80 protein-coding genes, 1 tRNA gene and 1 pseudogene are annotated in these 94,116 nt (G+C 33.1%); 44 read left to right on the top strand and 38 right to left on the bottom strand.

What is annotated here, in order from left to right; genetic code table 11:
- The first annotated feature begins 2 nt into the window (after positions 1–2).
- On the top strand, positions 3–116 hold the full coding sequence (locus tag EMN46_RS20440) for an IS3 family transposase (RefSeq protein ID WP_368667534.1): 114 nt from the start codon (positions 3–5) through the stop codon (positions 114–116).
- A 324-nt stretch (positions 117–440) separates the two neighbouring features.
- Here EMN46_RS20440 and EMN46_RS12030 read toward each other — a convergent pair.
- The 6 genes and pseudogenes from EMN46_RS12030 to EMN46_RS12005 all read right to left on the bottom strand — a co-directional run.
- Positions 441–824: pseudogene (locus EMN46_RS12030) on the bottom strand (DUF6261 family protein); the annotation flags it as partial.
- Between the two features lie 15 nt (positions 825–839).
- Positions 840–1,187, bottom strand: coding sequence for a hypothetical protein (locus EMN46_RS12025; protein WP_154201058.1), 348 nt, complete (start codon positions 1,185–1,187; stop codon positions 840–842).
- Between the two features lie 1,022 nt (positions 1,188–2,209).
- Complete coding sequence (locus EMN46_RS12020; RefSeq protein WP_154201057.1) at positions 2,210–4,831, bottom strand: AAA family ATPase; 2,622 nt, start codon at positions 4,829–4,831, stop codon at positions 2,210–2,212.
- 124 nt (positions 4,832–4,955) lie between these two features.
- Positions 4,956–5,672: a DUF2971 domain-containing protein gene (locus tag EMN46_RS12015; protein ID WP_154201056.1), complete on the bottom strand. Its 717-nt coding sequence runs from the start codon at positions 5,670–5,672 to the stop codon at positions 4,956–4,958.
- Positions 5,673–6,352: 680 nt separating this feature from the next.
- On the bottom strand, positions 6,353–6,814 hold the full coding sequence (tnpA, locus tag EMN46_RS12010; RefSeq protein WP_154201055.1) for an IS200/IS605 family transposase: 462 nt from the start codon (positions 6,812–6,814) through the stop codon (positions 6,353–6,355).
- A gap of 376 nt (positions 6,815–7,190) precedes the next feature.
- On the bottom strand, positions 7,191–8,297 hold the full coding sequence (locus EMN46_RS12005) for an OmpA family protein (protein WP_154201054.1): 1,107 nt from the start codon (positions 8,295–8,297) through the stop codon (positions 7,191–7,193).
- Positions 8,298–8,754: 457 nt separating this feature from the next.
- On the opposite strand from EMN46_RS12005, the gene EMN46_RS12000 reads away from it, so the two are divergent.
- A complete protein-coding gene (locus EMN46_RS12000) occupies positions 8,755–9,870 on the top strand; it encodes a TlpA disulfide reductase family protein (protein WP_154201053.1) in 1,116 nt (371 codons plus the stop codon).
- Between the two features lie 191 nt (positions 9,871–10,061).
- On the opposite strand, the gene EMN46_RS11995 is transcribed toward EMN46_RS12000, so the two are convergent.
- From EMN46_RS11995 to EMN46_RS11985, 3 genes are all read right to left on the bottom strand, one after another.
- Positions 10,062–11,495 (bottom strand): FAD-dependent oxidoreductase, encoded by a 1,434-nt coding sequence (locus tag EMN46_RS11995; protein WP_154201052.1) that lies wholly within the window; start codon positions 11,493–11,495, stop codon positions 10,062–10,064.
- Between the two features lies 1 nt (position 11,496).
- Entirely contained in the window at positions 11,497–12,168 is a 672-nt protein-coding gene (locus EMN46_RS11990; protein ID WP_154201051.1) for a phosphoglycolate phosphatase, read from the bottom strand.
- A 247-nt stretch (positions 12,169–12,415) separates the two neighbouring features.
- Positions 12,416–13,192 (bottom strand): ribonuclease H, encoded by a 777-nt coding sequence (locus EMN46_RS11985; protein WP_154201050.1) that lies wholly within the window; start codon positions 13,190–13,192, stop codon positions 12,416–12,418.
- Positions 13,193–13,828: 636 nt separating this feature from the next.
- Here EMN46_RS11985 and EMN46_RS11980 point away from each other — a divergent pair.
- Positions 13,829–13,900: transfer RNA gene (locus EMN46_RS11980), tRNA-Thr, on the top strand.
- A gap of 86 nt (positions 13,901–13,986) precedes the next feature.
- Here the strand turns inward: EMN46_RS11980 and EMN46_RS11975 are convergent.
- On the bottom strand, positions 13,987–14,451 hold the full coding sequence (locus tag EMN46_RS11975; protein WP_154201049.1) for a hypothetical protein: 465 nt from the start codon (positions 14,449–14,451) through the stop codon (positions 13,987–13,989).
- 83 nt (positions 14,452–14,534) lie between these two features.
- The gene (locus EMN46_RS11970; protein WP_154201048.1) at positions 14,535–15,335 is read right to left on the bottom strand and encodes a nitrilase-related carbon-nitrogen hydrolase; all 801 of its coding nucleotides are present in this window, start codon (positions 15,333–15,335) and stop codon (positions 14,535–14,537) included.
- 888 nt (positions 15,336–16,223) lie between these two features.
- On the opposite strand from EMN46_RS11970, the gene EMN46_RS11965 reads away from it, so the two are divergent.
- The 3 genes from EMN46_RS11965 to EMN46_RS11955 all read left to right on the top strand — a co-directional run bounded on the left by EMN46_RS11965 (position 16,224) and on the right by EMN46_RS11955 (position 18,576).
- Positions 16,224–16,568, top strand: coding sequence for a metalloregulator ArsR/SmtB family transcription factor (locus tag EMN46_RS11965; RefSeq protein ID WP_154201047.1), 345 nt, complete (start codon positions 16,224–16,226; stop codon positions 16,566–16,568).
- 104 nt (positions 16,569–16,672) lie between these two features.
- A complete protein-coding gene (locus EMN46_RS11960; protein ID WP_154201046.1) occupies positions 16,673–17,686 on the top strand; it encodes a permease in 1,014 nt (337 codons plus the stop codon).
- A 362-nt stretch (positions 17,687–18,048) separates the two neighbouring features.
- Positions 18,049–18,576, top strand: coding sequence for a hypothetical protein (locus EMN46_RS11955; protein ID WP_154201045.1), 528 nt, complete (start codon positions 18,049–18,051; stop codon positions 18,574–18,576).
- A 316-nt stretch (positions 18,577–18,892) separates the two neighbouring features.
- Here EMN46_RS11955 and EMN46_RS11950 read toward each other — a convergent pair whose 3' ends face one another.
- The 19 genes from EMN46_RS11950 to EMN46_RS11865 form a co-directional block, all read right to left on the bottom strand.
- Entirely contained in the window at positions 18,893–19,732 is an 840-nt protein-coding gene (locus tag EMN46_RS11950; protein ID WP_154201044.1) for a DUF4349 domain-containing protein, read from the bottom strand.
- A 317-nt stretch (positions 19,733–20,049) separates the two neighbouring features.
- Positions 20,050–21,099, bottom strand: a complete 1,050-nt coding sequence (locus EMN46_RS11945; RefSeq protein ID WP_154201043.1) for an alcohol dehydrogenase family protein — start codon at positions 21,097–21,099, stop codon at positions 20,050–20,052.
- 593 nt (positions 21,100–21,692) lie between these two features.
- Positions 21,693–22,646, bottom strand: coding sequence for an alpha/beta fold hydrolase (locus EMN46_RS11940; protein WP_154201042.1), 954 nt, complete (start codon positions 22,644–22,646; stop codon positions 21,693–21,695).
- A gap of 67 nt (positions 22,647–22,713) precedes the next feature.
- Positions 22,714–22,923, bottom strand: a complete 210-nt coding sequence (locus tag EMN46_RS11935) for a hypothetical protein (protein ID WP_154201041.1) — start codon at positions 22,921–22,923, stop codon at positions 22,714–22,716.
- A gap of 274 nt (positions 22,924–23,197) precedes the next feature.
- Positions 23,198–24,214: an ATP-binding protein gene (locus tag EMN46_RS11930; protein WP_368667533.1), complete on the bottom strand. Its 1,017-nt coding sequence runs from the start codon at positions 24,212–24,214 to the stop codon at positions 23,198–23,200.
- 502 nt (positions 24,215–24,716) lie between these two features.
- Positions 24,717–25,178, bottom strand: coding sequence for a hypothetical protein (locus tag EMN46_RS11925; RefSeq protein ID WP_154201040.1), 462 nt, complete (start codon positions 25,176–25,178; stop codon positions 24,717–24,719).
- Positions 25,179–25,340: 162 nt separating this feature from the next.
- Positions 25,341–26,222: a hypothetical protein gene (locus tag EMN46_RS11920; RefSeq protein ID WP_154201039.1), complete on the bottom strand. Its 882-nt coding sequence runs from the start codon at positions 26,220–26,222 to the stop codon at positions 25,341–25,343.
- 356 nt (positions 26,223–26,578) lie between these two features.
- Entirely contained in the window at positions 26,579–28,591 is a 2,013-nt protein-coding gene (locus EMN46_RS11915) for a Clp protease ClpP (protein ID WP_154201038.1), read from the bottom strand.
- A gap of 10 nt (positions 28,592–28,601) precedes the next feature.
- Positions 28,602–29,993: an OmpA family protein gene (locus tag EMN46_RS11910; RefSeq protein WP_154201037.1), complete on the bottom strand. Its 1,392-nt coding sequence runs from the start codon at positions 29,991–29,993 to the stop codon at positions 28,602–28,604.
- A gap of 535 nt (positions 29,994–30,528) precedes the next feature.
- Entirely contained in the window at positions 30,529–31,263 is a 735-nt protein-coding gene (locus EMN46_RS11905) for a DUF3667 domain-containing protein (RefSeq protein ID WP_154201036.1), read from the bottom strand.
- A gap of 144 nt (positions 31,264–31,407) precedes the next feature.
- The gene (locus tag EMN46_RS11900; protein WP_154201035.1) at positions 31,408–32,049 is read right to left on the bottom strand and encodes a hypothetical protein; all 642 of its coding nucleotides are present in this window, start codon (positions 32,047–32,049) and stop codon (positions 31,408–31,410) included.
- A gap of 119 nt (positions 32,050–32,168) precedes the next feature.
- Positions 32,169–33,317, bottom strand: coding sequence for a S41 family peptidase (locus EMN46_RS11895; RefSeq protein WP_154201034.1), 1,149 nt, complete (start codon positions 33,315–33,317; stop codon positions 32,169–32,171).
- Between the two features lie 247 nt (positions 33,318–33,564).
- Positions 33,565–35,385 carry an RNA-directed DNA polymerase gene (locus EMN46_RS11890; protein ID WP_154201033.1) on the bottom strand — a complete coding sequence of 607 codons (1,821 nt, stop codon included), beginning with the start codon at positions 35,383–35,385 and terminating at the stop codon, positions 33,565–33,567.
- 227 nt (positions 35,386–35,612) lie between these two features.
- Complete coding sequence (locus EMN46_RS11885; RefSeq protein ID WP_154201032.1) at positions 35,613–36,032, bottom strand: hypothetical protein; 420 nt, start codon at positions 36,030–36,032, stop codon at positions 35,613–35,615.
- A gap of 612 nt (positions 36,033–36,644) precedes the next feature.
- Positions 36,645–37,616: a bile acid:sodium symporter family protein gene (locus tag EMN46_RS11880; RefSeq protein WP_154201031.1), complete on the bottom strand. Its 972-nt coding sequence runs from the start codon at positions 37,614–37,616 to the stop codon at positions 36,645–36,647.
- A gap of 570 nt (positions 37,617–38,186) precedes the next feature.
- Positions 38,187–39,233: an ACR3 family arsenite efflux transporter gene (arsB, locus tag EMN46_RS11875; RefSeq protein ID WP_154201030.1), complete on the bottom strand. Its 1,047-nt coding sequence runs from the start codon at positions 39,231–39,233 to the stop codon at positions 38,187–38,189.
- A gap of 4 nt (positions 39,234–39,237) precedes the next feature.
- Positions 39,238–39,870 carry a low molecular weight phosphatase family protein gene (locus EMN46_RS11870; protein WP_154201029.1) on the bottom strand — a complete coding sequence of 211 codons (633 nt, stop codon included), beginning with the start codon at positions 39,868–39,870 and terminating at the stop codon, positions 39,238–39,240.
- A gap of 26 nt (positions 39,871–39,896) precedes the next feature.
- Positions 39,897–40,040: a DUF6428 family protein gene (locus EMN46_RS20435; RefSeq protein WP_368667532.1), complete on the bottom strand. Its 144-nt coding sequence runs from the start codon at positions 40,038–40,040 to the stop codon at positions 39,897–39,899.
- A complete protein-coding gene (locus EMN46_RS11865; RefSeq protein ID WP_154201028.1) occupies positions 40,034–40,366 on the bottom strand; it encodes a helix-turn-helix transcriptional regulator in 333 nt (110 codons plus the stop codon). Before EMN46_RS11865 ends, EMN46_RS20435 begins: the two co-directional genes overlap by 7 nt.
- Before the next feature lie 324 nt (positions 40,367–40,690).
- On the opposite strand from EMN46_RS11865, the gene EMN46_RS11860 reads away from it, so the two are divergent.
- The 7 genes from EMN46_RS11860 to EMN46_RS11830 all read left to right on the top strand — a co-directional run bounded on the left by EMN46_RS11860 (position 40,691) and on the right by EMN46_RS11830 (position 44,588).
- Positions 40,691–41,182: a DUF134 domain-containing protein gene (locus EMN46_RS11860; protein ID WP_154201027.1), complete on the top strand. Its 492-nt coding sequence runs from the start codon at positions 40,691–40,693 to the stop codon at positions 41,180–41,182.
- 112 nt (positions 41,183–41,294) lie between these two features.
- Positions 41,295–41,639: a DUF5320 domain-containing protein gene (locus EMN46_RS11855; protein WP_154201026.1), complete on the top strand. Its 345-nt coding sequence runs from the start codon at positions 41,295–41,297 to the stop codon at positions 41,637–41,639.
- A gap of 74 nt (positions 41,640–41,713) precedes the next feature.
- Positions 41,714–41,932 (top strand): hypothetical protein, encoded by a 219-nt coding sequence (locus EMN46_RS11850; RefSeq protein WP_154201025.1) that lies wholly within the window; start codon positions 41,714–41,716, stop codon positions 41,930–41,932.
- Between the two features lie 134 nt (positions 41,933–42,066).
- Positions 42,067–42,402, top strand: a complete 336-nt coding sequence (locus EMN46_RS11845; RefSeq protein ID WP_154201024.1) for a NifB/NifX family molybdenum-iron cluster-binding protein — start codon at positions 42,067–42,069, stop codon at positions 42,400–42,402.
- Positions 42,403–42,432: 30 nt separating this feature from the next.
- Positions 42,433–43,299: an ATP-binding protein gene (locus tag EMN46_RS11840; protein WP_368667531.1), complete on the top strand. Its 867-nt coding sequence runs from the start codon at positions 42,433–42,435 to the stop codon at positions 43,297–43,299.
- On the top strand, positions 43,296–44,174 hold the full coding sequence (locus tag EMN46_RS11835; RefSeq protein WP_154201023.1) for an ATP-binding protein: 879 nt from the start codon (positions 43,296–43,298) through the stop codon (positions 44,172–44,174). Before EMN46_RS11840 ends, EMN46_RS11835 begins: the two co-directional genes overlap by 4 nt.
- 75 nt (positions 44,175–44,249) lie before the next feature.
- The gene (locus EMN46_RS11830; protein WP_154201022.1) at positions 44,250–44,588 is read left to right on the top strand and encodes a NifB/NifX family molybdenum-iron cluster-binding protein; all 339 of its coding nucleotides are present in this window, start codon (positions 44,250–44,252) and stop codon (positions 44,586–44,588) included.
- A 117-nt stretch (positions 44,589–44,705) separates the two neighbouring features.
- Here EMN46_RS11830 and EMN46_RS11825 read toward each other — a convergent pair whose 3' ends face one another.
- The 5 genes from EMN46_RS11825 to EMN46_RS11805 all read right to left on the bottom strand — a co-directional run bounded on the left by EMN46_RS11825 (position 44,706) and on the right by EMN46_RS11805 (position 53,467).
- Positions 44,706–46,493, bottom strand: a complete 1,788-nt coding sequence (locus EMN46_RS11825) for a C45 family peptidase (protein WP_154201021.1) — start codon at positions 46,491–46,493, stop codon at positions 44,706–44,708.
- Positions 46,494–46,753: 260 nt separating this feature from the next.
- Positions 46,754–48,079, bottom strand: coding sequence for a nitrate/nitrite transporter (locus EMN46_RS11820; protein WP_154201020.1), 1,326 nt, complete (start codon positions 48,077–48,079; stop codon positions 46,754–46,756).
- 77 nt (positions 48,080–48,156) lie between these two features.
- Positions 48,157–50,790: a DUF5686 family protein gene (locus tag EMN46_RS11815; protein WP_154201019.1), complete on the bottom strand. Its 2,634-nt coding sequence runs from the start codon at positions 50,788–50,790 to the stop codon at positions 48,157–48,159.
- A 329-nt stretch (positions 50,791–51,119) separates the two neighbouring features.
- Entirely contained in the window at positions 51,120–53,009 is a 1,890-nt protein-coding gene (locus EMN46_RS11810; protein WP_154201018.1) for a serine hydrolase, read from the bottom strand.
- Between the two features lie 122 nt (positions 53,010–53,131).
- The gene (locus EMN46_RS11805) at positions 53,132–53,467 is read right to left on the bottom strand and encodes a MotA/TolQ/ExbB proton channel family protein (protein ID WP_195715254.1); all 336 of its coding nucleotides are present in this window, start codon (positions 53,465–53,467) and stop codon (positions 53,132–53,134) included.
- Positions 53,468–53,846: 379 nt separating this feature from the next.
- Between EMN46_RS11805 and EMN46_RS11800 the strand changes: the two genes are divergently transcribed.
- Entirely contained in the window at positions 53,847–54,941 is a 1,095-nt protein-coding gene (locus tag EMN46_RS11800) for a sensor histidine kinase (protein WP_154201016.1), read from the top strand.
- Entirely contained in the window at positions 54,929–55,633 is a 705-nt protein-coding gene (locus EMN46_RS11795) for a LytTR family DNA-binding domain-containing protein (protein WP_154201015.1), read from the top strand. Before EMN46_RS11800 ends, EMN46_RS11795 begins: the two co-directional genes overlap by 13 nt.
- An 80-nt stretch (positions 55,634–55,713) precedes the next feature.
- Here EMN46_RS11795 and EMN46_RS11790 read toward each other — a convergent pair whose 3' ends face one another.
- Positions 55,714–57,627 (bottom strand): ATP-dependent DNA helicase RecQ, encoded by a 1,914-nt coding sequence (locus EMN46_RS11790; RefSeq protein ID WP_154201014.1) that lies wholly within the window; start codon positions 57,625–57,627, stop codon positions 55,714–55,716.
- A 320-nt stretch (positions 57,628–57,947) separates the two neighbouring features.
- Here EMN46_RS11790 and EMN46_RS11785 point away from each other — a divergent pair, with 320 nt between their 5' ends.
- The 20 genes from EMN46_RS11785 to EMN46_RS11690 all read left to right on the top strand — a co-directional run bounded on the left by EMN46_RS11785 (position 57,948) and on the right by EMN46_RS11690 (position 79,924).
- Positions 57,948–59,333, top strand: coding sequence for an MATE family efflux transporter (locus EMN46_RS11785; protein WP_154201013.1), 1,386 nt, complete (start codon positions 57,948–57,950; stop codon positions 59,331–59,333).
- 86 nt (positions 59,334–59,419) lie between these two features.
- Entirely contained in the window at positions 59,420–61,729 is a 2,310-nt protein-coding gene (gene gshAB / locus EMN46_RS11780; protein ID WP_154201012.1) for a bifunctional glutamate--cysteine ligase GshA/glutathione synthetase GshB, read from the top strand.
- Positions 61,730–61,812: 83 nt separating this feature from the next.
- On the top strand, positions 61,813–62,196 hold the full coding sequence (locus EMN46_RS11775) for a hypothetical protein (protein ID WP_154201011.1): 384 nt from the start codon (positions 61,813–61,815) through the stop codon (positions 62,194–62,196).
- 108 nt (positions 62,197–62,304) lie between these two features.
- Positions 62,305–62,682: a hypothetical protein gene (locus EMN46_RS11770; RefSeq protein WP_154201010.1), complete on the top strand. Its 378-nt coding sequence runs from the start codon at positions 62,305–62,307 to the stop codon at positions 62,680–62,682.
- A gap of 126 nt (positions 62,683–62,808) precedes the next feature.
- Positions 62,809–64,413, top strand: a complete 1,605-nt coding sequence (locus tag EMN46_RS11765; protein ID WP_154201009.1) for a fumarate hydratase — start codon at positions 62,809–62,811, stop codon at positions 64,411–64,413.
- Between the two features lie 131 nt (positions 64,414–64,544).
- Positions 64,545–65,057 carry a ferritin gene (locus tag EMN46_RS11760; protein ID WP_154201008.1) on the top strand — a complete coding sequence of 171 codons (513 nt, stop codon included), beginning with the start codon at positions 64,545–64,547 and terminating at the stop codon, positions 65,055–65,057.
- Between the two features lie 165 nt (positions 65,058–65,222).
- Positions 65,223–65,609: a hypothetical protein gene (locus tag EMN46_RS11755; protein ID WP_154201007.1), complete on the top strand. Its 387-nt coding sequence runs from the start codon at positions 65,223–65,225 to the stop codon at positions 65,607–65,609.
- A 147-nt stretch (positions 65,610–65,756) separates the two neighbouring features.
- Entirely contained in the window at positions 65,757–69,050 is a 3,294-nt protein-coding gene (gene secA, locus EMN46_RS11750; protein WP_154201006.1) for a preprotein translocase subunit SecA, read from the top strand.
- A gap of 65 nt (positions 69,051–69,115) precedes the next feature.
- Positions 69,116–69,940 (top strand): prolipoprotein diacylglyceryl transferase, encoded by an 825-nt coding sequence (lgt, locus tag EMN46_RS11745; protein ID WP_154201005.1) that lies wholly within the window; start codon positions 69,116–69,118, stop codon positions 69,938–69,940.
- A gap of 124 nt (positions 69,941–70,064) precedes the next feature.
- A complete protein-coding gene (locus EMN46_RS11740; protein ID WP_154201004.1) occupies positions 70,065–70,274 on the top strand; it encodes a zinc ribbon domain-containing protein in 210 nt (69 codons plus the stop codon).
- 48 nt (positions 70,275–70,322) lie between these two features.
- On the top strand, positions 70,323–70,838 hold the full coding sequence (locus EMN46_RS11735; RefSeq protein ID WP_229130349.1) for a low molecular weight protein-tyrosine-phosphatase: 516 nt from the start codon (positions 70,323–70,325) through the stop codon (positions 70,836–70,838).
- Complete coding sequence (locus EMN46_RS11730) at positions 70,825–71,700, top strand: fructosamine kinase family protein (RefSeq protein ID WP_154201003.1); 876 nt, start codon at positions 70,825–70,827, stop codon at positions 71,698–71,700. Before EMN46_RS11735 ends, EMN46_RS11730 begins: the two co-directional genes overlap by 14 nt.
- Before the next feature lie 166 nt (positions 71,701–71,866).
- Positions 71,867–72,154: a M48 family metallopeptidase gene (locus EMN46_RS11725; protein ID WP_154201002.1), complete on the top strand. Its 288-nt coding sequence runs from the start codon at positions 71,867–71,869 to the stop codon at positions 72,152–72,154.
- A gap of 245 nt (positions 72,155–72,399) precedes the next feature.
- The gene (gene hemA, locus EMN46_RS11720) at positions 72,400–73,656 is read left to right on the top strand and encodes a glutamyl-tRNA reductase (RefSeq protein WP_154201001.1); all 1,257 of its coding nucleotides are present in this window, start codon (positions 72,400–72,402) and stop codon (positions 73,654–73,656) included.
- A 181-nt stretch (positions 73,657–73,837) separates the two neighbouring features.
- Complete coding sequence (gene hemC, locus EMN46_RS11715; RefSeq protein ID WP_195715253.1) at positions 73,838–74,764, top strand: hydroxymethylbilane synthase; 927 nt, start codon at positions 73,838–73,840, stop codon at positions 74,762–74,764.
- 69 nt (positions 74,765–74,833) lie between these two features.
- Positions 74,834–75,823, top strand: coding sequence for a porphobilinogen synthase (gene hemB / locus EMN46_RS11710; RefSeq protein WP_154200999.1), 990 nt, complete (start codon positions 74,834–74,836; stop codon positions 75,821–75,823).
- 88 nt (positions 75,824–75,911) lie between these two features.
- Positions 75,912–76,943, top strand: a complete 1,032-nt coding sequence (hemE, locus tag EMN46_RS11705) for a uroporphyrinogen decarboxylase (protein ID WP_154200998.1) — start codon at positions 75,912–75,914, stop codon at positions 76,941–76,943.
- Between the two features lie 139 nt (positions 76,944–77,082).
- Positions 77,083–78,591 (top strand): TlpA disulfide reductase family protein, encoded by a 1,509-nt coding sequence (locus EMN46_RS11700; protein ID WP_154200997.1) that lies wholly within the window; start codon positions 77,083–77,085, stop codon positions 78,589–78,591.
- 194 nt (positions 78,592–78,785) lie between these two features.
- The gene (locus EMN46_RS11695; RefSeq protein WP_195715252.1) at positions 78,786–79,583 is read left to right on the top strand and encodes a type II toxin-antitoxin system antitoxin SocA domain-containing protein; all 798 of its coding nucleotides are present in this window, start codon (positions 78,786–78,788) and stop codon (positions 79,581–79,583) included.
- A complete protein-coding gene (locus EMN46_RS11690) occupies positions 79,580–79,924 on the top strand; it encodes a hypothetical protein (RefSeq protein WP_154200995.1) in 345 nt (114 codons plus the stop codon). Before EMN46_RS11695 ends, EMN46_RS11690 begins: the two co-directional genes overlap by 4 nt.
- Positions 79,925–80,074: 150 nt before the next feature.
- Here the strand turns inward: EMN46_RS11690 and EMN46_RS11685 are convergent, their stop codons facing one another.
- Positions 80,075–80,728, bottom strand: coding sequence for a hypothetical protein (locus tag EMN46_RS11685; protein ID WP_154200994.1), 654 nt, complete (start codon positions 80,726–80,728; stop codon positions 80,075–80,077).
- Positions 80,729–81,505: 777 nt separating this feature from the next.
- On the opposite strand from EMN46_RS11685, the gene EMN46_RS11680 reads away from it, so the two are divergent.
- The 9 genes from EMN46_RS11680 (at position 81,506) to EMN46_RS11640 (ending at position 91,641) form a co-directional block, all read left to right on the top strand.
- Positions 81,506–83,038, top strand: a complete 1,533-nt coding sequence (locus tag EMN46_RS11680; protein WP_154200993.1) for a TolC family protein — start codon at positions 81,506–81,508, stop codon at positions 83,036–83,038.
- 61 nt (positions 83,039–83,099) lie between these two features.
- Positions 83,100–84,092 carry an HlyD family secretion protein gene (locus tag EMN46_RS11675; protein ID WP_154200992.1) on the top strand — a complete coding sequence of 331 codons (993 nt, stop codon included), beginning with the start codon at positions 83,100–83,102 and terminating at the stop codon, positions 84,090–84,092.
- A 77-nt stretch (positions 84,093–84,169) separates the two neighbouring features.
- On the top strand, positions 84,170–85,351 hold the full coding sequence (locus tag EMN46_RS11670) for an ABC transporter permease (protein WP_154200991.1): 1,182 nt from the start codon (positions 84,170–84,172) through the stop codon (positions 85,349–85,351).
- 27 nt (positions 85,352–85,378) lie between these two features.
- Positions 85,379–86,569, top strand: a complete 1,191-nt coding sequence (locus EMN46_RS11665; protein ID WP_154200990.1) for an ABC transporter permease — start codon at positions 85,379–85,381, stop codon at positions 86,567–86,569.
- A gap of 111 nt (positions 86,570–86,680) precedes the next feature.
- Positions 86,681–87,442, top strand: coding sequence for a pseudouridylate synthase (locus tag EMN46_RS11660; protein ID WP_154200989.1), 762 nt, complete (start codon positions 86,681–86,683; stop codon positions 87,440–87,442).
- A gap of 194 nt (positions 87,443–87,636) precedes the next feature.
- Complete coding sequence (locus tag EMN46_RS11655; protein WP_154200988.1) at positions 87,637–88,059, top strand: UPF0158 family protein; 423 nt, start codon at positions 87,637–87,639, stop codon at positions 88,057–88,059.
- 125 nt (positions 88,060–88,184) lie between these two features.
- Positions 88,185–89,978 carry an ABC transporter ATP-binding protein gene (locus EMN46_RS11650; RefSeq protein ID WP_154200987.1) on the top strand — a complete coding sequence of 598 codons (1,794 nt, stop codon included), beginning with the start codon at positions 88,185–88,187 and terminating at the stop codon, positions 89,976–89,978.
- Positions 89,979–90,421: 443 nt separating this feature from the next.
- Positions 90,422–91,162 carry a sulfite exporter TauE/SafE family protein gene (locus EMN46_RS11645; protein ID WP_154200986.1) on the top strand — a complete coding sequence of 247 codons (741 nt, stop codon included), beginning with the start codon at positions 90,422–90,424 and terminating at the stop codon, positions 91,160–91,162.
- 218 nt (positions 91,163–91,380) lie between these two features.
- Positions 91,381–91,641, top strand: coding sequence for a DUF1543 domain-containing protein (locus EMN46_RS11640; protein WP_154200985.1), 261 nt, complete (start codon positions 91,381–91,383; stop codon positions 91,639–91,641).
- A 359-nt stretch (positions 91,642–92,000) separates the two neighbouring features.
- Here EMN46_RS11640 and EMN46_RS11635 read toward each other — a convergent pair whose 3' ends face one another.
- On the bottom strand, positions 92,001–93,965 hold the full coding sequence (locus EMN46_RS11635; RefSeq protein WP_154200984.1) for a tetratricopeptide repeat protein: 1,965 nt from the start codon (positions 93,963–93,965) through the stop codon (positions 92,001–92,003).
- Between the last annotated feature and the right edge of the window lie 151 nt (positions 93,966–94,116).

The following is a 94,116-nucleotide window of genomic DNA, read 5'->3' as shown; positions in this document are numbered from 1 at the left end:
AAATTGAAATAGTACACTTTATTGAAGTATGGTATAATAAACAAAGAATACATTCTGTTTTGGGCTATTTAACCCCAGAACAATATGAGAAATCTAAATATATAATTGCGGCTTAATTTAAAGTCCAGTTTTTTGTTGCATATCCATTGAACTTCAACAGGTCTACGACTCTGTCGGGTTTTGGGGAAATGAAACCTGACAGGTTTACTTGCGTCATGGCTATTAAACCTGTCAGGTTTAAATTATTCAATCCAGAATGGGTTTCATATTATTCGACTCCTAGGGAGTCGCATCTCGTTTAATTGTGGTTTTCTATAAATAGTTGAACCCTTCGCGTTCGGAAAGCGTGTATTAATAATCCCTGAAGTATAACTAGGGTGCTATGACAGAAAAAAAGCCCCATTCACATAGAATAGGGCCTTCAATTTTATAGAGGTGGTTTAGTCTTCTGTGACTTCATCCGATTCTTCCTTAGAATTTTCGCGACGTGTGCTACGCGATTTCACATTGGTATTTATGCCATCAATAAGCTCATTAAGCTTCGATGCAATTTCAGCATACTCAGTTTTGCCACTCATCTGGCTCATTATATTTAAAAACTGATCCATTTCATCGAATGCTTTACGCAATTCTTTAACGGCCTCTTGACTTTCTGATTTAGGCTTAGAAGCAGCTTGAGTTACTTTTTCACTTTCTTTATTTTCAAAAGTGGCTTGTGCTGTTTTAAGTTCCATATAGACAGCATTGCCTCCTATGTCTTCTATGGCCTTGCTTAGTTCCGGTTTCGAATCTACACGATTAAAAAAGTTAATCAGAGTAGCTGTTTGTTCTTTATAACCCTAATGATGTATGCGCATCTCGGGCAATTTGATAATGCTTTCGATAATGAGAGCACTCTTGTTAATCGTTGGGTTTAGTCGCAAACTTTGCGAAATAACCAAATGATAAAAACACATCCAAGCATTATCACGGTCCTCATCTAATACAGCTATTTCTTCTGTAAGCTGACTACCACGAAGGAGTTTCATACTGTTCTCAAGTTTTTTTAGAGCTGCTTTTAACTTGGTTTTAATTAGAGGGAGTTGTAATTCGGTTTCGTCGTAGGTATCTAATATTTTCGACGTTTCAGTTCCTAAAAATAGATAGTCAGATAAGACCATCAAATAAAATTTAATTCTCTTAATCATGATTTGTTTTTTTTGATATTTCTATTCCTTTGATAATCAGTATTCAAATTAGGAATAATATATTTAATAAGCAACGACTTCTTAATGTTTTATATTCGTATGAGTCTTGGTTTTTAGTTGTTTATGTGTGAATACGGCTAGTTTGTTTTGGATAGAAACAAAACATGAAATATTTTACCATCGCTATGATAAGTCACCTTAGTCTGCGATCTTTTTTTCTTAAATGTTAGAAAATGGCAAACCTCTCAGTGAAGATGTTCACCCAGATATCGGGAAACGACAAAGTACTGAGTGATTGTGTTCGCCCAGATATTGGAAAATGGCAAAGTACTGAGTGAGGGTGCTTTTCCCGAATCTATTTTACTGTTATACTGAGTGATTGTGTTCGCCCAGATATTGGGAAATGACAAAGTACTGAGTGAGGATGCTTTCCCCGAATCTATTTTACTGCCATACTGAGTGATTGTGTTCGCCCCGATGTTGGGAAATGGCAAAGTACTGAGTGAGGATGCTTAAACTGATTTTGGATTATAGGTACAGATAGATGGGGAATGCCCGGTTTTGTTGAGTTTTGGACTGTTTGTGGTGCTTTGTTGGTGGTTTGGATGGTGAGTCTGTTCCATGTTTAGCGACCGAACGACTTCTGTTGTGAAATTCTCCCTTGGCGTAAATGAACTGTCCATTATCTATCTGTCATGATCTTGGGAGATCTCGCAAGCTCGGTAACGATGAAGTCTTGGCGACTGAAGGAATCTCTCACCAATTTATTTGCCCTTTATATACCCAATTGTATTTATCATGAGATTGCCACGTTCTCGTTCCTCGTCCTCGCAAAGACAGACCAAATGAATCATTCACCGCACATAAAAAAGCTTCATATTGCAAGATTTCCTTTCCTAAAAGTTCTGCATACTAAAGCATTCCCCATAAAGTAGTAATTCTGTCATCGGTTACGTCAACCCACCGTACCGATTGGGCAGTTCCTGCCACACGAACGCTTAGTTGTTACCAACTGGGCTTTGTTATTTTCTTCTTTTTCTTATTGTACTAATATATTCCTCTAATACTTTTACGTCTTCAAGGAACTCATCAGAATCAGGCATTTCTTCGATTAAGGTTCCTGAAGTATCGTGTCCCGTGAAATATGTAGAGCATTTACTCATATTAGTATCTACAAGGTTATAGTCTTCATTTGTTAAATCTACAACTTTAGATAACCTCTGTGTTTGTACCGTTCTTCCAAAACGTTGAATAGCTCCATTCAAAAATATTTCTTCAATAAAACGCTCCCACGTTTCTCGGAGTTTACCGTATAGTAGTTTTGCTCTGTCCTTATATATTTCTTCAGTTTCTGTTTTTTCTATTTTAGCTAATTGTTGCTGTGCATCTTTAAGTCTCCCTATTCGTTTTTTGACCATTAGTGCATCCCAAGGCGGGTTGCTTGCAATAAGTCCTGTTTCTGTTTTCTTTCTAGTAAGGCTTTTAATATCCAAGTCACACGTGAGCTTTTCGGCGTGTTCCTGAAGCATTAATAAAAATGTAATGTCGTGAGTGAAAACGATAACCTGTCTATTCTTGGACTCTTCAGTAATCCTTTTTGATATTTTATATCTCCATTTATGGTCTAAAGAGGATACGGGATCATCAAAAATTATAGAACTCTTATGCTCTGATATAGATAGTTCTGATAAAAAAGTAGCTAGTGATATACATCTATGTTCTCCCTCACTTAGTATGTCTTTAAGCGAAATGCTATTCCCATTTTGTTCGTTAAGTCTTAAATAATGATATTGTTTCCCTTTTTTACCTTTTGTTTCTGCTTCTACTTTTATATTTCTAAACCCAAGGCTTTTGAGTTCTTTTTTAAAGCTATCTTTTAAATTCTTACTAATATACTTTAAAGTTAATTCGTTACTTAATGATGTCAATGACCGAGTACTGCATTTCTTTTTACAATCATTAAGCAGTTTAACTTTTTTAATTCTAAATATTTCCCTTGCTATCTTTGGTTTAAAATCATACAGCTTCTTTAAATCTAGAAGTTCTGTCAGTTCAGATTCTAAAGGTTGTAATGCTTTTTCAATTGATTGTGTTTTTAGTTTTTCAATTTGTTGTGACAAATTCTTAATCTGATCAGTTATCAAGTCTTTTGCATTTTCTTGAATATTTATGTCAGTAATTTTCTTTATCTCTTGTTTGTTTTTCAAAAACTCAACTATATACTCGTTGTAGTTTTTTAAGGTCAAAATATAGCCTTTAAGTTTTGTTTTAAAGTCTTTAATTGATTCGCCAAGTTCATCAATAATGGGTACCTGCTCTTCAAAATCTAGAGATATGTTTTCAATTGCCTGTAAGACCTTATTGTATTGAGTTAAATAAACATCATGTTTTTTTTGAACATCATCTTTTACAAAATCTTCAAAACCTATAAAACGCTTCTTTGCTTCAGCACTTAAGGGTTGCAGACACAAAGGACAAGAACTATCCTTATCTGTTTTAGGAAAATCTCCTTCATTACAACTTTTTTCAAAGAATGCTCTTGCACTTTCCCAAAGTACTTTCCATGTATCACTACCAACTCCTTCAATTGGCAGGTCTGTGAATACTTTTTCTGTTGCTGCTTTTAATGTTTTATTAGCTAAAACATAATCGTTCAGACCTGATTTGATTTTATCAAGAGCTCTTTCAGAAAATAAATCTTCTATACGTTGTAATTTTTGCTCAATAATCCTATATCTCTGGATTTTATCTTGAAGATTTTTAATTTTCTTTTTAGGATCTATTGCTTTAAGTTTTGGTATGATTTTATTTAATTCAATTATCCTTTTACCTTTCTCTTGAGAATAAGTAGAATGATTTCGTAAATGGTCTAACTTAGTCCTATAATTTATTGAATTTATAAATAATTGAGCCTTTGTATTTGGATTTAATTGTAACAGAGAAAAGCTAAACTTAGATAGTTCAGTTTGACTTAATTCATTAGATATTTCTGTCTCAACAGATTTTATTGCCTTTGCAAACTTTTCTAAGATAAATAAACCTTGCGGTATAAATGCAATCTCATCTTCTCCTTCAATATAGTTATTAGCACTATGTGTATCAAAAACATCAACCCCTTTTAAGGTAGTATTATTTACGTCTTGGTTTACTAAATTGGAAAAGCTAAAGTTAGCCTTATCAACTGTATATTCAATTTTTGCTTTATTATCCTTTCCTTTTGAATTAGGATCAAAGATATTACCATTTATTGCAGATTTATGACCTCTTGTATTGCAGGCATGTTTTAAGATATTTACATAACTTGATTTACCCGCTCCATTATCTCCATAGACTACAGTTAAACCATTTAAAGAAAATTCCAATATACTATCAGAAGAAAGAGCATTTATATTTTCTATATCATAAATTCGACTTAATGCTAAACTTTTATTTCCAATTGAACTATTTGCATATCCCGACAAAATCTTATAATTAACAGGAGTAATTTTATCTTTTAACAAGCCTATATCTGCCTTACATGCATCAATTAATTCATCTAGATCAGTTTTAGTAAGATCATTATTTCGAATTAACCTATCAATAGCAATTTGCCAAAATGTTGGTTTATCCTTTACCCATTCAATTATATCTGTAAGTATATTCATTGTATGATTGTTTTTTTTAATAAAGCATAACGGGCTTGCTGGTGTTTATTAATTGAACTAAACTTTCAAACTGCGCATCACCGCACATGAAATTTAACTTTTGTTGTAGCACGTTTCTTAATATTCATTTTAGCTCATATAAATCAGATTTTTTAATTGGTATATCAATTCCTAATTGATTAATTAATTCTTTCAGTGAATTAAGTTGCCATTGTTCAAATAAAGGCGAAAGATAAATACATTCAATCAATTCTTTAATATCAATATTTAATTTTCTTACCGTAGGCATTTGATTTTCATAATCTCGAGGGTGCCAAATTAGTCTAACTTCTTTTTCATGTTCAAATGATATGCGTTTGTTAACTAATCCTGTATAAATATGACTTGGAGTCCTATTAGGTGTAAAATAATCTTCCGAATTTTTATAGTAGTTTACTTTTAATAAATCCATTTCATTGTAGTTATGATATTGGATTGATTTTTTTAGTTTTCTGACATTAGTTTTAATTGCTATACCATTTTGACTCCCGTATGTATCCCACATTCCAGCACTTTCAAATTCATTTTCATGCCAACATGATATAAAAAGTATTTTACGAGTGCCATCATTTAAAACTTGATTAATATCACCTGTAGGCTGACCTGTTGGATTACCATATAAGTCAGTCCATTGTAATTCAATTGATGAGTGTAAAACACCTTCGTAAGGATCTTTCATGGCAGTAAGATTAACAAGTGTTAATTCCTTTGAAGTAATAAGGTCTACAAATTTGAATAAATCCATGAATCTCCAAAGGGTAGAATCATCCGAAGGTTGTAAAGAATTAAATAGATTGTCCATAGGTTAGTTAATGTGCTACAACGTTTGGCTAACATCATACTGATGTTATATCACTTATATTTTGATTTTTCTAACTCGCACTTATTAAGCTTGTTATTTTATAGTATTCACTCTAGAGAACTTTTAAATTTTGCAAAAAAAATTGTTCAAAAGCATATGTAAAAGCCTAATTAAACTTACAATCATAAATGTAATCATAAACTATCATTTATATGTAAGCTAAAAGCAGTAAGTTTTGTAAATGCTTGTTAAGCATAAAAAGAGATCATTAAAACAGGCTTGCACATCAAATAATTCAATCCAGAATGGATTGTATGTCTATAGCCTTATGGTTTTCTTGTTGTTCGATTCCTTCGGAATCGTATTGCTTAGGTCTCGGGATTTTCTATAGATATATGAACCCTTCGGGTTCTGAGCTGATTTTCTAGAACGATTTGAAACTTTTGGGTTCAATATTTCTTTTATTGTGAATTTTAATCCAGAATGGATTGCATGTCTATAGCCTTGTAGTTTTATTGTTATTCGATTCCTTCAGAGTCGTATTGCCTATGAGGTGGAATTTTCTATAAATATATGAACCCTTCGGGTTCTCTGCTGATTCTCGATAAACATTTGAAACTTTTAAATTCTATCTTGTTTTTATAGAGAATGATTATTTCATAGGGGAAGTATTAACAGATTTAATCTAACCAATTAAATAAGTACTCGTCTTTATATTCTACATTAAATTTTTCCAAAAATCCTAAATATTCATCTTTGAAGCTGTTTTTTTTGTGATGTATTTTCTGATTTTCAATGTATTTAACGATTTCTGTTAAAGCTGATTGATTGTATGAAAATGCTCCAAATCCTTCTTGCCATTCGAATTTGAAGTTTGTGAATTTTTTTTCTTTGATAAATAAGTTTGAAGCTTTTTTTATTTCTCTGACTAAATCAGAAAGGCAACAGGATGGTTTCATACCAATTAGAATGTGGATATGATCTTTTGTGCCATTTATAGCTATCATTTTTTGATTCTTATTCTGAATAATTCCTGTAATGTATTTATAAAGTTCTTTTTCCCATTTAGATGAAATTAGTCCATTTCTATTTTTAACAGCAAATATAATTTGGATATAGATTTGTGAAAATGTACCTGGCATATCATTCTAATTTTATATTTGGTTCTTACTTCATTTCATGATAAGTAATACTATTTGATTCTTTGGGAGAGTAAGTTTATTAAATTTATGAAAAGTATTTGTATAATAAAAATTGTTTTTATCTAATTGTATATGACGCCTTTGGTGAATTTCAATCCAGAATGGATTGTATATCTATAGCCTTGTGGTTTTATTGTTATTCGACTCCTTCGGAGTCGTATTGTTTATGGGGTGGAATTCTCTATAGATATGTGAATCATTTTACTTCTGTGTTGTATTATTTAAATTAAGCTTTACACTATAAAAAATGCACATATAAAAAGCCAGTAGACGTATCTACTGGCTCAAATAATAATATTATTAATAGTTTAAACTATTATCTTGTTAAAACTCGGTATTCAGTTCTTCTGTTAATTCTATGTTCTGCTTCGGTACATTGAACACCATTAGAGCAGTTATTAAGAAGTCTTGATTCGCCATATCCTTTAGATACAATTCTACTTGCCGAAATACCTTTTGAAACAAGATAGTTCTTAATAGAATTAGCTCTTCTTTGAGAAAGGGCTAAATTGTATTCGTCTGATCCTCGTGAATCTGTGTGTGATGCTAACTCAATGCTTACATCAGGCTCAGTTTGAAGAAGGCTTAACAATACGACATCAATTTCTTTTTTAGCTTCCATTCTAAGTTTTGCACTGTTCAAATCCCATAGGATATTTAATGCAGTTGGCTCAATAAGTCCGCAATCAATTTCTGCCCAAGTTGCAATTCCACCTTTTTTAACTAAAACTTGTTTCTTAACGGTTTTGTATTTTGCTGGAATTATTTTTTCAACAGTTTGTGCGGGTTGATCAACGACTTGTCTTTTAATTGTAGCATAAACCTCAGGTATGATTACTGTTTCAACCCAAGATTCTTTTTCAATAACTTGTTTTTTATAGCTTGTTTCCTTTTCAGGATTAGTGCTATTTCTAGTACTTGCATCAGATGCTAAGGTTACTAAAGGTACAGTTGTTTTTTGTTCAGGTTTTTCTTTGTAGCAAAGCACTTGGCAATCTTCAGGGTTTGGCGATGTACATTCAGCATAAGTTGTATATTCCCATCCGCCTGTTTTAGGGAAAGTTGTGATTGTTTTTGTATCTTTTCCGAAGGTTGCAGGCACTGCAATAAGAACATTTTCTGTTTCTTTTGCGATATAAGGAATTTCAATCCATCTATATTCTGCAGGATGATAAATTAGCTTTTTACTAGCTTCTTTAACAATGACTTTTTCGGTAACCCACTTGTATGTTGCGGGAATTATAGATAATACTTTGTATTCGGGACTAATCTCGAATCTCACCTCTTCGGTTTTAAATTCATCGTGGGTGATACATTTTACGTAACATTTTCCTGGTTCTGGATTAGCAGGTAAACCATCAGTTTGTGCATTTGCTTGGATTGCAAAAAGTGTTACAAAAGCAATAAGTAATAATTTTTTCATATAAAAATGTATTTTAGTGATATAAATAGCGCTTATTTTCTTTAAGTTAAGAAAAAGTTATATGCTAAACACTTTTTTTACAGTAATAAACAGTATAAAGATGCGAAGAGTTAAAACTTGAGGATAAACTTAACTATCTAAATGTTAAGTGTTTTTTTATTGAGGAATACATTCGATGGTCTAATTGCAGAATAATGAAAATGAGACATGCTTAAAGTGAGATTGTATGTTAATATGTTATATTAGATTCTTTGTCAAAAAAAAAATTAGAAGTTATTTCTAAGTAAATGGATAGAATGCAGAAAGTCTTAGATTAATTTTAATTGAGTACATTTATTTACTGTTCGTAAAATTTTGATTCAATAACGGTAATCAAATCGTTCTATATTTAGAATAGTAAATTGTTAGTATTTGATCTTATTTGTTTGAAAATGAGATGAATAAATAATTGGTTTTTATGCTTAAAATAAGGTTACTCTTCGTATTGTTTTTTTTAGGATTTAGTTTTACAACTATTGGGCAGGAAGAAAAGCCAATTGTTCTAACCGATTGGGTGAATCCTCCCGCAGATTCACAATTTAATAAATCATTTATTTTTGTTGATTTTTGGGCAACTTGGTGTGGTCCTTGTATTTATGCTATGCCACAAATTGATTTATTGAAAAAGGAATTTGGAGATGATGTTTTGTTCTTATATGTTTCTGATGAGCCTGCTTCAAAGGTTCAAGCTTTCATGGAGAAAAAAGGGAAAGACTTCTATTCGGCTGTAGATAATTCTAAAATGACTCATCTTAAATATGGCGTTAATTCCATTCCCTATGGTGTATTGCTCGATAGGGATGGGGAAATAGTATGGGAGGGACAGTCGGCAGAATTAAGCCCAAGAATTTTAAGGGGCCTTCTTAAAAACAAAAAGAGTAAAAGGGATTTAAAGGATCTAATTGAATTGAAAAAGAAAATCTATGTCAAAGATATTTGGGGTGAATTAACGCATAATGAAACTGAGTTAAAGTACATGAAGCAAAAGTCCATCTCAAATGAATATGGGTTTGAGAATGGTGAGTATTATTATTCTGGAGATATTAAATATATTGCTTCAAAGGTTTATGAGATTCCTTTGCGTAACGTTGCTTGTGATATTAATCAAAGTTTTGTTGTTAAAATAAAATCAGGATACGAAAGCCCTAATGAGGTATTTAAGAAGTTCTTAAATGAGGTATGTAAGCTTAAAGCTAATTGGAGAACTGAGATTGTTGATGCCTATGTATTGGAGGATGGAAGCGATATGAATCTAATGAATACAGAATATACTGATTTGAATAAAGGGAATAACTCCTTTTTGGCAGACGATATGAATGTGTTAATTGATAATTCGAGTATTAGTGAGATGACTACGATTATGTCTGATCTCTCAGAATTTCGGTTTGTTTATATCGGAAATGATCAGAATCGTTACGATTGGGATATCCATTATAAATACAATAATCTTACTCTTGAGCAGTTTACTGATGAAATGAATTTTTCATTATCAAAATCAAGGGTTGAACTGAAGTTTTTAAATATCAGTAGGTAAGTTTTTCTTTTAAACAACAGCATATCAGCTGTATGGTTTGTGGGTTCGATATGATAGTTTTGTTGGAATAGAAGAAATCTGATAATCAGATTAATACATATTAGGGTATTACTAAGATTTCATAATATTTACTGAGAGCCTCACAAAAGAGTGAGACCCTCAGGTTTGTTAGTGGCGTAAACGTATTGCAATCAATTTTTCTTAATAAGCAATCGAGATAGAGCCTCGGGATACCCACGTTGAATCGCTAATTCTGAAGCCTTTTCATCAATTTCATCATTCGAAATACGATCCAATAATATGTTTTGGTTTGATTGAGCGTGAATTGTAGGAATGATATTTTCTTCCTGAATTTTATTTATGATTTTATTAGCAACAGTTAGGGCCGATGAAGCCTTAACAATAACACTTCGTGCATAAGATTTAGAAGGAAAACTAACTTCACCAACTCTCAGGCTTGGGTCATCGCCAGGTATTTGCTGTGCTCCATACATTGGCGGTCCTCCAACAGTTGCAGATTTAAACGAAGGGACAAATTTAGCAACAAAATCAATTGCATTCTTAGTTCTGGTATTGATTTCATCATCTTCCCAAACACGATGTATTTTTTGATTAATGTCCTCATTAAACTCAGGTTGTACTTCATTCTCATTTGAATGGACTAATCCATTTTCGAATAAGGTAATATCCTTTGTCATGCCATGAAGTTGATAATAATCACCGAAATAAGGCGTTAGTTGTGCCATTCCATTTGGAGTACCACGTTCACCATGAAAAATAAGTTCTGGAATTAAACCAGGAATGGCTTGCCATTTAGAAACATAAGCCGCTTTAAATTCAATCAAGCGTTTTGCATTCAAATGTAACGATTCATCAATTTTACCAGTTTTAAATCCACACGAATTCACCAAATAATTGACTTTATAAACTATATCGCCAGTGACTATTTCCCAGTTGTAATCTAAATTTTGATCCCGAACATCTTTAATATTTGTAACGGAGGTATTTAATTTTAAATTACATTTTTCAGTTTTAGTTAAAGCTAATTGGGCTTGAGCTCCTAATCTAAAGAGGTTCCATCCGTATTCTTGAACTAAAATTACTGGTGATTTTAACTTCTCGTGATCAATTAATTTAATTGTATTAGACATCCATTCGTCAGCTGAGTTGGGACGTTTTACACTTGGTTTTTCTGCTAAAGCTATTAAATCTTTTTTCGCATATATTTTATAATAATCTTTTGGAGAGCCAAGAATTTCGTTGTTGGGATCTTCATTTATCAGTTCGGTGTAATACGCCACTAACATTTCGAGACGACTCGTGATTTTCTCTACTTCGTATTTTTCTGTTTTAGGGATGCTAATAAATGTTGGTCTTTCGTCGATAGATTGTGGGAATAAGCGCGCCATATCTATCGATTGTTTCATGAGAATTCTGCATTGCTCATCAGATATATCGGGATATAAATTGCCGCCTGCATGTAAATGACAGAATGGAGGTCCATTGACAAGACTTTTTTCTTGTTCGAACAAAACTGTATCTATACCATATTTAGCAGACTGCAGAGCTACAACAGCTCCTGAAACGCCTCCTCCAATAATACCTATATTGTAAATTTTGCTCATGCTAAAAAAGTTCTTCTAAGTCTGCAAAACGATCTACGACTAGGGTAGGCTTATAGTCTGCAATGTTCTCGTTATAATTATATCCGTAAGTCACACCAATATTTTCCATATCTGCATTTTGAGCTGCAAGAATATCATTTTTAGAGTCACCAACCATTATGCATTTCTTTACATCTGTATTCATCTCCTTAGCTAAGTGAAGCAGAGGAGCGGGATTGGGTTTCTTTTCAGGTAATGAATCTTCACCAATCCAATATTGGAAGAATTGTTTAATCGACAATTTATCTAAAATGGGTTCAATAAAACTGATAGGTTTATTGGTACATATCGCCATCTTGTAGCCTTTTTTATTCAAATAGTTTAGTGTCTCTAATACACCAGGATAGGTAAAGGTTTTATCACAAGTCACCTCTTTGTAAGCTGCAAAATAAATTTCGAAAGCTTCATCTACAAACGCCTTCGATATGTCTTTATTGGGCATAGAATGTTCTAGAGATCTTTGTACAAGGGGTCTGGCACCATTTCCAATAAAGGGAATAATTTGTTCCATTTTTAAAGGTGCTAAATTATAATGCGATAACATTTTATTTGCTGCCAGGGCTAAATCTGGAATACTATTGATGAGTGTGCCATCAAAGTCGAATATAATAAGTTCTTTGTCTTTAAAATTCATAATGCTTAATTTGTCGCTAAAGTACGGAAGTTTTAATAAAATAGTAAGTCTTTATGGGGTTGTTGAAAGATGATGTAGAATATGTCGTGTTTGTGGAGTGGGGGATCTTGGTGCGATTTACTCATTTGTTTCTTACAGTTTTGAGTAAATATATGAAGTTCTAAAATATTCACTAGCTATAGGCCTATGTTTATTATGTGTTGTATGCTTGTTTTGATATCAAGTTCAATTGTTTAGATAATGAAAATTAACGTGTCGTTATTTCTTTTGCCAACTGATGACAGAAGTCTTGTTTCATATTCCCGGAATGACCTTTAATCCACTTAAATTCTACAAACTTATTTTGGCATAGACTGGAGGCTTGTTGCCACTGTTTAGCATATCTAACATCACGACCGTAGGCGGTTTGCCAGTTATTGTGTTTCCAAAAATGGCACCATTGAACCAAACCTCTAATAACATAGCGGCTGTCGGTGTTTATCTGTAATCTTTGGATCGATTGTAAACGCTGTAGTCCATCGGTTACAGCTAACAATTCCATTAAATTGCTGCTTCCATCATCAAACGATTGGTAAAATATGTCTTGTTTACCCTCGGGATCTTCAATAAATCCTCCATATCCCGACTTTTTAGTTTCGCTTACAAATGATCCATCGGCATAAATTTTATGAATATCTCTAGAACCTGAGTCGCTCATTGTCATATCTAGCTTACCACTGCGCGTGTCTACTCTAATAAATTTCATAAAATCATTATCCTTTAGAAATTTAAAATTTTCAATAAAAACACAGTTAATAATTTGCCCAACTTTAATGTTTCCCTTGATAACAGAACGAATAACTTTCTCGAATTGATGTTGATTATTATAGATGATCGTAGCAAGTTGACTTTCTTTGTTTAATGTGATGCTTCCATCCGAGATAAGGAAATTTAGCTGGATATTTCCCACCTCATTAAAAATGAAACAATAGATGTTCGATTCATTAATAGCTTCAATTTGTATGGTTAGTTTAATTGGTTTCAATTTGGAAATAGATTTGCGTTGTGAAAGCTGTTAAAATCAGAAGCTTAATTCTATTTGTGCTGGCTGTATTTTTCTAAAAGGATTAAAATAGTTCTACAATAACATAAAAAAGAATTTAGCTGAATAAATTTATATTGCAATTTAACGATTTAAATTTTAACTGAAATTTATTTCAGTGGACTTATAGGTATGTTTGTGTTGTTGGCTTTTACTTTGTTGGTATTGTGTCTCTAACTTGGGTTTTTAAGACTAGTTGTATAGGGAAAATACTTAATTTGGAAATCTTTTAATCAACGATAATATGATTAAGTAAAAGAATATTTTGTTTGGGAGAAATGCATTTCTACCTTGTGATTACTGGTTTTAGTATGACGGAAAGTAAAATATTCCTTAATAAGTGCTTACAATTTTTTTTTCTATCGTCAGTAGTTTGGTGCTTAATTACTCATTCGTTTGTATTATAAGCAAAGCCATTTTGCTGATTATCAATTATTATGCGATGCTTGGATAATTGCTATCTGAGGGGTTCGTTGTTTCTAAATGTATCTCTGAAAAAATATTTCGAAAATGTTAATATTTAAATGAAAAATGTGAGGTTTAAAAGTATAATATTATACTTTTACATAAAATTTAAATGCCTCTTTAGCTCAGTGGTAGAGCAGCTCACTCGTAATGAGCAGGTCGTGGGTTCAACTCCCATGAGAGGCTCTAATGAGGTGGGAGAGATGCCCTTTTGTGTGTTTATCAATATGTAAACTTGTGATAGGTTTAATTCTCTCCATTCTTTACCATTATTATTTTTTTCTTGTGGAATGCATCATTTTTAATCGCCATCCTACTGGTGTTTTAACTGCTAGGGCACTCTCTAACCATCCACATGTAAATACTAAACTGTCTTGTTTGTAAAACTCCGCTTTATTATGATAGGCAATTTGCATTGATGAACCATATTTTTCTATAGAGATATAATCCATCATATTAATTCTCTTGGCTCTGTTTTTATCTGCTGATTTAACACGCATAAATTTCTTTATTCTGTTGTTGTCCCATACTTCACCATTCTCAAGTATCACAAAATCATTGGTATGATAAGTTAGTATTTTTGTCGAATCCATACCAGACCATAAATCATCGAAAGCACCTTGTATAAGATCCTTGGCTATCTCTTTTTCGGATTCAGTTATTTTGCTCGTTTCCTTTGTTTCTAAATTACAGCTGGTAAGGAGTAGGGCACTCGCGATAAATATGAAAAATTTCATGATCTTATATTTTTTGAAGTTGAATCGTTTATTTGCTTCTGAATTTTTGTTTCTTTTCTGCAGCTATTTCTAGCTTCATTCATTTATTCTAAGTTGTAAGATGTTTTATAAAAATCTAATCTTCTATCATCTAATAAATTATTGAAGTCATTAATCATTTTATCTTTAGCTTTATTTGGATCAATTTCTATACTTAATACATCTGTTTTTTTATCGGGAGCAGAAGAAAGAATTTCGCCATTAAAGTTTGTTATTTGACTCATTCCTGTAAAGTTAAAGTCGTCTTGGCCTCTTTTTTCTCTGCCAATTCTATTCGAAGTGATTGCAAATATTCGGTTTTCTAAGCAGCGAGTTACCATCGCATTTTGGCAATAAGGCATAACCAAATTTGACGGATGAGCGAGTACTTGCATTCCCAACAGAGTTAGCGTTCGACATACTTCAGGGAACATCCAATCGAAACAAATCATAACACCAATTTTCATACCTTTTACATCATACACTTTCAAAGGTTTGTCTCCTGGTTCAAACCAAAGTTTTTCTTTGTTAAAGAGGTGGATTTTACGATATGTATCAATCACTTTATTTTCGGAAACAATTAATGCTGAGTTATAAATCTTTTCATCTTCAATTTCTACAAACCCACCGATGATTGTAGCACCTGTTTTGATTGAAAGCTCTTTGAGGAATTCGGCGGTTTTTCCATGATTGGTTTCGGCGAGTTCTTTTGCTTCTGCCTTTGATGTGAAAGTATAACCCGTTGCAAACAGTTCTGGTAATACTATTAAATCAGCTTTTACTTTGTTAAGAAGCGAGCGAACTTCTTGAAAATTCTTTTCTTTTGCTCCAAATTTCGGTGCGTTTTGAATACAAACTACTTTCATATGCTTTTTATGAGATTTATACAAGGGTTTGTTATTGGTTGAAATAACGTCTAACGGACTTTTAGATTTTGCAAGATTATTTTTTGCTCAAAGCAAGTTTATACAGCTGCAATTACAGTTTACTATTATAAATTTAATCATAAAATATCATTTGTATATAAGCTGAAAGGATGAAGTTTTGTCAATGCGTGATAAGTATAAAATAGATCATAGCAACAAGTCTGTATGTTTAAGAATTAATCCAAAATGGATTGTATATCTATAGCCTTGCAATTCGTATTATTTGTTCGACTCCTAAGGAGTCGTATTGATTAGGTCTTGGTATTTTCTATAAATATGAGAACACTTTGGGTTCTATGAGTGTGCCTTTAATGGTAAATTTAATAAAAGTTCTTTTATAATGTTAAGTTTAGAAAAAGAATGTCGAGATAGGGTGTAAGTTCCTTATGCACTAGGGTGACTCTTGAAAATGCGAAGCACTCACGAAAGTAATTAAAAAGATGAAATTATTTGAGTAAGCATTAGCCCATAGCTAGGAGGTGTGACCAGTTCTCTTTTACACTTTAGTATAATTTAGATTTTCATCTAATTTAATAATGTAAATATAAAGGTTGTGTGAAAGGCTATCCGCTAGGCTAATTGCTTAGCAGCAGTCTACTAGATGTGTGTATTCCGTGCCTTATTTCAAGTTCATCCACCTTATTTTAGTAGTATTCAATTTATAGAAATAGGTTATTCGTTAAAATGATTGACTTTACAATGAATTTTTCTTACGATATATCACATTATCTTTTTTCACGAAAAAAATATGGTATTCTAAAAATAAGTTCTACATTTGCCACAATTATAACATATGCACCATAACGCATATGACAAAAAATAAGAACTATGATTGATTACATTAAAATTTTCAAAGCATTGTCAGATATAAAAAGATTAAAAATAATTTGGCTACTTACAAACATTGATGAAAAAATTTGTGTCTCTGAAATCGTAGAGGTTTTACAGGAACCGCAATATAATGTATCTCGACATTTAAAAATACTAAAGGATGCATTGTTAATTAATGAGGTGAGAGAAGGTAAATGGGTTTTCTATTATCTTTCAACAGTTAAAAGCGATTTTCAGATTCAGATACAAAAAGTAATAAGCTCTATTCCCGAGAAAGAAATGACTAAGGAAATAAATAAATGTAGAAATCTTCTTAGTACTCGTGGAAACTATAATGGATAATCTTACGATATCGAATAAACGATCTTTCAATAATTAATATTTTTTTAACCTATCATATGCGTTATTACGCATATGACATTAACAGTATTTAATAAAGTAATAAGATGAATGAAAAATTAAATTTAGCGCTAAACGAGTTTGTACACGTTGGTGTAGCATTAGTACTCATTATTGCAGTAGTATCAATTCTTACAGGTTTAATACGAGCATATATTCCACAGAAAAAGCTACAGAAAAAATTATCGAAAACCGGAAAGTATGGTGGTTTGATGGGTGCTTTATTAGGAGTCCCAACTCCATTTTGTAGTGCTTCAATGGTTCCGGTGTCTATGGGAATGGTCGAGATGGGAGCACCATTTTCCATGGTTTTTTCGTTTTTACTTTCTGCTCCATTGGCTAACTTTGTTGTAGTTGGGTTTATATTTGGTGTCTTTGGTTGGAAAGTTGCTTTGGTTTACTTTCTTGTAGTTTTTATAGGGGCTGTTTTGATAGGCACCATTGCAGGGAAAACATCATTGAAAAATCATGTAAAAAGAATTAACCTCAATCCAGGAAAATCGTCTACAACATGTAGTTCTCAAAAACCAGCTAACTGCAATACCGAAACCAACCAAAGTCAACTAAATATTGTTGCTTCAGCACAAGCTGTGGAATCAGAATGTTCAGTGTCTAATACGACTACATCGTGCAGTCAGGGCGACGAAACTAACACTAAGCTTAAGGAAGCATTAAATTTTGGATGGGCATTATTTAAACGCATTTTTCCATATGTTTTACTTGGAGCTCTAATTAGTGCTGTTTCAGCTATTTTCGTACCAGATGCTTGGGTTGAAAAATATTTGGGTAATGATAGTCCGCTTGCCATACCAATAGCAGCAGGCATTGGTATACCATTATATTTAAGAATTGAGATGGCTATACCTATTTTAAAAGCGCTTATTGTTAAAGGTATGAGTATGGGTGCTGCGATGGCTTTAATTATTGGCGGAACGGGAGCCAGTTTGCCGGAAATAGCCATTATCTCATCCATGTTAAAACCTAAAGCTATTGCCGCATTTATAATTTCTGTTTTGATGATGGCTGTAGTAGGTGGGTATATTTTTTACTTTTTCTTTTAATAACAATCATGAGTAAATTAAAAGGATTCATAAAATCAATAATTAACGCTTGTCCCTATACAATTACTGGAAAAAAATGTCTTAATATAATTAGAGGAAATACAGTTGACAAACCGTGTTCCAGTGACAAAATACAAAAATACCGAAAGGGAATTAAAACGGGTTTTAATATTTCATTGATTGGTGTGTTTTGCCCGTTTCTATGGTATTCTATTTTTACAGGAAAAAGTAAGAATTTTATATTTCTTAATATGATACACTCAGGAGTTATATTGAGTATAGGTGTCTTGCTAATATTAATAAATTACTTTTTGATAATCTATTACAGAAAATCAAGTATTTAATTTAAAATTATAATAAACATGGGTAAGAAAAAATTAGTAACAGGGTCCATTGTTGGCCTATTATCTTCGATGTTGGCTTTACTTGGAATGATTAGCACTTGTGGCTTTCCTATAATTGCGGCGCTTCTGGCATTCTTTGGTATTGGAGCCTCACAACTCAGCTTTTTATCAGAATATCAAACGTTATTTACTATACTTGCGATAATCGCATTACTTTATGGTTTTTATACTATATATTTTAAAAAAATAGAAGGGATTAATTCAGGCAACTGTAATAAGATTGAAAGTCAAAGAACGGGCACAAGTTGCGAATCTAATTTCAAATCAAAATGGCTAGCAAAAACAATGCTTTGGCTCGCTGCTTTTGCTGTAGTTGTAACATTTTTTATTAATAAAGAGAAAAAGAATAGTGAAATTAATCATGGATGTAATCCATGCTATTCAACAAGTTCACCCAATGAATTACACATGAAAAACTTTCCGTGTTTAAATGATACAATAATCAATAAACCGGAAACAGATGCATTATGCAACCCAAAAAAATGACATAATACTAATGGTTCAATTAATAACAACTTGCTTGTTATTAATTGAACTCACTTATTTACTTCGTGCGTTATATTACTTCAGAAAGGTGCAAATAATTTGCGATTAGACATAAATTAAACTTTTTAAAAGAAACCATCAAATTAGGGATTTACGCTTAAATTTGAGAGCTAAAGGTTGGAGAATCCGATTAAATATTCTGCAACTTACATCATTCCCCATAAAGGAGCAATTCTATCATCGGTTGCATAAACCTACCTTACCTATTGGGCAGTTTCTGCCACACGAACGCTTAGTTGTTGTGCTCAGTTATTTCTTATCCTTTTTTTTGTCTATATTTTTTCCAACCGAAAAATATCAATCCTGCTATAATCCAAAATGGCCAAATTTTAATTGCAAACACTAAGAAATCCACAAATCCGAACCAGCCTTTTGAAAGTGCATGTTTCAATCGTTTTGTGAAATTGGCACGTTTTTCAAGTTGGTATTTAGAATCTTTAGATTTAGAAACTTCTAAATCTAATGTGCTAAAGTCAACCAAATCACTTAAGTATTTCAATCTTCCAGTTGTACTTTCAATCTCTTCTTCTATTCCTCTTATTTTTTCTTCAATCTCAAGAATATCTTTAACCGACTTTGCTTGCTTTAAGAGGTCATTGTATTTTCTTAGATAATTCTTCTTATTTGTGAGTCTAATTTCTAGATCAATAAATTGGTCTGTGACATCTCTTGCATCAATTTCTTTGTATTTTATTTCTCCACCACCAGCTTCAACTTCCGCAATTAGCCTTTCAAAGTTATTGCTTGGAACTCTAATCTTTAGCTTATAAGATATTTCCCAATCTGAATTATTTAATCGCTCATTTGCGTAGTATCCACCATATTTTTTAACTAAAGAATCGATATGTGTTTTGGTCTGTTCTAACTCTTGAACTTCAATACTTATTCGTCCATCTTTAATGATTTTTTTCTTAATCACTTCTTGTGTCACTCTTGGAGGTAAAGGTGGAGGACTATTTTGTTCTTGTCTTGTTATTGGAATCATTTCTTCTTCCATCATTAAATCACCTGCAATGAAAGCGGCTTTATCCGACTGTTGCTGATGACACGAACTTACCAGAAATACAAAAATTAGAATAAAAATAGGATGTCTCATAATCAATATTTTCTTGTTAGATACTTTTGGTTATCCCATATAATCTCTGTTCATTAATTGGGTACAACAAATCATATAAGAAACGTAAGTGATTTTGAGGCACTTCCCTGTCGAGCTATAACTCTTGAATTTACAATTGTATCGGCTATTATTTTTATACATTGAGTGTACCTTTAATGGTAAATTTAGTAAAAGTTATTTTATAATGTTAAGTTTTAAAGAAGAAAGTCCAGAGGCTGTAAGTCACTTATACACTAGGGTGACTCTAGTAAATGTGAAGCATTCACGAAAGCTCAATCTATTAGGTGCAGGCATCATTAATTAATCTTTAAAACAATTTTACCGATATGTTGTTTGTCCAGAAATGATTGTTGAGCCTTTACGATATCTTCGAGAGGATAGCTTGCTGAAACTAATGGGGATATGTTTTTATTTTCAATATGCATTATCAAGTTAGAAAATACATTTTCATTAAGAACAGTACATCCAAAAAAGGTTAAATCCTTTAAATAAAGTGTTCGTATGTCCAACTTTACATGAGGGTCTCCTATTGCACCAGCTACAGCATATCTACCAGATGGCTTGAGTGCATTTATTAAATCTGGCCATTGTTTTCCACCTACTAAATCAATTACAACATCTATAGAATTTTCACCCAACTTCTGAATAATGTTATCATCTCTCATTAAGACTTTGTCAGCACCAATTTGTAATACTTTTTCAACTTTTGCCTTGCTCGTTATCCCAATAACTTTAGCTCCACGTGCTTTTGCCAATTGAACTGCAGCAGAACCAACGCCACCAGAAGCTCCTGTAATCAATACTGTCTCACCTTTTAAAACCTTAGATCTTGATAACATATTTTCTGCTGTGGAATAAGAACAAGGGAATGATGCTAGTTCAACATCGCTTAGGTCACTTTTAATGGCATATGCATGAATAGAAGACACTACAGTATATTCTGCAAAGCCACCATCACATTCGGAACCAAAATACCATGCTTGTGTAAGAATTTCTCCATTAAATTCTCTTATACAAGGTTCAATAAGCACCCGCTCATTTAATCGTTGAGTATTCACGTGTTCTCCAATAGAAACAATACGGCCACAAACATCGGCACCTTGAATTCTAGGAAATTTCATCGGATTTCCTGACCAACTAGCATCATCACTGTCTCCATTTCCTTTAGAATACCATGCTTTTCTTGTGTTTATGTCAGTGTTATTTACAGCTGCTGCGCCAACCTTTATTAATACTTCATTGGGTCCTGGCTTTGGAACAGGAATATCATTGCGTAGTTCTAACATATCAAAATCACCATGTCCCTTCAAATAGACACCTCGCATTATTTTTGGTATTTTATTCATTTTATTTTGTTTTAACATGGTTAAATTGTTGTCCACTTGCACCAAAGCAAGCCAATATTTAAATCAGGAACATCTTAAAATTATTATTCGGGAATTATTAAATTTACTCTAATTTAAAGAAGGAGCAAAGTCTATTTTTGAATCACGAATTCCTTAAAATAGGGTGGGTGAGTATCTTTTATTGGTTAGCTGGTTCCAGTGACTATTGGGATTATTAATTGAACTAAACTTTCGATAGACTCACATCCGCCCATTAAATTTAGCTTTTATGTGTGCCTTGAATGGTAAATCTAATAAAAGTTCTTTTATAATGTTAGGTTTTGTAGAAGAAAGTCCAGAGGGTGTAAGTTCCTTATGCACTAGGGTGTTTCCTGTAAATGCGACGCATTCACGAAAGCAATTAAAAATAAAAATTATTTGAGTAAGCATTAGTTCATAGCTAAATGGTGTGACTAGTTCACCTTTTCTCTTTCGGATAACTTAAATTCTTGTCTAATTTTATAATGTAAATAGAAAGGTGGAGTGAGAGGTTCTCCGCTAGGTTAATAGCCTAGCAGTAGCCCTCTCGATTGTAAGCAGTTATATTGCGTGGTCTATTTTGTGTTTTTAATCATCTCTAATTTTGATTTTTGTATAAATGAGTGTATAGCATCTGCAACAATATCTGGCACTTCCATTTGTGGCGAATGTGCAGCATTTTCTATAAGTTGAAGTTCTGAAATAGGAATATTATCATTAAAATATTCTGCTGCATTGAAATTTACAACCTTGTCGTGTTTTCCCCAAAGAATAAGTGTTGGTGCAGTAATTTTTGAAATATCTTGTTTTAAATTAAAATACTTTCCATTTTTTATAGCTGTAACTAAAGTGTTATCAACAAAGTCCTTGCTTTCATTAATTTGGTTAATCATATGCTTTTTTATGGGTGAAGGTAACTCTGGTACATTATAAAAAACTCTTGAAAGTAAAGCATTAAATTCTTCATCTGTCTCAATGTTTTTGCCAAAACCGGTATAAACAACGTGGTCATCTAATTTAAGACCTGCCGAATTTAATAGTATTAAATTTTTAACATCATTGGGATATTTTATAGCGTAAGCTGCTGACGTATGTCCACCCATTGAATTACCAACTAAATTAAATTTATCAATACCTAATTTTTCTAAAATCGAGTGTAAAAAAGTTGCTTGTCCGTCAATGGAATAGTCTAGATTAGCTTTCTTTTCATTTTCTCCGTGTCCAGCAAGGTCAGGTAAAATGAGGTTGTAATGTTCGGACAGTTTTTTGGAAGCTTGTAAAAAACTATTTTTGTCGTCTCCCATTCCGTGAACTAAAACAAGTGTTTCTTTATCACTTTTATTTGAGCTTTCATAGTAGTTTACTTCGTAACCGTTTAAATCGATAGTTTTCTTTTCGAGTTGAGCAGCACTTGCATAACTACTGTTCGTAAAATCTATTATTTTTTGAGGAAAGAAAAAGAAGATAATTCCGCCTATGATTATTAGAAGTAAGAGAGTTGAAGCTAATATTTTTAGTAGTTTTTTCATTGTTTAATTTTTATGTGATGTTTTCAATTCAGGTTCCGAAAACTTGCTAAAAATTCGGTTGTGATTTTTATTCCGCATTTGAGAGAGATTCCCTTTTTCTATTGTCTTTATTTTCGTTAGTAACTATTAATATTATCGAAGCGATAATGATTATTGAAGCACCTATAAACAACCAAAATCTTCCTGATGCAGTATCAATATCCGCAAAATCAAAAGTTAGAATATTTATAAGCATTGCAATTATAACTAGCATTGAGGATAAATTTCTTTTAATCATAATTTATGGGTTTTATTGAGTTACAATGAATGGTAACGGTCTTGTTAAGTTACGTGGGTGATTTAAAAGAATCTACCTTTCAAACCGCGCGGAAGCAAGCCAATTTTTAAATCCTGAACACCCTAAAATTATTAATCGTGAGTCATTAAATTTACTTATATTTTTGAACAAACCAATTTTATTGGCTTGCTGGGTTTTATTAGTTAAGTTGAACTATCAATTTACTCATCAACGCCCATGATAATTTAGCTTTTATTACCGTTTGGTGTTTCCTTTAGTAATTCAAACCAAAAGCCCATAAGGGGATTACATTCAGATACCCAAATTCAATATCATCTTTCACTATAAAAGATCTGCCATTCTTTTCTATTTGTTTTTGTTGTTTATTCTTTCCACCAATTTCGAACGTAAAATCTTTGATGACAAAGTCAGCATTTTTTGACGATAAAACTTGGTTTTTTACTCTCATTTGGTTGAGAAAAAAAGTTTTCCTAATATTTCCAATATTAGACTTCTCACCGGCTAAATTAAAAATAAGATTAGTGTTGTCAAGATAAACTTTGTCTACTTTTCCAAGACCACGAACTCCAGTAGTTTCATTACGTAATTGACCAATGAGTCCAGCTTTTTCCATATAGCTAAAGTAATCATCTAAAGAATTTCTACTGACACTTATCATTTCTGCAATTTTTGATAAATTAGGTTTGAATGGTACACTTTCAGCAATTATTGAAAGTAAACGTTTCAATTTACGACTAGTAACCACACTCATATTTGCGTATTGAGGAATATCTGTCTCTAAAGTTTGTACAATAATTTGTCCTAAGCGAAGATTAATTTCATTCTCAATGCCAAATGGATAATAACCTCGTTTCAAATAGTCATTAAATAATGGTAAAGGATGGCTAATATCTGTTAGACTAAGCTCACCATTGACAATCTGCTCTATAGAGAAAGTACCCGTTTTATAATTATGGAAGAAATTGAGATATTCTCTAAAGGAAAGTCCTTGCAACTTGTAAATTAAAGCGCGGCGGCTTAAATCTGCAGATCCTTTAAGTATGTTTAGTACAGAAGAACCCGTAAATACAACCTTCAAGTCTGGATATGAATCGTAAATATTCTTTAGTTCTCGTGACCAATCTGGGTATTTGTGAATTTCATCTATAAATAAATATTCTCCAGCATTCTTGTAAAAAACATCAGCTAAATCTACAAGTCTGTTTTCGCCAAAATAAATATCATCAGCTGATACATATAAAGCACGCTTACTTCCTAAGTTTTCTTTAATGTATTATAGAATTATTGTTGTTTTTCTTACACCACGAGGTCCTATGATTCCCACCATTCTGCTTTCCCAAGAAATATCTTTATACAGATAACGCTTAAATTCTGTTGTTGTATTTTGTAATAAAATCTTAAATTTCTGCTATAGTGTTTTCATTGCTTTAAGCTAATTGTTTATACAAATACAAGCAATTGCACAACGCAATGTGCAATATTGGTTGGATTTGTTGACTCAATAGTGCTATATTTTTTATTTTTGTTGTTTTAAAAGTGCAATATGATGTTTTGTTTGGCGGTAACGGTCTTGCTAAGTTGCGTGGGCGATATAAAAGAATCTACCTTTCAAACCGCGCGGAAGCAAACCGCATGAATTTGTTTATATTTTTAAGCAAACCAATTTTAGTATCTTGCTGGTTTTTATTAGTTAAGTTGAACTATTAATTTGTTCATCAACGCCCATGATAATTTAGCTTTTATTACCGTTTGGTGTTTCATTTAGTTTTTCTCTAATCTAAAAGGGTAGATTCAATCCGATCAATAATATTACTCTTAGCATAAACAAATATTTCATTGTTTATTATTTTAATTTCAATTTTTTCATTGACAATTAAATTATAAAACCTTTCCAATTTCGTTTTTTTAGCATATTCATAATGCTCAATGGACTGTTTTACTGAAACAAAACCATTTTTTAAAATGAATGAGTCTAAGAGTTTTATGGTACTTGACAAATCTTCAAAATCTGTCAATTTTATAAAACTATTCCGATTTATTGAAGTCTGAATAACTGCAAATATAATTGGAGTTCCAATCAATAAGACCCAAGTGGAATCATGGAGTGAAAATCCTGTTTTTCCTGCTATTATTAAATACAAAAAGATAAGTCCAATCATTAGAATAAACATAAGTAACATAAGTTTTATTAACTCTGAAATAGAGACTTTGTTAAGTTTTTTTTCAGTTTTCATAATATAATCATTAATTTATTACTTCAGTTCTACTTGGCGGTAACGTTGAGTATATGGTTTTGTGGCGGTTTTAAAACACAAATCTTTCAATTTACACCGATGTTTGTTTATGCCTAAAATGTTCATGTTTAGTACTTAACCCGCCATAAACTATATACATTGTTACCTTGCGTTATTTCTTATTTTCCAGTCAGAATAATAGTTTAATAAATAAATTCTAACTCCTTCTTTTTTCCCTTTGTAATTCCCAGTAATAAAACTCAAATAATGATTAATCAATTCATTAATTTCCGTTTCCTTACAATTCATTGCTTTTTTCCACCAACTTCCATTTTTTGATAAATGACCTCCTCCTCCATTCAAAATCCAAGATGGGTCATTTATCTCAATAACTTTAAATTTATTTTTTGAAATCTGCTTCAATTCTTTGAGCTTTCGTCCTTTAAAAGATAGAATAAATTTTGGCTCTAAAGTGTCAATTTCTCTTTTTACTAAATTATCATTTATAGACCAATAATTATTAATTTGGTCTTTGTCTTTAATGTAATCATTGATTTTGTTTTTTCCAGTTGGTTCTGGATTAATGTCATTATTTCCATTATTAAGTGAGAATTTGTAATAATTGCTGATACTAATCAATTCGTTTATTTCATCTAAATTTTTAATTTTCTTGTTAAATTTAGCATAGATAAAAACACCTAATAATGCAGCAACTACTCCTGTTTGGTATGGGTTAATTGCGATGTTTTGATATGACATTTTAGTGTCTGGATATTTTTTTTTGAAATTGTCGAAATAGTAAAGTCTTTCTGTCAATTTAGAAATATTCTGCTGATAAGAGTTACGAAAACTGTCAAATTTTATATTCTGGGCAGTTGAATAAACAAGTATTTTAAATTCTTGATAGTTTTTACCTACAAAAGGAATGTATGGTGGAAATAGAATTTCATCATCTGTTTTAGTCGAAATGTTTTTCAGAATATCTTTTCCAAATTCTATTTTAGCATTCTGAAATTCTTGTTTTAGCAATTCTATTTTATCCATCTCGGTTTTTTCTTAATGCAAGGTAACAAGTGGCTAAAGTGCAATGCACTTTAGCCCACTTATCTGTTGTTTTTTATAAGTCGCTGTTTTTCTTGTTGTTATCCATTAGAATCACATCTAAAGGACTTTTAATTTTTGCAAGAGATTTTCTGCTCAAAGCAAGTTTATAAATCTAAAATATTAGCTTAAGATAATAAACGTAATCACAAACTATCATTTATATGTAAGCTAAAAGAATGAAGTATTTTAAATGCTTGTTAAGCATAAAAAAAGAGCATAAAAAAAGTCTGTACGTTTAAGAATTCATCTTATTCGTTTTTATCTTTATTTCCCAAAAAGGAAACAGTTGCTTTCTTTTAAAAATTCAATTTAAATACGATTAAGTCGGTTTTATCTGTTAATCGGGTAGCACTAATAGCTAGAGAATTACCATCGGTTACTGTTATATCATTAAGCTTAATGCCTTGTGGTAAACTAAATTCTTTTTCACTTTTTACTTTACCCAAATCATCAATGTGTACAAGCTTAATTTTATTGTCGAAAGTACCTGCAATAACAAAACTGTTATCGGGCAAAGCGACAACTTGCTCAACCATACCTTTACCCATAAGGTTTAATGGCGATTCCCAAAGTTTTTTACCACTCGTGTTATAAGCTGTAGCAAAGGCTCCATTGGTATTTGAACCTGAATAGAGAAGTTTGTTGTCGGCATTAATACCAACAGCGGTTGATTGCTGTCCCTCTGGCAATAAAATATCCCATTTTAAATATCCAGCCTCATCAATGGCAAAAATCCAGTTTCCTGCTGTAGCAAAAGCAGTGCTTGAAGCATCACTAGCTAAACTATAAACCTTGCCCTTGTTGGAATAGCTACGCGACCATAGTCTTTTACCATTGGCATTTATTTTAACTAAGGCTGGGGTAGAAGATGTGTCTTCGCTATTTCTTATATAGCCAGCAATTAAAATTTTATTGTCTGGGTAAACCACAAAATCCAGGGCTTCATCCATACTAACTCTCTGGTTAAATATATTTTCTCCGTTGGCTGCCAATTTGTAAATCCATGCTTTACCTTTCACACTATCGACTATTGCATCGGTAATACCTGCCACATAAATTTCGTTCTGATCACTTATGCTAACTTTATTTACAATGTCATCGTAGCGATTTCCCAATATCTTATTCCAAAGCATTTTTCCATTAGCATCTAAGCCTAAAATCCAAGAGTCATACATCGCATCTACTGCTTTACGTGTTGTCGACACGACCACAAGTTCTCCATTGGGGCGTTTCGCAATTCCACCACCAAAATCGTTAAACTGTTGGTTGTCGAATCCTTTTACGAACGTGTAATCTTCCTTTGGAAAGTCCTTAACGATTTCTTCGCCTAGTGTATTAGCTTTAAGATTAAAAATATCGATGTATTGGTTTCCTTCGGGGTATAAAGACACAAACTTGTTATAAGCCTCTAAGCTGTTTACACTTTTTGCCCATTCAAAAAGCAATTGCTTCTTTAATACTTTAGCCGCTGGCATTTTTGATGAATTAGGGAACTCTACTATAAAATGGTCAATAGCGTCAAGTGTTTGGTTCGCTAATACCTCTTTATAGGCTATTTCTCCCATTATTTTCTTAACCTCATCAACTTGAAGTGCCTTTGGATATGTTTCTACAAAATAGCGTAAGTCATCTAATGTGCCTTTAGTTACAGCACTATTATAAGCTAACTTATTTCGCATTTTTATAGCTATATTAAATTGAGCTGCTTTAGGATAATCTTTTAAAAATTGATTAAAGGCATTAACCGTATTTTGCTTCTCTGTTTCACGAAATTTAATGTAAGTTAAAATATGTGATACATTGGTATAGTATTTAGAATCTGGAAATTCTTTTAAAAATCGCTCAGCATAATCTGTATTATTCTCCTCTCGAACATATTTAATTAGTTTATCTTCAAGATGTTGTAGTTCCCAATCCATATTTTTATTTATGGGTCTATTCTTACGTTTTTTATCCTGTTTATAAAACAATTCGTTTAAAACTTCTTTATCGTCAGCCGTAAATTTGGGATGTGCTTTAAATGCTTTCTGAAAATAAGCCAAGGCTTTAAAGTAATCTTTACTCGTATATTTATCGAATGAGTAAACTGCAGCCAACCCGATAGTTGCCATTGCCGATTCGGGGTCTTTTAATAAAATTTCATCAAAATTTTCTTTAGCCTTATCAAGCTCACTATCAATATCGCCTTTTGCATAAGACTCCATGCCTTTGAATAAACAATTATTGTATATTTTTTTAGGCTTTTGTGCCAAGCTAATACATGTTAATAGCATGAGCACAATTAGAATATTTATTTTTCTTGAATTCATAAGTAATGGCTTATTTTTTTAATACTAAAAATTCCACACGGCGATTTTTTGAGCGTCCGTCAACTGTTTGGTTGGTATCTAAGGGTTTTGATTCTCCGTACCCAACTCCTTTAATTTTTTGTGGATCGACTCCTTTACTAACAAGGTATTTAACTACAGATTCTGCACGTCGTTGACTTAAACCCTCATTTAATTTATCAGAACCCACATTATCAGTATGTCCGCTAATCTCAATTAGGCTAACAAGGCCTTCTTTTAAAAAATCGGCTACTTTATCAAGTTCTTCAAACGAAGTTGGTAAAAGCGTACTTTTGCCAGTATCAAAAAAGATATTGTTTAAAATAAGTGCAGCTCCTTCTTCAATTTTTCTTAGTCCTTCAGTAAATAAATCTTTGGGTAATTCAGGCTCAATAAAAGTAATGGTTCCTTCCGAGTGGCAGTTGTTTTTGTCGCTTACGTGATAAGTATATGTACCCGCTTTTAGATTCTTAATTTTTTGTGCGTCTTTTATACCATTACTCCAATCAATCTTATAAGGTGCTTGTCCACCTGATATGCCTAAACTAATAACACCATCATTTATAATTTTGCTAATTTGACCTGTAACAGGATTTAGACCTCCGGTATAAGAAGAATCAATAACCACCGTTTCTAATCCTTTGGGAACACATGCGCATAAATTACAATCAACTAAGGGACGAATCTCAAAATCGTCATAAAAGTAATAGGCGTACGATTTACCTTTTTTATTTTTGGTATCACGACCTGTAACTACATAGTTGGTGTTGTCATAATTCTTAAAGTTTCCCACAACAAAGAATTCCTCAAAACCTTTAGCCGTGTAGACTTGACAGAACTGTATCCATTCTTCAGTATTATCTAAAAATAAGCCTTCTTTATTAGTTAGGTCGGCTTTTAAATTTAAAAACGTTTTATTGCCGTTAGCTAGTTTTGTTTCAGAAAAATGTATGCTCAACTGATCAACAGCAAATTTACTACCTGATGCTAATTTGTACCAAAACGAAACGCAATATTTTTGACCTGCAATCATAGGACTGCTTAATGTACCTTGAATATATTCTCTAAAATTGCGATTACTTCCACTTAGAATTGCTCCCACGTAGCCTTCGCCTGATTTGGCTTCGCTGTAGCCCGCAAAATTATCGGGTACACTTACTTCTCTAGGGCCACATTTATTAAAATAATCAGGAGTGGTAAATGATGGATAGGTCCAATCCGTAACTAACTTATGAGTTTTATCCATACACGTGTAGCTTTGAGGGCATTCATCATACTCTTCGAAGCTAGGGTTAAGCACCATATTCTCTACTTGGGCATATGATCCAAACCAGGTGAAAATAATACTCAAAACCATGAGATACTTTAGGTAAAGGTTCTTCATTATAAATAGAATTATAGTTAATTGACCAATCCCCAATAATAGTGTACAACTTCTCGACTACATAATACTTATAAATATTACAGGAGGATTGTCAATGAGTAAAAAAGAAGAAAAGGGGTATTTTTAGGATTCAAAATAATAATAAAATGCCTAATTCCTCTTATCATGTTAAATGTATTAACAATATATATTCAAAACAAGATAAGCAACTATGTTTCTAAACTTTTAAGTCATTTATACTCGTTTGAATGGTAATGTGTTTGAGAAAAAGCCCTGTATTAGCAAATAAGATAACCAGTGGAATAAATGATGATCTCTCTCTTATAAAAACAACCCAATGATGCCGAAATAACTGAAATAAGAAAGATTTCTACATGAAATCTTTCAAAGGTTATATTGCAAATTTCCCATTGCTGAAAATTCTGCAAATTTGACCATTCCCCATAAAGTAGAAATTCTGTCATCGGTTACGTCGACCTATCGTACCTATTGGGCAGTTTCTGCCACACGAAGGCTTAGTTGTTGTAGGTAGTATTTATTTGTCAATTGCCCCAATTCCAACTATAAACATCATAATTAGTATTGTACAATAAATATATGTTATCACTGTCAGAAATATTTTAGTGTAGAATTTATTATTCTCGAAAAATTGATTAAAAGTCCAAAAAGTAAATAATATTCCAATTACAACAGGAATTGCTTGTAAATAATTATCTTTTAAAAGTACAAAACTAAAAATAAGATAAATTACCATTTGTTGACCAGTAATATAGAAGTTCAATACTAAATGTTCAAAATAGTTGTATTTCGATTTTATGAAGGCTAAATAAGATGCAAGGGAAAAAAAAGGTAAAAATAGTAATATGGCATATGCGTGGTTGTTAGCTAGCCAATTTAGAAATTTTACTGCCATTGATGATTCAGTGGCGCCATTATTCAAACCGACTGCTACTCCAGTTACAACTCCACCCAAAAAAGTATTTTTCCCTATCAAATAAGTCAATAAAGCATATAATGTAGATGCAAGAAACACAAATGCTAATGGCTTAAAATGTTGTTTCCTTTTTCCTTCTAAAAATTGTCTTATACTGTGTCCCGGTCTTGTAAATAGTTCTTTTATAGTAAATAGGAAGCCACGATTTACCTGGAAAATACTATTGGGAATTTCGTTAAGAAAATATTTTAAATCAACTTTTCCTACGTTTGAATTTTGTCCACAATTATTGCAAAATTTACCTTGAAAATTATATCCGCAATTTTTACAAATCATAGTATGTTTTTTTTCTATATCGTGAGTTTCTCATATTACTGCCAACGGTTAGTATATGAAAAATAAGCAGTTACAAAGTATAAAATATTAAATTTTCAGAAAAATTTAAACGTGCTACAAGCCTTGATAATACAGACATATCGCTTATTTCTTATATACATTGTTGTGTGTTGTTTTTTCTAATTCAATTTTAGCATTTTTTATTATTTTAAGTGTTTGTCCTTCAAAATTTATCATATCTCCCTTCATTGTGTTCAGCAAAGAAAAAATATCCATAACTGTTGTTTTTGAATCAATGGATAAGAATTTATCCCAAAATGTTTTTTTAAAGTCACCATAGTTGTGCATTTGGGAATAAGCTTGTGAAATAGTTTTCAACGTTTCAATATTTAATTCTTGAAAAACACCATTAATTTTTGCACTCTCGAACATAACATCATCATAATCTACTGTTTGAACACCAAACCAACCATTTAATTTGTAATATTTAAATTTTTCATAGCTATAATATTTCTTTTCTAAATCTTCTGGTTTTATTGTTTGAAATGCACTATCTATTTGAATTTTCATTTTCAAATGATAATCAATTGATTTTTCAAATTTGAGTATATTATCATCAAGCTCTTCAGTGATTTGAATAAGAGCTGATTTTGTATTTCTATCTGTCTTTTTTTGTGAAATGTTTTGTGTTAATACCAATCCTAAAATCACTCCAAAAGTCACAATTAATGCCTCAATAGAATATTTTATGATATCTTTTATTTTTATTTCTAATTTGAGTTTCATCGATTCGTTTTTATTATATGTTCTTACTATTCATTGGATACTAATTCATAATTTTCCTTGTAATTAATTTATTGAATGTTTCCTCTTATGAACTTTCATATATAAATTAGCTTCTGGCATTATTCATTTAAAATGTCATTTACATAATCTATCCACTTTGATTCTGGAATTTCATTATCTATATAAAAATCAGGTTGAATTCCTATATTGTCAACCACCATATCTGGCACCCGCAAACTTCGTGTAAGAGCATATACTAATACAAAGTCCTTGTTCGCAGAATAAAAAGTAAGATACATATTCGAAAAATCTAAACCTCCTTTGGTTGTAGTTCCAAAAAGTTTGACTTTTTTACTTTGTCTGGCTTCAAGTAAGAACTGTTCATCAGTACTAACGTTTTTTTCATTGATTATAATTCCAACATTTTTAGGATAATGGTACGTGGTGTCGTATTGCCTAATAAATACTTTTTTATTACTTAGGTTTACAAATTCGCCTAAATGATTTGATAATGTATCATAATCAGATTGATACTCCTTCATTTCTGCTTTAGTAGGATTTAGACCAAATCTTATAGCTGTACCAGTATTTGTAGCAAATTCGTACATCCTTTGGTTATTTAACTTTGTAGAAAGATACTCCACATTGGGTGTTCTAATAGGATTAGTATATAACAAAGGCATAAGTTCGCTATAACTTGCATCACCTCCACCTCCACTATTTCTGATATCAATAATTAAATTTTCTGTTTGCAATATCTTTTGACGATTTAAAGCAATAAGGCTATCAATTTTACTTTTCTCTTTTCCAGAAAACGAAGGAATTCTTAAATATAGGGTATGCTCGTTAATCAATTCAATAAACGGAATTTTAGAAAATAAATACTTATTGTGTAGTGAATTACCTTCAATTGTATTTGATATTTGCTCTTTAGCATTGTTTATTTGGTTTTTCTTTTCTGCCATTAATCGTCTAGCTTCTGGCATATAATGAAACTCAATATGGGCAGAACGAAAAAAAGAAAGCCATTCTCTAATTACATTCTGACAACTGACTGGAGTCGTGATTGTATCAACCTTTTCTTGAATTAACTTGTTGTGAATAGCATAGGCTTGTCTTCCTTTTTTTTCTATGATGTAAGAAGCTCCTGCATCATTTTCTTCAAATGTCTGTTTTGCCCATTCAACGATTTCTTTGTAATTATATTCTTGAGCAAAAATTGTATATGGGAATATAATTAATGGTATTAGAATTATAAATATCTTCATTAGTGTTTTTTTAAAGTTTATATGTTTCTAATTGTGTATGTGTTTTTGCTTGTAGGTAACGGGCTGGCTATGTGTTTTGCGGGCTTTCGAAGCATTTCACTTTCAAATCTGCATTTAGCCAAAACTTTGATTTACATTAATTCAAATTATAAATTGACAAATCAAAGATTTGGCGGTGTTGCAACGGAGAACTGCGGTTGATTTACCCGCTGAACCCCGCATTATATATAGCTTTTGTTAGGCACTGTTATTTAATATTGTACTGAGACTCTATCCATTTTCTATAGTATTCATCATCGATATATTCATTAATGTATTTGTGTACCGTTTTATCTGTTCTTATTTTTTCAGAGGTTAATAAAGAACATAGAATTAAGAACTTAGATAATGGGTATCTCTTCTGTTTATTTGTAGGAAAGAGGTATAGCTTAACTTTACCTGTAATGGATTCAAAAGAAGAGAAGCTTAGTATTTGACTTGCTAGTGATACAATTTGTGGAATACCCGTAGCTATTTGCTGTTCTAGTATTTTAATTGAAGCTTCTCTATCTGTAATAAGTAGTCTAGAAAGTATTGCAGTTACTTGTCGCCTTAGAAAAGGTTCAAGTGACCATATGTTTTCATATCTTTTAATAAATCGTAGTAGTGAGTCTGGGTGGTCGTATTTGGATTTAAACCAAAGTAAACAGTAAAAATCAAAAGGCTTCTTCCTTTTTGAACTTAAGTAAGTCAAGGTTTTTTCAAATTCATTTAGGAACGTGTCAGATTCTTGATTGCTTTTGATCTCCCAGTCTGTAACAAGTCTGCAAACTTGAAATAATGAAATGTCATCATATACATTTAGGTCTTTTATAATATTTAATACAGCCTCACTAGTCTTCTTCTTATGCCCAAGTTCAGAAAGATAAATTAATAAATTTGGCCGTATTCCTGGTATTTGGTCGTAGAGTTTAGGAACATCACTTAGGAGTTTCTCTGATTTCAATCGACTTAACGCAGTTACATATCTTTTTGTGATTTTCTCAGCGTATTTTGCTTTGCAATTTTTTAGGTGGTTTTTGAGATTTCTTTTTAATACACTTGTAAGTGCATTGTATTCTTTAGAACGCTTTTTAACTTTATAATCTATTGAGTCAAGGTAAAGATTCTCGTTTACTTGAAAATGATATTCAGCTTCTTCGGCATTAAAGATTGCTGTTTTTGCTAGGTTTAGAGCAAGCCCTCTACTTTTTAGTACATCTGATGCTGAACTTATAGTTTCAATTGCTTCTTTTCTTGAATCAACTCCAATAATCACATCATCCATCCATCTTGTAAAGGAGTCATTTGTTTTTTCTTTCAAAATTGCATCGAACTCAAATAAGAATGAGTGAGCAAGTAAGCGAATACCTTCTAGGTTTGATGTAGGGAGACCACGCCCCGTATAAGGTAGGTAATCGGGTGTCCAAGATATACTTTCAATAATTTTAAAAAGCAAATCAAGTAAAACTTCTTTTCCATCAACTATATTTGATATTTGACTGCGAAGTACAGAAATGTCAATAGAGTCATAGTAGTTTGATAAATCAGTTACTATTAATAGTTCTTTATCTTCTTTGAACTTATATATTAGCTTTTGTAACTCTTTCCATTGTTTTTGCCAAGTAACACCATATTCTTTATCTACTTGGTGTGGATACTTCATATTATGCTTGTCTTGAGAATAAAAAGAATTCTTTGACGGCATTTTACTTATGATTTCGGTGTTTAAGTTTTCTGTTATAACTTGTAAAATTAGTGCATCTTGTGGCTGTGGTATTATGATATGTCTGCATACACCAAACTTTTTCTCAATGCGATAGATTAAGGGTTTTACAGTTCTATAATTTCCTGTTAGAATATCGGTTCTTAAAACAGCAGCTCTTTCATTAATATTGTAGTTGAAATCATAGAAATCAAATAAGTCTTGGATGTCTAGTTTGCGCAATTGATTTCGAACAATTTTACGCCAAACCTCAGCAATTTTCTTCTTTTCGAAAATCACTTCAAGTTCTTTTTTTCTTAATTTTAAGAATCTTTCTGTTAACATATGGTTATGCGAGGTTTGTTTTTTTTAATAACACACAACGGTCTTGCTAAGTTGCGTGGGCGATTTCAAAGAATTAACCTTTCAAACCGCGCGGAAGCAAGCCGAGTAAATTTGCTTATATTTTTGAACAAACCAATTGAATTGGCTTGCTAGTGTTTCTTAATTGCTTTAAACTTTCAAACTGCTATTCAGCGCCCATGAAATTTCGCTTTTGTTGTGTGGCGTAATCACTTTAAATTTAAAATCCTTTCAACAAATTCTTCTACGAACTGATATTTTGGTGAGTCTCCAGGTGTGATATCGTAAACGAAACCAGAACTTTCAAGTATTCGAATCTTACTACTCAAATTTTCATGTTCATCTTCATAATAGAAAAATGCAGGCGTTCGATTGTTAAAACCAACACTTCTTTTTGGGGAGATGAAAAATTCTCTACACGACTTCATTTCAGCGCCACTAAGGTCTTCTTTCATTTCGCTAATTAAATTAGGCATCTTTGCTATAATCGTTGAGAATTCATTCTTTCTCTCTTTTGATTCGTCTCTTTTCTTCGCTTTTGCAGATAAGCGATTTGCTATATATGAACCTAGAATTCCAGTTAATAGACCTGTAGCAAAAGTTATTAAATGGGTGTATATTATATTCATTTCTATGAGTTTTCTAATGAGTAAAAACCATTATTAGATTTTCTATACGACTAAAATAATTAATGTCGTGGGACCGTTTATCTTTTATTCCACTTATCTGTTGTTTTTATAAGTTGTTGTTTTCCTAGTTGTTATCCGTTGGAATCATATCTAATTGGCTTCTAATTTTTGCAAGAGATTTTTTGCTCAAAGCATGTTTTAAAAACCTAAATAACAACTTGTGATTATAAATGTAATCATAATGTGTCATTTATATGTAAGCTAAAAGAATAAAGTTTTATGAATGCTTTTTTAAGCATAAAAAGAAATTATTGAAACAAGTGTGTACATGAAAACATACAATCCAGAATGGATTGTATGTTTATAGTTCTGCAATTGATCTTATTTGTTTACTCTTTAGGAGTCGTATTGGTTAGGTTTCGGTTTTTCTGTAGATATGCGAACCCTTTGAGTTTTATGTTTATTTTCGATAAATAGTTGAAATATTTATCGAAAATAAATAGGCGTTAAATAGCTAAGAACACTGATGTTTAGTGAACCTTTGTTTACAGCTTAATTTCTAGCCTTGAAGGTCTTTTAGTTACTTAGATTCAAGTTGTAAATACCAAAAGCTTATTCCTCTATATTTTTAGTACTCATTTTTGATGCTACAATACTAATTATCAATAATTGTAAAGCATGAAATAACATGAGAGGCAATAGGATAATACCAATGGAAGCCATGTTTCCAAATATTATTTTAGAAAATACAGTTCCGTGTACCAATGATTTTTTTGTTCCACAAAATTGGGCTGTGATTTGATCTTCCGTGTTGAATTTTAGCTTTTTAGATAAAAATCCTGTAATAAAGAACATTATAAAAAATAATGCTAAAACAGTAATAAAAAGGAGGAGTAAATCCAAAATAGATATTGAACTAAATATGTTTTCCTCAAACGATGATGCAAAACTTTTGTAAATGATTAGTAGAATTACAGACTTATCGAACAAGGTTAATTTCTTACTGTGTTTTTGAGCAAATTCACCAAAAAATCGCTGTAAAAGAACGCCCAATACAACTGGTAAAATAATTTGTACAATAAGTTTTATATAGATATCGGCAAAACTAAAATCAGCTTGGGCATTTTGAACAAATAAACCCATCCATAAGGGCGTAAGAACCACGCCAATAATTCCGGATATACTCGCATTAAAAATGGCTGCAGGTATATTACCCTTTGCAATAGAAACCATAACTACAGATGATGATACGGTTGAGGGTATTGCAGCTAGGAAAAAGAACGCCAACCAGATGATTTCTTGTTCTTCATTCTGAATAAATGGTCGAAATATTAAAATCAAAAGGGGAAATATCAAGAAAGTGGATGATTGTACTAGAAGATGCAATTTCCAGTTTTTGATTCCTGCTTTTATTTTTTGGGGACTTAATTTAAGACCATAAAAAAAGAATATAAGCGAAATTCCTATTGCACTAATTGTGTCGATTGGAACTTTACTGTTTGGTGTTCCCCAATTTGGAAAAAAATATGCTATGCTAATTACGGCTATAATGGATAGCACAAATTTATCAATCTTTATTTTCATCTGTGTTCTTTTTGTTGCGATACGTTAAATAAAAAATGCAAATAGGTTATAATTATCTTGCTTTGCTTGGTGCATAAATTGAGGTGTTACCTTAATAAGGTGTACCAAATAAAGTGAACAAACATAAATGTTATTTTTTAGAAATCTTGTGTTTTAAAATATAAAAGAATTTTAAAATAGGGTAGTGGTGAACCTTTATTTGGCCTGATGGTTTCACTCATTATTGGGATTATTAATTAGACTAAATTATTTCAGAATAGATAGTCCTATTTAAGTATGATATTTAGGAGTATAGTCGATTGGTCTTGTAAACAGTAGTGAGCCTTTTTTAGCTAAAGAATATGGATTTTGTCTGAAAAAAAATGAGTCTAATTTTAATTTCCCTTATAAAGATTAGTCAATGTTGATTTAGTGTATATAAAACGAATTGTTGTGTCGTTTGCCAATTGGATGGTTGTGTGTTTAGAAGTGGTGAAGATTAAATACAAGCACAAAAAAAGCTGTAGATTACTCTACAGCTTGATATATTCTTTTTGAAAATTAATACAACTTCTTATGACGTGTATGGCATTAAGCCTTGGCTTTTCCATAATATTTTTTTCGCAACCAAAAGGAAACACGAACCAATAAAATTAATGCAGGAACTTCAACCAAAGGTCCAATTACGCCTGCAAAGGCTTGTCCTGAATTCAGTCCGAAAACGGCGATAGCAACCGCAATCGCTAATTCAAAATTGTTTCCTGCTGCAGTAAATGCTACAGAAGCTGTTTTATCGTATTCGGCACCAGTTGCTTTGGTAACGAAAAATCCGATAATAAACATTAAAGTGAAATAGATCAATAAAGGAACTGCAATAATCAATACATCCATTGGGATTTCAACGATTAATTCTCCTTTTAGCGAAAACATCACCACAATTGTAAATAAAAGAGCAATTAATGTCATTGGCGAAATGGTAGGAATGAACTTTTTAGAGTACCATTCTTCTCCCTTTAGTTTCACTAAAATGAGTCTACTAGCTATTCCCAATACAAATGGAATTCCTAAATAAATTGCGACGCTTTCGGCTATGGTTCCGATCGAAATATCAACAATTGCACCTTCGAATCCGAAATAGGGAGGAAGAACTGTTATAAAAATCCAGGCATAAAAACTGTATGCAAACACCTGAAAAATACTATTTAATGCAACTAAACCTGCACCATATTCACTACTTCCGTCTGCTAGGTCGTTCCATACCAAAACCATTGCAATACAACGAGCTAACCCAATTAAAATCAGTCCAACCATATATTCCGGATAGTCGCGTAGAAATGTAATTGCTAAAACAAACATTAATACAGGTCCAATTATCCAGTTGAGGACTAGGGAAATAGAAAGGATTTTTGTGTTTTTGAAAACCTTTGGTAATAGGGCATAGTTTACTTTTGCCAAAGGAGGATACATCATTAATATTAAACCAATGGCAATTGGAATATTTGTTGTTCCGCTACTAAATGAGTTAATAATATTTGGAAAAGTGGGTATGAAATAACCTAAGCCAACGCCAATTGCCATTGCTACAAATATCCATAGTGTTAGATTTCTATCAAGAAAACTTAATTTTTTATTTGCCATTTTTTCATGAGTTTATTTGAGAAAAAACATATAGTAATTCAGTTGCAATTTGCAGACTTCTTTCCTTGTATTTTTCAGTTTGTTGATCTGTGTTGTCAAACGCTTTTGGATCATCAAAGGTTATTGGAATACGTTTTTCAGCACCTGCAATAAAAGGACAATTACCATCTGCTTGTGAGCAAGTCATAATTGCTGCAAATTCAGATTTTGGATTGAAATCATCATCTAGCGTTTTCGAAAATCCGATTATAGGATGCTCATTGGCGGCATATTTAATACTGTAAATTGGGTTGTTGCCCTCAGCAATTGTTTTGATTTGAAAACCTGATTCTCGTAAAGTTCTAGCAACCATAGGGAATAATGCTGTGCCTTCGGTTCCTCCCGAATAACAAAACACATTTTTAACATCAAAATACCTTGCCATTGTTTGTGCCCATATTTGTGCTAAATGACTTCTTCGTGAATTGTGAGTACAAATAAAGTTGAGTCTTACTTCTTCATTATTTGAAACTTTTGATTGGATAAAGTCGGACAGAGGTTGTAAAACTTCTTTACGCTCGGCCGAAATGTTTTCTGGATTCAATCCTTTTATTATTTTGTCTATTTCTGAAAATAGCATCGCTTCTTTTTTTATCATTTTAATTAAATTTTTATAGTTGTTTTTTAACAACAGTTTCCTTTGGGCGAATAACAAGTTGTAATTTTTAAATTAACTGGATTTAAACTTGTTTTATCCTCGGGAATACCATATTTATCTTTTGCCAAGCAATCGGTTTGTTTACTAGTTAGCGAGAATCTTTTCAGCAACAATCGTCTAGTTGACTTAGGTCTTGATCTAAAAAATCAGAAAGAATAGTTTTCATCGCTGTCCAATTTTCTTTATGAATACAGTAGCAAACACTCGTTCCTTCAACATTCCCTTTTATTAAACCTAAATGTTTAAGCTCTTTTAAATGTTGAGAAATGGTAGGTTGAGCTAATCCAATTTCGTTTACTAAATCTCCGCAAATACAAGAGTCTGACTTAAACAAGTGTTGCAAAATAGAAACCCTTGCAGGATGTCCGAATGCTTTTGCAAAAAGAGCAATTTCATTTTGTTGATCGGTAAATTTTTCTGTTTTAGCTAATCCCATCTTACTTGTTTATTTGTTTATCGCAATGTTACGATTAATTAGTGAATACTCAAAATCATTTTATGAGACTTTTAAATAGTGTCTTTCAAGTATCCATTCTATTTTTTTTAATCCAAAGATTTCTATTGTGTATCCATTTGGCTTGTAAAGATCTTGTAAATAGCATTTCTCAGCTTGAAAGTTTAATATCAGTTTTAGTTCTAAAATCAAACTTCTGAGGACTTTAAAGCACTTTTATTTATAGTTTTCGAAATTTTCTTTAAAAAAGTTTTGTTATGAACGTATGTTCATTACCTTTGTAGTATAATATTAAAAGAAACAGATATGGCTAGACCAGAAAAAGATAGAATCGTACATAAACCACCTTTGTTTTCAGAGTTTAAACCTGTTGGGATACCAAGTAATGCTTTAACGGAAGTTTTGCTTACTCTTGATGAATATGAGGCTTTTCGCCTAGCTGATCATCTCGGTATGTCCCAGTTAGAGGCTGCTGAAGAGATGGAAGTGTCGCGACCAACTTTTACGAGACTAATTGAAAAAGCAAGAAAAAAAATTGCAGATTTTATAGTTCAGGGAAAAGTTTTATCTATTCAAGGCGGCAATATTCATTTTAGAAGAAATATTATTAAATGTTTGGATTGTGGACATATGTTCCAAATGAATATGGATGATTCTTTTTCTGACTGTCCTGATTGTGGTTCTAAGAATTTGATGAACCTGGCAGGTGGTTTTGGTCATGGTCAATGTTGTGCGAATAGAGGTGGAGGTAATGGTGGAAATGGAGGAAGAAGAGGCCACCATGGAGGAAGACAATAGAATTTTATATTGCAAAATAAAAATATCAAAAAGCTATTTCGTATAAAGAGCAATTTGAGAAGAGTGTAAGAATAATAAGTTTTACTAATTATTAATTTAAAAGGAGGTTATCATGCCAAGAGGTGATAGAACAGGACCTTCAGGAAATGGTCCTATGACAGGTAGACAAATGGGTTATTGCAATGGTAATGACCAAGTAGGAAATGCCGGAGACAATAATTTTGGAAGAGGACTCGGTAGGGGCTTTGGAAGAGGTGCTGGCTTTGGAAGAGGCTTTGGACGTGGCTTAGGTTATGGAAGAGGTGCTGGTTTCGCTAATGGAAATTATTCTGATAATAGCGGGCTAGGTGTATCAGAAAAGACACTGATTGAGAATGAGATTAATTCGATTAAAAACCAGATGTCACTTTTAGAAAAAAGGCTTTCTGAAATTAATATCAAGGATGAAGAAAGTTAGATTTATTTAAGTAGAACATCTTTGTATGTTCTACTTCTTTTTATTGAATATAACTAAGAATAAAAATATAAGCGATGAATTTTAGAAATTCAGGAAACCCCGGAAGTGGCAGAGGTCAAGGTAATGGCGGAGGTCGTGGTCGTAATAATGGCGGATCTTGTGGTACAGGTGGTTTTTGTGTATGTGCTAAGTGTGGTGAAAAAGTACCTCATCAACAAGGTGTTAAATGCACATCTGTAAAATGTCCTAAATGTGGACATATTATGGTAAGAGAAGAGTTACTCAAAAAGTAAGATTATAAATTATATAGTTTAATGTATCCTCCTAGGATTCTTGATATTTATATCAAAGTATATAGCTGCATTGTTTTTTGTATACTATTTATTTGGGGAGATACATTTTTATTTAAAAATTAAATACAATTAATATGAAATTTGCGATCCCAACAGTTAGTGGAAAATTATGTGAACATTTCGGACATTGTGAAAAGTTTGCCGTATTAGAGACTGAGAATAATAAAGTTGTTTCAGAAAATATGGTTGCACCACCTGCAAGTCACGAACCTGGAGTTTATCCTCAATTTTTGGCACAACTTGGTGTTGAAGTAATTATTGCTGGAGGTATGGGACAACGAGCTATTGATGCCTTTACTGATAATAAGATTAAAGTTTTTTCGGGTGTTAATCCTGATTTTCCTGAGAAATTGGTTGTGAATTATTTGAACAATCAGTTAGATGGAGGCGTTAACTTATGCGATCACTAGAATATTAGTTTTAATTTAAAAATTAAATACGTGAAAATAGCAATTGCGAGCGGTAAAGGTGGCACTGGAAAAACAACACTTTCCTCAAATCTTGCAGCTTATATTTCAGAGAAAGAAAAAGTTGTTTTATGTGACCTTGATGTTGAAGAACCCAATTCTGGTTTGTTTATTAAAGGGAAACTAATTCATAAAGAAGACAAATTTAAGATGGTTCCAAGTTGGGACTCTAATAAATGTACCTTTTGTGGTTTATGTCAAGATGTATGTAATTATAATGCGGTCATAAAATTGGAAGATAAAATCATGGTTTTCCCTGATCTTTGTCATAGTTGCTATGCCTGTTCTGAATTATGTCCTGAAAATGCATTACCAATGATTCCTGAGAAAATGGGAGAGTTGAAACATTTTGAATCAGGAGATATCTCGTTTATTGAGAGCCATTTGGATGTTGGTCGTGAACAGGCTGTTCCGTTAATTTCTCAAACAATTGAATACGTCGATGAACATTTTCCTAAAGAAACAATTCGATTGTACGATTCCCCTCCGGGAACATCTTGTCCGGTTATAGAAGCTACAAAAGAAGTCGATTTTGTAATTTTAATTACAGAACCTACGCCTTTTGGTTTTCATGACCTCAAGTTGGCAATTGAAACGATGAAAAAGATGGAGAAGGAATTTGCAGTTGTTATTAATCGTTATGGTATTGGTAACGACGATGTTTTGAATTATTGTAAGGATAATGATATTCCTCTATTGGCTAAAATTCCAAACGACCGTTATATTGCCGAATTGTATTCAAGCGGAGAATTAATCTACACCAGAGTTCCGGAAGTAAAAAAACAATTAAAACATGTTTACGATTATATTCTAAAACTAAAAGAAAACAACGAGGTATGAAAGAGATTGTAGTTATTTCAGGTAAAGGTGGTACAGGAAAAACATCTATTACTGCTTCGATTGCTTATCTTGGAGGTAAGGATGTTGTTGTTGCCGATTGTGACGTTGATGCTGCTGATATGCACCTTCTTATGAAACCTGATTATGCCAAATCGGAAGATTTTTATAGTGGCGAAATTGCTGAAATTAATCCAGATATGTGCATTAATTGTGGTAAATGTAAAGAGGTTTGTCGCTTTAATGCCGTTTCTATTGCTAATCAGAAACACACTGTTAGTTCGTTGAATTGTGAAGGTTGTGGGTATTGTGCTAGAGTTTGTCCTGTAGGTGCCATTTCGATGGTAGAACAGAATGTTGGGAAAGTACATATATCTAATACTAAAGCCGGAAACATGATGGTTCATGCTGAGCTTGGTATTGGTGCTGATAATTCAGGTAAGCTTGTTGCTAAAGTAAAAAAAGAAGCCAAGCTATTAGCCGAAAAAACAAATAAAGAATTCATTATTATTGATGGTTCGCCAGGAGTTGGATGTCCTGTTGTTTCTTCACTTTCGGGTGCTGATTTTGTGGTTTTAGTAACTGAACCTACGGTAGCAGGTTTACACGATTTAGAGCGTGTTTATCAGTTAGTGAAAAAATTCAATATAAAGGCCGGTTGTATAATTAACAAGGCTGACTTGAACACTAACGTAGAAAAGGAAATACAAGAATTTCTTAAGAGAGAAAATGTCGCTCACATTGCAAATTTACCTTACGATGAGACTTTCACAAAAGCAATGACTGTTGGACAAACAATTGTTGAGTACGGAGAAAGTGATTTAAAGAATATTGTTGCAGAAAGTTGGGATAAAGTAAAAGAATTAGTCGCAAATTAAACTTAAAAAGTTCTTACAGGTTTATCATTGGTACACGTGTAAAACTAAATATCAATAAAGTATAAAAAAGAAAATATGAAAATTGCATTTACAACAAAAGGTATAGAATGGGATTCAATGATGGACCCACGTTTTGGAAGAACAGAGTATATTTTAATGTACGATGAGGAAAAAGACGAATTAGCTAATTTTGATAATAGAGCTATTGAAGGCGAAGCTCATGGTGCTGGACCAAAAACAGCTCAGAAATTATTAGAATTGAAACCAGAAATTTTGATTACAGGTAATGGACCTGGAGGAAATGCTTCTTCAGTACTTGAACAATCAGGAACTAAAATCTTTGTTGGAGCTGGCGAAATGACTACTAAACAAGCTTATGATGCCTACAAAAAGAATGAATTAAAGGCATTGTAATAATTTCAGAATAGAATATCATTTTGATCGTTATTACGCGTATGTATGACGACATAATTGATAATCAATATAAAGCCCAATTTCTAATTGTAGAAATTGGGTTTTGTGCTTAGTCTATCAATTGTATTTGCCTACAATTTCATCCATTTTCGATAAATCCTTTTTGATCCACTCTGCAAGGAAATATTTATTAGCTTCTTCCTTAATCTGCTTAGCCAATTGTTTAATTTTATCAATGTTTTTTTGATCTGGAAATTGTGCCTGCAGATTATCGTAAGCCTTTAGTAAATTTATTTTTGCATAATATTGATCTGCTGGTGTTACAATTGCAACTTTTAGCATTTCATCGGTAGTACTTATTACTGCTTTATAATCTTTGAAGTCATTTAGAATACTAATCTTAGTCGTATACGCTGAATTGTACTTTGGTCTGTTCTCAATATATTTATTAGCAAACTCTATGGCTTCGTCTTGCTTCCCTATATTGGAATAACAGATGGCAATTTGACTATTTTTATATGCAGATTCAAGCATTGAACTTTTAAAATATTTAATTAAAGCCATATAATACAAATTATCGCGCTTCTTTTTACCGCCATAGTTTTCTTTGTGCCATTTGTAAAAAGCCAACTTGCTATTTAAATCTTTTAAAGTTTGGCTGACTTTCACTTCTTTAAAAAAAGATACCTTTTCACTTGCAATATCATATTCTAAGAACTGTGCTAAACCAGCTAATTTTTCAGCATAAGAAAAATATATTTTATTGTTCGTGTTATCCATGATACAGCTTTTCACAGTCATATCATTATTAATGCCAATATAATAAGGATCGTGTTGAAGGTGATAATATTCGGTTGAAGAAATCATTTGATATGCCTTTTCAATCAAATCGTGATTATCAATTTTTTGGTTTAGTTCTTTCAATTTATCTTCTCTGGCAATATTCGAATCGCCGTGCATGTTAATAGGACTGTACTCAAATCGTCCTTTATCCGATAGAGAAAGATTGGTGACAGCTATCATATTATCCTTCATTTTATTTTTAATAAGTTTTCCAAGAGTCAATTCATACATCGCAGCAGAATGATCCTTCTTACTCCCTACCATAATAAACCAAGCATGAGTGCTGTAATTTTTAAATAGTTCATCTACCTCCGACAATTCGTCGGCATTTTCCATTACTTGTCTCAATTTATATGGCATGGGCATGTCGGTGTTGTAATCGCTCTTTTTTTTCCCCTCTGGGACTGGGCAACCATTCATATTAATTGACATGCTCAACCCATTATGGTTCATTCCCGTGTAGGCTCCTGGATAGCTTACAAAACTCAAAATAGTTGTTGGAATTTTTCCTTTGCGATGATAATTCACAATTAATGGATAATGGGTGAATATTTCGATACCCGGCCAATCTAAATTTCGTCCATGCACAATTCCCTCTTCATTTCTCAGAACAAAAGAAGTACAACTGATATTAAAAAATATTTGCGGAAAGTAAGCTATGGTTTTAATCTCTCTTAAGTTCAAATCACAACCATCGGCCATACCTTCCAATTCTTCCAAAAATTCTTTGGGCATTCGTTTTTCAATTTTCCTAATCTTAGATTTTAAGACCTTATTGGCTATCCATTTTTTCAAGAAAAGTTTCCCAACAAAAGAGTCAATAAGACTATCTACTTTGACATCCAAATCCAGAATTTCATCGTTCAATAAAACGCCATATTGCAAGCCCATTTCATATGATTCACCTTTAACTGATAAAAAAGGAACGCCCTCCTTAATAAACATATGTCCTTCGTGGAATGTGCGTATACCATTGTTTTCCTCGTATTTGTATTCTTGTGAAAATAGAATTGTTGAGAATGAAAATAGGAGTAGGGTAAAGATTAATTTTATTATGTTCATTTTATAGTTTTATATTGTAAAGATAAAATTACATAAAATAGATTGTTCTTCCTATTTTTATAAAAGACTAGCTTCCTAATAATTGGTTCGAGTACGTGGATAATTGATAACTTTTTGGCATATATTTTAATATTAAAATTAATCTGTTTGCGTCTGTCAGAATTGAATATGTAGATAAAAGCCCAATCTCATTTTATTGAAATTGGGCTTTATCTATTTATAAGACTCCTTGGGATATCCTTTGGTTACTTTTTTTTACTTTAACCTTTTTTACTATCCTCCTGAGGATTATGCAGTTTTAATGAGAATAAAAGTAGGATGATAACTAAAACGATACCGATAATTCCAGCAAGTTGGTAGCTACCTGTTAGTGTGAATATTCTAGAGAAAAATAGAGGTGCCATGGCCGAACCAAATACCATTAACGACATAGCCAGTCCACTGATTGCTCCTAAATGTTTGCGACCGAAAAAACGAGGCCAAGTAATAGCTGCTAAAACAGAGAATAAACCACCCATTGTACCATTACCTACAATCATAATGTAGTATCCGCTCCAATGCGAAAGGAAGGTTAATCCTATACATGAAAGCAAGCATCCCGATAGGTATACAATTAAAATACGTTTAAGCGGCATATAGTCGCTAATTACGTTTCCAGCTATGGCAGCAACAATGGATATAAGTGAAGCAGGTATAAAAATACTAAGAGCTTTTTGTTCGTCATAACCAGCAATCTCGAATATGGAAATCACATTAAAGGTGAAACCGGTAATGAAAAAACCATAAAAAGCAATCGCGATTGCATAAACCCAAAAGACAGGTTTCTTCTTTGCTTCTTCTAGTGTAAATTGTGTGTTACTTTCTTTAAAAGCTTTTTTCTTTTTCTCTTCAATTACTTTTCCATCAGGAATAAGTCCACATTCTTCAGGATTATCGCGGTAGAAAATGTAAGCAAAAATGATAAAACAAAAAATGATGCCTGCCATAATAAGGTAGGCTGAGCTCCAATCGGTGCTATGAATTAAGCCTGCAACAAAAAGAGGAGCTACTGCAAATCCAAATGATTGAATGGCTGAAGAAATACTATTGGCTAATCCACGGTTTTTCTTAAACCATTTCATAAGCATATTTCTTGAGGCTAGTGTCATTACACCTTGTCCTGAGAAACGTAGCAAAAAGAATAAAGCTGAAACCAATATAAAACTGATTGCTGAGAATGAAATATTTGTCCACGACGAAATACTTTCAGTCATTTGGTCGCTTATGGAGAATAGTACGAGTGTAATGGTTAAAGTACAAGCAGCAAGTATGGCGGTAAACCGTGCTCCAAATTTGTCGTATATTTTTCCAGCCTTTGTCAAAAACAAAGAACTCATTGCTGTTCCAATCAAATAGGCAGAACTCAGTGCATCACGAGAGAGTTGTAGAGCATCTATAAGATAGTCTGTAAAGACAGATACTCCGATTGTTTGACCAGGTATGGAACAAATAACTCCAACGGTGGCAGCAAACATGGCCATCCATCCGTAAAATACGGGAAATTTGGATGGGGCAAAAGGGCGATTAGGGTGACGTTTTATTGGCATGAATCAAAATTTTGCACAAAGGAAGTCAAATAAGCCGAGAGAAAAGAACTAAAAAGGTGAAATCTAGTAGTTATCTCCTATATATTAAATTTGATTTTTAATCCCGTCTCTTTATGCTCTTTGCCATCGAAACTCCAAAAAACTTCCAAATCTAGTAAAAGGAATATCTGGCTTAAACCATATCCTGCTTCCCAGTAGTTTTCTTTTTCTTTGTGAGATAGGTAGTTGATAAATAATTTTTCTTGTAGAACTAAGGAATTGTTCAATATAGGTAGACGTTTTAACAAAAAGCGATCGGAGGTATATTGTACATGAGCTTCGACATATTCTTTATTTGTAGCATGTTGGTAATAATCCAATAAACGGAAAGTATTTATGTCTCCACCAAGCATAAATACAGGCTTGCTAGTTCCAAATTGTCGATAGTCGGCAAAGTAACTTTTTTTGTTCGATAAGAAAGAACCCGCCTTTATACTATAGGCTAATTTATCGTTGAAACCTATCTCAAATTCTTGTTTTATGGATGCTTCAAGGAATGAAAAATTGGTTTCAGAATCTAAAATATTCTTTATGCCTTGTTTGTAGAGTAAGGAAAAAGTAGGCTGTGAATGATAAGTCGTCATTTGTTTCACACCTTTTTTCACTGTATATCTGTGATGAGGTGTATAATCTAGTTGAGCAATAAATGTCATTGCTTTATTATTTTTAATCAAATCAGAATCTACGCCTTGTGGTATATTGGATGTGTATTTATTATCGCTTGGACCATAGAAAGAGTAGGAGTTGTTATTGTAAAGTTGTTTTCTGTTGGCATATTCCAATTCCGTATAAAGGTTTAGCCCATTTGCAAGATCAGTCTCGTGCCATAAGCTAACATAGTTTTTGTCGTAGAGTTTCATGTTATTTTCCTTATAAAAAAGAGAATAGGCCGCATTTAAAATGGGCTTAATACCTGAATCGTCATTAAAATCAATGGCTTTACTACCTGCCTCAAAACCTATCCAAGCTCTTTTCATACCATTGTAGCGGTAAGTACTTCCAATTGTGTAGTCGAGATGTTCTCGAGAGAAAGCATAACTTAAATTGGATGTCATCTCAAAGTAATGCCCCAATGTATCACGCTTTGTGTATGAAAATGGTGCATCAAAAGTAAAGCCTTGAACTGTATTGTACGATTTTTTATTTATACTTAACAAGCCAGGAGTAGAAAAAGTCGAATTAGTCTCTTTATAACGATATGTTTTACCCCAAAGCAGGTGCTCGTATTTAAACTCCCTATTTGCTCTACGAACAGAATCCTTATATTCGGGTGTACTTTTCTTTTGTACAATGGAGTCCTTCTGTCCAAAACTAATTTTTTCATCCGAAGAAAGTGGAATAGGTCGCATTTCAGTCCAATAGATAGAGTCTTTTGTTTTAGCACCTTTTGCAATCTTAACTTTCTCAATTTTAATTTCGAGTGGTTCCTTTATTTTTTCCTTCTTGTTTTTAGTATTGTCTTTTTCCATTAAGCGGTAAAGCTTTCGCATATCAGCGTTCTTCATATCTGGTTTATCAAGAAGGGTTTTAATCTCAGCCTTACGCTTAATCTCTTTAGCCGATAAAACCTTTGACTCTTCTGTATTACTTAGCTTATCGATATTTTCCGTTTCTTGTTTCCTAGCCAGTTCTTCTTGTTTCAAATAGTCATGATCTAAATCAGGATTTAATGTCACTTTATAATCTTTAATGGAAGCAACATACATGCCTTCAAAACCTAATCCCATGCCTTTAAAATTAATTTTGTAGTCTAGGCTAACTGGCATCCACACGTCTTTACTAACTGGTGCATAAATTTGATGCATATGAACATCAGTCATAGGTAGTTTTAGTTTTAAATCTGCCGAATGTATGTTCCAAAAGGTTTCAGCGATATAGATAAAACCATTAAATAAGTCTTTACCTTTTCTTTTGGGAATCACTTTTATTTTGTTGATCGTTCTGCCTTGGTCTTCGAATAGAGATATCAATTGGAATTTATAGACTGTAAAAGCTGCTTTATCCAGAGGAGATATAAAACCATTATCTCGGGTGTTGTAGAGATTTGCGCTAATGAATTGCATGGGGTTTGCTTGTTCGTCAAGACCTGAAGATCGAATGGAAATGACCTCTTCTTCAATTTTATTGGGAAGCTGAAAATGTATTTTTGATATGTTTTCGGTAACGAATACTTTACCTACTTTAATGTCTTCTTTTGCTAGTTTGTTTTTAAACAAGCGGGGAACGCTAGTAACTTTTCCCGTACCTTTCAGGTAAACTTTGTTGGTGTATTCACTAATTTGCTTGGTATAATAATCGCCCATGGCAATTGCTTTTCGCATAACAAAATAAGCTGGGTCTTCACCAGTTGCCAGTACTTTTACTTCCTTTAGTTGATAGGTTTGAGGTGCAAGAGCGACATTCATCTCCATATCGTTTTGCCCAATCTTAATTTTCACTTCCTTGGTTTTATAGCCCATATATCTATAGTGAAGTTGCCATTCACCCTCGGGAAGATCTAGATGATAGTCGCCATCGATATTGGATGTTGTTCCGGTTGTTAGTTCTGGAATAAAGATATTGGCAAAGGGAATAGATTTTCCTTCCGTATCAGAAATACGGCCACTAAGTTGTTGTGAATATGCATTGAATGAAAGCAGGCAAAATAATAGGCTAATGAGTTTAGTCGACATGAGGCAGTTTTATTTATATTCTTGTGTAACGAACTTCTATATAAATTAGTTACAAGTTTTTGTTCACCATCTAAAGATATTGTTTTGAGATGTTAAATAAAATGTAAAACATATAAAAAGAATTATGCTTATTTAATGTGAGATTGACCGCAAAAATAAAGCCACAATTCCAAGGTTGAAATTGTGGCAAATTATGTGTTGCGGTATGAATAGTTTGGCATTTTAAGGCGTTTAAGTATCAGTATATAACATACTCGGCAAAAAAAGACACAAAACTACACAAACTGCTGATTAATAAGTTGTATGTGACCGCATGTTATACTCATTCCTTAATAATTAAATCCAATTAAATTATAATACATCAACCAAGGGATGAAAAATAAAACTGCAACAACAATAATAGATTGATAAATTAAATTAAAAGTTCCCAACTCTTTAAATCGAATAGCTTTTATCAAGAAGTATACTGAAAAAAATTCCAATGGAATAATTAAAAAAGGGATCACTAATGCCATTTTAATGAGCAAAGGTATTCCGTAGAAAAATTCAAAAGGGCCGGTGGTAAATAAAGCATATGTAAGTACTGCAATAAAAAGGACAACTAAAGAGGCTAGCGAAAAATTGATTTTCTTAAGCAAATGACTATTTCTGTTGCGAACAAATAGTTTACGTACTATACTGGTAATTATATAAATTAATAGAAAAAGAACAATACTACCTATCCATAAACGTTGAAATTTAACAGGTTCGTACCATTTTAATTTTTGGTAAGAATAAGTATCTGTAAAAAAATAAGAAATTTCGCCTTTCGTATTCTTCCCAAAAGCTAAGTATCTATCGTATATTGACTGGAATGTTAAATCGGATATAGGAACTAGTTTATCGTTCCATTCAACTATTTCAAGTGTACTATCTTTTGATATAATTTCGATTTCAGGAATCAATCCAACTAAAACACTCACTTTGTCTAAAGTTGTATGTGCATATCTACACCATCGATACGTGCCGGTAAACATCTCTAATGGTTCATCAACAGCGCCCAACTTGGGCGAAACTGTTGCCTTTTCTTTTTTAACTAAACATTCTGGCATAAGTCGTGCAAACAAATCGTTAATAAATTTGTCCATAAATACTCGACTTTTCTGTTGGTAATAATTCGATGAATTAACAGAAATAAACAAACCTAAGTTCTTTTCTGGCATCAATGTTAATTGACTAGAAAAACCCTGAATGCTGCCACTATGACTAACCGTTCTTTTTCCATACCAATGCGATTCCTGAAAGCCTAACAGCCAGCCGAAATTTGCCTTTTCGTAGTTCTTAAATCCTGTTTGATGCATTTTAGCAACAGTTGAGGAATCTAAAATTTGAATTCCATGAAATTCTCCATTATTCAGGAACATAGATATGTAGTGCCCCATGTCAGAAGCCGTTGATCGAAATGAGGATGCGGGGTAGGTGTGGTGAAAGGCAGGCTTGTATGGAATCAGTTGCTCGTTCTTTTGCAGGTAACTGGTAACGTAGTTTTTTTTGAGTTTCGCTTGTCTTCTGTAACCACTATAATTCATTTCCAATGGTTGCAAAATATTTTTTCTAACGTACTCATTAAATGGTAAGCCGGATACTTCTTCAACGATAAGTCCCAATAGGGCATAACCCTTATTAGCATACGATATGACCTTACCCGAAGGGCGTATCTGTGGTGACATTTGATTTTTTAGATATTGTGCTAAGGGAATTATATTTTCTTCAGAATGAGCTATAGTGCCTATGTTGCAATCATCAAACCCAGCTGTATGCGTTAAAAGATGTCTTATAGTAATTGAGTCGTTGAATTTATATGTTAATTGAAACGATTTGAGATAATTATTAACATCCCTATCCAATTCTAACTCTCCATCCTCAACTAATTTCATAACAGCTGTGCCCACAAACGTTTTTGAAATAGAACCTATATCAAATATAGAAGAGGTACTATTAACAAGAGTATTGGATTCAATATCAGCTAGACCATAACCGTTCATATGCAGAATAGAATCTCCTTGCATTAAAATAATGGTAGCCCCTGCAATATTAAAGGAATCTAAACCTTCTGTAAATTGAGCATTGATCCAAGCTTTTAAATCAGATGTTTGGTCATCTATATTTTGAGAATATATTTTATTCTCGGATGAAAAAAAAGAACTTATAATTAAAAATGTAATGAGTAAATGTTTCATGATATATTATTTTTTTTAGGAAATAATCTTTTGTAATTCTTCATTATACAGATTCAGTTTCTTAGAAATTAAATCTTAAGCAGTTATTGGGCATAACTATGTTATCTTGTTAATATAATGCTTTAGGCGTCCTGTTTTCTTGCGTTCAGGTAACGTAGAATGAACCAGAAAATTCCTGATATTGTGAATAATATGGCACCTGTTAGAGGTGCAATCATACTAACTCTTATACCGCCTGCTACTGCTTCTTGAGAAACGTTAGGGAAAGCTTGGATTGCTTCTAAAGCACCTGTTATACCGATGCCTTGCCCAAGAAGACCGATGAAAAAGCTTAGACTTCCTAGGAATAAAATGGCATCGAGATGTCGTTTTTTTATAAAACCGACTTTTATGAATTTAATTAATGAGAATAAAGACCATAAAATAGCAGCAATTCCAGTTAGTACTACAACTGTCATGAATACGGTACCGCCTTGAAAGAAAAGATCAATCATGTTTTAATAGTTTAGGTTAAACAAAAATACAAATCAAACGTATTGCTTGTTAATTTCTTTTCAAATTTATTGCGTTTAACTGTCAATGAGTTAAGCTGAATGACATTTAGATAAGGCTAAGTCGTTTTTTATATCAAAGCAAATCGTATTTATTGGTTAGTTGGTGTCTTGAAGGTGTGTTTATGCTCCTGTTTCCTTGATGTTTGTATGTGAGATGTGTAAAAGTCATTTTTAATCGAGTAATGATGCTGATTTGTCGTTGAGCTTATAATTTGGTTTATTTGTCGTATATCATAAGTAAAAGGTTTTAGCTTCAGACTAAAATATCTATTTTCGTACTAGTATGAAGAAAATATCAAATTTAATTACAATAGTTTTTGGAGACTGGAGGAGATCTGTATTATCAGTTCTGACATGGTCTATGGCTTTATTTTTTATTTATATCTTTTTCAGATTGTATAGCCAAGACTATTACAGTGCTTTTATATTCTGCCTTTGTTTTGTCCCACTAGCTTATGCTTGTACTCGTGTTTTAAACGATTTTTTAATACCTCGATATTTATTAACAAAGCGTTATTTCAGGTTTTGGTTGTATCTGTTTTACTTGTTGTGTTTATCTCTTAGTATTGAAACCCTGATTGTAACAGGGCTTCTTGTTTTAGTATGGAATTGTTCACTTGAAGGGATAGATCCAGCTACCATTGATGTGCGTTCTCTGCAAGTGGGTTTGTTTTTTATTATTCTTGTTGGGGTTGCTTATCGTCAGCTTCAGCGAATTTTAAAGGAACAACGCTTAAGAGAGCAGCAAGATAAAATTAGGGTTGAAACAGAATTGCGATTAAAGGAAGCCGAGTTGAGTTTATTAAAAGCTCAGATTAATCCTCATTTCTTATTTAATTCATTGAATAGTATATATGGTTTAAGTCTTGAGAAATCGGAAGAGACACCTCGAATGATTATGCTCTTGTCCGAAATTCTGGATTATACGCTTTATGGTTGCAGTAGCGAATTTGTACCTATCTATAAGGAGCTTGAATTGGTTGAAAATTACGCTGCTATTCAGAAAGTTCGTTTCGGCGATGCTATAAATCTGGATATCGATTTAGAAGCAGGCAAGTTAATGCATGAGCAGATATCTCCTTTATTACTGTTGCCTTTGGTAGAAAATGCTTTTAAGTACACGGATAGAAAGGATGATGTGGTGAGTACGATTTCAATGACCCTTGATTTGGAGGAAGATTTTTGTTTTAGAATTAAAAATCCAATTAACGAAATTGAGGAATCAAATCGCCATGGTGGAATTGGTTTAGAAAATCTTAGAAAACGTCTTAAATTAATTTATCCCGATAAGTTCGATTTAAACATTAAAAAAGATAAAGGTTTTTTTGAAGTGGAATTGAGACTAATGATTTTAAATAAAGAGATATGCAAAAAATAAAATGCCTATTGCTCGATGATGAACCTATTGCCATTCGTATAATTGAAAGGCATTTGGAGAATTTCCCCGAAATGGAAGTTGTGGGGCGTTTTAATTCTGCACTATCGGCTATGAGTTTTCTCAGAGAGAATGAGGTTGACTTAATTTTTTCAGATATTGACATGCCTCAAATGAATGGTTTGCAGTTTTTAAAGTCTTTAACGAAAGCACCAGCTCTTATTTTCACAACGGCTTATAGAAATTATGCGGTCGAAGCATTCGATTTAGATGTGGTTGATTACCTAATGAAACCAATTTCTTTAGAACGAATGGCGCGTGCTATAAATCGTTATCACGATAGGGAAGATGCACAAGCTGAACCAATAGTTGCAAAATCAGTTGCAGAAGAAGTTATTAATTTGAAAGTTGATAAAAAAGTAGTGCGTTTAGCTTTAGATAAAATCGATTATTTCGAGAGCTTTGGTGATTATGCTATCTGTCGATACGAAGGCGGAAAACTTGTGAGTCGTGAAACGCTTGCGCATTTGGTCAACATGCTTCCAGCAGACAGATTCATTCGAATACACCGCCAGTTCATCGTTCCCATAGCAAAAATTGAGTCCATATCTGGAAACACAGTTTATCTCCGAGACAAAGAGTTGCCTGTAGGTCGTTCCTATCGAAGCAACTTAAAGCAAAAAATGAATTTGTAGATAAAGTCTAAAATGCCTAAATGGTCGAAAAGTCGTTGATTCGTTAAGTTGACTTTTTGACTTTTGTGACTCTTAGACTTTTATAGACTTTCCTTAACCCAATTGAGAATATCCTGATAACGATATCGTTCAAGTTTACCAAAACCAGGCATGCTTTTAGCTTTAATGGTTGTGAATTTTGGTGTGTAAATTCCGCATAAGAATTTGGTGATTAATTCAGGACTTTCATTTCCCTTCAAGCTATCAATGAGTTTTTGAGTCAGTTCTTCAAAATTGAAATTTTCTATGCTTGGTAGAGAATCTGTTTGAGCAATTTTAACCGCACCCGAAGAACAAACAGAGCAATGTCCACAATTGTCAATGGGTAATTTTTCACCAAAATAGGCTGCTAGTTTTGTGCTTAAACAGGTGTTCGATTCAAACAAAGCAATCATGTTCTCTATTCGTTTAACTTCTGCACCTTCCTTTAATTTAAAATTATCGAAAAGCTCTTTGGCTAACTTTTCTACGTCGAACTTAGTCTCTTTTATTGAGAACACATCTGCCATTTGAGATGCTTCTAATATAAGCCAACCTTGTTCGCTAAAATATTCTAGAGCTGCTATTATGCGTTGACGATCGAGCTTCGGATTTTCTTTGATATTATCGAAATCTACAGTCCACCATTTTCTGGCCTTATTACAAGTATCGAATACCTCTTGAATGAATTCTTTTCGTTCACCTTTAAATTTGTTAATAATGGTTTTGTCATCAACATTAAGCGTAAATCGGTAGGTTGCATAGTAGGAGTTGAGAGGCTTGAGAATTCCCATTATCTCAAGATAAACCAATAAGGTTTTTATGGGTAACATGCGAATATTACAAAGTGCAGGAATTTTGATTAATCTAACATCCCAAATTTCTCCAGCTGACTGAATAATCTCAAGTAATTTCTTGATGCCTTCGTATTCTGGCGTATCACCATATACAAAGTTCTCGAGTATGTTCACATTATCTCGGTTGGCTAGAACGATACAGTTCGCTGGCTGATTATCTCTACCTGCACGACCTATTTCTTGAGAATAGTTTTCTATAGATTTTGGCAAATCGTAATGAATCACATTACGAATATTACTTTTATCAATTCCCATTCCAAAGGCAATCGTTGCTACCACGCAGTTAATTTCACTTTTCATGAAACTATTCTGAATGCTTTCTCTCGTCTCAGTTTTTAAACCTGCATGGTAGGCTGTTGCTGTAACACCTTTTTTGCTTAAATACTTAGCGACATTTTCTGCTGTTTTTTGTAGTGTGACGTATATAATGCTCGCATCTTCTTTCTTGCTTGAAAGTAAATCAACTAATATTTGATTCTTATCAGTTTGCTTTACGGGAAGAACTTGCAAATTTAGATTGGAACGATAAAATCCCGTAACCGTAACATTTTCTTTCCCAATATTGAATTTTTTACACATATCCTCAATAACTCTGGGCGTTGCGGTAGCCGTTAACAAAAGGCTTTGCTCAATATTAAACTCCTTTTGATAGGCAGGTAGCTTCAAATAATCAGGACGAAAATTATGTCCCCATTCCGAAATACAGTGCGCCTCGTCAACAACAAGTAACGAGATAGGTATCTCTTTTAAGAATCGGCGAAAGCGTTCGTTTTTAAATCGCTCAACCGATATCATCAAAACCTTATGCTTATTTTCTTTAATGCCTTTCATTACTTCAACTTCCTCTTCTCTCGAAAGACTAGAATCGATACGAACAGCAGAAATATTTTTAGAACGTAGAAAATCAAGCTGGTCTTGTATTAAAGCGAGTAGAGGAGATACAACTAAAGTTAGGTTTGGTAGCGTTAAAGCTGGTAGCTGATAACACAAAGATTTGCCCGATCCGGTAGGGAAAATGGCAATAGCTGATTCTCTATTGGTAATTTTTGTAATCACTTCTTTTTGGCCTTTGCCGAAATATTTAAAGCCAAATTGTTCTTCTAGAAGTTGTTGTAGCATTTTTAGTTGCTTAAATTTATGATAGAAAAGAGAGTCTTGTTCAGTTACGAATTTACTAAAAAATAGATTGACACGATTATGTTTTTTGAGTTTCTAAATTTAGTCTTGATTGGATGATGTGTGAATGGTCATTTACAGGTGTTTTATTAGGATATAGAAATAGAATCTATCGTATGGTTAATGGGGTTTTTGATTGAAATTAATGATTTGTTAAAAAGATATTGAATTTGGGCAATCAGTTCGCATTAGATACATTTGTGTAAAATTAGCATTGTAAAGCTATTTAAAGATTTTTTCTGACCGAAGAGGGCAAAAACCGAATGATAAGAAAATTAATAAGTAAAATTCAAAAACAATTAAGTCTGTCTAAAGTTGGAAGTGATCTATTCAAATTGGCACTGCCCATAATTGGTGCTCATCTTTTACATACGGCCTATAACTTAACCGATATGATTTGGGTAGGCGAACTGGGAAGTAACGCAGTTGCAGCGGTCGGATCAGCAGGCTTTTTTATTAATATAGGTTGGGCTCTTGCTTCCGTTATTACGGTAGGTGTCAATGTTAAAATAGCACACTCAATAGGTGCTAAAGATTTGAGTTCAGCAGGTCGATTTGCGATTACGGGATTTTGGGGTATTGCCTTTCTGTCTCTTGTATTCACGACCATACTATTGGCTTGGCCAGATGAATTTATTGGTTTCTTCGAAATGAAGGATGCTCATGTTAATGAGATGGCTATTTCTTATTTGATTATTGCAGCCGCTGGAGGTGTGCTGAATTTCACAACCTTATTTTTCATCTCGATATTTAACGCTCAGGGTAAAACCAAAATATCTCTTAAGGCAAGTCTGATTGGAACCTCCCTTAATATTATACTAGATCCAATTTTTATTTTCCTTTTAGATTTAGGTGTTGAGGGTGCTGCTTATGCAACCATTATTGGTCGTGCGATGACACTAACTTATTTTATTTTAGTTTTCAAACGAGGTTCCATTATTAGGTTAAAAGGCTATTTTCCACATTTCGATAAAATTAAGTCAATTGTTCAAGTTGGTTTTCCTGCGGCTATTCAGCGTATCTCGTTTTCGTTAATTTATATTGTAATGGCTCGTATTATTGCATCATGGGGACCAACTGCCATTGCTGTACAAAAAATTGGCGTTCAAATCGAAGCGTTTACTTTTATGGTTGTTGGTGGTTTAATGCAGGCTGTAACAATTACTGTGGGAAAACATTATGGAGCTAAGGATATGGATCAAATTCCTAAGGTTTTTCGTGCCGCTTGGCAAATGGCATTTGGTGTTGGAGTGATGACTACTCTCATGTTTTTTCTTATTCCCGAAACCTTATTTTCAATATTTGTTCCTGAGAAAGAAAGTATCTTGATGGGAAAAAATTACCTAAATATATTAGCTTTCTCTCAACTCTTTATGTGTATGGAGATGATTGTTGCTGCTAATTTTCATGGTGTTGGTAAAACATCAGTACCTGCAATTGTAAGTGTAATTTTCACCAGTATGCGCATACCTTTAGCTTATGTATTAGGCTTTTGTACTTTTCTTGGCTTAAATGGCGTATGGTGGAGTATAAGTGCAACGAGTATTATGAAAGGTGTTTTGTTATTTTTCATTTTAAAAGCTTATTTTAGGAAGAATAATTTACACTTTGAAGAGGTGTTTGTTTTTAGAAGGAAACGAACCTCTTAGTTTTAATAAACGACCATTGAATGATAGATAACATTCTTATTCTCTATCATTTTAGAAATAGAATACTGACGATTAAAAATAAATAAATGAAAACTATTCATAATAAGCTATTCGAATTACTAGAGAATAAAAGTATTCGTAGTAGTATTTGCGACGGTCTATTCGGTATAGAAAAAGAAAATGTTCGTGTGGATAAAAGTGGCCACATGGCGACTACACCGCATCCTGGTATTTTAGGCGATAAGTTTAAACATCCTTATATAACTACTGATTTTTCTGAATCTCAAGTCGAGATGATTACACCTCCTCTTGATAGTATTGATAAGGTGCATGGTTTTCTTGAGACGCTTCACGATGTGGTAACTCAAAATATTGGAGATGAATTATTATGGCCTCAATCATTACCTCCTTTATTGCCCGATGAGGAAGATATTCCTATTGCTCAATTTGGTGGTAGTGGTGTTAGTAAGGAAAAGTATCGTGAAATTTTGGCTAAACGATATGGTCGCGAAAGACAAATGTTGACGGGTATTCATTATAATTTTTCTTTATCAGATCGTTTAGAAAGAAAGTTGATTAAGATCTGTTGTCCTGATGGAAAAACAGAGCAATTTAGAGAAGCTTTATATTTAAAGATGATACGTAATTTTATGCGCTATCGTTGGTTTTTGGTATGGCTTTTTGGATCGAGTCCTGTATCTGACCCTTCATTTAAAATGAAAAACCTTAAAACAGGAGAGAAGAAACAAGTGATCTGCGGAAACGCTGTTTCTATTCGCACCAGTTCGGGTGGTTACAGAAATGAGGAAGAATATTATGTCGATTTCAATAGTTTAGATGCCTTTAATCAGTCTATTTCAAACTTGGTGGCAGATGGTAAATTGGTTGGGCACGAAGAACTTTATTTACCCATTCGATTAAAGTTTGATGCAAATGAACGCATTTCTCATGTAGAGGTTCGCCTATTGGATTTGGATCCTTATGAAAAAGCAGGCATCTCAAAAAATAGATTACATCTAGTTCATTTATTTCTCTTGCATTGTTTGTTTAAAAATGAGCCAGATGTTTATGATAAAAAACAACAAGAAATTGCTGCCAATAATCAAGATCTAGTTGCCTGTTATGGTTTGAAATCTGATTTAAAATTGTCAAATTTTGAAGGTGAAGATATTCTAGCCCAAGATTTTGGTCAGGAAATTTATGTTGATATTCAGAATTTTATGAAGCTTGCTGATTTAGCTAATAAAGAAGAATATATTTCTGCAATGAAACATTGTCAATCGATTATGGATGGTTCTGTGGTTCATACATCTTTAAAATTAAGAGAAGATATAATGAAAACGGGCTTCATAACTTTTCATATGAAGCAAGCCGAGAAATACCAGTTTGAAAGTAAGCTTAGTAGTTTTCGTTTTCATGGTTTTGAAAAATTGGAACTTTCAACTCAGCTTTTATTAAAAGCAGCCTTACGTCGTGGTGTTGAGTTTGATATTCTCGATCAGAATGAAAATTTTGTAAGATTAAAACAAGGCGATAAGGTAGAGTATGTGATGCAGGCGACACGAACCTCATTAGATAATTACAGCTCTGTTTTAATGATGGAGAATAAGTTGGTGACCAAAACGGTTCTAGATGAATTCGGAATTTGTGTTCCTGGAGGAATGAATTATGTATTCAAGGAAAAAGCATTGTCCGATTTTGAACTTTTCCAAGGTAAAGCGATTGTTATTAAGCCGAAGTCAACCAATTTTGGTTTAGGTATTAGTATTCTTAAGGAAAATAATAAGGAAGAGGTTTATCAGCGAGCTGTAGAGATCGCATTTGAACACGATAACAGTATCCTGATTGAAGATTTTGTTTCGGGTAGAGAGTTTCGATTCTTTGTAATGGGAGATAAGGTTGTTGGAATTCTACATCGTGTTCCAGCTAATGTAAAAGGCGATGGTAAATTGACTATTCGAGAATTGGTTGAAAAGAAAAACCTTGATCCCTTGCGTGGTAAAGGTTATGTTACTCCGCTAGAGAAAATTAGTATGGGAGAGGCTGAAACCATGTTTTTAGCTGATCAAAACCTGACCTTTGAAAATATTCCCGAACTAGATGAAATAGTATACTTACGCGAGAATTCGAACATTAGTACTGGTGGTGATAGTATCGATTTTACCGATGATATCCACCAATCGTACAAAGATATTGCAGTAAAAGCCACAAAAGCTCTCGATGTGAAAATTACAGGTTTGGATATGATGATTTTAGATGTGAAAGCACCAGCAACGGACAAAAACTATTCAATCATTGAAATGAATTTTAATCCAGCTATTCATATTCATTGTTACCCTTATATTGGTAAGAATCGTTATTTAAATGAAAAGGTATTAGACGCATTAGGTTTTTAAGTGGTTTAATTACGATTATTCATTAATTTGTTTTAAAACAAATTAATGAATATCATTGTTTCTTTGTAACCAACAAGCTAGGTATGAGTGTTAAATATTCCTATATCGATTGTCAAGGTAGTCGAATTCTACTAAGAGAATTCAAAGGTGAAGTGTCTATTGATGAGGTGATTGATTCGCTTAAGGAAATTATTGAAAAAGAGATGCTCTTTGGCAATACGCTTGGTGTTCTTACTGATCTAAGAGGTGTTAGAATTGAGATAAATGTGAAGGTTTTTAAAAAAATCACTGGATTCTTAAAAGAGAATCCTGTAATGTATAAATATAAATTTGCGGCTGTAACCGATTCGCCCAAGCATGTTGTTCTAGTCACAATTGCAGGTAAGATAAGTTCAAATCTTAAAATTAAACCTTTTTCTACTTTCGAAGCATCTGTTAAATGGATGACAGAAGATATTATCGATTGAATTCGAATAGAAACTTTTTTTGAAAATTGAGATGTTTTCAAAATTAAGATTTATATGGAAAAGTCTACTTTTATGAATGTATTTGGCGACTATTAATTTTTTTTTAGAATGAATGTTGAGTATTCATATGTAGACGTTTTAGATAAAAGAATTCTCTGTAGAAAATTTACTGAGAATGCGTGTTTAAATGATGTGGTAGCTTCTTTTGAAGAAATCATGAAAAATGAAATGCTTTCTGAAAATACGATTGGTATTATAAGTGACTTAAGAGGAGTTACATTTGATATTAATTTAAGTGTTTTTAAGCGTGTTTCCTCATTTTTAAAATTACACCCAGAATTATATACTTATAAATTGGCTGCAATAACAGATACCCCTAAGCAGGTTGTTTTGGTTATTATTGCTAATAATGTGAGTTCAAAACTAAATGCCAAACCATTTTCGACTTTTGATGCATCTCTTAAGTGGATGACCGAAAATATTTAATGTGTCGATATGTTGTAGAATACACGCTTTTGTAATCGACACTACATGTTTTATTGTTTAAATTTGTGTGTCTGTTTTATTACAGAATTAAATAAACTAGACTATTCAAAATTTAAAGTTATAAAGATGTCTGATTTTAATTACCAAAAACCATTTCCTATATCAAAGGATACAACAGAATACCGTTTGTTGACTACCGATTATGTATCGACAATTGATGTAGATGGAAGAAAAATTATTAAAGTAGATCCTAAGGGATTAGAAATGCTTTCTAAGCAAGCTTTTTCTGATGTTTCTTTTTATTTACGTCCAGCTCACTTAAATAAATTGAAAGCAATTCTTCAAGATCCAGAGGCTTCTGATAACGATAGATTCGTTGCTCATACTATGCTTTTGAATCAAGTTGTTGCTGCAGAAGGTGAACTACCTACTTGTCAGGATACAGGAACAGCTATTGTTGTTGCTAAAAAAGGTGAGGGTGTTTACACTGGTGTAGATGATGCTAAGCATTTATCAAAGGGTGTTTACGATACTTACCAAGAGCGTAATTTGCGTTTTTCTCAGGTTGTACCTTTTTCAATGTTCGAAGAAAAGAACAGTGGTACTAACTTACCTGCTCAAATTGATATTTATGCTACTCCAGGTAATGCTTACGAATTTTTGTTTGTAACCAAAGGTGGTGGATCAGCAAACAAGACTTTCTTATACCAAGAAACAAAGGCTCTTTTAAATGAAAAGAACTTAACTGCTTTTATAACCAAAAAAATTCGTGATTTAGGTACTTCTGCTTGTCCTCCTTATCATTTAGCAGTTGTTATAGGTGGAACTTCTGCCGAAGCGAATTTAGCTACTGTGAAAAAAGCATCAGCAGGTTATTACGATAATCTACCTAACGAAGGTAACGAAGGTGGTCAAGCTTTTAGAGATCTAGAGTGGGAAGAAAAAATTGTAAAAATCTGTCAAGATAGCGAAATTGGAGCTCAGTTTGGTGGTAAATATTTCGTACACGATGTTAAGGTAATTCGTTTGCCTCGTCATGCAGCTTCTTGTCCTGTGGGATTAGGTGTAAGTTGTTCAGCTGATAGAAATATCAAAGCAAAAATTAATGAAGATGGTATTTTCTTGGAACAATTAGAAAAAGAACCATTTAAATATCTTCCAAAAGAAGCTCCACACTTGAAGGATGCGGTTGAAATCAATTTAGATCAACCAATGGAAGATATTCGTAAGGAATTATCTAAATACCCAATTAAAACGCGTTTAAGCTTAAACGGAACTTTAATTGTAGCTCGTGATATGGCTCATGCAAGAATTCAACAAATGTTGGATGAAGGAAAAGAAATGCCTGAGTATTTCAAAAATCACCCTGTATACTATGCTGGTCCTGCAAAAACACCAAAAGGAATGCCTTCTGGAAGTTTCGGTCCTACTACAGCTGGTCGTATGGATCCTTATGTTGATCCATTCCAAAAAGTTGGTGGTTCTATGGTGATGGTTGCTAAGGGTAATCGTTATCAGTGTGTAACTGATGCTTGTAAAGAAAATGGTGGATTTTATTTAGGATCGATTGGTGGACCTGCAGCTGTTTTGGCAAAAAATAGCATTAAGTCTATCGAAGTAATTGATTTTCCTGAATTAGGAATGGAAGCTGTTCGTAAGATTCGTGTTGAGAATTTCCCTGCTTTTATTATCGTTGATGATAAAGGAAATGATTTCTTTGCCGATCTTTAATAGTTTATTTAATGATTAACTGATTTTTTGTTTATAATTTAGATTTGAATTATATAAATTTATAGTCTAAATTATAAACGGAAATTAATTTTGAATCAGAAAAATCAATATAAAACACTAAAAATTTTATTATGGCTTTAAATAAAAATGTAGAGGAAATCTTGAACAAGCAAATTAATGCTGAATTTTGGTCTGCATATTTTTACTTGTCAATGGCTACTTATCTTAATGATAATGGTATGTCAGGATTCGCAAATTGGATGAAAGTTCAATTTGAGGAAGAAACTTCTCATGCAATGAAAATGATAGATTTCATAAATGAGCGTGGCGGAAGAGTTATTCTTCAACCTATTGCAGAAGTACCTTCTGAGTGGAGTGATATTTTAAATATTTTTGAAGACACATTAAAGCACGAAGAGGAAGTTACAGGCTTAATAAATGAGTGTGTGAATGTTGCTATTGAAGTTAAAGATCACGCAACAGTTAATTTCTTGCAGTGGTTTGTCGACGAGCAAGTAGAAGAAGAAGCTGGTGTTACTGAGATTATTGATCAATTAAAAATGATTGGTTGTAAAGGTAACGGTCTTTATATGATGGATAAAGAATTCAAATCAAGAGTCTTTGTTGATACAACAAAAGCTTAATTGATTCGATTAATATATTTAAAAGCTTGTTAGTTAATTCTAGCAAGCTTATTTTTTGCTAAAGAATTAAAATATTTTGATCTGAAAAAATCTTGTTCTTTCATAAAGTCCTTGTGTAAGTCTTAGACATTTCAAGAAAATTAATTACTTTTGATTCCTATGGATATGAACAGGTATCTTATTGTCGTTTTTTCGGTGCTTACAGCTTGTGCATCGGCCGTTCCTAATGTAGATTATGAGGATCTGGTTGATGATGTGCAACGTTTTGCTGCTTGGTATGCCGATCATTCTGACAATTTTGAAGATTGCTATGTACCCATACTTGTTCCAGCTCAAAATAAATCGGAACTTTCTGAAATCTATACGGCTAAATCATTGCCTTTGCCGTTGATTAAGAAATTACCTAAATTTCCTTATTTAAATACAGATGCTGTTCTTTTATATGAACCGCCTTGTAATGAAATTGTAGAAGCAATTCCTGCTTTTAACTTTCAATATAAAACAGTCTTTCTTACCGGATCTAATAGCATACGTGCTCCAGGCTTATCTTAAATTTTAAGATTAAAATACTATTCTATTTCGTTCATATTTTGAATTAGGTTATAGTATGCTATTAATTGTAGTTGGTAATTCTTGAATCAATGGATTTTGATTATGAATACAACTGCTTCTTTTTAAAAATAAACAGACAATTATATAATGGGTTTTGTAAATAAAACATTAGGTAAACTATTTGGTAATAAAGCAGATAGAGACCTTAAGGAGTTGACTCCATATTTGGGGCTTATTAAGAAGGAATACGGTAGAATTAAAGCATTAGACATCAATGGTCTTCGTGCTGAATCTCAATTGTTGAAAGATAAGATTCAGGATTATATCAAGCCTGAAAAGGATGAAATTCAAGCTTTAAAAGATAAAATAGAATCAGGAGAACTCTTGGTAAATCAGAAAGAGGAAACCTATGATAAAATCGATGAGATTGAAAAAACGATCGATGATAAAATTGAAGAAGTTTTAGATCAAATTTTACCTGTTGCTTTTTGTATCGTAAAAGAGACAGCTCGTCGTTTTACTGAAAATGAAGAAATAGAAGTGACAGCAACTCAATTTGATCGTGATTTGGCAGCTCGTTCAGATTTTGTTCAAATTGAAGGTGATAAAGCTGTTTGGTTCAATTCTTGGGACGCAGGTGGAACTCAGGTTGTATGGAATATGATTCACTACGATGTGCAGCTTATTGGTGGTATTGTTCTTCATCAAGGTAAAATTGCCGAGATGGCAACTGGTGAGGGTAAAACACTTGTAGCAACACTTCCTGTATTCTTGAATGCATTAACTGGTCGTGGTGTTCACCTTATTACGGTGAATGACTATTTAGCAAAACGTGACTCGGAGTGGATGGGACCACTTTATCAATTCCATGGTTTATCAGTAGACTGTATCGATAAGCATACACCAAACTCTGATGGACGACGTAAAGCTTATGCTTGTGACATTACATTTGGAACGAATAATGAATTTGGTTTCGATTATTTGCGTGATAATATGGCAACCAATCCTAAGGATTTGGTTCAGCGTCGTCATAACTATTCAATTGTTGATGAGGTCGATTCTGTATTAGTTGATGATGCTCGTACGCCATTGATTATTTCTGGTCCAATTCCACGTGGGGAGTTTCAATTATACGATGAGTTAAAACCTAAGGTTCAGAGGTTAGCTAAAGCTCAAACCGAACTGGTAATGAAAATGTTTACAGACGCTAAGCGTTTGTTGAAGAGTGAGGATAAAAAAGATCTTGAAGAAGGAGCTAAGTTGTTGCTTAGAACTTTCAAAGGAATGCCTAAAATGAAGCCACTTATTAAGTTTTTAAGTGTGCATGGAAATAAGGCTTTATTGTTGAAGACAGAGAACTTCTACATGCAGGAAAATAACAAAAATATGCACATCATTACTGATGATTTATATTATGTTATTGATGAAAAACAAAATTCAATTGAGTTAACAGATATTGGTATCGATTTGATTACTGAGGATAGCGATGACTCTGCGTTCTTTATTCTTCCAGATATTGGATCCGAAGTTGCTGAGATTGAGAAATCTGATATGTCTGAAGAGGAAAAATTGAAGACTAAGGATGAAATGATCCAAAGCTATTCTGTTAAATCGGAACGTGTACATACTGTAAATCAATTATTAAAAGCATATTCGCTTTTCGAAAAGGATGTTGAGTATGTTCTTATGGATGGTAAGGTGAAAATTGTAGATGAGCAGACGGGTCGTATTATGGAAGGTCGTCGTTACTCTGATGGATTACACCAAGCTATTGAGGCAAAGGAAAATGTTAAAGTTGAGGCTGCAACACAGACTTTTGCTACAATTACACTTCAGAATTATTTTAGAATGTACCACAAACTTTCGGGTATGACAGGTACAGCGGAGACTGAAGCAGGTGAATTATGGGATATCTATAAATTAGATGTTGTTGTCATTCCAACAAATCGTCCTATTACTCGTGACGATAGAGAAGATTTAGTTTATAAAACAAAACGTGAAAAGTACAATGCTGTTATCGATGAAATTGGTGAACTTGTAAAATTAGGCCGTCCGGTTCTAGTTGGTACAACTTCAGTTGAAATTTCGGAACTTTTAAGCCGAATGCTTAAATTAAGAGGTATTAAGCATAATGTACTGAATGCAAAATTACACCAGCGTGAGGCAGATATTGTTGCTGAAGCAGGTTATAAAGGAACGGTTACCATTGCTACCAATATGGCCGGTCGTGGTACTGATATTAAGTTGACTGATGAGGTGAAAGCTGCTGGTGGTCTAGCGATTATTGGTACAGAACGTCACGATTCTCGTCGTGTTGACCGTCAGTTACGTGGTCGTGCTGGTCGTCAGGGAGATGTAGGTTCTTCTCAATTCTTTGTTTCTCTTGAAGACGATTTGATGCGTTTGTTTAGCTCTGATCGTATTGTGAAGTTGATGGATAGAATGGGTATTGAGGATGGTGAAGTGATTCAGCATTCAATGATTTCTAAATCTATTGAAAGAGCTCAAAAGAAAGTTGAAGAGAATAACTTCGGTATTCGTAAGCGTTTGCTTGAGTACGATGATGTAATGAATTCTCAGCGTGAGGTAATCTACAAGCGTCGTCGTCATGCTTTATTTGGTGAGCGTATTCAAGTTGATATTGCCAATATGATATTTGATGTCAGTGAAGCTTTGGTCGAAGAGTATTACGGTGGTGATTTCGAAGATTTTAAATTGGAATTAATTAGAGTGCTTTCAATTGAATCTCCTATTACTCAGGAAGAATTCATGAAAGAGAAGCCAGAAGATCTTACAAATAAATTACATGAATTTGTATTAAATGCTCATAAACGTAAGGTTGAAACAATAAGCAAGCAAGCTTATCCTGTTATTAAAGATGTTTATGAAACAAAATCAGAAATGTACGAGAATATTGTTGTACCTATTTCTGATGGAACCAAGAACTTTCAGGTTGTAACAAATTTGAAGAAAGCTTACGAAACAGAAGCTCAAGAATTGGTTCGTGCTTACGAAAAGGTTGCTATTCTTGCTACAATTGATGATTCTTGGAAAGAACATCTTCGTGAGATGGATGATTTAAAGCAGTCTGTTCAGAATGCATCGTACGAGCAGAAAGATCCTTTATTGATTTACAAGTTTGAGTCTTTTAACTTATTTAAAGGAATGATCGAGACAACTAATAAATCAGTTGTTGGAACGCTTATGAAAGGTCATATTCCTTTGCAAATGCCAGATGGTATTCAGGAAGCAAAAGAACGTCGTCGTACAGATTTAAAAGGATTAAAAACGTCGAAAGATGATTTAAATAGCAAAGGAAGAGAAGAACCTAAAAAAGCTGAGCCTGTTCGTAATGTTCAAAAAGTAGGTCGTAACGAACTTTGTCCTTGTGGTAGTGGTAAGAAATTTAAACATTGTCACGGTAAAGGATTGCAGGCTTAAGGAGTTTTTGAGAATTGAGTTAGATCATAACTCAATTCTCTGATCAAATTTAATATTTAAAGAATATGTTACTATCTATTCTTTGGGATGTAGATCCTGAGATTTTTAATATTCCAATTAATTTATGGGGGTATAATGGAGCCATTTCTGTTCGATGGTATGGTTTACTGTTTGCTCTTGGATTTTTATTGGGCTATTATCTTGTTGAGAAAATGTTCAAAAAGGAAGGAATTCCTTTAGAATGGCTTGAGAAATTATTCATGTATACCCTAATTGCGACTGTTATTGGAGCACGTTTAGGTCATGTGTTTTTTTATGGTTGGGATTTCTATTCTCAGCATCCATGGGAAATTATAAAAATTTGGCATGGCGGTTTAGCATCTCATGGTGCAACTATAGGAATACTTGTAGCTCTTTATTATTATTCGAAAAAAGTGAGCAAAAAGTCAATGCTATGGGTGCTCGATCGGGTAGCTATTCCTGTTGCTTTAGCAGGATTCTTTATTCGTACAGGTAATTTTATGAATTCAGAAATTATTGGAACTCAAACCGATTTACCATGGGGCGTTCAGTTTGTGAGAGCAAGTATTGTTGATCCATTAACAGTACGTCATCCTGCACAGTTATACGAAGCTTTTTGCTACTTAGCTAGTTTTGGAATTCTTATGTTTATGTATTGGAAAACGAATGCTAAAGAATTTTCAGGACGTTTGATAGGCGTCTTCTTTATGTTGATTTTTACGGCTCGTTTCTTTATTGAGTTTATCAAGGAGAATCAAGAAGCCTTTGAAGAAGGCATGTCATTGAATATGGGACAATTATTAAGTATTCCCTTTGTGTTATTAGGTGCATATTTAGCTTATAATTCCTTCAAGAAACAAAGCGTTTAGTTTTTATATAAGAACAAAATTTAAATGGTCGACACTATTAGTGTCGACCATTTTCTATTTAGACTATTAGGCTTCATATTCATATATTTTAGTATATTTATGTTTCTAATAAAAATGACGACAAATGAATAAATCTAAATATATCTGCCCTAAGTGCGGAAATATGACTTATGAAACCGATGAATTTCGTGCAACGGGAGGTGCTTTTGCTAAGATATTCGATGTGCAAAATAAAAAGTTTACGACTGTTACATGTACGCGTTGTAAATACACTGAACTTTATAAAGGAAGCACAAGCCAGTTAGGTAATATTTTTGATTTTTTCACCGGTTGATCTTACAATCCATCCTTTTAAAATGGGCAACTTAGTAGAATTAACGTAATGAATCAAGAATTGAATACGCCTATGGATACTAAAAAAACTAAAACTTTATTATTTGTTTGTTTAGGTAATATTTGTCGCTCACCAAGTGCAGAGGCAGTTATGAATGCTGTTATCAAAAAGGCAAATTTATCATCTAAATTTATTTGTGACTCAGCAGGAATTATTGGTAATCATGAAGGTAATAGTGCTGACAGTAGAATGCGATTACATGCTGCACGTCGATCATACGATCTCACTAGTATTTCTCGGCAATTTAGATATAAGACTGACTTTGATAAGTTTGACTTGATTATTGGTATGGATGATCAGAATATTGCAGATCTACAATCTCAAGCCAGGCATGAAGCGGACTTAAATAAGATTGTAAAGATGACAGATTATTGTTCTAATTATAAACATTACACAACAGTTCCCGATCCTTACTATGGTGGAGAAGAAGGCTTTGAGTTGGTGTTAGACCTTCTTGAAGATGCTTGTGATGGTTTACTAAATCATTTGAATGGAAAAATATAGAACGATTATATCTAAACTAGAAGATTGGGCAGGACAAAAAGTGTTGTCAACTAAAACAAAAGGAGGTGATGATGGTATTTCTAAAGTAGATTTACTCACTTTCGAAAAGGGGAACACTTGCTTTCTGAAAACGGGAAATTGTGCCGTTGATGTTTTTGAAAAAGAAGCAAAAGGATTGCATGAACTTAGGAAAGCTAAGGCTATTCGTGTTCCTGAAGTTCTTTATGTAGATCAGGATTGCTTACTTTTAGAGGAAATACATATAGGATGGCAATCGCCTGATTTTTTTTCAAACTTTGGTCGTCAATTGGCACGAATGCATCAGTATGGTGCACTTCGTTTTGGATTCCCTCAAGATAATTATATTGGAAGTACGCCTCAAATTAATGTTTGCAATAAATTTGAAGCCGAAAATTGGTGCGATTTCTTTTATAATAAACGTTTACTCTATCAATACAAACTAGCTGAATCGAAAGGTTTAGTTGGACCAGAATTAAAGAAAGGTTTCATTCTATTGGAGAACCGAATTGAAGAAATTCTTGAAGGGAGTGAAGAAAAACCAGCTTTACTGCATGGTGATTTATGGGCAGGTAACTTTTTGTGCGACTCACACTCTCAACCTTGTGTATTCGATCCTGCAGTATATTATGGACATAGAGAAGCGGAGTTGGCTATGACAAGACTCTTTGGAGGTTTCGATGCGAGTTTTTATTCTAGCTATCAGCGAACTTATCCGTTGCCCGAGGGTTACGATTATCGTCAGAACATCTACATGCTTTATCATGTTCTTAATCACCTTAATCTCTTTGGCGATAAATATTATGGTCAAGCTGTTAAATTACTTGATTTTTATTTTGATTAATTAAAGCTTCAGTCAATCTTGAATTTTTTCATGATTGAAATATGTCGTTGCTAATGTGTTAAAGCTTATTTGAAAATATAGATAAAATAAAAAACGATTTTGTTGTCTTTATTTATGGCAAAAATGCTTGAAATGACTAGATTTACAGTCTATTTATAAAGATAATATGGACAAAATTCAAGATACTTTATTAAAAGCTAAGCTACAGTTCGAAGCTGAAGAGTTCCAGTTAGCAATTAGTGACTATCAAACGGTTGTTGAAATGGAGCCAAATCATGTTGAAGCTAATTTCATGATAGGTGAGATTTATCACCAATTGGGAGATTTGGCTAAAGCTTTGAGTTTTTATATTAAGGTTAGCGATTTAGAACCAAATCATAAAAAAGCAAACGTGAAAATTGAGATGATTAATACGATTCTTGATTACTTTAATAAGGACATGCATAATCCTTAGTGAATATCTTTTGGGGAATTAGATAAACTGTTGGATAAAAATATTTTCGTTAAAATAAAGTTAATAGAATATATAGTTTAGGAATAGAAATTATTAAAGATTTTAATTGATTTCTATGTTTTCTGAATGGGCAATTGTGAGACCATTTTACAATAATTTTTCGGTGATAAATTATATGTTTTGTAATGTCTCAGGCCTAATTAGTGCTATTTATATTGGCGAAGAACTCAAAATTAGATTAATTTATGTCATCGCAAGTAAGAGAAAATTTACAGAAGTTTTTTGTTTTAGGTGTTTCATATCGTAAAACAGCATTGGATGTAAGAGGGCAATTTTCATTAACTCAGATGGATCAAGAAGCTTTGCTTCGAGACGCTAAAGATCAGGGAGTTGAAGGTTTGATTGTTTTATCAACCTGTAATAGAACTGAAATCTATGCTCATAGTTCAGACATGGATCTTGTTATAAACTTATTTTTAAATTATTGCAAAGGGAGTGAAGAAGATTTTCGTTGCAATGGCTATACGATTCAGGGAAGTGAGTGTATAAAACACATATATGAAGTTTGTTCTGGAATCGATTCTCAGATTGTTGGGGATTTTCAGATTGTTGGTCAGGTTAAAAATGCATATCAATTATCTGAAAATTATCAGCTGATTAATTCTTTCCTTAACCGACTTTTTTCATTTGTATTTAAAGCAAGTAAAAAGATTAAGAATGAAACAGAATTAAGTCGTGGTGCTGCTTCTGTTTCTCATGCTGCTGTTCAGTATATTAAAGATAAGGTTGATGATTTAGAATCAACAAATTATTTGCTTTTTGGTACGGGAGATATTGGAAAAGATACCTGTAGCAATTTGGTGAAACATATGGCAAATCGTTCACTTACTTTAGTGAACCGAAGTGTGGAAAAAGCGGAAGCTTTGGCTAATAAATTTGATATTAATTATTGCTCAATGACTCACTTAACTGAGGAAGTTGAGAAGGCTGAAGTTATTATTGTAGCGACTGGAGCACCACACTCAACTTTAATGAAGGAGCATTTTGAAAACACAAAAAAATGCAAATTAGTTCTTGATTTATCGGTGCCTCGTAATGTTGATCTTGCTGTTGATTCCTTGGAAAATGTTACGGTGGTTTCTGTTGATGAACTTTCAAAACATACTTCTGAAACAATGCATCAACGTTTAAATTGTGTTCCACAAGCCGAAGAAATTATTGATGATTCTATTCGAGAATTTTATGCTTGGTTAGAAGTCACTTTCTTGTCACCAGTGATTATGGCTCTAAAGGAAGATTTGAATAAAATTAGAGATAAAGAATTAGATTATCATCGTTCAAAAATGAGTCCTGAAGAATTAAAACGTGTTGAGAAGATTACTTCAAACTTGATGAATAAGATTGCTAGAGCATGTATTAATCACCTTAAAGGTCATCATCAGACACAATCGACTCCAATGGAAACATTGAATATGATTTTTCATGAACCAGAAACTAAATAGCATCTAGTTTTGTTAAAATATTGAGCTGTATAAATACGTTTGTATGGCTTTTTTTTTGCAAATTAGATGAATGAAATATTAGACTTTGTTTTTTAATAAAATCAGAGTTCTTAATTCAATCATTAGCATTAATTAAACGAGATTTGTGTCGTTTAATATGCTTAAAACTACAAGTTTGACTATGTCCCTTAAGAAAAAAATAATTGTTGCAACTCGCCCAAGCCTTTTGGCATATATACAAACTTTACAAACTGTAGAACTTCTACAAAAGGCTAATCCAGATATCGAATTTGAAGTAAAAAAGTTTAGTACGCAAGGAGATCGCGTATTAAATCGTTCATTAACTTCGTTTGGAGGAACAGGCTTGTTTGTGAAAGAGTTAGAACATGCACTTTTAGAAGGGGAGGCCGATATTGCGGTACATAGTTTGAAAGATGTGCCTAGTTTTAATCCAGAAGGTTTGAAATTAGTTTCTTATCCTGAGCGTGAGGATTCGCGTGACGTTTTTTTAACTCGCGATGGTCTTTCTATTGACGATATGCCTCAAGGTTTTGTATTGGGAACAGGCTCACCACGCCGCAAAGTACAGTTGGCCGATATTAGACCAGATATCAATTTTAAGGAGATTCGTGGAAATATCGATTCTCGTATACAAAAATTACACGATGGCGAATACGACGCGATTGTTTTAGCTGCTGCGGGTATGAACCGTATGGATAAAAACTTCGACGAAGAGATGCTTTTAGATGTAGATCTATGTATTCCAGCTATTGGACAAGGTGCCCTTGCTATTGAAACGCGTGTTAACGATTTGGAATGTATTGACATTGTTAAAAAAATAAATCATAAAGCTACAGAACAAGCCGTATTAGCAGAGCGAGCTTTTATGGCTGAGATTGAAGGTGGTTGTAAGTTTCCTTTAGCAGCACATGCTGTGGTTGATGGTAAGTACTTAAATATGATTGCTATTGTTGGTGATGTGCAAACAGGCGATTTTATTGTGGAGAGTCTAGAAGTGACTATTGAAGAATCGATATCTAAATCAATGGAATTAGCACAAAAAATGAAAGCTATCTGTAAAGAAAAAGATATTAATTTTTATCAGTAAGAAAAAATAAGATTTGTTCTCTTTTAAGAGCCCAGATAAATCATATATGAATTATAAAAACTATATAAAATGAGTTTACGTCCATTATTTCCTCAAACACGTTTAAGAAGACTTCGTTACAGCAAAGTTGTGCGTGATATGGTTGCAGAAACATCGCTTTCTGCTGATGATTTAATTATGCCACTTTTTGTTTGCCCAGGCGAAAAAGTGAAAAATCCAATTAAGTCGATGCCAGGTAACGATCAGTTATCGATTGATTTATTGGTAGAAAAATGCAAAGAATTGTATGCTGCTGGTGTAAAATCAATTATGCTTTTTGGTATTCCTGAGCATAAAGACGAGGATGGAACAGTTGCTACTCACGAACATAGTATTGTTCAAGATGCGACTCGTGCGATTAAAGCTGATTTACCAGAAATGTTTATCATTGCTGATGTTTGTAATTGCGAGTACACAACTCACGGACATTGTGGAACTATCGTCGATGGCGATGTAGATAACGATAGTACATTGGTAACACTTGCAGCTCAGGCAGTTTCCTTAGCTAAAGCTGGTGTTGATATGGTAGCGCCTAGTGATATGATGGATGGTCGTATTGGCTATATGCGTGCTGCTTTGGATGATAACTGTTTTGAGAAAATGCCTATTATGGCTTACTCTGCAAAATATGCTTCTGGTTTTTACGGACCATTTAGAGATGCAGCTGATTCAGCTCCTAAGTTTGGTAATAGAAGTACGTATCAAATGGATCCACGTAATGGTGATGAAGCACTTCGAGAAATTGAAATGGATATTGCCGAAGGTGCAGATATTGTAATGGTGAAACCAGCTTTAAGTTACCTTGATGTCGTCTATCGTGCAAAACATGAATTTAATGTGCCAGTTGCTGCATACAATGTAAGTGGTGAATTTTCTATGGTAAAAGCGGCTCAAGAAAGAGATTGGATTGATGGAAATCGTGTTATGATGGAAATTATGACATCGATTAAACGTGCCGGTGCTGATATTATCATCACTTACCATGCAAAAGAAGTGGCTGAGATTTTAAATAAAAAATAAGTTTTCTGTTATTGGTTTTCAATTGCCCGCTGTGTTTAGCGATTAAATTTTGACAACTGATAGCTTCTGATAACCGATAACTATGAAGATGACAAATTCCATTTTTTTAGATACTATAAACGGCATTAAGCGTGAGCGTCCACCAGTTTGGTTTATGCGCCAAGCCGGACGTGTTTTGCCTTCGTATATGAAACTGCGCGAAAGTCATGGTTTTAAACATATGATGGAAGAACCTAAGCTAGCAGCTGAAGTTACTTTGCTTCCTATTCGTGATTTAGGCGTTGATGCGGCTATTTTATTTTCCGATATTCTTGTTATACCTGAAGCTTTAGGTATGCAGTTGAGTTTCGAAGGAAAAGGGCCAACTTTTAAAACGGCGCTTAAGGATGTGGAAGATCCATTGAATTTTCTAACGGATATGCCTGAGCGATTGGAGCATATTTATAAGGCTATAGATGTGATTTTGGCAACAAAACCATCAGAAATTCCTTTAATTGGATTCTGTGGCGGACCATTAACGACATTGTGTTATATGTTTCAAGGCTTTAGTCAGAACTTAAATTTTCCTGACTTTGTTCCTGCCATCTATCGCGATAAGGCAACTATGAAAAAGTTGGTGACTCGTATTACGGAGATGAGTATTCATTATGCACTTAAGCAAGTGGAGCATGGTGTACAAGCTTTCCAGTTATTCGAAACACATGCTGGTTTAATTCCTAATGAATTGTACAAAGAGGTTTTCTTACCTTCGGTAAAAGCTATTCTTGGTGCGGTTCGTGCAAAAGGAGTGAAGACTATTTATTTACCTAAGGGATTAGGTTTAGGTCTTAATATGGTGAATTACGATTTGTGTGATTGCATAAGTGTCGATTGGCAAACACCATTGCACGAGGTTCGTAAAATTGTAGGTGAGGATATGATTATTCAAGGAAACTTTGATCCTAGAACATTACTTGCCGACAAGAATGCGATTGATCAGGAATTTGAATACTACTTAAATTATGGTCGTAAAGATCACAAATGGATTTTTAACTTAGGACATGGTTTACTACCTAATATCCCTGTTGAGAATGTCAAATATTTGATTGAAAAAGTAAAAACTTCTGATTGGGGAAGATAGAGTAGCTCTCTAATAGATATTTGAAAATTCTAACCTTTATGGTTAGGATTTTTTTGTAAATATATTTAATTAACCCACCATTGTATTTACAAAACGATTTGTTTATGTTTGTTTTGATTTTATCAATATTAAGAAGTTTATGAAGCATAATCTACAATTAAGTATTTATCTCTTTTTTCTTGTGAGCTTATTTGCATGCGAATCTAATTCGGATTTAAAAAGTGATAAAATTATTATTGTTGGACAGATTGAGAATTACAATTCTAAAGAACAAATGAAATTCATAGAATTTATAGTTCCAGATTTGTTTGCTTTGAACACTCCTTTTGAACCTGTTGATATTGACTCATTAGGCTATTTTCATTATGAAACAGAAATTGTAAGTCCTGCAATGTGTTCTGGCATTTATAATAAATGGTTTTCTTTTGTAGTTAGTCCTGGTGACAGTTTATTTTTAAGTATTGATGGACAAGCTTGTTTTGACAAGACTAAAAGATATGTCCTAAATAAAAATGAAATTCAAATTTCAGGTAGAATGGCTGATGATTATGAAAAAGTAATTGAATTTAGCAGGTGGGCATCTGATTCAATATATAATCGTAAACACAGTCGTTTAGTTAATGATCAAGCAAAATTAAAATCAGCATCAGAATTTAAATCCTTCATTGAAAAGTGGGAGGAGAAGGCTTTTAAAGCGATTGATCGCTTTGGTAGTGAAAATAATGCGAATTCATTATTCTATAGTATCCTCCGTTCGGAACTTAAATATAAATGCTTCGAAGATTTATTGTCTTATTCTTATTTGCAACCGTTTATGAATGGTGACCGAATAAATGTTTTGGACTTGCCTGAATCTTATTATTCATTCTTGGAGAGAGAGGATGATTTTAATACGAACTATTTCACTCGAGGTAGATTGGATTATATTCATGGATTAGTTTCATACCTAAACCATAAGAATATCTTAGAAAGACAGAATTATTTAGAAATGCGTAAGGATTGGAAAAATGCGGAAGTTAAACCCTCATACATTAAAAATCAAATTTCATATATAGCTCAGGAAACTGTCGGTATTACGAGAGATTTATGTCTGCAATATTTTGCTTTAGATTATTTCAATTCATTTCCAGAACTAGGAGATTGTATATATAAGGAGGTCGTTAATTTAATTCAAGATGATTATATTCTAAAAGGATTTAAATCTCATTTTAATGAATCTAAGGCGGAATTATCACTCGAAAATATAAATGTCAAAACGAATGAGTTCACAGTACTAGATTCTGTTGTTCAAAGTAATAAAGGAAAAGTTATTTATGTTGATTTTTGGGCTCCTTGGTGTGGTCCATGTATGGGGGAGATGCCTTATGCCAAAATGTTGAAAAAGAATTTAAATTCTGATGAAGTTGTTTTTGTTTACTTGGCTTGTAAAAGCAAGGTGAAAAATTGGAAAGCTGCAATCTCAAGACATAAAATTGAAGGAGTTAATTTGTTATTAAATTCAAGTGATTATAAGCTTCTTATAAAGAGATATAAAATAGAAAGTATTCCACATTTTCTTTTATTTGGGAAAGACGGGAAGTTATTAAAAGCTAATGCTTCACGTCCAAGTTCTGATCAAATACTCACTGATATTAAAGAATTATTATGAGCTATTAAAATTTAAACGCTATTTAATGCGGGAGATAAGTTTTTTCAAAGATTATAATATAAAGCCGACTCGTTAGAGTCGGCTTTTTTTTTGTCTAAGAAATAAATATTTGACATGATTGTTGGATATAAGCACAACTAAATGGTTTGAATTAGAACATTTATTATCTATCTTTGTATCTAAAGGATATGAGAATGAAAAATATCAGTCAAAAAGAAATCGGGAAAAGAGTATCTGAACTTAGAAAAGCTAAGGGATATTCTCAAGATGAGTTATCAAAGCTTATTGAGATTTCACGATCTTCTTTAACTCAAATAGAGTTGGGTAATAGAAATCTATCGGTTTTGGAACTTAAAAAGATAGCCGATAACTTACATGTTTCAATTGACAAATTTTTATCATCCGATTATAAAATTGAGGATATTGAATTAAACTCAAGTCAAATAGAAATCCCTCAACAACTAAGAGTCTCAATTCCAGAACTAAATATTGAAAAGTTTAAGAATGTTTTTTTATATATTCTTGAAAAATGTGCTGGTAAACCAAATGTTGGCGAAACACTTTTATATAAACTTTTATATTTTGCTGATTTTAATTATTACGAAATTTATGAAGAGCATTTATCAGGAGCTGAATATCGAAAGTTGCCTTATGGTCCTGTTCCTCAAAAATTAGATGCTATAATTAAGCAAATGATTTTAAGTAAGAAACTTGAACGGTTTAAATCCGATTATCATACTTATCCTCAAACTAGATATTTTCCTCTAGTAAAGCCTGATTTAACCAATATGAAAGCAAGTGAGAAAGAGGTTATTGATAGAGTAATAGAACGTTACTCAGATTGGTCAGCTTCGGCTATTAGCGAATACTCTCATAAAGATATACCATGGTTGGCTTCTAAAGATGGTGAGGTAATAGATTATGAATTGGCTTTTTACAGAGAATATCCTTATTCTGTAAGAACTTATGATGAAAATTCGGATGGCTTATGAAAGTTGAAGAATTAGAGGAATATAAAAAAGATTTGAAAAAGCTATCTAAAAAATACAAGACTTTACCTGAAGATATGAAAGTGGTTCAGAAGGTCTTGTTTGTAAATGCTAATGAAAGACCTCCATTTAGTTTCAGAATTGATAATTTAAGACTAGAAACATGTGTTATTAAAGTGAAAAAAATAGCAAGTAGGAGTTTTAAAGGACGAGGAGTGCAGTCTGGATTTAGATTAATATATGCACATTTTAAAACAGAAGATAGAATCGTGTTAATTGAGCTGTATCATAAATCGAATAAGGATACAGAAGACAAAGAAAGAATTCTTAAAAATTTTATTTGAAACTTTAAGAATTCTAATCAGAGGAGATAAGCTCTCGTTAGGATTATAATATAAAGCCAACTCTTAAGAGTTGGCTTTTTTTAAGTTCTTGAGGAAATTTCTAGATGAGTAAGTACAATCTTTCCAAAATAAAGTACTCAACAGAATGATCTACTGAGTTTTGGTTTCGCTATTATAATTAGTCTCAATAATTTCTATTTTCCTTAGGTATACACTGGTTTTTGGTCCCAATCCAAATCCGAAGCTATTGCAAAAGCTAGGCAAATCTTTTCCTTGCATCAGTAATATGTCATTGTGATAAACAAATAATTCATTGTCTTTTTTTATCACTTTTAGCCAATTAAATCCGTCACGAAATTTAGTATATCCTTTATTTACTTCGCAACGAGTTTTGAATCTTAATGGTGTGCCATCTCCATCGAATTGGGTATAGTTAAATTCTTTCTTATATTTCGAAAACGAAAGCGATTCACGGTGTCGAGCGTCTTTATATCCAATAAAAAGAGTAAACGTACTTTGTCCATACAACATGAATTTCAGATTCAACTCAAAATCATCCATCATTTTTACAGGAAAATCATAATAATTGAAGCCAGTGTAATGCTTACTAATATTTCTGATTTTAAAACCAGAATGGGATCCATGGGGTTCATATTCTATATCGTCGTTAGATTTATGCTTCCAAGGAGAATTCCATGTGTCTTTAAATTCATCAGTAAAAACGCCATTCACTGATTTTATTTTAGCATTCTCACAAGAATAAAGCGTGAGAATAGAGATTGTAAAAAGTAATAGGTATTTCATCAAGTTAGTTTGTATAATTAGATGGTCTAATAATATTTTATTTATGGGGTGGAAATATGACGATTAAACAGGGAGTCCTTAAGATATGAATTTAATTAAACGTCAAAATAGATATTTTCAATTTTAGTTGCCAAAGGTATTCTTTTTTCAATGTATTTCGCACCTCTTGAATCGAATTCCTTTTATTAGTATACGATTGCAATGATTTCTTAATGTTTTAAGTCGTAAATCACAGTATGTAATCGTGTGTTAGCTCAGAAAAAAATGCTGGAAAAGAATGATGAAAAATATGTCGTTGTCATGTCCAAATTCTTTTTGTTAATCAGTTAATTTTATTTAAAAAGGTGCATTTATAGCATATTTTATCAGTGTTAACTAGATAAGCAATTACTTTTATTGTTATATTTGATAGAGCTATATTATGAGATTTATTACATGATGTATGAGTTAAATAGGTATAGTTATATAAACAATCATTAATTCAGGTTTATAAGCATTGTAATGGTTAGAGTAATAGTTTGGAGTGAGTTGAAAGAGATAAACTTATTTGATTAATGATATCAATGTGAATAATAATTTGCTATGATGATAAATAATTTGAAAATAATTATCATATAGGTGGAAGCTTATTATTATGACAGTTTTTGCTTTATGTTTAAAATTTAATGGTGAGGTTTATAAAAAAAAAATGAGAGATTCTTCTGAAAAGAGGATTCTAATAAATTGGATATAGTTAAAGTGATTTTTTTGTGAAAATGGATTAAAAGAAGTGTTATTATGAGTTTTTGTATTAAAAAGTGGTTTTGTGTTGGAATATTATTGGTCAGTAGCTCTAGCTTGTTAAAGGCAGGTCAGCAGACTGATAGTTTGTCACACTTAACTTTTGAACAGGCTCTAGGAATAACCAGAGAGAATAGTCATGTTTTGAAGCAGTATAATTTTCTGCATAATCAACGAGAGCAAGAGTTAAAAGCTGCTCGTGGCTTATATCTTCCTTCGGTATCGCTTACTGCTAGTTATGTAGCCATGAGCGATGACATTACGTTGGATTTGAATCCAGTAAAGGATGCCATAACTCCTCTCTATGATGCCTTAGGTAACTATGGTAATTTTTCAGGCGTAGCTGTTCCCGATGGTGCAGGAGGTATGACGACACTCTCCGATAATATGTCTACGGCCGCTGTTCGAGGAAAGTTGAATGAAGGTTTGGATGAGATAAATGCTGCTAATTGGGATCAGATGGTTCAGAAAAAGCAATTTGGAATGATTAGTGCTGGATTTAGTTGGGCTCTTTTTACGGGTGGAAAAATTTCTGCTGCCAATAAGGTCGCACAAATTAAAACTCGTGAAGCAGAGGAAATACAGCAGCAAAAAGAGGGCGAGATACTTACAGAGCTTGTGGAAAGATATTATGGTTCATCGCTAGCATATAGCGTTGTTCGTATCCGTGAGGAAGTATTACAGGCTATGACAAATCATTTAAGCGATGCTCAAAAGATGTTTGATCAAGGCATAATACCAAAGGCACAATTGTTACATGCCAAGGTTTTTCAATCTCAGGCAGATAGAGAATTGAAGAAATCTAGACGGCAGTTAGAGATTGTTAATGAAGCTCTTTCAAACACCATGTCACTTGATCAAGGCGTTCAAATAGCACCAGTATCCAAACTTTTTTATGTGCCTTCGATTCAGTCTACGGAATATTTTAAAAATATGGCCCGACAGAATTCACCCCTTTTAAAGCAAATAAATAGTAAAAAGGATCTGGCTCATCAAAAATATAGATTCGAGAAATCAGCTTATTTTCCTAGTCTAGCGGCCATGGGTGCCTACGATATTGCTAACAAAGATCTTTCTCCATATATGCCAGATTATACTTTGGGGCTTGGGTTAAAATGGACACTTTTTGATGGTATGGCTCGCACTCGTAAAGTAAAAGCTGCAGGATTTTTGCAGAATCAGGTTGATGAAATTCAAAATAAGGCCAATGCCGATATAGAAACAATTATAGAGAAATCTCATCACGAGGTTTTGATGGATATAGAACAACTAGAGGAACTTGATACGGCTCTTGAATTTGCCAAGGAATATTTACAAGTACGTCAGAAGGCTTTCTCGGAAGGAATGAGTACTTCTACGGAGCTTGTAGATGCTCGTCTTGTTCTTTCCAAAGTTAAGATTGAGCGTTTAGAGACGATTTATAATTATGATGTTGCTTTGGCTCGATTGCTGCAATATGCAGGTATGCATACCGATTTTGTGAAATATCAGCTTAGGGCTGATGTTGAATTTGAATCCTATAGCAAGTAGCCTTAAGTTTTGTAACCGTTGTGCTGATAGATAATATAAAAGTGAAAAAAAATTAATAGAGATGAATAAGACCAAGACTATTATTGCCGGAGTGGCTTTTGCAGCAATTATATTGTTTTTTGTGTATACTGGATGGATACTTAGTCGACCTATACCACTGCAGATACAGGGTGAGGTGGAAGCAACACAGTTTAAGGTTGCATCTAAACTAATTGGACGTATTGATAGTCTTCCTGTACACAAGGGAGAAACCATAAAAAAGGGAGAGCTTTTATTTACTGTTAGCAGTCCCGAAGTGGAGGCTAAGTTTCAGCAGGCTCTTGCTGCAAAGTTGGCTGCTCAGGCTCAAAAGAGTAAGGCTTATAATGGTGCACGAGTTGAAGATGTTCAGGCAGCTTATAATGTTTATTTAAAAGCCGAGGCTGCTAATGAATTTGCTAATAAAACATTTAAACGTATCGATAATCTTTTTCAGGATGGTGTAGTGCCTGCACAGAAAAGGGATGAGATAGAGACAAAAATGAAGGTGGCACAGGAGAGTGCGAAAGCTGCTAAAGCCATATGGGAAAAAGCTCAAAAAGGTGCTCGTGTGGAAGATAAGGAAGCTGCTGGTGCACTAGTAAAAAAAGCCGAGGGTGTTATTCAGGAGATCTCTTCATACCTTAGTGAAATGAATATTCTATCACCTGCAGATGGTGAAATAGCCAATATTATAGCAGAGAGAGGTGAGCTTATTCCTGCAGGATATCCTGTTGTTACATTAGTGGATCTTAATGATGTGTGGGTGACTTTTAACATTCGTGAGGATCTTCTGGCGAAAGTACGTAAAGGAAGTATCCTTCCGGCTACATTTCCTGCCTTGGGAGATGAAACCATAGAACTGAAGATAAGCTACATTAATGTTCTGGGTGATTTTGCTAACTGGAACGCCACCAAAACAAGGGGAGATTTCGACATGAAGACTTTTGAAGTGCATGCTCGCCCTACAGAAAAGGTTGAGGGACTTCGTCCTGGTATGAGTGCCCTTGTAAATTGGGATGAGCTTACACAGTAGCGAATAAATCATTTTCCAAGGCTCTTTTGTAGGGCGTAATAATAGGACTTGTATTCTGTTCTTTAAAATTTTTTCGAATGCAATCATTTTTTACAAGTTGTTTCTATAATGTACTAATTCGAGAGATCAAACGCATATTCACTTCACCGGTGTATTTGTTTTTTTGCATCTTGGCTCCAGTTATATCTTTCTTTGTGTTAATGGCTATATTCTCCAAGGGTGTTCCCCGAGATTTACCTATAGCCATGGTCGATCAAGATCACACGTCTTTATCTAGAAACATAACCCGGATGGTAGATGCCACATCCATTGCCGGAGTTGCTTATCAAAGTGCTAGTCTTGAACAGGCTAAAAAACTGATGAATAAGGGCGATGTGGAGGCTGTAATTGTTATTCCCCATGATACGGAACGAGATGTGATAAGAGGAGAGCAAGCCAATATCGCATTATATATCAACAATACCAATGTGGTTAAAGGAGGTATGTTGCAGAGCGGACTCCACGGTGCTCTTGCTACTGCATCGGGAGGCGTGAAGCTTTCTATGGCAATGAAAAATGGCGCTACCCTTCATCAGGCTAAAGCTAAGGTATTGCCTGTAAGATTGGATAAACATGCACTGTTTAATCCATTTGTCAGTTATTCCTATTTTCTTACTCTGGGTATATTGCCAGTTATGCTTATTGTGTTTACCCTCTTGGGAGCCTTATATGCTTTGGGTATAGAGTTAAAGGATGGAACAGGGCGTGAATTACTTGAGATTTCGGGTAATAGTGTAGTGACAGCCGTTACGGCCAAGTTATTGCCTTATTTGTTGCTTTTTATGGTGGATGCCATGGTTATGAATCTGATAATTTTCCCATATATGAGCACGCCTATTCATGGGAGTCTCACTCTAATCATATTGTCAGAATTTGTTATGGTGGTTGCCTACCTTCTGTTGGCTGTCTTTTTTCTTGCCGTTACGGCTAATATGCGTCTTTCTTTATCATTGGCTGGAGCTTATACTATGATGTCACTTACTTTTTCGGGATTAACGTTTCCCCGTTTTGGGATGCCCTTGGTGGCTAAGTTCTTTTCAGTATTATTCCCCTTTACTTTTTGGCTAGAGATATTCATGGGCCAAACTCTCAGGGGTGAGGCGCCAATCAATGCCATTTATCCACTCTATATATTCTTGATATTTATTTTTATGGGACTTTTGTCTTTACCTAAGTTTAAAAAAATACTTCAAGACGAAAGATATTGGGGTGGAGAATAATTTTTATGATATAAATAATACTTTCTGATGTTGAGGTACTTAATACAAGGATTGCGAATGACAGGTCAGTTCTTTATAACTGAGTTGCGAGCTATAATAAAGGATGCGGGAGTTCTTCTGCTATTTGTTGTAGCCATAGTCGCATATTCTATCATTTATTCAACGGCTTATTCCAATGAGGTGTTACGCGAAATGCCTGTGGCCGTGGTCGATCATGATAATTCCGCATTAAGTCGTCAGTACTCTCGTATGGTTGATGCGAGCGAACAGCTCGATGTGGTGAAAAAGGTTATGAGTATGCATGAGGCAAAGCAATCGTTTTATGCTGGCGAGGTAAGAGGAGTTGTACTTATTCCTGCCGATTTCGAGAAAGACATATTTAAAGGTATTCAAACATCGGTTAGTATTTATGGTGATGCCAGTTATTTCTTGGTTTACAAACAGACACTTTCAGGTGCTTCTTTTGCAACAGGTACACTCTCTGCAGGAGTGGAGGTGAATAAGTTATTGGCCGATGGTGACCACATGGAACAAGCCTTGAATCAGAGAGATCCTTTGTCCATCAAAACATATAAATTGTATAACCCATCATCGGGATATGGCTCATTTTTAATGCCAGGGCTTATACTCATTATCCTTCAACAGACATTACTTATTGGTATAGGAATGATAGGAGGAACACGCAAAGAGCGTTTTAGTAATCATTATCAGTTGCCCAAAGACTTGCAAAAAGGCCAAATTGCTCCCATCATTTTTGGAAAGGTTGGGGCTTATATGTCAATCTATCTTATGGACTCTGTTTTTGCGTTGATACTGATTCACTATTGGTTCGGTTTTCCCGACAAAGCAAACATGTTGGATGTATTTACCTTGTTGATACCTTTTTTGTTGGCTGTATCATTCCTGGGATTGGCTATATCGGTGTTATTTAAAAGAAGAGAACATTCATTAATGTTTTTGTTGTTTCTCTCTCCAGCGGTACTTTTTCTTAGTGGATTGTCATGGCCTGCCACAGAGATCCCAAGTTTTCTGTATTCTTTGGCGCATGTGTTTCCAAGTACCCTTATGATACCTGCATATTTGAGGATTAGAACCATGGGTGTAGGTCTTTCTGATGTGAGTTTTGAGTTGCTTTTTATGATGGGACAGGTTGTCGTTTACTTTGTTTTGGCATATGTCGCTTTTAGATATTCATTAAGTAGAATAAAGAAGTCTTAATTAGTCATTTTGTACGTATTTTTTTTAGTTTTGTGCCCTGAATTTAAGGATGCCCAAATACCCTATTGGTATAATAACAATATCCTTTACAAATTCGGAGCAGATTACTGAATGGATAAACGACATATTTTCAACTTTAAAACGGATATATCACAGATTAATATCCCTACAAAACTCAACAATCCATTTGGCTTATCTATTTCTGATATTGCTAGTGTAGCGGCAAAAGAATTTCAAGAATTTATTAGTTCAGAATCTCAAGTATGGAATCATGACTTCTTTATTGAAAAAGGAAAGATGTTTGGAATTCTTGTGGTTCAAAAAGAAGATAATACCTACAGTTATTTAGGAACCGTTTCGGGTAAATTGCGAGGAAACTCTATCTGTGATAAATTTGTTCCTTCGGTCTTTGATGAATCTACCGATGATTTTTTTATTAATAGAGGCATGAAAGAGTTGACTGAAATCAGCTTTCAAATTAAAAAGCTGAATAACCCATCTGAAATAAATGTGCTGAAAGAGAAGAGGAAACAAAAATCCTTTGCTTTGCAACAGCAACTTTTCGAAAATTATCAATTTCTAAATTTTTCGGGGAAAGAGAAAAATGTATTGCAAATTTTTGAAAATTCATCACATGGTAATCCGCCATCAGCAGCTGGCGAATGTGCTGCCCCTAAACTCTTGCAATATGCTTTTGAAAACAGCTTAAAACCAATCGCTTTAGCAGAGTTTTGGTGGGGAAATTCTCTCAAGAATAAGGAACGAGAACACAAGGTATTTTACCCAGCTTGTAAAAATAAGTGTCGTCCAATTTTAGAATATATGTTTGATGATTCGGAATTATTTAACGAAGCGAATCTCGATTTTGAATGAGAACTATCAATAATATAGATACAATATAATATGCTTGGACTCGTCTTATAAGACAAGTCTTTTTCATGTTTTTTAAATCATTATCAAGCTCTCTGTAATGGCTCAAATTATTGTTTAGAAACTGATATTGAAAGGATAGATTTATTAAATTTGTAGGTGTTTGATTAAATTAGAAACAAAAGATATTATAGGATATGAATTTAACAGATAAACTGTTTGTTGAAATTGCTGACTTATTGCTTACTGGAATGGTCTGCGTAATTGAAAAGAAAACGGGGAAAATTGATAGTTATCCTAAGAATATGGATTTTTTTGATGAGGAAGAAAATCCTTGGGAAGAATTGATCGAAAAGGTAGAAGAGGATTGGGATAGTTATATTTTAATTGATCCAATGCCTAGCAGTGAATCTTTTAATATGATGAAAAGCTTTGCTAATAAGCTTGAGGAGTGTGAATTAAAAGTGAGATTGATCAATGCCTTGGAAAAAGCTAAACCATTCCGAAATTTCAAAAATATTGTTGATGATTCAGGAGAGAACAGACAGAAATGGTTTGATTTTCAACTACAGGAAAACATTAAATGGGTGAAGATGCAATATGAATCAGAACTTGATTAAACTTTTTTAGTTTAAATATCAGCTGTTTTTGGATGATAAAGCCAATAATAAATAGCTTCTTAATAAACTTTATCTCGATGATTTTACGTATTATTAAGATTAAGAACAAATAGTAATAGCAGATAATGGGATCACATAGAGCAGATACATCGGATGTACCAAAAGGAAAAATAAATAGCAGTGGCATTAAATCTGCTTTTAGATTGTATAAATATATTAAACCTTACCGAGGTCAGTATTTCTTAGGAATATTCTTTTTGTTAGGTTCAAGTTTGGCGAGTTTAGCTTTCCCAAAGCTACTTGGCGATTTGGTGAATACGGGTAATAGTACAACATTAGGACAGAGTTTGAATCAAACTGGGATGTTGATTGCTCTTGTATTAATCATTCAAGCGAGTTTTTCATATTTTCGGATAGTCTTATTTGTAAACGTAACAGAGAATTCTTTAGCTGCATTGCGACAAGCTACTTACGGGCATTTAATAAAATTGCCCTTGCAATTTTTTGAACGCAGGCGAGTTGGTGAACTTAATAGTAGAATATCTGCCGATGTTATTTTACTACAGGAAACCATGACGAGTACTTTGGCTGATTTTATTCGTCAGATTATCGTTATTACGGGAGGTATTACGCTTTTGGCTATTATATCGCTTAAGCTAACCGCTTTTATGCTGATTACCTTACCACCAACTATGATTGCTGCAAGGTTCTTTGGCAAGTTTATACGTAAATTCTCTAAGGATGTGCAAACCAAATTAGCAGATTCGAATACGATTATAGAAGAGACTTTGCAGGGTATTCAATCCGTAAAAGCTTTTACCAACGAATATATTGAGATTGCACGTTACAAAAAAAAGACCATAGAAATAGCCGATTTAGGAATGACTAGAGGTAAGTATAGAGGCGCCTTTTCGTCTTTTATTATTCTCGGTTTATTTGGTGCAATTGCCGCTATGGTTTGGCAGGGATCTCGTTTATTACAAGCGGGAGAGATGCAATCCGGCGACTTATTCTCCTTTGTTATATATTCTGTTTTTGTTGGTGGAACCATCAGCGGATTGGCGAATGTATATACTAATATTCAAAAATTTATTGGTGCTACCGAAGATCTGTTTAAAATTTATGATGAGATACCTGAAGAAATTCAAGAGATACGGGAGATTGAACCTAAGTTTAAAATGCATGGAGAAATTAGTTTTCATAATTTGAGTTTTGCTTACCCTTCAAGAGTAGAACAACCGGTTTTGAAAAATATCAATTTGGAAATTAAAAGCAATAAAATGATTGCTCTTGTGGGACATAGTGGAGCAGGGAAAAGTACTGTTGCCTCACTTTTGTTAATGTTACATCGTCCACCAAAGAATAGCTTATTTTTCGATCAAATTGATTCCTATAATTATCCATTGTCAGCTCTTAGAACTCAAATATCACTAGTACCTCAGGATATTTTTCTGTTTGGAGGAAGTATAGGCAAAAATATAGCCTACGGAAAGCCCAGTGCAAGTGAAGCAGCTATTTACGAAGCTGCAAAAAAGGCAAATGCTTTAGAATTCATAGAACGATTTCCAGAGAAGTTCGATACCATAGTAGGGGAGCGTGGTACCCAGCTATCGGGAGGACAGCGACAAAGAATAGCCATTGCACGAGCCATACTTAAGGATCCTAAAATTCTGATTTTAGATGAAGCCACTTCGTCTCTCGACTCAGAATCGGAGCAGCTTGTTCAGGAAGCGCTTGAGAAATTAATGAGCGGGAGAACTTCCATTGTTATTGCTCACCGTTTGTCTACCATACGAAAGGCTGATGAAATTATTGTGTTGGAGCAAGGAGAAATCGTTGAGCAGGGTACACATGAAACATTGATGGCAATTACAGATGGTAAATACAATAAACTGGTTCAATTGCAGTATGCAACTTGACATGTTTTGTGTCTAATTTACTGGTGTATAATAGTTTGGTGATGTGCTGTAGATCTCTAATAATAAATTAATGCAATTACGAATTTCAAATTATAAATTACGATTTTAAAAAATTCTTAGGACTCAAAGATACTATCCTGTAAAGTGTGTAAATGGGTTGAAAAGATTTTCAACCTTTTATATTTGACTGATTTCTACTTCTTTTTTATTTTTGTGCTCTTGTGCTCTTGTGCTCTTGTGCTCTTGTGCTCTTGTGCTCTTGTGCTCTTGTGCTCTTGTACTCTTGTACTCTTGTACTTTTTCACTGTTTCTCTTGTTTATTTCTTTAACTCTTCCCTTATTTTAACCTTCTTTTTTTTAACCTTTAATCATTATTAACACAGAATAAAATTAACAAATAGTAACTTTGTTAAATCTAGTGAGTACTATTAATTGGGCTTTTTATGCATGATATTACATTAATTCAAATTATTTTTTGTTCGTTAGTTATTCTCTCTGCCTCTTTCATTAAAGGAGTGACTGGCTTTGGGTTTGCATTGCTTGCTGTACCCTTTCTGTCATTAATTTTCCCTATGCAGATTGTCGTTCCAGCGATGAGTTTATTTAATTTAATAACGAGCTTGGTGGTTTTATTTAAGTTACGAGAGAGAATAAAAGCTTATTATTTTATTCCGATGTTTATTGCCAGTTTGGGAGGAATTCCCTTAGGTATTTATGCACTAAAATATGTTAGCAGCGATACATTGCGTTTATTAACAGGTATTATGGTCGTTATTTTTTCTATTCAAATGCTAGGTAAAGTTAAGTTAGCAAAACATTTCTTATCACTTCCAATTGTATTTGCAGGCTTTATTAGCGGAGCCCTAACCAGTGCTATATCGGTAGGTGGTCCGCCTTTGGTTATTGCTATGAACCGAAAGGGGTACGACAAGAATCGTTTTAGAGGTGTATTTTCTTGGTTTAGTGTTTTTTCTTCCTTTTTTGTTACTGTTGCCTATTTTATGAAAGGAATGATAGAAATGGAATCGATTAATATTGCAATATTTTGTATTCCTATCTTATTCTTTGGTTCTCATTTAGGGGCTAAGTTTTCTAATAAAGTAGATCCTGAGAAATTCAGAAAAATAGTTATTGGTATCAATATAGTAACGGGTACTTTTATTATTATCTCTTCATTAATATAGTATATATTGAAGCTTAAAATAGATAAAGCCGACTTGAAAGAGTTGGCTTTTTGTTTGTCTTTATGTTACGTTGTTGATAATTTCCATTGATGAAAATATAGGTTAGAGTTTTAATACCCTAATCGTATTAAAATATAATTTTGAGTGAAGTTTGAAAGTACTTCGGATTTTCATAGTTTTGGATGAGTATGTTTAACCAAAATTAAATCTTAAATAGAATGAAAAATCCTAATCTATATGCTGTGTTATTGGGCGGTAAAATCCGTGAAAATAATTTAATGGAAGATCATCATCTTGTTTTTGTTGTGGCAGAAAATGAGAAAGAAGCAAGAAAATTATCGAAGACAAAATGGGATGCTGTAGAGATACATGTTGATGGAACTCAAAAAATAAGTAGCGTTGATGGTTATCAAATTAATCTAGAAAAAACCAATAAAGAAGATGATGATTCTTTAGTTAATCCAAAATACTCGGCTTAAAAAAAGAACATTGTATAGTGTACGCTCATAGTTAGATTTCAAATTTTATAACTGTAGCTAAATAAGCTGCTTTTGATATTGAAAGTTAATTTTTAAAATAAATAATAAAAGCGAACACAATAATGTTATAGTTAGAGAAAATAACAGAGATTGTCAGTTATACATAGCGATCAAGTCAAGTTTATAATCTAGGTTTCTATTCGCTCCGAATAGGAGCCTTTTTATTTCATTGCCATATTTGCAATAGTATATTTTTAAGTGAGTATAATATGTGGTTCTGGTAAAACGGCTGTTATATCAGTATATTTTAAGAACCTTGAATCTATCAAATTATTAAAGTAGACAGCAGCTTAACTAAATCATTTAGTAAAAGGAAATCTAATCACAAAGGTACTTCCTTCGCCCACAATACTGTTTACCTGAATCGATCCATTATGAATTTTAATTAATTCAGCGCAAATACTCAAACCTAATCCAGTTCCTTGCTCATCGTGAATTCCTCGAACACTGCTTGTCGTTTTAGAGGCATCAAACAAACGATCCTGTATGTCTTTTGACATTCCTGTACCATTATCCTTCACTGTAATTTCTATAGAGGAATTTTTTCTTTGTGCCTGCAATTGAATGACGCCATTTTCATTGGTATATTTAATCGCATTTGAAATTAAATTTCTCAAAATGGTAAGCAAAATATCAGAATCTGCTTTCAATTCCGTATCCACTGAATTATGGAACTCAAGCTTCACCTTGTACTTTCGAACGTCTGATTCAAATAAGCTATTTAAATCATTAAATAAATTAGAAATATCTAGTGGTTTTGGATTAAAGGCAATAGCTCCAGTTTGAGCACGAGACCAATCCAGTAGAGTAGTTAGCAATTTTAAACCTTCATGAGACGATTGATGAATATAGTTTGTAAATTCTTCAACATCATCATATCGTCCTTCTTTAACTTCTGCTAATAAAATATTACTGAAACCAATTAAAGTATTGAACGGATTCTTTAAATCATGTGAAATAACAGAGAACATTTTATCCTTTGTTTGATTTATTTTTTCTAGTTTTTCGTTTAGTTTTCGGTGAGAATAATATTGACGGAAAAGAACGACAGCAACAATTAGCATAAGAATGATGATAACTATCAAATACGTTTCTTGGAATTTTCGAGTATCTAATTCCTTTTCCGTATTCGATAATGTCTGTCGAATTGTAAATCGATTCTGCATTTCGTTAATAATCTCGAATTGCTGGATAGAAAAAATAGAATCATACTGAGCTAAAAATTGGTTGTAACTCTCGGTAGCCTTTTTATAATCATTCAATATCTTATAAAAAGTAGCAAATGAATTGTAGACTTTTAATATTTTAGCATTCAAACTTAAACGATTAGCTATTTCTAAAGATTTCTGAAGGTAGGTTTCGCCTTCTTCACGTCTATCCTGTTGAGCGTACACCAATGCCATCCCAATGTAATCATCAATAAGTCCATATTCATGATTTCGAGTTTTATTTAAATCAGTTGATTTTTGATAGTAATCAAAGGCCTTCTTATACTCTTTCTCAAAGTAAAAGATATTAGCCATTCCATTCAAACAAAATGCAGCATATCTTACACTTGAAGAAATTTGACTTTTATTGTAGGCTCTCTGATAAAAATCCATCGCGACATCTAAATCGCCTTTTTCTTCATAAGTTCGTGCCAATTCGAGCAAAATTGAACCAACACCTAATTCATTGTTTTCGTTTTCAAGAATAATTTTAGCTTTATTAAAATATTCCACAGCTAAATTGTAGTCTTTCTTTTCGCGATATACCAAACCTACATTTACATACGAATAGGATTGTCCCACAGAATTGCCAAGTAATATGAATAATTCCAAGGATTGTTCGGAAAATTTCAGAGACAAGGGAATATTTCCAGTTATTAGGTACAAATCACCTAAATTATTGTAGGAAAAAGCTAATTGAGTTGAATCTTTTTGTCTAAGACTATGCTCTATAGCTGCATGTAAATAAGGAAGAGATTCTTTTGTTTTATATTGGTAATGCAGTTGCACAACACTCAGGTATCCATAAATTTGAGGGAGTTGTTTTGCTAATTTATATTTCGAAGCCAACTGCAAGGCTTCTTCACCCATAATAATTGCACTATCAGGATTAATTTCTCTTAAGCGCCAACATTCACTGCTTAAATCTTTTACTCTTTGAGTAACTTCATTTTTTGAGGAAAGGTTAGTGTTTTGGTTAGCATTCGATTGAGCATAGGAAATAATATTGCTAATCAAAAATAAACAAATAGTAAAAAAGAGACGGATTCGTATCATTCAATATTTATTAATACGACCAAATATAAAACAAATTTGGCATTTGTAAACGGCTAATTTGTGAATGATTGAGAAATATTTGATGTTTTTTCGGAAATCTCAAATTGATAAATATAAAACATGCTGTATACCAGTATTGTATATGGTTTGA

It is taken from the genome of Ancylomarina sp. 16SWW S1-10-2, from assembly GCF_009669305.1.
Classification (GTDB): Bacteria; Bacteroidota; Bacteroidia; order Bacteroidales; family Marinifilaceae; genus Ancylomarina.
The sequence above is the reverse complement of the archived record's forward strand: the minus strand, read 5'-3'. Positions and strand labels throughout refer to the sequence as shown.

Bases quoted from the DNA above. Each gene is read 5' to 3' on its own strand.
- EMN46_RS11825 (WP_154201021.1), bottom strand. From the start codon at position 46,493: ATGAACATAATAAAATTAATCTTTACCCTACTCCTATTTTCATTCTCA.
- EMN46_RS11805 (WP_195715254.1), bottom strand. From the start codon at position 53,467: ATGACAGTTGTAGTACTAACTGGAATTGCTGCTATTTTATGGTCTTTA.
- EMN46_RS11900 (WP_154201035.1), bottom strand. From the start codon at position 32,049: ATGAAACTCAAATTAGAAATAAAAATAAAAGATATCATAAAATATTCT.
- lgt (WP_154201005.1), top strand. From the start codon at position 69,116: ATGTTACTATCTATTCTTTGGGATGTAGATCCTGAGATTTTTAATATT.
- EMN46_RS12000 (WP_154201053.1), top strand. From the start codon at position 8,755: ATGCTTAAAATAAGGTTACTCTTCGTATTGTTTTTTTTAGGATTTAGT.
- EMN46_RS11990 (WP_154201051.1), bottom strand. From the start codon at position 12,168: ATGAATTTTAAAGACAAAGAACTTATTATATTCGACTTTGATGGCACA.
- EMN46_RS11860 (WP_154201027.1), top strand. From the start codon at position 40,691: ATGGCTAGACCAGAAAAAGATAGAATCGTACATAAACCACCTTTGTTT.
- EMN46_RS12025 (WP_154201058.1), bottom strand. From the start codon at position 1,187: ATGATTAAGAGAATTAAATTTTATTTGATGGTCTTATCTGACTATCTA.
- EMN46_RS11665 (WP_154200990.1), top strand. From the start codon at position 85,379: ATGTTGAGGTACTTAATACAAGGATTGCGAATGACAGGTCAGTTCTTT.
- EMN46_RS11695 (WP_195715252.1), top strand. From the start codon at position 78,786: ATGAAAAATATCAGTCAAAAAGAAATCGGGAAAAGAGTATCTGAACTT.
- hemE (WP_154200998.1), top strand. From the start codon at position 75,912: ATGACAAATTCCATTTTTTTAGATACTATAAACGGCATTAAGCGTGAG.
- hemC (WP_195715253.1), top strand. From the start codon at position 73,838: ATGTCCCTTAAGAAAAAAATAATTGTTGCAACTCGCCCAAGCCTTTTG.
- EMN46_RS11925 (WP_154201040.1), bottom strand. From the start codon at position 25,178: ATGAAAACTGAAAAAAAACTTAACAAAGTCTCTATTTCAGAGTTAATA.
- EMN46_RS11910 (WP_154201037.1), bottom strand. From the start codon at position 29,993: ATGAAGAACCTTTACCTAAAGTATCTCATGGTTTTGAGTATTATTTTC.
- EMN46_RS11660 (WP_154200989.1), top strand. From the start codon at position 86,681: ATGGATAAACGACATATTTTCAACTTTAAAACGGATATATCACAGATT.
- hemB (WP_154200999.1), top strand. From the start codon at position 74,834: ATGAGTTTACGTCCATTATTTCCTCAAACACGTTTAAGAAGACTTCGT.
- EMN46_RS11785 (WP_154201013.1), top strand. From the start codon at position 57,948: ATGATAAGAAAATTAATAAGTAAAATTCAAAAACAATTAAGTCTGTCT.
- gshAB (WP_154201012.1), top strand. From the start codon at position 59,420: ATGAAAACTATTCATAATAAGCTATTCGAATTACTAGAGAATAAAAGT.
- EMN46_RS11730 (WP_154201003.1), top strand. From the start codon at position 70,825: ATGGAAAAATATAGAACGATTATATCTAAACTAGAAGATTGGGCAGGA.
- EMN46_RS11945 (WP_154201043.1), bottom strand. From the start codon at position 21,099: ATGAATAAAATACCAAAAATAATGCGAGGTGTCTATTTGAAGGGACAT.
- EMN46_RS11725 (WP_154201002.1), top strand. From the start codon at position 71,867: ATGGACAAAATTCAAGATACTTTATTAAAAGCTAAGCTACAGTTCGAA.
- EMN46_RS11675 (WP_154200992.1), top strand. From the start codon at position 83,100: ATGAATAAGACCAAGACTATTATTGCCGGAGTGGCTTTTGCAGCAATT.
- EMN46_RS11880 (WP_154201031.1), bottom strand. From the start codon at position 37,616: ATGAAAATAAAGATTGATAAATTTGTGCTATCCATTATAGCCGTAATT.
- secA (WP_154201006.1), top strand. From the start codon at position 65,757: ATGGGTTTTGTAAATAAAACATTAGGTAAACTATTTGGTAATAAAGCA.
- EMN46_RS11845 (WP_154201024.1), top strand. From the start codon at position 42,067: ATGAAATTTGCGATCCCAACAGTTAGTGGAAAATTATGTGAACATTTC.
- EMN46_RS11915 (WP_154201038.1), bottom strand. From the start codon at position 28,591: ATGAATTCAAGAAAAATAAATATTCTAATTGTGCTCATGCTATTAACA.
- EMN46_RS11855 (WP_154201026.1), top strand. From the start codon at position 41,295: ATGCCAAGAGGTGATAGAACAGGACCTTCAGGAAATGGTCCTATGACA.
- EMN46_RS11670 (WP_154200991.1), top strand. From the start codon at position 84,170: ATGCAATCATTTTTTACAAGTTGTTTCTATAATGTACTAATTCGAGAG.
- EMN46_RS11795 (WP_154201015.1), top strand. From the start codon at position 54,929: ATGCAAAAAATAAAATGCCTATTGCTCGATGATGAACCTATTGCCATT.
- EMN46_RS11680 (WP_154200993.1), top strand. From the start codon at position 81,506: ATGAGTTTTTGTATTAAAAAGTGGTTTTGTGTTGGAATATTATTGGTC.
- EMN46_RS11835 (WP_154201023.1), top strand. From the start codon at position 43,296: ATGAAAGAGATTGTAGTTATTTCAGGTAAAGGTGGTACAGGAAAAACA.
- EMN46_RS11800 (WP_154201016.1), top strand. From the start codon at position 53,847: ATGAAGAAAATATCAAATTTAATTACAATAGTTTTTGGAGACTGGAGG.
- EMN46_RS11920 (WP_154201039.1), bottom strand. From the start codon at position 26,222: ATGGATAAAATAGAATTGCTAAAACAAGAATTTCAGAATGCTAAAATA.
- EMN46_RS11870 (WP_154201029.1), bottom strand. From the start codon at position 39,870: ATGATAAAAAAAGAAGCGATGCTATTTTCAGAAATAGACAAAATAATA.
- EMN46_RS11635 (WP_154200984.1), bottom strand. From the start codon at position 93,965: ATGATACGAATCCGTCTCTTTTTTACTATTTGTTTATTTTTGATTAGC.
- EMN46_RS12015 (WP_154201056.1), bottom strand. From the start codon at position 5,672: ATGGACAATCTATTTAATTCTTTACAACCTTCGGATGATTCTACCCTT.
- EMN46_RS11685 (WP_154200994.1), bottom strand. From the start codon at position 80,728: ATGAAATACCTATTACTTTTTACAATCTCTATTCTCACGCTTTATTCT.
- EMN46_RS11815 (WP_154201019.1), bottom strand. From the start codon at position 50,790: ATGTCGACTAAACTCATTAGCCTATTATTTTGCCTGCTTTCATTCAAT.
- EMN46_RS11940 (WP_154201042.1), bottom strand. From the start codon at position 22,646: ATGAAAAAACTACTAAAAATATTAGCTTCAACTCTCTTACTTCTAATA.
- EMN46_RS11965 (WP_154201047.1), top strand. From the start codon at position 16,224: ATGATTGATTACATTAAAATTTTCAAAGCATTGTCAGATATAAAAAGA.
- EMN46_RS11850 (WP_154201025.1), top strand. From the start codon at position 41,714: ATGAATTTTAGAAATTCAGGAAACCCCGGAAGTGGCAGAGGTCAAGGT.
- EMN46_RS11955 (WP_154201045.1), top strand. From the start codon at position 18,049: ATGGGTAAGAAAAAATTAGTAACAGGGTCCATTGTTGGCCTATTATCT.
- EMN46_RS11820 (WP_154201020.1), bottom strand. From the start codon at position 48,079: ATGCCAATAAAACGTCACCCTAATCGCCCTTTTGCCCCATCCAAATTT.
- EMN46_RS11655 (WP_154200988.1), top strand. From the start codon at position 87,637: ATGAATTTAACAGATAAACTGTTTGTTGAAATTGCTGACTTATTGCTT.
- EMN46_RS11650 (WP_154200987.1), top strand. From the start codon at position 88,185: ATGGGATCACATAGAGCAGATACATCGGATGTACCAAAAGGAAAAATA.
- EMN46_RS11950 (WP_154201044.1), bottom strand. From the start codon at position 19,732: ATGAGACATCCTATTTTTATTCTAATTTTTGTATTTCTGGTAAGTTCG.
- EMN46_RS11770 (WP_154201010.1), top strand. From the start codon at position 62,305: ATGAATGTTGAGTATTCATATGTAGACGTTTTAGATAAAAGAATTCTC.
- EMN46_RS11935 (WP_154201041.1), bottom strand. From the start codon at position 22,923: ATGATTAAAAGAAATTTATCCTCAATGCTAGTTATAATTGCAATGCTT.
- EMN46_RS11890 (WP_154201033.1), bottom strand. From the start codon at position 35,385: ATGTTAACAGAAAGATTCTTAAAATTAAGAAAAAAAGAACTTGAAGTG.
- EMN46_RS11690 (WP_154200995.1), top strand. From the start codon at position 79,580: ATGAAAGTTGAAGAATTAGAGGAATATAAAAAAGATTTGAAAAAGCTA.
- EMN46_RS11740 (WP_154201004.1), top strand. From the start codon at position 70,065: ATGAATAAATCTAAATATATCTGCCCTAAGTGCGGAAATATGACTTAT.
- EMN46_RS11735 (WP_229130349.1), top strand. From the start codon at position 70,323: ATGAATCAAGAATTGAATACGCCTATGGATACTAAAAAAACTAAAACT.
- EMN46_RS11775 (WP_154201011.1), top strand. From the start codon at position 61,813: ATGAGTGTTAAATATTCCTATATCGATTGTCAAGGTAGTCGAATTCTA.
- EMN46_RS11640 (WP_154200985.1), top strand. From the start codon at position 91,381: ATGAAAAATCCTAATCTATATGCTGTGTTATTGGGCGGTAAAATCCGT.
- EMN46_RS11975 (WP_154201049.1), bottom strand. From the start codon at position 14,451: ATGAAATTTTTCATATTTATCGCGAGTGCCCTACTCCTTACCAGCTGT.
- EMN46_RS11905 (WP_154201036.1), bottom strand. From the start codon at position 31,263: ATGATTTGTAAAAATTGCGGATATAATTTTCAAGGTAAATTTTGCAAT.
- EMN46_RS11700 (WP_154200997.1), top strand. From the start codon at position 77,083: ATGAAGCATAATCTACAATTAAGTATTTATCTCTTTTTTCTTGTGAGC.
- EMN46_RS11765 (WP_154201009.1), top strand. From the start codon at position 62,809: ATGTCTGATTTTAATTACCAAAAACCATTTCCTATATCAAAGGATACA.
- EMN46_RS11755 (WP_154201007.1), top strand. From the start codon at position 65,223: ATGAACAGGTATCTTATTGTCGTTTTTTCGGTGCTTACAGCTTGTGCA.
- EMN46_RS11960 (WP_154201046.1), top strand. From the start codon at position 16,673: ATGAATGAAAAATTAAATTTAGCGCTAAACGAGTTTGTACACGTTGGT.
- EMN46_RS11810 (WP_154201018.1), bottom strand. From the start codon at position 53,009: ATGAAACATTTACTCATTACATTTTTAATTATAAGTTCTTTTTTTTCA.
- EMN46_RS11970 (WP_154201048.1), bottom strand. From the start codon at position 15,335: ATGAAAGTAGTTTGTATTCAAAACGCACCGAAATTTGGAGCAAAAGAA.
- arsB (WP_154201030.1), bottom strand. From the start codon at position 39,233: ATGGCAAATAAAAAATTAAGTTTTCTTGATAGAAATCTAACACTATGG.
- EMN46_RS11830 (WP_154201022.1), top strand. From the start codon at position 44,250: ATGAAAATTGCATTTACAACAAAAGGTATAGAATGGGATTCAATGATG.
- EMN46_RS11790 (WP_154201014.1), bottom strand. From the start codon at position 57,627: ATGCTACAACAACTTCTAGAAGAACAATTTGGCTTTAAATATTTCGGC.
- EMN46_RS11995 (WP_154201052.1), bottom strand. From the start codon at position 11,495: ATGAGCAAAATTTACAATATAGGTATTATTGGAGGAGGCGTTTCAGGA.
- EMN46_RS11645 (WP_154200986.1), top strand. From the start codon at position 90,422: ATGCATGATATTACATTAATTCAAATTATTTTTTGTTCGTTAGTTATT.
- hemA (WP_154201001.1), top strand. From the start codon at position 72,400: ATGTCATCGCAAGTAAGAGAAAATTTACAGAAGTTTTTTGTTTTAGGT.
- EMN46_RS11895 (WP_154201034.1), bottom strand. From the start codon at position 33,317: ATGAAGATATTTATAATTCTAATACCATTAATTATATTCCCATATACA.
- EMN46_RS11885 (WP_154201032.1), bottom strand. From the start codon at position 36,032: ATGAATATAATATACACCCATTTAATAACTTTTGCTACAGGTCTATTA.
- EMN46_RS12020 (WP_154201057.1), bottom strand. From the start codon at position 4,831: ATGAATATACTTACAGATATAATTGAATGGGTAAAGGATAAACCAACA.
- tnpA (WP_154201055.1), bottom strand. From the start codon at position 6,814: ATGCCAGGTACATTTTCACAAATCTATATCCAAATTATATTTGCTGTT.
- EMN46_RS11865 (WP_154201028.1), bottom strand. From the start codon at position 40,366: ATGGGATTAGCTAAAACAGAAAAATTTACCGATCAACAAAATGAAATT.
- EMN46_RS11760 (WP_154201008.1), top strand. From the start codon at position 64,545: ATGGCTTTAAATAAAAATGTAGAGGAAATCTTGAACAAGCAAATTAAT.
- EMN46_RS12005 (WP_154201054.1), bottom strand. From the start codon at position 8,297: ATGAAAAAATTATTACTTATTGCTTTTGTAACACTTTTTGCAATCCAA.